This is a genomic window from Paraburkholderia sp. GAS448, from assembly GCF_050435685.1.
Taxonomy (GTDB): Bacteria; Pseudomonadota; Gammaproteobacteria; order Burkholderiales; family Burkholderiaceae; genus Paraburkholderia.
Window position 1 is genome coordinate 57672 of the sequence record NZ_JBNDKT010000014.1, and the last position, 115343, is coordinate 173014.

Sequence of the window (115343 nt, forward strand, 5' to 3'; positions counted from 1 at the left end):
TTCGCCGCGGACTGCTTGATGATCGCACCGCCCGGCGCCAGATTGCCATGGAGGACTGCGATGCCCCCTTGCGGAAAAACCGGCTGGCTGAATGGCCGCACGACGTCCTGCGCGAAGCTCGCCGGTGCAGCATCGAGTTCTTCGCCCAGCGTGCGGCCGGTGACCGTCAATGCATCGAGATGCAGGAGCGCCTTCATTTCGCGCATGACGGTGGTCAGTCCGCCCGCGCGATGCAGATCTTCCATGTAGTGCCGCCCCGACGGTTTCAGATCGACCAGCACCGGCGTCTCGCGCGCCATCCGGTCGAGCGCATCGAGGTCGATCTTGATGCCGAGGCGCCCGGCGATCGCCGTCAGATGGATGATGCCGTTGGTCGAGCCGCCGATTGCCAGCAACACGCGCAGCGCATTCTCGATCGCTTTCGGCGTGAGGATTTTCGCAGGCGTCAGATTCGCGCCGATCATCGCCACCGCCTGGGCGCCGGTGCGCTCGGCGATGCGGATGCGATCGGCGCTGACCGCCGGCGGCGATGCACCGCCCGGCAGCATGATGCCCATCGCCTCGGCGATGCAAGCCATCGTGCTCGCGGTGCCCATCACCGAACAGGTGCCGACGGTCGCCACCAGCTGGTTGTTCACCGCATCGATTTCATCCGCGTCGATCTGGTCGCCGCGGAAGCTCGCCCAAAAACGGCGGCAGTCCGTGCACGCGCCGACGCGCTCGCCGCGATGCGAGCCGGTCAGCATCGCGCCTGTCACGAGCTGGATCGCCGGAACGCCGGCGGCCGCGGCGCCCATCAGTTGCGCCGGCACGGTCTTGTCGCAGCCGCCGATCAGCACGACCGCATCCATCGGCTGCGCACGGATCATCTCCTCGGTGTCCATCGACATGAGGTTGCGCAGATACATGCTGGTTGGATGTGAAAAGCTTTCCGCGATCGAAATCGTCGGGAATTCGACCGGCAGGCCGCCCGCCAGCATCACGCCGCGCTTGATGGCTTCGACGAGTTGCGGCGCGTTGCCGTGGCACGGGTTGTACGCGCTGCCGGTGTTCGCGATGGCGACGATCGGACGCGACAGTGCGTCGTCGGTATAGCCGGCGCCCTTGATGAACGCCTTGCGCAGGAACAGCGAAAAGCCTTCGTCACCGTAGTTGGTCAATCCTTTGCGCAACCCGCGCGGCTGGCCGTCATCCTGCGTATCCGTCATCGCAATGTCCTTTAAAAAGATTATCGATAATCTTGACGATAATTCTATCGAGACTTATAGTGAAACGCAAGTAAGCGCTTTCTCGAAGTTGGGAGCCTGCGCCGAGCGTAACCACCTTTCTGAACGCCCCCCCTTCCCGCTCCTGAACCGGATGTCCCAATGAAACAACGCGTTGTCGCCTATCGCAAGCTCCCTGCCGCCGTTCTCCAGCTCCTCGAAGCCCGGTGCGACGTCACGTTCGCGGACGCCGATTCCCAGCGTGCGGCGTTCCTCGATGCGCTCGCGAGCGCCCACGGCACGATCGGCAACAAGTTGAAGCTGACCGCCGAACTGCTCGACGCCGCACCGCTGCTCGAAGCCGTGTCGACCGTCTCTGCGGGATACGACGATTTCGACGTCCCTGAACTCACGCGCCGCGGCATCGTCCTGTGCAATACGCCCGATGAAGTGACCGAGACGACCGCTGACCTGGCGTTCGCGTTGATCCTCGCGGCAGCGCGCCGCATCGCGGAACTGGATGCGTCGACGCGGCGCGGCGAATGGCGCGCTTCGTCAGGCCCGGCGCAGTTCGGGGTCGATGTGCACCACAAGACACTCGGCATCGTTGGGCTGGGCCGCATCGGCGGTGCGGTGGCTCGCCGCGCAGCGCACGGCTTCGGGATGAAGGTGCTGTACGCGAACCGCTCGCGCAACCCGGCGGCAGAACAGGCTTATGGCGCGCAATGGCGGACGCTGCCGGACCTGCTGGCCGAAGCCGACTTCGTGTGTCTGCTGGTTCCGCTTTCCGCCGCGACCGACAAGCTGATCGGCGCAGCCGAGCTGCGTCTGATGAAGTCCAGTGCGATTCTCATCAACTGCGCGCGCGGCCAGGTGCTCGACGAAGCCGCGCTGATCGACGCGCTGCGCGAGGGCCGCATTCTCGGCGCGGGCCTCGACGTGTTCGAGCGCGAACCGCTTCCCGCCAGTTCGCCACTTTTCGCGTTGCCGAACGTAGTGATCGCTCCGCACATCGGCTCAGCCACTGCGCAAACGCGCGAAGCGATGGCCCGCCGCGCCGCGCTGAATCTGCTCGACGCGCTCGAGGGCCGCTTTTCCGGGACCTGCGTCAATCCCGCCGCGCTCGAATCCCGCCAGTTGCCCCACCATCGCGCGCTCTGACGAGGCGCATGCCCCCTTCAGGAGGAACACCAGATGAATCCAGCCAGCCGCCCGCGCGGCGTCTATTCGCCCGTCGTCACGCCATTCAGCAACGACCTGCAGCCGGACCACAACCGCTTTCTACGCCATTGCCGATGGCTTATCGAACAGGACGTGGGGCTTGCCGTTTTCGGCACGAACTCCGAAGCAAACTCGCTTGCCGTTGACGAGAAAAAACGTCTGCTCGATACCCTCGTGTCAGCGGGTCTGCCGGTTGACCGGATAATGCCGGGCACCGGCTGCCCGGCGTTGACCGATTCGGTCGAACTGACGCGGCACGCGGTAGCGGCAGGCTGCTGTCATGTGCTGATGTTGCCGCCGTTCTATTACAAGAGTGTCAGCGACGAGGGCCTGTTTCGCAGCTACGCTGAAATCATCGAACGGGTCGGCTCGGACGCATTGCGCATCTACGTCTATCACATTCCACAGGTGTCGCAGGTACCCCTCGGGCTCGAGCTGATCGAACGTCTGCTGAAGGCCTATCCGCGCATCATCGCTGGCGTGAAGGACAGTTCAGGAGACTGGCGTCACACACAGGCCATGCTCGAACGCTTTCAGCCGCAGGGCTTCGATGTGTTCGCCGGCAGCGAGACGTTCCTGCTCGCGACGATGCGCGGCGGCGGCGCCGGTTGCATCACGGCGACCGGCAATGTGAATCCGGCCGCGATCGTCGATCTGTACCGGAACTGGCAAGCCGCCGACGCGGACGCGCGCCAGCAGGCGCTCGACGATATCCGCGCAGTGTTCGCACGGTTTCAGATGATCCCCGCACTGAAGTCGGCGATTGGCATCTATTCGCATGACGACGACTGGGGCACCGTCAGACCGCCACTCGTTGCCCTCACCACCGCGCAGCGCGCCGCACTGAAAGAGGCGCTTGCACACGCCAGCTTCGAGATGCCGGGGGTCGAAGCGCTGGCTTGAGATGGCCTCTTGCGCGAAAGCGAATCGGGCCTGTCATGCGCGGCCCGATTCGTTCCTTGCCGCCAGCCGGCGGCGAAGGAATCAATTGCGCGCTCACGCCCAGGCGTCGAGCGCGTACCGCTCCAGTGCAGCTTCATCGAAGCCGAAGCCAAGGCCCGGACCGGTCGGCACCTTCAGCGTGCCTTCTGCGAACTCCAGTTGTCTATCGACGAGACGCCGGAAATTCAACACCTGGTCGTCGGGAAAGAACTCGACATAGCGGGCGTTCGTGGTCGACGCGACCAGATGCACATGCAGATCGTGGAACCAGTGCGGACACATCGTCACGCCCACTGCTGCCGCTGATGCTGCAATGCGCCGCCATTCGCTGATCCCGCCGCACACCGCGGCATCGGACTGAAGGATCATCGCGGCACGCTTGTCGAGCAGTTCCTGATGGCGCCAGCGGCCCGCCTCGATTTCGCCTGTCGCAACCGTCACGGACGTGCGCTTTGCCAGTTGCGCATGGCTTTCGATGTCATCGGGGCTGAACGGCTCTTCGATCCAGTACGGCTCGTACGGTTCATAACGACGCAGGTGTTCGAGCGCGGTCGGCACGTCCGACCACGCGTTGTTCGCGTCGAGCATCAGCAGCACATCGTCGCCGATTGCCTCGCGTGCCGCTCTCACGCGCGCCTCTTCGGCACGCGGATCGAGCCGCCCCACTTTCATCTTGACGGCCCGAAAGCCCATTTCGACATAACGCGCCATCTCTTCGCCGAGGTGCTTCGGTGTCTTACCTTCCACGTAGTAGCCACCGCTTGCATACGCGGGCACACGATCGACCGAAGTCGCGCCAAGATAGCGGCTGAGCGGCAGACCGGCCGCCCGCGCATTGCGATCCCATAGCGCGATATCGACGATCGACAGTGCCCGCATCACGCATCCGGCGCGCCCCTGCAACAACGACTCCTGGTACATCTCGCGCCACAGCCCTTCGACTTCAAGCGCCGAACGCTCGCGCAACAGCGGCGCGAACAGTTCGCGCACCGCATAGGTCACCAGCGCGCCGGCGCGGCTGCCGCTATAGCAAAAGCCGATGCCCTCGTAACCATCGGTGGTTTTCACACGCACGACGGTGTAATCGCGCGCCGCGACCACACGGGTGGCGAACGCGGTTTGCCGCTCGAGCGGCACCCGGATGGTGCGCGCCTCGACCGCGACGATCCGCGACGCGGACTGATACGAAGCTTGCAGATGTTCAGCGATGGCCTGATTCATGGTGAAGTGAAGATAAGTGGAGGAAAGGAACTTCGCGTGTTCAGTTCGACGATTGCGCGGCCACCGGTGCCGTTACCGCGGGCCGGCTCTGGATGAAAAGCAGCATCGCGAGCACACCGGCAAAATCGATCATTGCGCCGAACATGAACGCGCTGTGATAACCGCCGAAGTACTGGATCAGGAAACCGGTCAGCGCCGGTCCAATGATCCCTGACAGGTTGCTCAGGAAGTGGATGAAACCGCCCACGCCGCCTTGCCGGTGCAGCGGCAGGATCTCGTGCTGGATCGCCCAGATCGACTGGCACGAGCCGGTCAGGAACAGCAGCGCCGCAGCGATCAATGCGACAGCTGCCGTTAGCGATCCGGCGGACGTGATGCCCAGCACTGCGAGACCCGACAGCGCAAGCGGAATCGTCGCGACCAGCTTGCGCGCCTTGATCGGGTCGTCCAGGCGTTTGTACACGAAGTCGCCGAGCAGGCCGCCGCCGAAATAGCCGATCGCGCCGCAGATCCACGGAATCGACGTGATGATGCTCATGGACTTCAGGTCGAGATGCATCACATTGGTGAGATAGCTCGGTAGCCACGAGATGAACACGTACTGCGTATAGTTCACGGCGAAGAGTCCGGCGCCGAGCGCGAGCGTGCTCGGACGCCGCAGATACGCGCCGAGCGTCATGCCGTCGTCCTCGACATTGCGCGCTTCCGCCACCGCGCGGCTCTCGTTGATCAGCTTCGTTTCACCCGCACCGACGCGGCGGTTCTCGCCGGGCTTGTCGGTGACGAACACTCGCCAGCAGATGAGCCACAGAAATCCCAGTGCCGCGATCACGACAAACGACGCCCGCCAGCCGAAGCCGACGGCAATCAGTCCTACGACCGGCCCCGCGATTGCGTTGCCGAGCGTCTGACCGGAAAAGGTGAAGCCGATCATCGTCGCGGTTTCATGACGGGGAAACCAGTTCGAAATCGTGCGATTGGTGTTGGAGCTCATCGGCCCCTCGCCGATGCCGAAGAACACCCGGCACAGCAGCAGCGATATGAAGCCAGTCGCTGCGGCAGTCAGCCCGCAAAACAGCGACCAGAACCCCATCGCCCACGTAAATACTCGCAGCGTGCCCCACTTGTCGGCAAAATAGCCGCCGAGGAACGAGAAGATCGAGTAGCTGATAAAGAAGCTGCTGAAGATGAGGCCGAGTTGCGAAGGCGACAATTCCAGCGTCTTGCCGACGATCGGCGCGACGATGCCGAGCGCCGCCCGGTCCATGTAATTGATCGCGCCAGCGGCGAATAACAGCCCGGCTACGACATAGCGATATTTTCCGGTGTTCATGTGTCTCCAACCATGGATGCATGCTGCTGCGATGAGTGGACCGTGCATCTTGCGGGTGCGTGCGTCGAAAGATCCGGTCCTGCCTTGCTGTCCGGTTATATTGCTGCTTGCTCCTTGAACATGCTGGTGCGCTTACCTGTTGACCAGCTTCGCGGGCATCTGCGTCAGAATCAACAGCGCGGACACGATCAGCGATGCGGCGATCAGGAACAGGCTGGAGTCGAGCGAATGCGTCAGCGTCTTCAACCAGCCGACTAGCGCCGGGCTCACGAAACCGGCGAGGTTGCCGGTCGAGTTGATCAGCGCAATGCCAGCCGCGGCGCCCGCTCCGCCGAGAAACGACGTAGGCAGCGCCCAGAACATCGGCAGCGCGGTGATCACGCCGGAGGCGGCGAGCGTCAGGCCGAGCAGCGCGAGCCACGTGTTGTCCCCGGCGTACGCGCACAGCACGAAGCCGCTTGCCGCCACGATCTGCGGCACGACGACGTGCCAGCGGCGCTCACGCGTCCTGTCGGCGTGGCGGCCGACGGCGATCATCGCAATCAGCGCGCTCGCATAGGGAACGATGGTGAGAATACCGATCGTGAACGGATCGGTGATGCCCGAGCCTTTGATGATCGTCGGTTGCCAGAAGCCGACCGCGTACGAACCCATGACGATGCCGAACAGGATCCCGCACAAGGTCCATACCTTTAGCGACGTAAACGTCTGCCGTACCGACGCGTGGCTCTTCGTACGCGCTTCCGCATCGATTTCCGACTGGATGAAGTCTCGCTCGTGCTGTGGCAGCCACTTCGCGTCCTTCACCCTGTCATCGAGAAAGAAGTAGATCACCGCCCCGAGCGCCAGCGCGGGCAACGCTTCCAGAACGAACAGCCACTGCCAGCCGGCAAAGCCGCCGTGGCCCGCCAGCCGCTGCATGATGAAACCCGACAGCGGGCCGCCGACAATGCCCGCAACCGGGTTGCCGGCCATCAGGAAGGCGATCATCCTGCCGCGGCGCTGCGCCGGGTACCAGTAAGTCAGATACAACACGAGGCCAGGAAAAAAGCCGGCCTCGGCAATGCCTAGTACGAAGCGCAGCACGTAGAACATCGTCGGCGAACTCACCCAGGCGGTCGCTGCAGAGATGACGGCCCACGTCACCATGATCCGCGCGATCCAGCGGCGCGCGCCAAGTCGGTGGAGCAGCAGGTTGCTCGGCACCTCGAAGAAGAAATAGCCGATAAAGAAAATGCCGGCCCCAAAGCCGTACATCGCCTCGCTGAAATGCAGATCGTTGAGCATCTGCAACTTCGCGAAGCCGACGTTCACGCGATCCAGATAGGCGACCACGTAGCAAATGAACAGCAGCGGCATGAAGCGCCACGTTACCCGTGTGTAGATCGAATCGCTTGATGCCGCGCTTTCGCGCGCCGCTACCGCTGCGCCATGGGTGATCAAAGCCGTCTCCGTATCGATGGACTTGCTGCGGGGGGCATCGGCGCCACGTGTTCCCGTGGCTGCGCCGGGCGCCCGGCTGGCTTCAGTTGCTGCTGTGTTGCGATCCTGCGGTCCGCGCTTGAAGCGGTCCTGTTCAACTCATGATGCCGATCTGCCACGGTACGAATTCATGGTCGCCAAGCCCGAGCAATTCACTTTTGGTGCGCTCGCCCGATGCGACCCTCAGCAGCGCCTCGAATATCTCGTCGCCGGTGCTTTCGATCGATGCGACGCCGTCCAGAATGCCGCCGCAGTTCAGGTCCATGTCTTCGTTCAGACGCTGATACATCGGTGTGTTCGTCGCGAGCTTCAGCGACGGCACCGGCTTCGCGCCGAACATGGACCCGCGCCCTGTCGTGAAGGCGATCAGGTTCGCGCCGCCGGCGATCTGACCGGTCGCGGAGACCGGATCGAAGCCGGGTGTATCCATGAACACGAGGCCACTCGCACGCACCGGTTCGGCATACCGATAGACTTCCATCAGCGGACCGGTGCCGCCTTTCATGGAAGAGCCGATCGACTTCTCGAAGATGTTCGCAAGACCGCCCGCCTGATTGCCAGGACTCACCTTGCCGTTGATCTGCACGTCGCGATTGCCGGAGTACTCGTCCTTCCACCAGCGGATGCGCTCGATCAGCTTCTCGCCGACCAGGCGGGTCACCGCGCGGCGCGTCAAGGTATGTTCCACGCCGTAGATTTCGGGCGTCTCCGACAGGATCGCCGTTCCGCCGTGCCGGACGAGCCGATCCATCGCCGCGCCAAGCGAAGGATTCGCCGTGATCGACGAGAACCCGTCTGATCCGCCGCATTGCAGCCCGACCTTCAGATGACTCGCATCGACCGCTGTGCGCTGTACGCGATTGGCCTCCGGCAGCAGCGCCTTGACGGCCTCGATGCCCGCCTCGACGGTTTTCCTCGTGCCGCCGCTCTGTTGCATCGTGAATGTTTGTAGACGCGCATTGCGCTCCAGACCTTCCTCGTCAAGCAGGTCCTGCAACTGGTTGCGCTCGCAGCCGAGCCCGACAATCAGCGCCGCGGCCAGATTCGGATGCCGCGCGTAACCGGCCATCGTACGGCGCAGCAGCGCCATTGGCTCGCCACTCATCTCCATGCCGCAGCCGCTCGAATGGCTGAACGCGACCACGCCGTCCACGTTGGGATAGTCGGCAAGCCGTTCGGGTGTGAACCACCCGGCGATCTTGTGGGCGACCGTGGCGGAACAGTTCACCGTCGACAGCACGCCGATGTAGTTGCGCGTGCCGACCTCGCCGTTGCTGCGTACGATGCCGCGGAACGTCGCGCGTAGCGCCGGCGGCAGCATCTCGACCGGTCTGTAGTCGGCGCCGAACGCATAGTCGCGGTCGAACTCGCGAAATTCGACGTTATGGCCGTGGACCAGCGCGCCAGCCGCAATGTCGGTCGAGGCAAATCCGATGACCACGTTGTATTTGCGGATCGCTTCACCCTGCATGATGCGGCGTGCCGCGATCTTGTAGCCCGCCGGTACCTGGCTGCGACTGCGCACATCTTCCGAAGGAACCGGCGTGCCGATCGGAATGTCGACGCGCGCAATTACCACGTTGTCGGCAGGATGCAGCCGGATCACCGGCCCACTGATGGTCTTGCTGGACAACTCGATCATGAATTCACAGCCTCGAAGATTCCTGGGTCGCACAATCAGGCACTTTTTCGGTAATCGCTTTCTTTGATGTATCGAATCACAGATACCGATTAATCAAAACGGCCTGAATTTCAGGCACTGTAGGGGAAAAACTTCGCGAGTTCAAGAGAAAGCGCTTACTCATTTGATCTATACTGTGACTTCGCAAGACGTCCAGGCACCCCGCAAACGGAGGCAAACCCATGTGGCAGCAGGCTGAGCGCTATCCCGACCCACGCGTCATTTCCCTCGATCCGTCGTTCGATCAATACCGGGTGGCTTTCTCGGCAGTCGAGCGGCTAGCGACCGGCTATCGCTGGACCGAGGGGCCCGTCTGGTTCGGCGATGGCCGCTACCTGGTCTGGAGCGACATTCCGAACAATCAGATGCTGAAGTGGGATGAAGAGACCGGTATCGTCAGCGTGTTTCGCAAGCCGTCCAACTTCGCGAACGGCAACACGCGCGACCGCCAGGGGCGCCTCGTCACCTGCGAACACGGCCGGCGCGTCACGCGCACTGAGTACGACGGCAGCATCACCGTGCTCATGGATTCGTTCGACGGCAAGCGCCTGAACTCGCCGAACGACGTGGTCGTCAAATCAGACGGCTCGATCTGGTTCACTGACCCGCCGATGGGCATTGCGGGACACTACGAAGGCGTCAAGGCTGAACAGGAATTACCCCACTGCGTCTACCGGATCGACGGGGTCACGGGCGAAGCGTCGGTCGTGACGCGCGATCTGAAGGGGCCCAATGGTCTGTGCTTTTCACCGGACGAGCGGCTGCTGTATGTCATCGAGTCGCGCGCGGTGCCTGAGCGGCTGATCCATGTCTACGAGATGCAACCGGACGGCCGCCGGATCGGCGCGGGCCGGGTTTTCCTGAACGCGGGCGCTGGCACCATCGACGGGATGCGCGCCGATATCGACGGCAACCTCTGGTGCGGCTGGGGCATGGGGAGCGACGAGCTGGACGGTGTCATGATTGTTTCACCCGCAGGCAAACTGATCGGCCGTATCGCACTGCCCGAACGTTGTGCGAACCTTTGTTTTGGCGGCCGTGCTCGTAACCGGCTCTTCATGGCAGCGTCGCAATCAATCTATGCGGTGCATGTGAACACCCAGGGCGCCGCAGGCGGATGACGTTTCACAACCAGCAGGATTGCCGCCTTGATCAGGAAGCCGAACCGGGGCCGTGACAAACCTCTCGCGGGGCGCGCCGGATGCAGGGCGATTGCCTTCCCCTGTCATCGATCAATGATGCGCCCAGCCTCCCGCCTCCTCTGCCTGGTAACGTGGGGGCGGTGCAAACCGCCGCCTTTAGCAGGCTTGAAGCACGTTGATGATACGGCTCGCGAGCAACGGTTTCGTATTGCGTCCATATTCGGCCATATGCGCAGAGGTCGCATGCGCCTTCAACGCTTCGGGGCTTTCCCAGCGTTCGATTACGGCAAACGTGTCGTTGCCAAGCGGTGTCTGAATCGTCCCGAAGTCCGGTACGTCGACAACCGCCTCGTAGCTGATGCATCCCTCTTCCGCCAGCACCGCTGGGCGGTTCTTATTGAACAGTGCCAGCACGGCGTCGCGTTGACCGGGCTGGGTAGTGATGGTGGCAATGACATGGATCATCTGGGCAGCCTCATTTCATGTTTCGGCGCAGATCGCCGCATGCAATCATAGCTGCGTTCGGTCACGCACGCTGCCGACAATGCAGCCTGCAAGCCGGGCGATACGTTCCATGCAGCGCCCTCGGCACGCTGTTCATCCGGAATCGCCCGTTTTGACCGCCCGATCGCCGGGTGCTATGCTGAAAAATCCTTGAATTCATGGACTTCTGGCGAAAATCCGATCATGCGGTATTGGCGTCTGGACCGCCCCGGACTCACGGGGCAACTTGATCTCTCACGCGTGACGGGCCTCGTCGCGTCGATCGGGCACACCGACGTCAATGCCCTGGCAGCCGAGATACTGAAGACGCTGGGAGCGGTGGCCTCAATTTCACAGTGCACCGTATTCGCATACGAGTTCGGAAATCGTCCGCGAACCGTGTCGGTCGCGGATCATCGCGGCGGGCGCTTTTTGCGCGATGTGGCAGATACGTATGCGCGTCTCTTCTACACGCTCGACGGCAACCAGAAGATTGTCTCTGAAAGCCGTCCCGCGGCACACGGCTCAGCGCTCGTCCTGCATCAGCAGACGAGTGAGGATATTCACCACGAGGGATATCGTCTCGCGTGCTATTCGCAGCCGAACGTTTCGGACCGCCTCTCCTTGCTCGTGCAACCGGCCGACGGCATCTGGCTGTCGATCAATCTTTACCGCGACAGCGGCGCAGGCAGTTTCCAGCCCGCCGAAATCGGGTTGATTGAAGCGCTCGCGCCACTGATCAGTCACGCTGCCAGGCACCACTACGCGCTTTCAGGCCGGAATCAGCCTGGCATCCCACAGATGATGCTCGCCACGCTACGCGGTCTCTGCCCCGCGCTATCCAAGCGCGAACTGGACGTTTTGCGTGGCGTCCTCGAAGGATGTACGGCCGCAGAAATCGCCGACACGATGGGCATCAGGCCTTCCAGCGTCGTCACCTACCAGAAGCGCGCCTATCAACGCCTCGGTATCTCCAGTCAACGGCAGCTTTTCGCGCTTTGCCTCTCCCCGGGCAAGGCATCAGCATTCTTCTGACGAACCCACTCCGGTTTTCAATGCGCTTTGCGCGAGCGTCGCACCTCCTCTGTACCCAAATTGAGGACAGCGCCCCGCGTGCGTCGCTCCATACTGCGCGCAATGCCCTGGCCCGTTGCTGACGGGAGCATGTAGTCGTACCGCGCCTGTCGCGCCGCGGGCACAAAAATCCAATACCGGAGACAAACCGAATGGACCCAACACCCCGGGCCGCATCAGGCCCCATCGATGGCACGCCGCCCTCGGGCTGCGCCCTGTCGATGCAGCACGAACCCGTCGTCAGCAAGGTCTCGAAGCGCCTGCTGTGGTTCCTCTTTCTGCTGTTCTTCTTCTCGTTTCTCGACCGTATCAACATCGGCTTCGCCGGCCTGACGATGATGAAAGACCTGGGGCTCTCCGGCACCCAGTTCGGCTTCGCGACGACACTCTTCTACCTCGCCTATATCGCCTTCGGCATCCCGGGGAACATCGTCCTTGCCCGCATCGGCGCACGAAAATGGATCGGCAGCATCATGATTGCCTGGGGTCTCGCCTCCACCGCGACGATGTTCGCAACCAGTCCCGGCACGCTGTATTTTCTTCGCGTTCTCGTCGGCATCACCGAAGCGGGCTTCCTGCCCGGCATGCTGCTGTATCTGACATTGTGGTTTCCCGCGGCTTACCGCGCACGCGCCAATGCGCTGTTCATGATCGCGATGCCCGTCACGGCGGCGATCGGCTCGGCGCTTTCCGGCTTCGTGCTCGGACTGGATGGCACGCTTGGCCTCAAAGGCTGGCAATGGCTGTTTCTGCTCGAGGGATTTCCGTCCGCGCTGCTGGGCTTGATCGTCTACTTCTATCTCGACGATTCGCCGCAGAAAGCATCGTGGCTGACGGCCACAGACAAGGATGTGCTGGCGCGCACGCTCGCCGCCGAACACCGTACCGGTCCAGCGCCACAGGCGAACGAAACAGGCAAAAGTCTCCTCGCTGAACTGGCGTCGCCGACGGTGCTCAAGTTCGCCCTCGCTTACTTTTGCCTCGTCAACACGCTCGCCATGGTCGCGGTCTGGACGCCGTTGATCGTCAAGAGCTTCAGCGCCGGCGCAAGCAACCGCACGGTCGGCCTGCTCGCGGCGATCCCGCAAATCTGTACGATCGTTGCGATGATCTGGTGGGGACGCCGTTCCGATCGCCGGCAGGAACGCAAATACCACCTGCTGTTGCCTCTGTTGTTCGCGGCCGCGGGCTGGTTGTGCACGGCATGGTCTACCCATCCGGTCGCGCAGATGCTCGGTGTGTGCCTGGCGTCGGCGGGATCGTACACGGCCATGTCCATCTTCTGGACGACACCCGATCACGCCCTCAGCTTCCGGGCGAGGGCTGTCGGCATCGCGGTGATCAACGCGGTGGGCAATATCAGCTCTGCGCTAAACCCTGTGGTCGTCGGGTGGTTAAAGGATGTTACGCATAGTTTTTCGGCAGGCCTGCTGTATTCGGCGGCGTTGCTGGTGACCGGTGCGCTTGTAGTCGCTGTATTGCCGATCCAGTCGACGCGCAAGCCCGTTTAAGGAAGAGACGATGAGCGTTGAATTCAAGCCCTATCCATTTTCGGCAAAGCATTACGCCGCGCGCATACCTGAACTCGATAACGGAACCGATGCTGAACGTCGCGCCGTCACGATCGTCGGCGGCGGCCCTGTCGGACTCGCCGTTGCGCTCGGCCTTGCGAACCACGGCATCGCTTCCGTGCTGATCGAGGCCGACGACTCCGTCTGCTATGGCAGCCGCGCGATCTGCATCTCGCGACGCAGCCTCGAGATCATCGAGCGCCTTGGCGCACTCGACGGTTTTCTGAAAAAGGGCCTGCCGTGGACAGGCGGACGCAGCTTCTATCGCAATGCCGAAGTGCTGCATTTCACCATGCCACAGGACCAGAACCAGAAGCTGCCGCCGATGGTGAACCTGGCCCAGTATCACATCGAGCAGTTTCTGCTGGATGCGGCAGAAAAGAGGACCGACCTGATCGAGATCCGCTGGCAGACACGCGTCACCGCTATCGACGCGGACGCGGACGGCGCGACGCTCAGCCTTGCCACCCCCGAGGGCGACTACCGGCTGGAGTCCGATTGGGTGGTCGCATGTGACGGAGGTCGCAGCACCATCCGCGAGGCACTGGATTTGAAGCTGGAAGGCACGAGTTACGAAGGCCGCTATGTGATCGTCGACATCGAACTCGACAGTCACCGTCCTACCGAACGGCTTGCGTATTTCGATCCAGCGTCAAATCCCGGTTCGACCGTTCTGGTACACAAGCAGCCCGACAACGTCTGGCGCATCGACTACCAACTGCGCGACGGCGAAGACGCCGAACAGGCCGTCAAACCCGAAAACGTCATTCCCCGTGTGCAGAGCCTGCTGGACATGATGGGCGAGCACGGCGCGTGGGCGCCCATCTGGATCACCATCTACAAGGCTAACGCGCTGACCCTGAGGCGCTATCGCCACGGTCGCGTGCTATTCGCGGGAGATGCTGCTCACCTTGTACCGATCTTCGGCGTACGTGGCGCCAACTCTGGCATTGACGACGCCGACAACGTTGCCTGGAAACTGGCGTACGTCATCAGGCAATTCGCTTCGGAAGCGCTGCTTGACAACTACTCAACTGAACGCGTGTTTGCAACCCACGAGAACCTCAGCTATGGCACAAAGAGCACCGAGTTCATGGCGCCGCCGTCCTTCGCGTTCGACCTGATGCGCAAGGCGGTGCTGGGCCTCGCAGTCAAACATCCGTCGCTGCGCTCGCTGATCAACCCGCGCCAGACGTCCGCGATCACCTACAGCGCTTCAAGCCTGAACGTCGCTGACGCGACGCCCGACGCGTTCGCTGCGGGTCCCGTGCCCGGCGCGATCCTGCCTGAATGCCCTGTCACGATCATGAGCGACGGTCATGCGACTGAAGCGCATTTGACCGATGCACTGCATCCCGGCTTCACCGCGTTTTACTTCAGCGACAACGGCACGATTCCTTCTTCGTTCGAGAATTTCGCCCCCGCAGTCAACGGCAATGCAGTGCCCTTCGCGCTGGTTCCCATCTCCGCACGTCTGAATGACGAGGCGCGCAACGATTATGGCTGGGACCATACAGGTCAGCTTTTCACGATATATGGAGCGAAAGCCGGCACCGTGTATCTGATCCGCCCGGACGGACACGTGCTGGCGCGATGGCAGTCAGCGACGGTCGCGCAGATCGCGGCGGCCATTGACCATGCACTCTCGTGAACGCATTCGCACGAAACAGGAGAAACCCATGACCGACAGCGAACTTGACGCCGTCTATACACAACTTTGCAAGACCATGACAGAACTCGGCGAAGCGCATGCGCCTCTGTATCTCGCGCGCTTCGCCTTGCTCGCGATCGACAGGATCAGCGACGCCGGGGCCGCCATGCGTCTGGTTGCCGATGCACGAGACGGCATCACCGATCTGACGTCACCGCCCCCGGAACAATGACGTGGGCATCGATGGGGTCGGTTACCATCGCACGCGTACGTTCCTCTGTCCCCGGGCCAAAGTTGTCCGCCTCTGGACATCGTTGTAAGTTGCGGTGACCTGGTATGTACTGTCCGGCCCATTAATAAAGCAGCGCGGGCCGTCAGCCTTGAACGAGGCAACTTCCTCACCATTGCGCGAGAGCCTGACATCGACACCCGCCAGGTACTTGCCACGAGAACCCTGTGTGAATAGCAGCCCCCTGTCGAAATTTCCGGCCTGGGCGCGCATCGCCTGCTGTTCATCCTGGCCTACACCGCCGCACAGGTAGGTAATCTGGCCAACTGTGCGCGGTTCAAGATTTGCAGCCCCTGCAACTTGCCATGTCGCTGCTGCAATCGCGGCAATCATCAGCGTGGAAAGACGGGAATGCCAGGCAATCGAGCCGCAGGCGGCGGTGAGCTTCCCGGTTCCGGCGCGTTCAAGATCGAGGGTGCGCATGAGTGTCCTCCAGTAGTCGGCCCCGGAATCAATATAGGTCAAAACCAGAGAAATGGACCTCCCCAGCGAACTTCGTCAGGGTCTGCAGGCGGACATTGAAACAATCAATCTGCCTGTTCACTTTCCGTAGTGGGCCCATCAAACAACCGCACGAGTCTGTCAAGGCCGTGACGTTCTGGGGCTATTCGGACAAGCATGCCTGGCTGAGTTCGACGCCCGTGCCGCGGACCAACCTGCCGCTGCTGTTCGACGCTCACCTCCAGCCGAAAGCGGCTGACTGGACGATTGTCGATCCGGTCTACCAGCCATAACCCACCAACAGATATGGCCCGAGATCGTCACGGGTCATATCGGGTGGGTCATGTCGCCGGGATCGATGCGGGATGCGATTGCCCGCACCGGCGCGCCTACACTAACAGTTCAGTCCCCGAAGGGGTTACGGGGCCCCAAGGCGTCATCGATCGCGTGTATTGCACGGTGCATCGCCTCGCCGACCGCCTCCTGCCCGGCGAGCGGGGATCGATACCGTTCGGGCTTAGGTACAGGAGATGCCTCGCTGTTGGCGCCGCCCCTGGACAGACGCTCGATCGACAAGGTAACTGTCACCCCTCCGTCGCGATGGTCCCGCGTGCTGACGGTAATAGCAAAGCCCCGATGCTCCTGTCGCTCTTCCAAGGCAGCCCCCTTCCCTCTGAAGGAATCGTAGGATGATGGAACACCCTGTCCCGGCCTCATTGCTGGCCGGCGGCAGCATCCAGATGCTGCCGCGCGGGTGATCCGGCGAGTTCCACTCGGGAGAGAACGCTAGCCCAGTCGTTCTGCCGCGACGGACTTCGCATGCGCGACGGCGTCTTGTGCGTCAGAGAATGTACCGAGCTGGTCCCAACGCTCCTCGACCGCGTAAGTCCCCTTCATACCGAGTGCCCTTTGTATGCGCAATTGCGCCACGTACCGTCCGTCCTCCAATGGTCGAGCGGTTGCAATCACTTTGTGCGGGAGATCGGATCTCTGCGGCTGAATCAGCTCAGCCGGACCGCCCGGAACGCCGATGTCGTTCAACGCGTTGCGCGCTTTGCAGTCTGGGCAGTAGAAGCACCACCCTTCGTTCTCGCGAATGGATCTGACCTGCCCGCGGGCCAGCACCGCGCGACATTCAACGTTTTCGCAGATATACGGCATAGCTGTCTCCATGGTGGTTTGCGAGAAATCCTAGCATGACCATCAACGACCAACCATCGGCATTGTTGCCGTGCCCATTCTGCGCCCGCGAAGCCCGGATGAAGACCGGCGGCGACTACTGCGCCGCGATTTGCGTCGACCTGCCGCGTCCTGGCTATCAGATGGCCCTCGCCGTCACCTCGGGGACGGCGGCCAGATCCTGCTCGAATTCGAGCGTCCAATGCCAGGTCACGAAACTGCGCGCCATGGATAAAGAGTTAGCAACCTTCAAGGTCGTCGTTTGGTAGACTGCATCGAAATGCAAGCGACGTCCAAATTGGGAAACTGGCTCTCTCGAAGGAAGATGTCATGCGGCCCGTCAAGAAAAACATCCAGTGGGGTTGCGCCACCCCATGAAGACAGACAGCGGCGAATCCGGGCAGCCGTCGAATCGGCCCGGGCGGATGGCGCGCTGGATCACCGGCCTTGCAGTGGTGCGCGATTACCGGCTCGCATGGCTGCCACGCGACGCGATGGCGGGCGTCAGCCTGAGCGCCGTACTCGTACCGACGGGGATGGCTTACGCGGAGGCGGCGGGTTTGCCCGCCGTATCAGGACTCTACGCTTCGTTCGCGGCCCTGCTCGCGTATGCAGTGTTCGGTCCGAGCCGCATCCTCGTGCTGGGTCCGGACTCCGCGCTCGTCGCGCTGATCGCGGCGAGCGTCACGCCGCTCGCACACGGCAACGCCGCCCATGCGCTCGCGCTGGCCGGCGCGCTTGCGGTCCTGTCCGGTGCGATAGCTGTAATGGTCGGCGTTCTCAAGCTCGGCTTCGTCACGGAGCTACTTTCACTGCCGATTCGCTACGGTTATCTGAACGGCATCATCCTCACGATCGCGGTCGGGCAAGCGCCCAGACTGCTCGGCTTTCGGGCGCACGGCGAATCCTTCCTGCAGCAGGTGCGCGAACTCGCCAGCGGCATCGTTGCGGGCAGGATCAATGAAGTGGCGGTTGCAATCGGCGTTTCGGCGCTCGTGCTGATTCTCGGTTGCCGCCGTTGGTTTCCGAAGGTGCCCGGCGTGCTCATCGCGGTCGCCGGCGCGACGATAGCCGTGGCCATGCTGGATCTCGCAACGCACTCCAGTCTCGCTGTCATTGGCAGCGTACCGCAGGGCCTTCCTGCGCCGCGCATTCCGGAACTTGCCCTGACTGAATGGGTGGCGCTCCTGGGCGGCGCTGCCGCCGTCGCACTCGTCTCGTTTACCGATATCAGCCTCCTGTCGCGTACCTACGAGTTGCGCAGCGGCGCCGCGGTGAATCGCAATCAGGAGTTCGTCGCGCTCGGGCTCGCGAACATCGCGGCGGGCATCGCTCAGGGATTTGCCGTGAGCGCAAGCGGCTCGCGCACGCCGGTCGCAGAAGCCGCAGGTGCGAAGACGCAGGCGACGGGCGTCGTCGCCGCGCTGATCGTCGCCGGGTTGTTGCTGTTCGCGCCACAGGCGCTGCGAAACACGCCGCAGGCCGCGCTCGCGGCGGTCGTCATCGCCGCCTGTCTGGGGTTGCTCGAAGTTCGCGGCGTCTGGCGCCTTTATCGGCTGAGACCGAGCGAATTCGTGCAGTCGATCGTCTGCCTGATCGGGGTGGCGATGCTCGGTGTCGTCGACGGGATCGGCGTCGCGCTGGCGATTCTCGCATTCCTGTGGCGCGCGTGGCGCCCTTACACCGCCGTGCTCGGTCGTATCGACCAGATGAAGGGTTATCACGATGTCGTCCGCCACCCGGAAGCCCGCCGCATTCCCGGGCTCGTGCTGCTGCGCTGGGACGCGCCGCTCTTCTTCGCGAACGCGGAGATTTTTCGCGAACGTGTGCTGCAGGCGGTGCGCGAGGCGCCGACAAAAACCGCGTGGATCGCGATCGCGGCCGAGCCGGTCACCGATATCGATCTCACAGCCGCGGATACGCTCGCGCGGCTTCATGACGAACTTTTAGAGCTGAACGTGACCCTTTGCTTCGCAGAACTGAAAGGTCCAGTGAAGGACAACCTGAAGCATTACGGCATGTTCGAGCTGATCGGCGAGCAAAATTTTTTCCCTACCATCGGCCAGGCTGTAGATCGCTACCTGGCGTCTCATCCGGTCGACTGGCGCGATTGGGAAGACGAGCCATAACCGCAATTCGCTACCGAAAATATGGCGATCAGGATTCCAGGTTGATAATCACGTCAGGGCTGCCCAAAGGAGCGTGCTGCAATGAGCAGTCGCGGACAACATCCTGGCATTTTGAGGTGAGCCAATATGAGTCAGTGAGGTCGTGCAAGCGGCTTATAGAGCGTTTTATGAAGTCGACGATTTTCTACAACTCCCCTCAACCGCCTGCTAAGGGAGGTTCCCTTGATGCTGCGACGTATCCTGGCTTCGAGCCGCTACATCATGCTCGTTCCTGTCATCGGAACGTTTTTCGGTTCTATTGCGCTGATTTTGTATGAGGCGATAGTCTTATCCTCGAACACCGTCGATACAGTCCGGAACGGCTCTGTCTCGGGCAAGTCGGTCAAGATATTCGCCGTTGGAATAGTTGAGGCCGTCGATGTATTTCTGATTGCCATCGCTGTCTACATCATCAGTATTGGCCTCTATTCGCTGTTCATTGATGACAAGCTACCGTTACCGAAATGGCTGGAAGTCCATAATCTTGAGGATCTCAAAGGAAATCTGGTTAGCGTCGTGATTGCTGTCCTCTCAGTCCTGTTTCTGCGCGAGGCCGTCGCCTGGGACGGTGCCCGTGACATCGCCGCTTTTGGTGGCGCGCTAGCCCTGGTGGTTGCCGCCCTCACATTCTTTCTCATGAAAATTAACGTCCGGAGGGAATGAGCCCCGCGTCAGAGCCAGCGATGCGGGTGCGTCCGCTCATTCGACTCCCGCATATTCGAAGCGTCGACTCGCCGGGCGGTTCATTCCGGCGGGATGTCTAGCGGAACGACGAACATGCCGGCGGTGTAATCCATATGAAAATAGCCACAGCGCGCGTAAGCCGCAATGCGCTCGAGCCGCTCAGGCGAATGGCGCGCATCCGTGGCGTCCGGCGCCGGTTCAGCCGAACCGGAAACAGCGTTGACGTCGCGCGCTGTCCAATGCCTCCTCACGGTGCGAGCGGGATGCCGAAGGCCATCCAGGATAAGAGCCGTTGCGTTTGCCATGATTCGACCTCCATCAATTTGACCCTGTCCCCTCGAATCTAGTCATTCCAATCTGAAATCGCAAACAAGCTTTTGTGGATTGCTTCTGGACGGATGCGTCAAACCCTCATCGCATACGCCGAACGTCGCGAATGCTTACGTCCCGGTATCGAAGAAGCGGTTTGCGGGCCTTGGCAAACCAAGGTTCTCTCGCAATGTCACGCCTTCGTATTCGCGGCGGAAAATGCCACGCTTCTGCAGCTCTGGAACGACCTTATCGACGAAGTCGTCGAGGCCAGCCGGCAAATGCGAAAACATCACATTGAAACCGTCCGAGCCCTCTTCCTCCAGCCACGCTTCCATCTGATCGGCGATCATGGCCGCCGTGCCCACCATCTCCAGGCCTGAATATCCGCCGACGCGCTGCGCGAGCTGACGAATCGTCAGACCATCGCGTTGCGCCCATTCGACGATGCGTTGCCGCGCCGTGCGGCTCGCATTGGTTTCAGGTATCTCGGGCAGCTGAGCGTCGGGATCGAAGCCGGACACGTCATGCCCCAAAGCAATCGACAGCGAGGCGATGCCGCTCTCGTAGTGCACGAAAGTATCGAGCCGCGCACGCGTTTCCTGGGCCTCTTCCAGCGTGTCGCCAACCACGACGAACGCGGCCGGAAGCACCTTCAGATGATCGCGGGAGCGGCCGAGCTTTTCCATGCGGCTCTTCAGATCGGCATAGAAACGCTTGCCGTCGGCAAGGTTGCTTTGCGCAGTGAACACCACCTCGGCGGTTTCGGCGGCGATCTGACGGCCGGCTTCCGACGATCCCGCCTGTACGATCACCGGCCAGCCCTGCACCGGCCGTGCGATATTCAGCGGACCGCGCACCGAAAAATGCTCGCTCCTGTAGTTCAGCACATGCAGCTTGCCGGGATCGAAGAACGTGCCGGTTTCGGTGTCGCGGATAAACGCGTCGTCGGCCCAACTGTCCCACAGGCCTGTCACGACGTCGAAGAATTCGCGCGCGCGCCGGTAGCGCTCGTCGTGCTCGACATGCTCGTCGAGGCCGAAATTGAGCGCGGCATCGGGATTCGACGTGGTGACCAGATTCCAGCCGGCGCGGCCGCCGCTGATGTGATCGAGCGACGCAAAACGCCGGGCCACGTGATACGGCGCGTCGAACGTCGTAGAGGCTGTTGCGATCAGGCCGAGCCGCTCGGTGACCGCGGCGAGTGCGGGCAGCAGCGTGAGCGGCTCGAACGACGTCACCGTGTGACTATGCCTGAGCGCATCAACCGGCATATTGAGCACCGCAAGGTGATCGGCCATGAAGAAGGCATCGAAGCGGCCGCGCTCCAGGGTCTGCGCAAAGCGTTTCAGATGCGCGAAATTGAAATTGGCGTCGGGATAAGCGCCGGGATAGCGCCACGCGCCGGTGTGGATGGTAGTGGGACGCATGAAAGCGCCAAGGCGTAGCTGACGTGACATCTCAATGGATCTCCATCGCGCGACCGGGACGACTGCATATTATCGCCCGCAAGGCGGATCGTATTGGTGAGAGACGGGCTTCCCGCCAGTGGATTCGAGGTAGTTCAATGCGGTTTCGGTCGTCGTCATCGATGCCTGCTTATCGGTGCGACGTCACTCATACTCACATCCTCCCCCGATTAAAACGATTCGTTGAACGGCCGCAGATCGATCTCCTGTGACCACGCGCTGCGCGCCTGCTGGTGAAGGTGCCAGTACGCGTCGGCAATATCGGCGGGATTCAGCAGACCCTCCTCGCCGCGTTCGGCTACCCGCTGTGGCGCGGACGAGCGCAGACGCTCACCGTCGATGCCACCGTCGATGACCACATGTGCGACATGGATGTTCTGCGGACCGAATTCCCGCGCGAGACTTTGACTGAGCGAGCGCAAGCCAGCCTTCGCTGAAGCGAACGCCGCATACGGCGGCCGGCCGCGCAGCGACGCGGTTGCGCCCGTAAAGAGCAGAGAGCCACGGCCGGTGGCAAGCAGCGGACGTAGCGCCGCCCGGGCGAACAGGAAGCCGCCGAGTGTCGTCACGCGCCACGCCGCTTCGAACTGCCCGGCGGTCAGTTCGAGGGTCGGCGCGCGCGTCATAGCGGCGGCGTTGAATATGGCCGCTTCGAGCGCGCCGGCGTCCCCGAGCTGCCGCGCGATCGCGTCCAGATCGCTTTCGCGGGTAACGTCGCCGGGGAACGCGATGGCACTGCCGCCGGCAGCGCGGATTTCTTCGACGAGCGAGTCGAGCCGCTCGCGAGAGCGCCCCGTCACGGCGACGGTCACACCCTCGCGGGCGAAGCGACGCGCGAGCGCGGCACCCAGTCCGGCGCTCGCGCCGACGCCGGCAATCCACGCGACGCGTGTACGACCCGGTTGTTTAGTCATGGACATCTCCATTGCGTGTTGCGACCTGACATTCCGTGCGGCGGCGGCGGGCGCACGCGCCGATCTTTCAAGCCTAGGCGAGCGGCACGCAAGAAGGAAATAACGAATCGTGAAAAGTTATGTGCGTTCTTGCCGAATCAGGCTCCCTTGCCTTCAGCGCCACGCCTGGCAATCGATGACGGTGCAAATTCCGTGTCAAGGCGTTTCATGGAGAAGACGGAGCTGGCGTATCGTCCCTCCTGTTGGCGAAACATCGAGTTGCCGGTTGCGTCTCGCCTGCGTTGGTCGTCAAATGTCATGGTGCCGGCCAGCCCAACGCTCATAAGGAGAGTGACGTGACTACTTCCGAAACGCAGGAAATCCAGGAACTATGCATCAACAGCATCCGCTTCCTGTCTGCCGATGCCGTTCAGCATGCCAACTCCGGACACCCCGGCATGCCCATGGGCGCCGCTGCCATGGCGTACACCCTGTGGACGAAATTCCTCAGGTTCAATCCGAAAGACCCGGCCTGGTTTGACCGTGATCGTTTCATCCTGTCGGCAGGTCACGGCTCGATGCTGCTGTACAGCCTGTTGCACCTCACCGGCTACGACCTGCCGCTCGATGAACTGAAGCGCTTCCGGCAATGGGGCAGCAAGACGCCCGGCCACCCGGAACGGGGGCATACGCCCGGTGTGGAAGTCGCAACCGGTCCGCTCGGGCAGGGTTTCGGCAACGCAGTCGGCATGGCAATTGCTGAGGCGTGGCTCGCGGCCCGCTTCAACCGTCCCGGTCACACGATCATCGATCACTACACGTACGGCATTTGCGGCGACGGAGACCTGATGGAAGGCATCAGTCAGGAAGCCGCTTCGCTCGCGGGCCATCTGCAGCTCGGCAAGCTGATTTTTCTCTACGATCACAATCACGTCTCGCTCGCGGGCGGCACAGACCTCACGTTCACCGAAGATGTCGGCAAGCGGTTCGAGTCGTACGGCTGGCATATTCGACATGTCGAACGCGGCAACGACACTGAAGAGGTCGCCAGCGCCATCGAAGAAGCCCGGCAGCAGGCAAACCGCCCCTCCCTGCTCATTGTGCGGACACACATCGGATACGGAAGTCCGGCAAAGCAGGACAGCTTCGAAGCACACGGCAGCCCTCTGGGCGAAGAAGAGCTGGCAGCGGCAAAGAAGGCCCTCGGGTGGCCCGGCACGGAAAAATTCTTCCTGCCTGAAGACGCGGTCAGATTCTTTCACGAGGTGGGCGACAAGGGGGCGGAACACCAGGCTACATGGGAAGCGAGGCTGGCCGGCTATCGAAAGGCATTTCCCGCGGAGGCGGCAGAACTCGAACGGATGATCAGCGGCAAGTTGCCAGAGGACTGGCGAGCCGACCTGCCTACGTGGAGCACACAGGACAAACCGCTCGCCACCCGCGCCGCGGGCGGGCAGGTCCTGAATGCGCTGGCGAAGCGCATCCCCAATCTGCTGGGCGGCTCGGCGGATCTGAATCCTTCCACCAACACCGCCCTGAAGGGCCAAGGCAACTTCCAGCCGGCCGAGGCGGGTGGTCCGGCGATTCAGGGCGCGGTCGACGGTATATGGGGATACGCCGGGCGGAATCTGGCGTTCGGCGTTCGCGAGCACGCGATGGGCGCGGCTGTCAACGGATTGGCCGCACACGGCGGCATACTGCCGTTCAGCGCGACCTTCCTCATCTTCTCCGACTACATGAAGCCGTCGATTCGCCTTGGCGCACTGAGCAAGCTGAAGGTGTTTTACGTCTTTACGCACGATAGCGTGGCCGTCGGCGAGGACGGGCCCACGCATGAGCCGATCGAACATCTGGCCGGTTTGCGCGCGATTCCCGGGCTCAATGTGCTGCGCCCGGCGGATGCGACGGAAGCAGCGCAAGCCTGGGCGGTCGCTATCGAGCATGACGGGCCGACGCTGTTTGCGTTTAGCCGCCAGAATCTTCCCCATCTCGATCGCAGCCGCTCGGTCGATGGGGATGTGAGCAAGGGTGCCTATATTCTTTCCGAGGCTGAGGGAGGCAGGCCGGATGTCATCCTGATCGGCTCGGGTTCTGAAGTCTCCCTGTGCATGAAAGCGCAGGAAAAGCTCTCCGGCTACGGCGTGAACGCACGCGTGGTCAGCATGCCGGGGTGGAACCTGTTTGCCGCGCAGGATGAAGCCTACCGCGAACGTATCCTTCCGTCGGCGCTCAAGAAAAGGGTGACCGTCGAGGCCGCCGCGACACTCGGTTGGGAGCGTTGGGCAGGCGACGAGGGAAAGATAATCGGCGTCGATCATTTCGGGGCTTCCGCGCCGGGTGCGGAAATCATGAAGCATTTTGGTTTCACTGCTGAACACGTGACGGCGGCGGCGCTGGCATTGCTCAACCGGCTCGACGAAGCGAAACAGGAATATGGCGGCTAGACGGCCCACGTCGCACCCACCTCGCCGACCTGAACCTCGTCGCTCAGCTGTCTGGGAACCGGCTGGGTGCGGCTCCGTTTGCCTTGATCGTTATTGCTGGCCGGGCGACACCGGCACGTAGCGAGGCCTCTGGCGTCGAAAAAACGTCCGCGGCGGAGCAGCGACCGTCGCTGCTCCGCGAACGATGGCATGAAGCCGATCTATTTCGGCAGTTAAACCTTCACGTAAATCAAAAAAAATAATTCACGCAAAAAAAAGCGTGGCCGCACAGGCGCCAGGGAATGCGGTTTATGCTCCGCACACAGATACTGCACGACGCGACGCTTCTCCTTATGCCCACCCGCTTTCATGCTGCTTTCACCGCGCTTTTCGCAGCCGCCCTCTTTGGCGCGACCACGCCGCTTGCGAAGCTTCTGCTCGGCTCGCTGTCGCCGTTCATGGTCGCGGGCCTCTTTTATCTCGGCAGCGGCGCCGGCCTCGCGCTGACGATTGCGCTGCGCCGGATGCACGCCGTGAACCGGAGCACCAGCGCGAAACAACGCGCAAGCCGGATTCAATGGCCCGACGTTCCCTGGCTGCTCGGCGCGATTGCCGCCGGCGGCATCGCGGGTCCGGCGTTCCTGATGCTCGGCCTGAGCAGCACGCCAGCCGCCACGGGCTCATTGCTGCTGAATCTCGAAGGCGTCTTCACCGCACTGATCGCATGGGTCGTTTTTCGCGAAAACGTCGATGTGCAGATCTTTCTTGGAATGATCGCAATCGTCGCGGGTGGTGTTGCGTTGTCGTGGCATCCGGGCGCCGCCGCTTTTCCGGCCGGTGCGCTGCTGGTGGCGGCAGCATGCGCATGCTGGGCCATCGACAACAACCTGACGCGCCGTCTCTCCACGCTCGACGCGATGACCATCGCCTGCCTGAAGGGCCTCGTGGCCGGCCCGGTCAATCTGCTCATCGCGCTCAGGCTCGGGGCCACGCTGCCTCACCTGCCGGCGATCGCCGCCGCCATGCTGACCGGCTTCGCAGGCTACGGCGTGAGCCTCGTGCTGTTTGTCGTCGCGCTGCGCAATCTGGGCACGGCGCGCACGGGCGCGTATTTCTCGGTGGCGCCGCTCTTCGGCGTCACGCTGTCGCTGATCCTGTGGCCCGAGATGCCCTCGCTGCTGTTCTGGATTGCCGCCGGTTTGATGGCGCTGGGTGTCTGGCTACATATCCGCGAGCGCCATGAGCATTCGCATACGCACGAGCCGACGGAACACAATCACCGGCACCGTCACGACGAACATCATCGGCACGAACACGATTTCCCGTGGGACGGACAGGAACCCCATACGCATCCGCATCGGCACGCAACGATCGTTCATACGCACCCGCACTTTCCGGACATTCATCATCGCCACCGGCACTGACGGTTCAACGAGGTCCGCTTCATTCCACCGACGCGGCCGCCGCCGCAAGCATGTCTAGCTTCCTCACGGCTTCATCGACGATATTCATGTACGCCGAAGCACGGCGCGACGCGTGACCGCACACCCATGACGACAGCGGGCGGCTGCGCAAATGCGTCAAAAGGAGGCTCAGCGTCGATCGCGTTGCTGCCGCGCACGCGGCGAACGCACCGGAAACCGTCCGGCAGGCCAGTACAATAGCCGGGTCAATACCGGCTTTCACAGAAGGAGCCCTTCGTGGAATCACTTCGTGTGCTGAAGTCTGCCCGACTGTTGCTGATGGCGGCGTTTTCACTGGCGATGCTCGCGGGCTGCGCGGGCATGTTCGATCGCGACGAGGTCCGCGTGAACGTCGTCGGCATCGAACCGCTCGCCAGTCAGGGGCTCGAACTGCGGTTCAACGTGAAGCTCCGGCTACAAAATCCGAACGACTCAACCGTCAACTTCGATGGCGTATCGCTCGAACTCGAAGTCAACAATCAGACACTCGCGAGCGGCGTCAGCAGCCAGAGCGGCAGCGTGCCGCGTTTTGGCGAGACGCTGATCAGCGTCCCGATGACGGTGCCCGCGTTTTCGGCCGCGCGTCAGGTGATCGCGCTCGCCAACCGGGCGAACGCCGGCGACGTGCCGTTCGTGGTGCACGGCAGGCTCGCCGGCGGCGCGTTCGGCAGCATCCGTTTCTCCGACAAGGGCACGCTGCCCCTGCCGGACTTCGGCGGCATCAGCCAGTGAGCGGCAGCTTGAAATACCAAAGGGCCGGCGACGCAATACCGCGCCGCCGGCCCCCGCATCATCATGCAGTCACGCGATCAGACGACCTCGAACAACCCTGCCGCGCCCTGCCCGCCGCCGATGCACATCGTCACGACGACAAGCTTCGCGCCGCGCCGCTTGCCTTCGATGAGCGCATGCCCGGTGAGTCGTGCGCCGGACACACCATACGGGTGACCGACCGCAATTGCCCCGCCGCTCACGTTCAGGCGTTCGTTCGGAATGCCCAGCTTGTCGCGGCAATACAGCACCTGCACGGCGAACGCCTCGTTCAGTTCCCACAGATCGATATCCTCGACCTTCAGACCCGCCTGCTTCAAGAGCTTCGGCACGGCGAACACGGGACCGATGCCCATTTCGTCAGGCTCGCATCCCGCGACCGCGAAGCCACGGAAAATGCCGAGCGGTTGCAGCCCTTCACGCTCGGCGACCTTCGCGTTCATCACGACACACGCCGATGCGCCGTCCGAAAACTGGCTCGCGTTGCCCGCGGTAATCACGCCGCCCGGCAGCGCGGTGCGAATCTTCGCTACGCCTTCGAGCGTCGTGTCGGCGCGAATGCCTTCGTCGGCGGCGATCGTGACTTCCTTCGTGAACAGACGCCCGCTCGCCTTGTCTGCGACGCCGGCAAGCACTGTCATCGGCACGATTTCGTCGTTGAAGCGGCCCGCTTCGAGCGCGGCAGCAGCGCGCTGCTGCGACTGCACGCCGTATTCGTCCTGACGCTCCTTCGAGATCGAATAGCGTTTGGCGACGTTCTCGGCGGTCTGCAGCATCGACCAGTAGATTTCCGGCTTGTTCTGGCTGAGCCACCCTTCGGCCAGCATGTGGCGGTTCATTTCGTTCTGCACGCATGAGATCGATTCGACGCCGCCCGCGACGAACACGTCGCCCTCGCCGGCAATCACGCGCTGCGCTGCCAGCGCAATCGTCTGCAGCCCCGACGAGCAGAAGCGGTTGACGGTCATCCCCGGCACGCTGACCGGCAAGCCCGCGCGCAATACGATCTGCCGCGCGATGTTGGCACCTGTCGCGCCTTCGGGATTCGCGCAGCCCATGATCACGTCTTCGACGCGCGCCGGGTCGATGTTGGCGCGCGCGACCGCGGCCTGCGTCACGTGGCCGCCGAGCGTCGCGCCGTGTGTCATGTTGAAGGCGCCGCGCCACGATTTGGCAAGACCCGTGCGGGCGGTCGATACGATTACGGCGTCAGTCATGCATCTCTCCTGCTTCCAGTATGGGTGGTGGTTCGCCGCGCCCGAGGCTGGCGCCGATCTGCGTCAGATCTTTGCCAGCACGTCGGCGGCCTGCACGCGCGCGACACCCGCCGCGTGCAGTTGCCGCCAGGCGGCGTCGAGCGAACCGTTGAGATCGATCGCGCGGGATGCGTCTTCGATCAGCGCGACGTCAAAGCCTGCGGCGCGTGCATCGAGTGCGGACCACGCGACGCAATAGTCCGTCGCGAGGCCGCAGCACCAGACGCGTTTCACGCCGACGTCGCGCAGATAGCCAGTGAGGCCGGTCGGCGTCCTGCGATCCGCTTCGAGAAAAGCCGAATAGCTGTCGACGTCGGCGTGATGGCCCTTGCGGATGACGAGCCGCGCATGCGGTATGTCGAGGTCACGATGCAGCGCCGCGCCCGCTGTGTTCTGCACACAGTGGGTCGGCCACAACACCTGTTCGCCGTACGGCAGCGTCATCATCTCGAACGGGCTGCGGCCCGCGTGATTTGCGGCGAACGAGATGTGTGAGGCCGGATGCCAGTCCTGCGTCAGCACGACATGACTGAACGCGCGCGCGAGCCGGTTGATCACCGGCACGACCTCGTCTCCACGCGCGACGGCCAGTGCGCCGCCGGGCATGAAATCGTTCTGCACATCGACCGCCAGCAGGACCTCATCGGTGCCTTTCATCCCGCTCTCCTTGTCTACCGCTTCGTGTACTGCCTCATTTACCGCTTCACTCAGCTGTTGAAGCCGCGGCCCTGCGCCGCCAGCTCGACGATGCCCGGCGCGATCTGCCAGGCGTCGCCGTTCGGCTGCGCCGCGTAGCGGCGAATGGCCCGCTCGACGTTGTAGAGGCCGACGGTGTCCGCATACAGCATCGGACCACCGCGCCACAGCGGGAAGCCATAGCCCGTCAGATAGACCATGTCGATATCCGACGCCTTCGACGCAATGCCTTCCTCGAGAATCTTCGCGCCTTCGTTGACGAGCGAGAACACCAGACGCTCGACGATTTCGTCGTCGCTGATCTTGCGGCGTTCGGCACCCGTTTCCTTCGAGTACGCGACGATCATCTCGTCGACGAGTTGCGACGGATGCGCCGCGCGGTCGCCAGCCTTGTAGTCGTACCAGCCGCCGCCCGTCTTCTGGCCGAAGCGCCCCGTCTCGCACAGACGGTCGGCGATCTTCGAGTAGTGCATGCCAGGGTGCTCCTGATAGCGCCGCTTCCGGATCGCCCAGCCGATATCGTTGCCGGCGAGGTCGCTCATGCGGAACGGGCCCATCGCGAAGCCGAACTTCTCGATCGCACGGTCGACCTGTGCGGGCAACGCGCCTTCCTCGAGCATGAAGAGCGCCTGACGGACGTACTGCTCGATCATCCGGTTGCCGATAAAGCCGTCGCAGACGCCCGACACCACGGCGGTCTTTTTGATCTTCTTCGCGATCTTCATGACCGTGGCGAGCACGTCTTTCGCCGTCTGCCTGCCGCGCACGACTTCGAGCAGCTTCATCACGTTGGCCGGGCTGAAGAAGTGCATACCGACTACGTCCTGCGGTCGCTTCGTGAATGCGGCGATCCTGTCCAGATCGAGCGTCGACGTATTCGATGCGAGGATCGCGCCAGGTTTCGCCACTTCGTCGAGGCGTTTGAACACCTGCTCTTTCACGCCGAGTTCTTCGAATACGGCTTCGACGATGAGGTCGGCGCTTTTCAGGTCATCGTACGAGAGCGTCGGCGTGATCAACGCCATGCGCTGCTCCAGCGCTTCGGCGGTGAGCTTGCCTTTCTTGACGCTCCCCTCGTAATTCTTGCGGATCGTCGCGACGCCGCGATCGAGCGCGTCCTGTTTCGTTTCAAGCAGCGTGACCGGCAGGCCCGCGTTGACGAAGTTCATCGCGATACCGCCGCCCATCGTGCCAGCACCGATCACGGCGACCTGTCCGATCTCGCGGGCGACCGTGTCCGACGGCACATCGGGAATCTTGCTCGCGGCACGCTCGCCGAAGAACGCATGACGCAGCGCGCGGCTTTCCGGCGTCTGCACGAGTGCCATGAAGCATTCGCGCTCGAACGCAAGACCCTTGTCGAAACCGTTCTTTGCACCGGCTTCAACGGCGTCGATGCACTTGTGCGGCGCCGGGAAATTCTTCGCGATGCCTGCCACGGTGTTGCGCGCAAACTGGATAAAGCCTTCAGCGTTCGGATGTTCGATCTTGCGATCGCGCACACGCGGATGCGGGCCCGGTTTCGCGCCGACCTTGCGTGCAAACGCCAGCGCGGCTCCGAGCAGATCGCCTTCGACGACCTCGTCGAAAAGCCCCGTGCCCGCCAGCTTCTCCGACATGACGGGCGTACCCGACACGATCATGTTGAGCGCGGCTTCGAGACCGATCGCGCGCGGCAGACGCTGCGTGCCGCCCGCGCCCGGCAGAATGCAGAGCTTCACTTCGGGCAGCGCGATCTGCGCGCCCGGCGCGGCCAGCCGGTAGTGCGTGCCCAGCGCGAGTTCCAGCCCGCCGCCCATTGCGACGCTGTGGATCGCCGCGACGACCGGCTTCGCGCTGCCTTCGACGGCCTTGATGACCGTCCCGAGCGTCGGCTCCTGGGTCGCTTTGGGCGTGTTGAATTCGGTGATGTCCGCGCCGCCGGAAAAAGCCTTGCCGGCGCCCGTCAGCACGATGGCCGTCACCGACGGATCGTTCTGCGCGCGTTCGAGCCCTTCGACGATGCCCGCCCGCGTCGACAGACCGAGCCCGTTGACCGGCGGATTGTTGAGCGTAATGACGGCAACGCCGTCACGTGTCGTGTAGTCCACTGCCATGTGCCTGCCTCCATGCGCCTGGCTGCGCAAGATGTGCCCGTCGGTTCATTGTCCGACGCATTGTCCAAACATTCCAGGACCAGAAGGCAGAATACACAAAAAAGCACGATCGTTCAATTAATTGTGTGCTTATTCGATACGGGGTTTGCCCGGAGGGGCCCGGGAGTTATCGGCCGCTCAGGACGGCACCTTGAACGGGCAGTCTGCGATATCGAGCGCAGATGGCAGCACGTGTTCGCGGAACATCTCGCGGAGCTTGAGCTTTTGCAGCTTGCCGGTGGCCGTATGCGGCAGTTCGTCGACGAATACGACGTCGTCCGGAATCCACCACTTCGCGACCTTGCCCTCGTAGAACGCGCGCAGTTCCTCGCGCGTCACGTCAGCGCCCGGCCGTTTGACGATGACGAGGAGCGGCCGCTCAGTCCACTTCGGATGTGCGCAGGCGATGCAGGCGGCCTCCGCGACGGCCGGATGCGCGATCGCGACGTTCTCGAGATCGATCGAACTGATCCACTCGCCGCCGGACTTGATGACGTCCTTGCTGCGGTCGGTGATGTGCAGGAAACCGTCCGGGTCGATGGTTGCCACGTCGCCGGTCGGGAACCAGCCGTCGACGAGCGGTGAGTCATCTTTCTGGAAATAACGCTTGATCACCCACGGGCCGCGCACATGCAGGTCGCCGAAAGCCACACCGTCCCATGGAAGATCCCGGCCATCATCACCGACGATTTTCATGTCGACGCCGTACATCACGTGCCCCTGCTTTTCGCGCAGCTTGCGCTGCTCGTCGGGCGGCCGCTGCGATTGCTCCCATGTCAGTTTCGCGAGCGTGCCAAGCGGTGACATCTCGGTCATGCCCCACGCGTGGATGACCTCGACGCCGTAGTCGTCCTCGAACGTGCGCAGCATCGCAGGCGGACACGCGGAACCGCCGATCACCGTGCGCTGCAGCGTCGAAAACCGTACGCCCGCTTCCTTCATGTAGTTGAGCAGGCCCAGCCAGACGGTCGGCACACCGGCCGAGTACGTGACGCCTTCGGCCTCCATCAGCTCGAAAAGCGACTTGCCGTCGAGATCCTTGCCGGGAAAGACCAGTTTCGCGCCCGTCAACGGCGCCGCGTGCGGAATGCCCCAGGCGTTCACATGAAACATCGGCACCACCGGCAACACCGAATCGCGCGCCGACAGACACATCGCATCCGGCAGCGAGGCGCCGTACGCGTGCAGCACCGTCGAGCGATGCGAATACAGCGCGCCCTTCGGATTGCCGGTCGTGCCTGATGTGTAGCAGAGGTAGGACGCCTGGCGTTCGTCGATCGGCGGCCAGTCGAAAGCGCCGTCATGCGGTTCGAGCAGCGTCTCGTAGCTGATGAGCGCCGTTGACGTCGGCATCGGCAGGTGCGGCAGATGCGCCTCATCGGCGAGCGCGATCCAGCCGCGCACATTCGGGCAGCGCGGCGCAAGACAATCGACGAGCGGCGCGAACGTCGTGTCGAACATGACGTAGCTGTCCTGCGCGTCGTTGATGATCCACGCGATCTGGTCGGGGAAGAGCCGCGGGTTGATCGTATGGCAGACGGCGCCGAAGCCCGTCGTGCCGTAATAGACTTCGAGATGCCGGTAACCATTCCATGCGAGCGTGCCGATCCGCTCGCCCGGCTGCACGCCAAGGCCAGTCAGCGCCTGTGCCAGCCGCTTCGCACGCGTCTCGCAATCGCGATACGTGTAGCGATGCAAGTCGCCCTCGATCCGGCGCGACACGATCTCCGTACTGCCGAAGTGCCGCGCGGCATGCGCGATCAGCGAGGACACGGTGAGCGGCACATCCATCATCTGTCCCAGCAGCGGCGTTGTCATGTTTTTGTCTCCTCGCCCAGTCACGTGTAAGCCTTCAGGTCGGGCGCCTCTCGCACGGTTGCCGGATGGCCGCCCCACCCATGTCAGGGTGAAGCAGGAAGCCGGCCAGCAGGCCCGTGGGCGCGGACTTACAATATCGGCTAAACGTGAGGCCCTCAATATGTCGTTTTCCCCAAGCAACTCCGGCCTGTCAGAGCCGATGTCGGCCCTGGCCGGCTCGATTGGAAGCCAGCGCGAAGGCGCGTTTGCCCAGCTCGGCACCGCCTTCATGACGCGTCTGCCGGCGGCGCCTCTAGCGGCCCCGTACGTCGTGGGCTTCTCCGCCGAAACGGCCGCCCTGCTCGGCTTCGATGCGGCACTTGCCCAGGATCCAGGCTTCGCCGAGTATTTCTCCGGCAACACCACCCGCGACTGGCCCGCACAGGCCTTGCCTTATGCATCGGTCTATTCGGGGCACCAGTTTGGTGTGTGGGCGGGGCAACTGGGCGATGGCCGCGCGCTCGGGCTTGGCGAAGTCGAACACGAAGGCACGCGCTATGAACTGCAACTCAAGGGCAGCGGCCGGACGCCGTATTCGCGCATGGGCGACGGCCGCGCTGTGTTGCGTTCGTCGATCCGCGAATTCCTGTGTTCGGAAGCGATGCACCACCTCGGCATTCCGACGACGCGCGCGCTTTGCGTGATCGGCTCCGACCAGCCGGTGCGCCGCGAAGAACTGGAAACGGCGGCCGTGGTGACGCGCGTCGCGCCGAGCTTCGTGCGCTTTGGGCACTTCGAGCACTTCTATTCGAACGATCGCGTCGACGCATTGCGTTCGCTGGCGGATCACGTGATCGAGCGTTTCTATCCCGCCGTCAGGCAGGCCGACGATCCGTATCTGGCGCTGCTGAACGAAGCGGTGCTGTCGACGGCGGACCTGCTCGCCCAATGGCAGGCGGTCGGCTTCTGCCACGGCGTGATGAACACCGACAACATGTCGATCCTCGGCCTCACGATCGACTACGGTCCGTTCGGTTTCATGGATGCGTTCGATGCGAACTACATCTGCAACCACTCCGATACACAGGGCCGCTACGCGTACCGGATGCAGCCGCAGATTGGCTACTGGAACCTCTTCTGTCTGGCACAAGGCCTCCTGCCCCTCCTCGGCCAGCAGCACGAAGACAGCGTGCGCGGCGAACGCGCGGTGGAAGATGCGCAACGCGTGCTCGAGGGATTCAAAGGCCGCTTTGCACCCGCGCTCGAACGGCGGATGCGCGACAAGCTCGGTCTCGAAACCGAACGTCCCGGCGACGATCAGCTCGCCAACCGGCTGTTCGAAATCATGCACGCGAACCGTGCGGACTTCACGCTGACGTTCCGCAATCTGGCGCGGGTTTCGAAGCTCGATGCGAGCCAGGATGCGCCGGTGCGCGACCTGTTCCTCGACCGCGCCGCGTTCGACACCTGGGTGAACGACTACCGCGCGAGGCTGTCCGAAGAAACACGCGATGACACCGCGCGGGCCATTGCAATGAACCGGGTGAACCCCAAATTCGTACTTCGCAATCACCTTGCGGAAACCGCGATCCGTAAGGCGAAGGAAAAGGACTTCTCCGAAGTCGAACGGCTGGCGGCGGTGCTGCGCCGTCCGTTCGACGAGCAACCCGAGCACGAAGCGTATGCGGCGCTACCGCCCGACTGGGCGAGTTCGCTCGAAGTCAGTTGCTCGTCGTGAAGCCCGCCTGGATCCCGATGCCCTGAGCCGGCCGCCCCGACAGACTCCGTGAGCGACCGGCCCGCCCCCTCCTATCGACAGGACCCTGACCATGAATCCAGACGATCTCAAGACCGACTTGCCCCCCGTGCAGAAAGACGACGCCGAATGGCGCAAGCAGCTTTCCGAGACCGAATACCAGGTGACGCGCCACGCCGCCACCGAGCGCCCGTTCACCGGCCGCTACTGGGACCACTTCGAGCGGGGCGTGTACGACTGCGTCTGTTGCGGCACGCCGCTCTTCGAATCGGACACGAAGTTCGACGCCGGCTGCGGCTGGCCGAGCTACTTCAAGCCGATCAACGGCGAGGTGATCGCCGAGAAGACCGACCGCTCGCACGGCATGCTGCGTATCGAGGTGCAGTGCAAGAACTGCGGCGCGCACCTCGGCCACGTATTCGAGGACGGTCCGGCTCCGACCGGTCTTCGGTACTGTATCAATTCGGCTGCGTTACAATTCGACCCCAAGTAACAGACGCCGGTCGCGGCGGCGCTCCAGACGGGCGGGCCCCTTCTGTACTGCGGCGCCGCGCCCGGGCTGCTGAACGGCATTGCCGTCCGGACGCCTCGCGGCCGCTGGCGGACCGACCATAGCGGGTACGGACAACGGCCGCCCGCGCGCCCTTCGTTGAGCCCTTATTGAGCGTTTCACTCTCCCCGATTGCCGACCCGATAATGAAATTCCTGTTCGACCTGTTCCCGATCATCCTGTTCTTTGTCGCGTTCAAGATCTGGGGCATTTTTACGGCGACGGCCGTCGCCATCGTCGCCACGCTCGTGCAGATCGCCTTCGTCGCATTCCGGCATCGCAAGGTCGATCCGATGCTGTGGGTGAGCCTCGGCGTCGTCACGGTGTTCGGCGGCGCGACGCTCGTGCTGCATAACGACACCTTCATCAAGTGGAAGCCGACCGTGCTTTACTGGGCGTTTTCGGTCGCGCTGATCGTGTCGCAGATGGCGTTCAGCAAGAACCTGATCGAAGCGATGATGGGCAAGCAGATCACGCTGCCGCATCGCGTGTGGGCACAGCTGAATATCGTGTGGGCGGCGTTTTTCGTGCTGCTCGGCATCGTCAACCTGTTCGTCGCCTATCACTTCTCCACCGATGCGTGGGTCAACTTCAAGCTGTTTGGCGCGACTGGCTGCCTTGTGGTGTTCATCGTCGGTCAGAGCCTGTGGCTCGCCAAATACATGAAGGAGGAGTGACCGTGAGCCACGACGTCTTCCTCAACGCCACCACAGCCGAGCGCGCCGCGCTGATCGAGGCGCGCCTCGCCGCCGCACTCGCGCCGGTCGTTTCAATCGATGTGCGCGATGACAGCGCGCAGCACGCTGGCCATGCGGGTGCCGCAGCCGGCGGTCATTTCAGTGTCACGATCGTCGCCGCGGCATTCGCCGGCAAGGCCCGCGTAGCAAGGCACCGCATGGTGTATGATGCGCTGGCCGATGGCATGCAGCGCGGCATCCACGCACTCGCAATCACGGCTTACACGCCAGAAGAATTCGATTTGTTGTCCCGTTAGGAAACTTCCGATGACCTTGAAGAACACCCGCTCATGGGTATTGCTGGCTGCGTTCGCGGCAGCGCCTGCGTTTGCGCAGAACATCGCCGTCGTGAACGGCACGCCGATTCCGAAAGCACGCGCCGATGCGTTGGTCGAGCAGCTCGTCCATCAGGGCCAGCAGGACACGCCGCAACTGCAGATGGCCGTTCGCGAAGAACTGGTCAACCGTGAAATCCTGATGCAGGAAGCGGCCCGCCGCGGTCTTCCGACGCGTCCTGACGTGAAGGCGCAGATCGCCGTCGCGCAACAGACCGTCGTGCTGCGCGCGCTGATCGAAGACTTCGTCAAGAACAACGCGCCGACCGACGCCGATGTCAAGGCACGCTATGACGACCTCGTGAAAGGCGCGGGCGGTCAGGAATATCACCTGCACCACATCCTCGTCGACAACGAGCAGCAGGCCAAAGACCTGATCGCGAAGATCAAGGCAGGCGCAAGCTTCGAAGACCTCGCGAAGCAATTCTCCAAGGATCCGGGATCGGGCAAGAACGGCGGCGACCTCGACTGGTCGGACCCGAAGGCCTATGTGCCGGAATTCGCCGACGCAGCCACGAAGCTGAAGAAAGGCGAGATGACCGATACGCCGGTACACACGCAGTTCGGCTGGCACATCATCCGTCTCGACGACACCCGCGCGATCACGCCGCCGCCGCTCGAGCAGGTGAAGCCGCAGATCGTGCAGCAGATCCAGCAGGAAAGGCTGCAGGCGTTCGAAGAAGGCCTGCGCAAGAACGCGAAGATCCAGTAAGTCGCGTTGGCGGCCCTGCGGGGCTGCCGGACGAGGCTCCCATACGGGGGCTCCCGTTGGTTTTCCAGCTTCAGAAACGACAATGCCGCCCTCGGGCGGCATTGTCGTTTTCAGGTTCAAGACCAGGGGCTTGGCGCACCTTTCGGCGCGCCCGTCTTCGTCCGCCTAGCCGAGCCAGCGGCGTGCGTTCTGGAACACACGCATCCACGGGCTTGCTTCGCCCCAGCCCTCCGGATGCCAGCTCATCGTCACCGTGCGATGCACGCGCTCGGTATGCGGCATCAGCACGGTGAAGCGGCCGTCAGGTGTCGTCACCGAAGTGATGCCTTGCGGCGAACCGTTCGGGTTGAACGGATACTGTTCGGTCGCCCCGCCACGGTGATCGACATAGCGCATCGACACCGCCACGCGCGATGCGTCACCCTGCTGCGAAAAGTCCGCGAAACCTTCGCCGTGCGCAACAGCCACCGGAATCCGCGAGCCTTCCATGCCGGTGAAGAAGATTGACGGCGACGCCTGCACTTCGACCAGCGAGAAGCGCGCCTCGAATTTCTCCGACTTGTTGCGCGTGAACTTCGGCCATGCATCCGCGCCCGGAATCATCGACGCGAGGCTGCTCATCATCTGGCAGCCATTACAGATACCGAGTGCAAACGTGTCCGCGCGACCGAAGAACGTAGCGAACATGTCGGCGAGCTGCGGATTGAAGCGGATCGTCTTCGCCCAACCTTCGCCAGCGCCGAGCACGTCGCCGTACGAGAAGCCGCCGCAGGCCACCGCACCCGCGAAATCGGCCAGCGTGGCGCGGCCGGAGAGCAGGTCGCTCATGTGCACGTCGTGCGCATCGAAACCGGCGCGATCGAATGCGTAGGCCGTTTCGAGGTGTGAGTTCACGCCCTGCTCGCGCAGGACCGCGACACGTGGACGGGCACCCTTCGCGATGAACGGCGCAGCGACATCTTCGGCGGGATCGAAGCCCAGATGCGGCGTGATGCCAGGATCCGACGCGTCGAGCAGCATGTCGTGTTCAGCATCGGCGCACGCGGGGTTGTCACGCAGACGCGCAATCCGCCAGCTGACTTCGTCCCACGCACGATGCAGTTCGGTGCGCGGCGCTTCGTAGATCTTCTTCGCATCGCGCCACACTTCGAGCGCGTCGCGCTCGTTCGGCTTGCCGATCACGTGCGAGCACGCCGACAAACCGTGTTCGCGCAACGCGGCCAATACCGCATCGCGATCCGACGTGCGCACCTGGATCACTGCGCCGAGTTCTTCCGAGAAGAGCGCGCGAATCGTGCGGTCGTCGCGACGGCCGCTCGTCTGCTTCGCCCAGTCTTTCGCGTCGCCGTAATCGAATTCGTGATCCGGATCGAGCGTCAGGATGTCGACATTCAGCGACACGCCTACGTGCCCCGCAAACGCCATTTCGCAGACCGTCGCCCACAGGCCGCCATCCGAGCGGTCATGGTACGCAAGCAGCCGGTCCTGGCCGTTCAGTTCCTGAATCGCGGCGAAGAAGCGCTTCAGGTCTTCCGGATCGTCGACGTCGGGCACCGAATCGCCGACCTGCTGCGTCACCTGCGCGAGAATGCTCGCGCCGAGACGATGCTTGCCGCGGCCAAGGTCGATCGCGATCAGGACGGTGTCGCCCACTTCGTCGGCACGGCGCAGTTGCGGCGTCAGATGGCGACGCACGTCCTCGACCGGCGCGAATGCCGAGATGATCAGCGACACGGGGGCGACCACTTCCTTCGCGACGCCGCGGTCTTCCCACTTCGTGCGCATCGACAGCGAATCCTTGCCGACCGGGATGCCGATGCCCAACGCCGGGCACAGCTCCATGCCGATCGCCTTCACGGTGTCGTAGAGCGCCGCGTCTTCGCCGGGGCTGCCGCATGCGGCCATCCAGTTGGCCGACAGCTTGAGCTTGTCCAGCGAGGCGATCGGTGCCGCAGCGATGTTCGTCACCGCCTCGCCGACCGCCATGCGGCCCGACGCGGGCGCGTTGATCACGGCGAGCGGCGTGCGTTCGGCCATCGTCATCGCTTCGCCACGGAAGCCCGCGTAGTCCGCCGCCGTGATCGCGCAGTCTGCGACCGGCACCTGCCACGGGCCGACCATCTGGTCACGCACGCTCGTGCTGCCCACCGAGCGGTCGCCGATCGTGATCAGGAACGACTTGCTCGCCACCGTCGGGTGACGCAGCACGCTCACAGCCAGTTCCGACAGGTTCAGGCCGGTCACGTCGACCGGCTGCAGGTTCACCGGCTCGCGCCTGACATCGCGATGCATGCGCGGCGGCTTGCCGAGCAGGACTTCCATCGGCATGTCGACCGGCTGGTGGGCATTCGCGTCGCGTTCGCCGGCATCGATCAGCTTCAGTTGACGTTCGGCAGTCGCCACGCCAATGACGGCGAACGGGCAACGCTCGCGCTCGCAGATCGCCGCGAACTCATCGAGATCGGCGGGCGCAATGGCCAGCACGTAGCGCTCCTGCGCCTCGTTCGACCAGATTTCGCGCGGCGACAGACCGCTCTCTTCCAGCTGGATCTCGCGCAATTCGAAGCGCGCACCCTTGTCCGCGCCGTCGACGAGTTCCGGGAACGCGTTCGACAGTCCGCCCGCGCCGACGTCGTGAATGCTCAGGATGGGGTTCTTCTCGCCCAGCTGCCAGCAGCCATTGATGACTTCCTGCGCGCGCCGTTCGATTTCCGGGTTGCCGCGCTGCACCGAATCGAAGTCGAGTTCAGCGGTGTTCGTGCCGGTCGCCATCGAGCTGGCTGCGCCACCGCCCATTCCGATCCGCATGCCCGGGCCGCCGATCTGGATCAGCAGCGACCCTTCGGGCAGATCGTGCTTGTGGGTATGCTGGTCGGCGATATTGCCGATGCCGCCCGCGATCATGATCGGCTTGTGATAGCCACGCACGCGGCCTGCCACGTTCTGTTCGTAGACGCGGAAATAGCCGCCGAGATTCGGCCGGCCGAATTCGTTGTTGAACGCGGCGCCGCCGAGCGGGCCGTCGATCATGATCTGCAGCGGCGACGCGATGCGGTCCGGGCGGCCGTACGTCGCGTGCTGTTCGGCGCTATTGCGATGGGCGACCGGCTGTGCGGCGTCGCGATCGTTTTCCCACGCTTCGCGGGCATCCGGCAGATCGAGGTTCGACACGGTGAAACCCGTGAGACCCGCCTTCGGACGCGCACCACGGCCGGTCGCGCCTTCGTCGCGAATTTCGCCACCGGCACCCGTCGCAGCACCCGGGAACGGCGAGATCGCGGTCGGGTGGTTATGCGTTTCCACCTTCATCAGCGTATGCGTGAGCTCGGTATGGCGACCGTAGTGCTCAGGCAGTTCGCCTTCCTTCGTGGGCTTGCGCGGGAACCAGCGCTCGGCCACCCCGCCCACCATGATCGACGAGTTGTCCGAATACGCGACGATCGTGCCTTGCGGGCTGATCTTCTCGGTATTGCGGATCATGTTGAAGAGCGAAATATCCTGCTCTTCGCCATCGATCGTCCATTGCGCGTTGAAAATCTTGTGGCGGCAGTGCTCGCTGTTCGCCTGCGCGAACATCATCAGTTCGACGTCGGTTGGGTTGCGGCCGAGCTTCGTGAAGGCGTCGACGAGGTAGTCGATTTCGTCGTCGGCGAGCGCCAGGCCCAGTTCCGTGTTCGCGGCTTCCAGCGCGGCGCGGCCGTTCGCCAGCACGTCGACGGTTTGCAGCGGCCTCGCCGGCAGTTCGTCGAACAGGTGCATGGCGTGATCGCGCGACGGCGCGACGCTTTCGGTCATGCGATCGTGCAGCGCGTCCGCAACGGCTGCGCGTGCTTCGTCGGACAGCGCTTTCTTTCCACCCAGCAGCCCTGACTTCAGGATCACGGTGTACTCGACGCCGCGCTCGATCCGGCGCAGGTGTGTAAGGCCGCAGTGATGCGCGATGTCGGTCGCCTTGCTCGCCCACGGCGACACCGTGCCAAAGCGCGGGACCACGAGGAAGGTTTCCGCCGTGCCACGCTCTTTCGCTTCATCGAACGGCTCGCCGTAGTGCATCAGCGCTTCGATCTTCGCGCTGTCGTCAGCGGAAAGCGGCGTTGTGGCGTTGACGAAGTGCAGGTATTGCCCGCGCACGCCGATGATGTTGGCGTCGATACGGGTGAGCGTATCCAGCAGGCGGGTTTGACGGAAATCGGAAAGGGCCGAAGCGCCGGGGAAACACGAGAAGTGGGCCATGGACTTGACGTTGCGTCGGTCAGTTGCGTCTCAATTGCGTCGCTCAATTGCGTCGATGAGTCGCGCGTGCGGGCGACGAGAGGCGAAAGGAAGTCGCAGATTATAACCCGGGAAGGCCCGTCAGACCTGGCTGATGTGGCATGACGGCTAGCACGGCGGCCGCCCCGAAGGCGGGCTCCGGCACGGCCCGGCAACGTGCGGCGGCGTGGCGGTTCGTCCCGTTTGACTGCTATCATTCGCCCTTTCACCAGATCGGCGCTGCAGCACGGCTGCGTTGCGCCGCATGCCACGCTGACGGGGAACGCAGGATAGTAAGCGTCCCGCCGGCAAATCGAATCAATCATGGATGTCATTGTCATCGGCGGCGGGATAGTCGGCGTCGCTACTGCTTATCAACTGCGCGCGGCCGGGCATCGGGTATGCGTCGTCGAGCGACACGCGACTGTCGCGCAGGGCGCGACCTACGGCCATGGGGGCACCGTGCTGCCCACCCCGCTCGACGTCTGGTTCGGCCCGACTTTCATGCAGAACCGGCGCGCGGTGAAAAACGGTGTCATCAGCAAGGTCGGCTTCAATTCCGGCGCGCGCGACTTCGTCAAACGTCTCGCGAAGCTGCACGAACCGGAAGCATTCGGGCAGCAGTTCGCGCGGCTGCGCCCGCTGATCGAACTGGCGCGCGACGCGATGGCCGATATCGAAACGCGCTTCGGACTTGAGTTCGAGCAGCGTGGCGGCATGCTGCACGTGGTCCGGACGGCCAGCGAGTGGGAACTGACCCAGCCAGCGCTCGATCTCCTCCGCCAGTTCGAAGTCCCCCACCACGTGCTGACGCCGGCCGAGTGCGCCGCGCTCGAGCATTCGGTGCCGACCGACCCCGATTTCGCCGGCGGCATTTATTTCGACTCGGAACGCACGGCCAATTGCCCGCTGTTCGCGAAGCTCGTGAAGCAGTTGCTGGACGAAGAAGGTGGCGTCACGTTCCTGAACGGCCGCGAAGTGGCCGCGATCCGGGTCGACAACCAGCGGGCTGCCGTCGAACTGACACCGCACGCCGGCGAACCGATGCGTTCTCGCGAAGTCGACGTGATCGCTGCCGATGCGATCGTCGTGGCCGCTGGCGTCGGCACCTTGCCACTGCTGGAGAAGCTTGGCCTGCGTTTGCCGCTGCACCCGCTGCGGCTGCATACGCTCGCAGCGCCGGTCGCTCATGAAGAATGTGTGCCGCATATGACGGTGATCGACGCCGTCAAACGGATTACGATCACGCGCATGAATCACCGCTTGCGGATCGCCGGCGGCGCCGTACTGCAACCTGCGAGCCAGACCGACAAGCCGCTCGGCGAGCCGCTGACGAAAGAAGCCCTCGCGCTGCTCGGCCAGGCCACCCACGACTGGATTCCGGGCGCGGCGAAAATATCGGCGGCGTTGCCTTGGGAAGGCCTGAAGCTGCTGTCGCCGGATGGCCTGCCGGTGGTGGGCAATGCGCTCCATCCGCGGCTCTTCGTCAATGCCGGCCATGGCCCCGCTGGTTGGGGCCTCGCGTGCGGGTCTGCTAAAGTAATCTCTGATCTCATCGCCGGAGCCACGCCGGACGTCCCGCCCGATACGCTCGCCGCGATGCGGCCGGAGCGGTTCCGGGATTAGTATCGCGCGGCCCGTCCGGGCGGTACCTTGCGACGCGCTGTGGCATCGGCGGCGCTGGTGGGGACGATCAGGGTAGTCGACGGTTATCCTTGCGTCGATTGACTCGATTCCGCTGCGCCGACCGTCAGCCGTGTCCATGTCGTCGATGGTCTTTTCCGTCCGCGCGCCCGGTGAGCATTGCGCCACCGCGCCGTGATCGACTCGACGCCATTTCGCTTTCGCCTGTCTCTGTCCTGCTGCCGCCATGACCGATGCCATGCAGTCCGCCTCGTCCGCCTCGTCCGAGGCACCCGCCCTCGTCAATCCGCACGACCGTCCGCTGCCGCTCCTGAGCGTGGCCGGGTTGCGCGCGCTTGAACAGGAAGCGGCCGCCACGTTACCCGAGCACGCGCTAATGGCCCGTGCAGGCGCGGCCGCCGCGCGCTTTCTACTCGATCAGATCGGACACGACGGCTCCGTCTCCGCGGATCACCCGGTGTGGCTCGTCGCGGGCCCAGGCAATAACGGCGGCGACGCCCTCGTCGTCGCGACTGAATTGCGCCGCGCCGGCGTCGCCGTGGAAGTCTGCATGCCCGTCGAGGTCAAACCGGACGACGCCCGCTGGGCCCTCGCCGCCGCACGCGTGGCTGGCGTACCGGTTTCCGCGACGCCGCCAGCGTCGTTCGACGCTTACGGCTGGCTCGTCGACGGCATGTTCGGCATCGGACTCGCGCGACCGCTCGATGGCGTATTCGCAACGCTTGCGCAACAGCTCTCGGAGCGCGCCCGCGGACAAGGCCGTGTGCTCGCGCTAGATGTTCCCAGCGGGCTCGACAGCGATACCGGGAATGTCGTCGGCAATGGGGCGGCAGTGCGGGCGACGCACACCGTCACCTTCATCGGCGCGAAGCCCGGCCTGTACATGACGTCCGGGCGCGACCTGGCCGGGTCCGTCACCGTCGCGCCCATTGGGCTCGACGACACCGGCCGGACCCAGGTGCAACTCAACGCGCCAGCCCTTTTTGCGCCCTTCCTGCCGCCACGCGATTTCGCGACAAACAAGGGCACGTTCGGCAGTCTCGCGGTGGTCGGAGGCGATACGGGCATGTGCGGAGCGCCAATTCTCGCGGCCCGCGCCGCCCTCTATGCAGGCGCGGGCAAGGTGCACGTCGGGTTCGTCGGCAGCGGCGCGCCGGCGTACGATCCGCCGCATCCCGAACTGATGCTGCATGCCATCGACGAGCTCGCGCTCGATTCGATGGATGCACTCGCGATCGGCTGCGGCATGGGCCACCGCGACCGCGCGTCGGTCACGCTGCATGACGCGCTGGCGCTCGACGTGCCCACGCTGCTCGACGCCGATGCGCTCAACCTGCTGGCGAAAGACGACGCGCTGGCGGAATCGCTCGAAGCTCGCGGCACGCAGCACGGCAATCCGTGCGTGCTCACGCCGCATCCACTCGAAGCAGCGCGCCTGCTGGGCTCGGATGCGCGCGCTGTGCAAAGCGATCGCCTCGCGGCCGCGCGTTCGCTTGCTGCGCGCTATGCGAGCGTCATCGTACTGAAAGGAGCGGGCACGGTGATCGCCGCACCCGACGGCCGCATCGCGGTCAATCCGACCGGCAATGCCGCCCTCGCGACCGGCGGCACCGGCGACGTGCTCGGCGGCCTGATCGGCGCGCTGCTGGCACAGCAGCTGCCGCAATACGAAGCGGCGCTCGCGGGCGTCTATCTGCACGGCCTCGCCGCCGATACGCTGACTGCCAGCGGCAGCGGCCCCGCCGGACTCACTGCCGGCGAACTCGCGCCTATGGTCCGGACGCTCTTGAACCGGCTGTTCTATCCGTCCCTTACCTGAGCCGCGTGCGCGAGCGCCCCGCCGCGCGTCTGCTTCGCATGCATTCATTCCCATAATCTAAAGTCCGGCAGCGCGCTGCTGCCGCTGTCATCCAGTGCCGCTATACTGTTTGATCGCGTCGCCAGTTCGATCGCCGCGTCGGCACGGCTCGAACACGACGATCCGAAGGCGCTCCAAAGCCTCACCTCCGGCGGCACAGGTTGCGCCGCCTTCCATTCGTACCCATTCGTTCGACGGACAGTTATGACGATGAAATCGCTCCCCGCCTGGTCCGCGCTAGAAGCGCACTACGAACAGATTCGCGATGCGCGCCTGCGCGACTGGTTCGCCCCTGAGAACGACCCTGCCCCGACCCGCGCAGAGCGCTTCACGCTGTCGGGCGGCGGTCTTGGCGCCGATTTTTCGAAGAACCGCATCACCGATGAAACCGTGCGGCTGCTCGTTCAGCTTGCGCGCGAAGCCGGTGTCGAGAAGCGTCGCGATGCGATGTTCGCTGGCGTTGTGGTCAATCCGACCGAAGGCCGCGCCGCGCTGCACACCGCGCTGCGCGCCACCGATCCGAACGCTCCGTTCCACGCGCAGATCAAGGCCGAGCAGGCGAAGATGGCCGCATTCGCCGACCAGGTGCGCAGCGGCGCGTGGACCGGCTATACCGGCAAGCGGATTCGCTACGTCGTGAACATCGGCATCGGCGGCTCGGACCTCGGGCCGAAGATGGTCGTTCACGCGCTGCATCATCTGGCGACGCCTGACATCTCATCCTTCTTCGTGTCGAACGTCGACGGTGCGGATCTGTATCGCGTGCTCGAACAGATCGACCCCGAAGAAACGCTTGCGATCATCGTGTCGAAAACGTTCACGACGCTCGAAACGATGACCAACGCACGCTCGATGCGCGACTGGTTCATCAAGAAAGGCTGCCCCGAAAGCGCGCTGGCGAAGCACTTCGTCGGTGTCTCGGCGAACCCGGGCGAAGTCGTGAAGTTCGGCATCGCCAAGGAAAACGTCTTTGAGATGTGGGACTGGGTGGGCGGGCGCTATTCGCTATGGTCGGCGGTGGGTCTGTCGATCATGATTGCGGTCGGCCCGGCGCAGTTCGCCGAACTGCTCGCCGGCGCGAACGAGATGGACCAGCATTTCCGCGACGCTCCGCTCGAGCGGAACCTGCCGGTACTGCTCGGCATGATCGGCATCTGGTATCGCAACTTCTTCGGCTCGCAGAGCTATCTGGTGGCACCGTATTCGGAGGCGCTGCATTACCTGTCTTCGTATCTGCAGCAGCTCGAAATGGAAAGCAACGGCAAGTCGGCCCGGCTCGATGGCGCGATGGTCGATTATCCGACTTCCGCCGTGACGTGGGGCGAGCCTGGCACCAACGGGCAGCATGCGTTCTTCCAGATGCTGCATCAAGGGCCGACGATCGTGCCGATCGATTTCGTCGCAGTGCTGACGCCCGAACACCCGCTCGCCGATCATCACCCGAAACTGCTCGCGAACTGCTTTGCGCAGAGCGAAGCACTGATGCTGGGTCGCACGTTCGAAGAAGCGCAGAAAGTTGCCGGGCCGGACAAGCCGGAACTCGTGCCGCATCTGGTGTTCCCCGGAAACCGTCCGACGACGACGCTGCTCGTCGACGCGCTCACCGCCCGCTCGCTCGGGGCGCTCATCGCGCTCTATGAGCACAAGGTGCTCGTACAGGCGTCGGTCTGGAACATCAATCCGTTCGACCAGTGGGGCGTCGAGCTGGGCAAGATTCTCGGCAAGGTCGTCGAGGCGGACCTCACTTCGGCGAGCACCGATGTGAAGAAGCACGATTCGTCGACGTCAGCGCTGATCGCGAGAGCCCGGGCTGCGTTGAAGCGGTAAGCGTTGCTGACGTCGTCTTACGGAGCGGGTGACTTCGTGCGGTCCGCTCCGCTCCCTGCCGTTTGACCCAGGGTGCATGGAAACCGCGCGCCGGTTCACTCGACGAGATGCCCTGCCTCGATCGTCACCGTGGAATCGCAGCGTCTGGCCAGCTCGACGTCGTGCGTGACGAGCACAAGCGTCGCGCCATTCGCGCGATTCATCTGAAACATCAGATCGATCACGGCATGACCGGTTGCTGCATCGAGGCTGCCGGTCGGCTCATCGGCGAACAGGATCGCCGGATGAGTGACGAACGCGCGCGCCAGCGCAACGCGCTGCTGCTCACCGCCTGACAGCAGCTTCGGATAGTGCCTGGTGCGCTTGCCAAGGCCGACCTGTTCGAGGAGCGCCCGCGCACGTGTCGCCGCCTCGCGTGCGGACATGCCGCCTTGAAGTTCGAGCGGCAGCGTGACATTTTCGAGCGCCGTCAGGTGCGGCATCAACTGAAACGACTGGAACACGAAGCCCACCGCGCCGCTGCGCAATGCCGCGCGCTGGTCTTCGTCGAGTTCGGTGAGTTCGTGACCGAGCAGCCGAACCGACCCCGAAGTCGCGCTGTCCAAACCTGCCAGCAGGCCCAGCAACGTGGACTTGCCCGAACCGGATGCGCCGACGATCGCCACACTGCTGCCCGCCTCGATCGAAAGATCGATATGATCGAGGATCGTCAGCTCGCCTGTCGCATCCTTAACCCTCTTGCACAAACCCCGCACTTCGATGACTGGATCGGTTTTCTTTTGCATGGTGAAGCACAGGTTAAAAGTGCACGCTGCGGCGCTGGCCACAGCTCTCGGCGTCGCCGTATTCATGGCGACGGCGCCACTTGCTGCGGACGCAGCCAACACGGCCGCACCCGACAAGCCGGTGATTGTCGTACTCGGCGACAGCATTTCCGCCGAGTACGGCCTGCCGCGCGACACCGGCTGGGTCGCGTTGATGCGCCGGCGGCTCGCCGACGAGCGCATCGATTATAACGTTGCCAACGCAAGCATCAGCGGCGATACCACGAGCGGCGGACGCGCACGCTTGCCTGCGCTGATGCAGCGCCTGAAGCCGGCCATCGTGATTGTCGAACTCGGCGCGAACGATGCATTGCGCGGCGTCCCGCTTGCAACCACCGAAGACAACCTTCGGACGATTATCGAACAGGCCCAGCAGGCCCATGCCAAGGTCGTGCTGGTCGGCATGTATGTACCGCCCAATTACGGCCCGGACTATACGCAAAAGTTCCACGGCCTCTACGGCGATCTTTCGAAGCAGTTTCGCGTGCCGTTGGTGCCGTTCCTGCTGGCTGGAATCGAGAACAGGCCGGACATGTTCCAGGCCGACCAGATCCACCCTACGCAGGAGGCACAACCCACGTTGTTGAACAATGTGTGGCCCACATTGAAGCCGCTACTCCGCCCCCCTTCGGCTCAATGACACGTTTGCTCACAACTTGTTTCCGGATCGGGGGGAACGCGGTCATGCTTTGACGATCTGACACTATCGTCTAACCTTGAAAAACCGGCTCTATTTGTGCGATTTTGGAGGGAGATAACGTGAAATACTTACCACTTATCGCGTTGACCGTGGCAATTTCTGCCTGCGCCGCGCAACCGCCGGCGGGTGTCCAGACCATCGGCCAGACACACCTGGCGCCGAAAGACGTAGCGCAGTGCGTCGAGCACAAATGGGCGGACAAGTCGCACCAGCAGGTCGTGTCGCAGGACCTGCTGGCCAACGATCAGTCCGTGGACATCTATGTCCCGGGCCAGCAGCCGCCTAACGGCGCCGCCGCTGTGGTCCGTCCGGCTTATACCGGGGTGGGCTCATGGGTCGGCTACCGTCCGGCAGCCGGCGTAACCGGTGGCGATGCGACAGCCGATATTGACGCCTGCCTCTAATGCTATAGCGCGCATTGTCGATTGATGGCGCGCGGTTTCCGTCAAACTTTTCGTGAAACAAAAAGCCCCGCTGGTGCGGGGCTTCTTGTTTCGATCAGCTTCGGGCTATCGAGCCTGGCTTAATCGCCGGTGGGCTGTCCGGCCGAGTCCAGTGCTCCGTAAAACTTGATCTTCGCACGGGCACGCAGCGCTTCGACGTACGCTTCGACCTGCGATTGCGCGTTGACCTGCGCGATCTGCTGCTGCGCAGCGACGAGGCGCTGCGGATCAGTCGGTTTGCCTGGCACCACGGCATTCACGCGATAGATTGCGTAGCCGTCGTCGCCGAGATCGACACCAACGTATGCTGGCAGTTTTTGCGCGTCCGCCTTGTAGATCGCGCTGAGCGCTACAGGCGGGACGCCTTGCGCGTCGTTGCGCGACACCTTCAGCGCCGACGAGAAACCTTCGGTCGACTTCGACTTCTCCAGTTCAGCAAGCTTCGCCGCCCCCTCCTTGCGAGCCATCTCGGCGGATTGCAGGGCGATGACCTTCTGACGCACGGCGTCCTTGACGGTATCGAGCGGCGGCACGGTAGCGGCCTTGTAGTCGGTCACATGCGCGGCGATCAGCGTGTTATTGCCGACGTCGATTGCCTGCGTATTATTTTTCGCCTTCGTCGCGTCGCTCGAAAACACCGCAGCAAGAAACTTCGGATTGTTCAACGGGCTGTCGGGCGGCAGCTTCGGATTTGGCTGCGGCGTCACCGTGGCGGTCTGGATCTGCAACTTGTACTTGTCCGCCGCCGGCTGCAGGCTCTTGGCCTGTTCGTACACCGTCGACGTGAAGCCTTCCGAATCGTCGGTGAATGCCTTGGCGGCCTGCTGGGTTTTCAGGTCCTTCGCGATCGAGTCCTTCACTTCGTCGAACGGCCTGGTGACCGACGGCTTCACATCCGTCACCTTGACGATGTGGTAGCCGAAATCCGTCTGCACGAGATCGCTGATTTCGTCTTTCTTCAGCTTGAACACGGCGTCATCGAACGCCTTGCCGCCCGCGATCATGCCGGGGCCGAAGTAGCCGAGATCCCCACCCTTCGACGCCGAACCCGGATCCTGCGAGTTCTGCGCGGCGATCTGGGCAAACTGATCCGGATGCGCCCTGACCTGGGCGAGCAACGCCTCGGCCTTCTGCTTTGCCTTTTCCCTGTCGGCCGCGCTTGCATCCTTCGGCACAGCGATCAGGATATGGCTCGCGCGCACTTCGCTGTCGGTACGGTAATGCGCAATGTTGTCGTCGTAGTATTTCTTGATGTCTGCGTCGCTCACCGGCACAGCTGCTGCGAGCGCGTCGGGCGACAGCACCAGATACTGGATCGTCGCCGTTTCAGGCGTGGCGAACTCGTTGCGATGCGCGTCGTAGTAGGCCTGAATCTGCGCGTCGGTCGGCTGCACTTTCGCGGCGTAGTCTTTTGCGTGGAACGCGAGACCCTGCACCTCGCGCTGCTGCTCGGCGAGTTCCGTCAGGTGCTGCGCGAGCGTCCTGGACGTGAACGCGCTGGACTCGATGCCGGCCGGCAGCTGCTGTGTAGCAAGGCTGTAGCGCACGCGTTCGTCGTACTGTTCTGGCGTCATGCCCTGCATGGCCAGCAACTGCTTGTAGCGATCGACGTCGATCGAACCGTCGGCATTCTTCAGCGACGAAATGACCGGGTCGGCGAGCAAGGTACGGCGCACTGCGTCGTCCGAAGCGGTCAGATGCAGACGCTGCGTCTCATCGGCAAGTACGCGCTGCTGAATCAGGCCGTCGAGCATGTCGCGGCGACGCTCCGGCGTATCGAATGACTGCATGTCGAACTGGGCGCCGAGTACCTGGCGCGCACGATCAAGCTGCTGACGCATTGCGTTGTCGTATTCGACGCGCGTGACCTTGTGACCATTGACGCTTGCGACGTTGGCGCTCTCGTCAAAGAAGCCACGAAAGCCCTGAATACCCACAAATCCCAACCCCGGCAAAATGACGAGGATGAGCATGAACATCATCAGGCGCTGGTGATTGCGGAAAAAATCGAGCATGCGTGAGGGTTAGTCAAAAACAGAACGCCCGATATTACAACAGCGGGCAATAAAAAAGGCGAACCGGAGTTCGCCTTTCGAAGATACTGGCGGAGTGGACGGGACTCGAACCCGCGACCCCCGGCGTGACAGGCCGGTATTCTAACCGACTGAACTACCACTCCATTTTACTGCTGCTGGCTGGCCGCTACAGAACCGGAAACTGGTGGGTGCTGAGAGGCTCGAACTCCCGACCTACGCCTTGTAAGGGCGCCGCTCTACCAACTGAGCTAAGCACCCGTTCCGCGATTGATCGCTGCCATTCGCCAACTGTTCGCTAATCAGAGGTTGCTTTTACAAGACCCTCAATCAGCGAGCCCGTTAGTTTAGCGCATCTTTCAGCGCTTTGCCAGGCCTAAATTTGGGCACCTTGGCTGCCTTGATCTTGATCGCGGCGCCGGTGCGCGGGTTGCGGCCCGTGCGTGCTGTGCGCTTGCCCACGGCGAACGTGCCGAAGCCGACCAACGTGACCGAACCACCCTTCTTCAACGTGCCTTTGACACCACCGATCACTGCATCGAGCGCACGTCCTGCCGCAGCCTTCGAAATATCAGCTTGTTGTGCAATGTGGTCGATCAATTCCGTCTTATTCATTCCAGCCCCCGAGAATGTTATTGGGCAATCGTGATAGCGCCACTGGCGCCGGGTTAAAAGCAGGCACGGCGCACAGCGCCGAGCCAGCTAATTAGAATTGGCCGAAACCCTTGTGTCAAGCGGGGTAGAGCCTGATCCGGGCGCACATTCCGACGGAGTTTTATGACGGAATCTTGCGACCAATCGATGCACATGCAACTAATTCTGGCCCGAGGAAAGAGGATGACATGAGCGATCGAGACGGCGCACCCGGTGATGCACTGCAGCACAAAACATGGGTTAAGGTGTCGTTCAAAACCTTCGGGAATCGGGATAGGGGCAGTACTCCTTCGCCCCATCAGGCTGGACAGGGGACTTGCACCCCAAGCTGTTGCGCATGCTCGGCGCAATAAAAAACCCGCGGCGCAGCCGCGGGTTTCAGGTACGACGGAACAGCCTGTATCAGTGCTTCACAACTTCAGTTGCGGGATCCTTGGCAGCTTCGGCCACCGGCGCCGCCTTGGGCTCTTCGTCCGGCAGCGGTTGCGGCGCACGTTCGAGCGCAAGTTCAAGCACCTTGTCGATCCAGCGGACCGGCACGATTTCGATCGCGTTCTTCACGTTATCCGGAATTTCCGTCAGATCTTTGACGTTCTCCTCCGGGATCAGCACCAGCTTGATGCCCCCACGATGCGCCGCCAGCAGTTTTTCCTTCAGGCCACCGATCGGAAGCACTTCGCCGCGCAACGTGATTTCGCCCGTCATCGCGACGTTGGCACGCACTGGAATGCCGGTCAACACCGACACCAACGCAGTCGTCATCGCGATACCGGCCGAAGGACCGTCCTTCGGCGTCGCGCCTTCCGGCACGTGGATGTGAATGTCCTGCTTCTCGAACGCCTCGTCCTTGATGCCAAGACGACGCGACCGCGAACGGACCACCGAGCGCGCTGCTTCGACGGATTCCTTCATCACGTCACCGAGCGAACCGGTACGGATCACATTGCCCTTACCCGGCATGACCGCAGCTTCGATCGTCAGCAGATCGCCACCGACTTCCGTCCACGCGAGACCCGTGACCTGGCCGACCTGGTTTTCCTTCGCAGCCAGACCGAAGTCGTATTTGCGCACGCCAAGGAAGGTATCGAGGTTGGTGCCGTCAACCTTCACCGCACCTTCCGCCTTCTTCAGCAGAAGCATCTTCACGACCTTGCGACAGATCTTCGAGATTTCACGCTCGAGCGAACGGACGCCTGCTTCACGCGTGTAATAACGGATGATGTCGCGGATCGCCGTTTCCGTCACATCGACCTCGCCATCCTTGAGGCCGTTGTTCTTCTTCTGCTTCGGCAGAAGATAACGTTGCGCGATGCTGACCTTCTCGTCTTCCGTATAACCCGACAGACGGATGACTTCCATCCGGTCGAGCAGCGGCGGCGGGATGTTCAGCGAGTTCGACGTCGCGACGAACATCACATCCGACAGATCGAAATCGACCTCGACGTAGTGATCGGCGAACGTATGGTTCTGTTCCGGATCAAGCACTTCCAGCAATGCCGACGACGGATCGCCACGGAAATCCTGGCCCATCTTGTCGACTTCGTCGAGCAGGAAGAGCGGATTGCGCACCCCGACCTTGGTCAGGCTTTGCAGGATCTTGCCGGGCATCGAACCGATGTACGTCCGGCGGTGACCGCGAATCTCAGCTTCGTCGCGCACGCCACCGAGCGCCATGCGCACGAACTTGCGGTTCGTTGCACGCGCAATCGACTGCCCAAGCGACGTCTTGCCGACGCCCGGAGGCCCGACGAGGCACAGGATCGGTGCCTTGACCTTGTCCACGCGCTGCTGAACCGCGAGATACTCGAGAATGCGTTCCTTCACCTTCTCGAGACCGAAGTGGTCTTCGTCGAGCACGCGCTCGGCATTCGAGAGGTCGTTGTTGACCTTGCTCTTCTTGCGCCACGGCAAGCCGATCAGCGTATCGATGTAGTTGCGCACGACGGTGGCTTCCGCCGACATCGGCGACATCAGCTTGAGCTTTTTCAGCTCGGCGTCGGCCTTCTTCTTGGCTTCTTTCGGCATGCGCGCGGCCGTGATGCGCTTCTCGAGTTCTTCGAGATCCGCACCTTCTTCGCCTTCGCCGAGTTCCTTCTGGATCGCCTTGACCTGCTCGTTCAGGTAGTACTCGCGCTGGCTCTTTTCCATCTGACGCTTGACGCGCCCACGGATGCGCTTTTCCACCTGCAGGATGTCGATTTCAGCTTCGAGTTGCGCGAGCAGATGCTCGAGGCGCTCGACGACCGGGAACATCTCGAGGATGTGCTGCTTCTGGTCGAGCTTCAGCGGCAGATGCGCGGCGATCGTGTCGGCCAGACGCCCTGCTTCGTCGATGCCCGAAAGCGACGTGAGAATTTCCGGCGGGATCTTCTTGTTCAGCTTCACATACTGATCGAACTGCGACACGATCGCGCGACGCAGCGCTTCAGTTTCAGCGCTGTCGGCGTGGTCGGGTTCAAGCGGCATGACTTCGCACGAAAACTGGGTTTCCTGCTCTTCGATCGAGAGCGTTTTCGCGCGTTGAAGACCTTCGACGAGCACCTTCACGGTGCCATCGGGCAGCTTCAGCATTTGCAGGATGTTAGCGACACACCCTACTTCGTACATGTCCTTTTCGGTCGGCTCATCTTTCGCGGCCGTTTTCTGGGCGACGAGCATGATGTGCTTGCCGCCTTCCATCGCTGCTTCGAGAGCCTTGATCGACTTCGGGCGGCCTACGAAGAGCGGAATCACCATGTGCGGGAAGACTACGACATCACGCAGCGGGAGCAGCGGGAGCGTAGTGCGTTCCGGCGGAAGGAGTTGGGTTCCTGACATTTCATTTCCCCATGAGTGGAATCAGTTCGTTCGATAGGTGAGGCCAGCAAAAAAGATTGCAAGGCCTCCGCGTGTGGGAAAAGTTCAGTGACTCCAAAAAAACACAATCCATCCTGACCACAAGATAAACGAAAAAGCCGTTCACGTCGCCATGAACGGCTTTTTTGCGGAACCCGGAAAGCCGATCAATTCGAACCCGCGACCTTGGGCGCGTCTTCGTAGATCAGCAACGGTTTGCCGTCGCCGTCGATGACATTGTCGTCGATGATGACCTTGCTCACACCCTTCATCGTCGGCAACTCGTACATCACATCCAGCAAGGCCTGTTCCAGGATCGATCGCAGACCCCGAGCGCCTGTCTTGCGGCGGATCGCCTTGCGGGCAACTGCCTGCAGCGCGGCCGGACGGATCTCCAGTTCGACCCGCTCCATGTTGAACAGCTTGTGGTACTGCTTGATCAGCGCGTTCTTCGGTTCGACGAGGATTTTCATCAGCGCCGCTTCGTCAAGCTTGCCGAGCGTAGCCACCACCGGCAGACGGCCAATCAGTTCGGGAATCAGGCCGAACTTGATCAGATCTTCCGGCTCCACTTCGCGCAGCACTTCGCCAGCGTCGCGGTCCTGCTTGCTCTTCACGCTCGCACCAAAGCCGATACCCGTCTTTTCCGTGCGGTCGACAATGACTTTCTCGAGACCGTCGAATGCGCCGCCACAAATGAACAGGATGTTGGTCGTATCGACCTGGATGAAATCCTGATTCGGATGCTTACGGCCACCTTGCGGCGGCACCGATGCCATCGTGCCTTCGACCAGCTTCAGCAGCGCCTGTTGCACGCCTTCACCCGACACATCGCGAGTGATCGACGGGTTATCGGACTTGCGGCTGATCTTGTCGATTTCGTCAATGTAAACAATGCCCCGCTGGGCCTTGTCGACTTCGTAATTGCAGTTCTGCAGCAGCTTCTGAATGATGTTTTCGACGTCTTCGCCGACGTAGCCGGCTTCCGTCAACGTCGTTGCATCGGCAATGACGAAGGGAACGTTCAGCAGACGCGCAAGCGTCTGCGCGAGGAGCGTCTTGCCGGAGCCCGTCGGGCCGATCAGCAGGATGTTGCTCTTCGACAGCTCGATTTCGTCTTTCTTGTCGAGATGCTTGAGGCGCTTGTAGTGGTTGTACACCGCCACCGCGAGAATCTTTTTCGCGCGCTCCTGGCCGATCACGTATTGATCGAGGATCTCGCGAATTTCCTGCGGACTCGGCAGATCGGACCTCGAAAGGCCGCTTTCCGTGCCCGAGCCAGCCGCCTCGTCACGGATAATTTCGTTGCAGAGGTCGATACATTCATCGCAGATGAATACCGACGGTCCGGCAATCAGCTTCTTGACCTCATGCTGACTCTTGCCGCAGAACGAGCAATACAACAGCTTCTCGCTGTTAGAACCTTTTTTGTCCGCCATAGATGTATGAGCCTCCGGACACTCAATGACATGATACGCCGTTTGCCCCAGCCTCGCAGTTGGGCTGGGACGACGCGCAAAAGCTGGGACGACGTCTTCGCCGCAGGCGCTCAGGGACGGGTCAGCTACATTTAAAGGATTTTACTCTGACCCCTTGCCCTGATTTGGGGCATACGCACCAGATCAAGGACGCTTGTGCAGCACCTGGTCGACGAGACCATAAGCCTGTGCATCGTCACCGGACATGAAATTATCGCGGTCAGTGTCGCGTGCGATGCGCTCGACCGGCTGCCCCGTGTGGTGCGCAAGCAGCTGGTTCAGACGCTCCTTCAGGTACAGGATTTCGCGTGCCTGGATCTCGATGTCCGATGCCTGCCCCCGTGCGCCCCCCAGCGGCTGGTGAATCATCACTCGCGCGTTCGGCAACGCGAAACGCTTGCCCTTTGCGCCTGCCGCCAGCAGGAACGCGCCCATGCTGGCTGCAAGGCCCATGCACAGCGTCGAGACGTCCGGCTTGATGAACTGCATCGTGTCGTAAATGGCCATCCCGGCTGACACCGAACCGCCGGGGCTGTTGATGTAAAAGCTGATGTCCTTGTCCGGATTCTCGCTTTCGAGGAACAGCAGCTGCGCCACAACGAGGTTGGCCGTCTGGTCGTTTACTTCGCCGACAAGAAACACCACACGCTCCTTCAGCAGACGCGAGTAGATGTCATACGAGCGCTCGCCACGCCCGCTTGTTTCCACGACGATCGGAACAAGTCCGAGCGCCTGCGCCTCGAGATCCCGCGGCGCGTGGGAGGCCAACGTGTCCAGCAATTGAGCGCGAAAGGTCATGCAATGGATCCTTGTCTGGAAATGTTCTAGTACGTGAGGCAAGTGAGTATGACAACCCGCGTTTCAAGCCCCGCGGCACGCCGGGCATAAAAAAACGGCGTGCGGGCCGTCGCTCCGACAGCCGGCACGCCGTTGCAACAACGCTTACGACTGCGCCGTTGCGCTTGCCAGTTCTTCGAAGCTCACTTCCTTGTCCGTCACCTTGGCCTTGTTGAGGACGAAATCGACGACATTGGCTTCAACGACGTACGCTTCCATTTCAGCAAGGCGCTGCTGGTTCGAATAATACCAGCGGACGACTTCCTTCGGGTCTTCGTAGCTTTTGGCGAATTCGTCGACTTCGGCACGAATCTGCTCCGGCTTCGCCTGCAACTCGTTCGCCTTCACGAGTTCGGCCAGTACGAGGCCCAGCTTCACGCGACGCTCGGCCTGCTCCTTGAACATTTCTGCCGGAATCGGTGCGTCGGCCGCGTTCGGCACGCCACGCTGCTGCAGATCCTGACGGGCCATTTCGACGAGACGTTGCTGGTCCTGTTCGATCAGCGCGTTCGGCACGTCCAGTTCGGAAATCTTCAGGAGCGCGTCCATCACCTGGTTCTTGACGATGGCCTGCGTGCGGCGCTTTGCTTCGCGTTCGAGGTTGTCCTTGATCTCGGCGCGCATCTTCGTCAGATCCCCGTCTTCGATGCCGAGCGATTTGGCGAATTCAGCGTCGATTTCCGGCAGGTGCGGCCATTCGATCTTCTTCATCGTGATAGCGAACTGGGCGGTCTTGCCGGCCACGTCCTTGCCGTGATAGTCCTCAGGGAAGCCGAGGTCGAATTCGCGCGCTTCGCCGGCCTTCAGGCCAAGCGCAGCCTTTTCGAATTCCGGCAGCATGCGGCCTTCGCCGAGCACGAAGGCGAAGTCGTCTGCGCTACCGCCCTGGAACACTTCGCCGTTGATCTTGCCGACGAAGTCGACCGTCACGCGGTCGCCGTCTTTCGCTGCCGTGTCGGCACCGCCATCGCCGTGTTCGCCGGCTTCGCCACGTGCGTGGAAGTGCACGCGCTGCTTGCGCAGAATGTCCAGCGTGCGGTCGACTTCAGCATCGCTGATGGACGTCGTGGTGCGCTCGATTTCGGCCGTGGCAACGTCGCCCAGCTTCACTTCCGGATAGACCTCGAAGGTCGCGTCGAACGCGTAGTCGCCTTCTGCGACGTCAGCCTTCGGCGCAAAGCTCGGCTGGCCGGCCACGCGCAGGTTCTCGGCGCGGCTGATGTCGAAGAATTCCTTGCCAACCTTGTCGCTCAGCACTTCGGCTTCCACCTGGCCCGAATACTGTTGCGTCACCATCTTGAGCGGCACCTTTCCCGGGCGGAAACCCGGCATGCGCACGTTCTTTGCGATCTGGCGGATACGCGAATCCACTTCCTTCTGCACGGCATCCTTCGGCAGGGAAATCGTCACGCGGCGTTCGAGCTTGCCGAGGTTCTCAACAACGTTAGCCATGGCTTCAATCGTCCTAAAATTATTCGAGCGAATCAGTTATCTTTGCCGTGCCGCCTGTCGATGTCTGCTTTACAGGGCTTGCCTTGCGAAGTCGCAAAGCAGGCTCGCGTTGCATCAATCGCGCGCCTGTCGCCGCGGGCTCTCAGGCCGCCAGCAGCACGGTTTGGGTCAGAGGAGCCGAATATTTTAGCAAACTATTTGCGCGCCTAGCCGGGATTCGACGTTTGCGCGGCTTTTCGCGCTGATTTCGCCCCGCGAGGTGCACAATCCGGGCGGTTGCGGCACGGCGATTCCGCACTCGATGCCCGCTATGCCGCCCGCGTTATTCAGCAGCCGCCGCTGGGCTGCTAAGCTATCGCACGCGGCCGGACGCAGTCGCAGCCGAACCAGCCGCCCGAGATTCGCCACCATCCCAACCATCAAGAGACACCATGCCTAACCCGCCGTCCACGCCCGTCGTCGTCATCGCTCCCGATTCCTTCAAAGGCTCGCTCGGCGCCGAGCAGGTCGCCGAGGCCATCGCAACCGGCGTGCAGCGCGCGCGGCCAGACGCCGTCGTACGCATCTGCCCGATGGCCGACGGCGGCGAAGGCACGCTCGACGCCATGCTCACCCGCGGCGGCGAGCGCCGCAAGCTAACGGTGCGCGGTGCGGCGGGACCGGTCCGCGAAGCGGCGGCCGGGTTGCTCGCGGACGGCAGCGCGATCATCGAAACGGCGGAAATCGTCAGCATCACGGATCCGGTCGGCATGGGTGTGCCAGTCGAAGCGCGCAGCACGCGCGGCATGGGCGAAGCGATCCGCGTGCTCCTCGACGCCGGTGTGCGGCGCTTTTTCGTGGCGCTTGGCGGCAGCAGCACCAATGACGGCGGCGCGGGTCTCCTCGCCGGTCTCGGCATGAAACTGTTCGACGCACAAGGACAGGAACTGGAACCGGCGCCAGAGAAGCTGGCGAAGGTCGCGCGCGTGGACGTGTCGCAACTCGACGCACGGCTCGCCGAGGCGACGTTCATCGGCATGTCCGACGTCGACAACCCGCTCACCGGCGAGCACGGCGCGACGGCCGTGTTCGGTCCGCAGAAAGGGGTGCAGCCCAACCAGATCGCGACGATCGATGCTGCGCTCGCGCACTTTGCGGATCTGCTCGAACCTGCGCTGAACCGTGCCGCACGTAACGAGCCAGGTGCGGGCGCGGCGGGCGGTCTGGGCTTCGCGCTGCATATGCTCGGCGCACAGTTCCAGCCCGGCGCAGAAGTTGTCGCGCAGCAGATCGGCCTCGATGCGGCGCTCGAAGGCGCGAACTGGCTGATCACCGGCGAAGGCCGCTCGGACGTGCAGACGCTGCACGGCAAGGCGCCCTTCATCGCCTGCCGCCACGCGCAGGCGGCCGGCGTGCCGGCCACGCTGCTGTCAGGCGCCGTCGACTCCGCGGCGCTGCCGCGTCTCACGGAACACTTCACGGGTTGCTTTTCGCCGGCACCAGGCCCGATTACGCTCGACGTAGCGATCCGCGACGCTGCACGCCTGCTTGCAAACGAGGCCGAGCAGCTTACGCGACTGAAATTCGGCACGCGTTGACCCGCCCGGCGGATGCGGCAACAATCACATCGCCACGACCGCATCCACTCACCCCGGGAGCACCATGAAGGCATCCGCCAAAGCCGGACTCGAACAGTTTCTGACGTATCGCCTGCATGTACTGAACAAGCTCGCTGAACGCGGCATCAGCGAGCGTTATCAGGACAAGCTCGACGTCACCCTGCCTGAAGCGCGCGTCATTGCTTCAGTAGGTTCGTTCGGGCCATTCTCCATCATGGACCTGGCGCGGCATGCGAACCTCGACAAGAGTCAGGCTAGCCGCGCGGCCGAGGCGCTCATCAGACAGGGGCTCGTGCAGCGGCAGGCAAGCAAGGAAGATGGACGGGTGGTACTGGTTTCACTCACGGCCGAAGGACGGGCGCTCTACAAAAAAGTGATGCCGATCGCGCGCAAGTGGAACGTCGATCTGTTCGACTGTCTCGATGAGAAGGAAAAAGTCATGCTTGGCGAGGCGCTCGACAAGGTAATCGAAAGCATGCTGGCGCGGCAGGGATGATTAGGGTCGCGCGGTGCCGCCAGGCGCTGCGGCCGATGAGGGTGGGTGCGGCACGCCTGCCATCCAGCGCCGGACGCGGACTGTTCCAGGCCCACTCCGGCCAGGGACAGCCCCTTCAAAGCCCGCTGTTCGAGGCGCGTTGACGCAGCAATCCGAGAACCGCGTCGCAGAACGGCGTCGGCACACCGAGCCGGCGGCCAAGTTCAGGAAACACCCCCAGTATCGGACCGATCTCGAGCGGGCGGCCGCCTTCGAAATCCTGCAGCATCGAGGTTCTGAACGCACCGAGTTTGCGCGTCACCGCGACCCGCTCCGGCGGCTCCATACGCGTCGACAGACCCAGTCGTCTGCCGATGGCGTCGGCCTCCTCCATCATCCGCAACACCAACGCGTACGTGAGCGGATCGTCGAGCAACTGATCGGCCGTCGAACCCGTCAATGCACTCAGCGGATTCATGTTCATGTTGCCCCACAGCTTGACCCAGATTTCCGAGCGGATGTCGTCCGATGCGGCGACTTCGAAGCCGCCCTCGCGCAGTGCCGTGGAGAACGCGTTCGCCTGCGCGGCGAGCGCCGGAACCGGTGCGCCAACGATCAGATGATTGCCGCGGCCGCGCCGGATCACGCCGGGTGCGTCAGTCGACGAAGACAGATGCACGACGCAGCCGATTGATTGCGCCGGCGGCAGCGCGGCCGACACCCTGCCTTCAGGGTCCACCGCCTCGATATGCTGGCCGGCGAGCGGCCCTTGCATGCCGCTCAGAAACCACCACGGCAAGCCGTTCATTGCGGCTACGATCACCGTTTGTGGCCCGATCATCGGCCGCAGGCTCGCGGCGACGGCCGGAAGCGCCTGAGCCTTCAGCGCGACGACCACGAAGTCCTGCAGGCCAAACGTAGTGGCATCGTCGTCGGCCACCACCCGCGCGACGGTCTCGCTTTCTTCACCGACGATGCGAATACCATCCGCGCGAAGCGCATCGAGCGTCTTGCCGCGCGCGAGGACGCTCACGGCGTGGCCGGCGCGCACGGCCGCCGCGGCGATCAACCCACCGATCGCGCCTGCACCGACCACGGCTGTCCTGTTTTGCTGCCCACCCATGATTGCGTTACTCCTTGTATGACGGATCGATACGATCGACCTGACGCAACAGCGCAGCAAGCACATCCTCACCCGCACCGTAGCGCGGATCGAACTGCAATGCATCGCGTGTGCAACGCGCTGCGACCTCGTCAGGAATGTGGCGCGCCGCCCCTAGCGCCGCGGTCGCGAGCTGAACTTCGCAGGCGCGGTTGAGCGTCCAGAGCCGCACGAACGCCTGTGCAATCGTTTCGCCGATCGACAGCAGGCCGTGATTGCGCAGAATCATCAGCGGCTTGCCGCCGAGATTCGCGACCAGTCGTGGCCCCTCGTCAGGGCGCACTGTAATGCCTTCGAAATCGTGATACGCAACCATACCGTGTAGTTGCGCTGAATAGAAGTTGGCGTTCTCCAGCCCGATCTCCGAGCACGCAACTGCCAGCCCTGCCGTGGTATGCGTGTGCATGATGCAATGGGCATCAGGCAGCGCGCGATGGATGGCTGCGTGCACGACAAAACCGGCAGGATTCACCCGGTATGCCGACTCACCGACGATGCGTCCGTCCAGGTCGACGCGGACCAGATTCGACGCATTCACCTCGGCGTAATGGAGCCCGAACGGGTTAATCAGAAAGTGCGAATCCGGGCCGGGTAGCCGGACCGTAATGTGGTTGTAGATCAGTTCGGTCCAGCCGAGCATCGCGAACACGCGATAGGTGCCGGCCAGCTGGACGCGCAGCGCCTGCTCGCCCTCTGCGTCCGAACTGGCGCTGGTGGAATGCGGATTGTCGACCGCTGACATCGCTGCCTCCTGGCACATGGCCGCGAGCGCCTTAAAATATCTTCGGCGTGTCAGCGCAGAATAGGAGAGTCTGGTTGCATGCGCAACCAGTTGAACCCGTCGCACGACCAGATGTCGCCTTTGGCGATAACACGTTGGAGCCAGGTCGCATGAGCCATGCTGCGCCGGTCAGTCGTCGATTGCAGGCGCTGCGCCGCGCGGGAAGTAACGACCGTGCCAGGGTCGACGGGAGTGCAGCCAATCCAGGCTGCCTGCAATTTGCTGGAGCCAGCGATACCTGGGCGGCGTGCCTGCTACCCGGAACAGGCGTCACGATCCACGGCGTAGCGCCCCTGAGACAGCAATCGATGCTGGTCCGACGTTCTGGCCGGAACGATCGTTCGCCCCGTGCTGCCCGCCATAACGTACCGCGGGACGGCTTATGCGAGCGACATCACAAAAGCCGTGATGTTTCTCGATCAAGGTCCGCCGCGAAGGCGTAAGCTCGATCCAGACGAGTGATAACAGGCGCGGCGTTGATGTGGACCACCGGCTCCGTGTCTGAAAGCGGCCTGTCGCGGCGACGCAACACGACGAGTTGCGCAAGACCAGTTGCGCAAGACGACGTCGGAAACACGCGAATCGCGTATCCGCGACGCAGACCTGCATCGTTTGAAGCACTCGCGAAGGTAATGCTTAACGGGAGTTTGACAATGGTTACCGCAGCGGTTGTTGTATTTATCGTAAAGTTCTGGCCCGCGATCATCGGCGTGATCGGTCTCTCGGGTGCGGCCCTGTTTGGCTGGCTTAAGACGAAGCCCTCTCATCGGCCGGATTTGCAGGCCTTCGAGGCCACCCTCCTTGCCCCGAAGCCAGGCATCGACTTGCGCGATGCCGCATCGCAGGCGAAATCCGGGAAGACCCAGCCGCGAGGCCAGAGGAAGAGGGAAATAAACGAGAGCGCAGGTCGGCTTTGATACGTTTGACAGTCTGTCACCTTCGGACAGACTGTTCGTTACCCGTCAAAACCGGCCGCGATGGGTCGCAGCCGTGTCCCGCTGTCGCGATTGGCACTTCGAGCTTTCTCATCGATTTTGCGGATCACCATCCGCCGCGCAGCCTGTCCGGGCCCCGCATCGATCAGGCCGGCTTCTCCGCCGCCGCCTCCGGCTTCGGCGCCCTCGCTGCGCGAGCCGCCTTCAGTCGCAGCGCACGCGTCGCATCGGCAGCCAATACGTTGCCCGCTTCGCCGCCCGTCAGGTCGACTCGTGCAGCACCTTCGACGAGGCATGCCCAGTAGCGGCTTCCGCGGCACCATGTCCTGAGCGCATCGCGCAATTCCGCCTCGCTTAGTGCGAGTTCCTGCGCGTGCTTCATCAGGTCTTCGAAGATACCGATCTTGAGCGGCACCTTGGGCGCCGGATTCTTCGGAAATGCCTGCGGGAATCGCTTTTGAAGCTTCGCGATCGTCAGCACCACCGGGTCGACCGGCTTCGACCGCGCCTCGGGCGCAGCCCGGCGTGCGCGAGGCGCCTTAACCGCCGGCTTGGGGTCGGGTTTTTTCGCGAGTTGATCTCTCAATGCGGCAAGTTGTTCGAAGCCCATAGCGCACAGCCAATGACAAAAGAGCATCGATTGTAACAGTCTGCGTGCATTTTCCGGCGTCTTCCCTGGCGGCGCAGCAACGCTGCGCGTCACAACGGCCCTCCCCGTTCGGCTGGATCGAGCGTCACAAAACCGTCGCATTCGAATTGGCGACGCACCCTCCCTGAGCAACGCGAGACGCTTCGGCCAGCTATCCGGTGATCAGGCACCAATACCGGTTGCAATGTTCAGCAAAATGGGTGCATAAAGAGCCTGCCAGGCGTTTAATCGCGCATCGGAATAATTTTGCGTTTCGACTCAATTGATCGAATTGTTGATTAAGTTATGCGAAATGTTGTCCACGGCGTCGATGCGACGGATTGGATTCCGGATGAGGTCACCTGCAGGCGCAACGGTCGAAACGAGATGAAATTTTTGTCGCAATGAGGCTTGCGCGTTACCCTGGCACGAATATCTTGCAAATTCGTTCAGGATGCACTTCAGTGAAGATACGCAAATTGTCCGGCTTCGAGCACGGCTAGCTGGGACACCCAGGACCAGCAAACAATTAAACAATTTCAAGATCAGGCACCATGACCTCATCGTCAGAACAGAAGCTTTCCCCTGGGGCGGTCATTTCGCTCATCCCGCTCGTTGTCGGCTCAATGGCCGGCGCCGGCATTGTTCCACTCCCCTCCGCATTCGGGCGCGCGACCGATGGCCCTCGCGCGCTGGTTGCCTGGATGATCGCCAGTGTGGCGATGTCGATGCAGGCCTTTGTCTTTCAGAGACTCGCTCAACGCAAACCCGAACTCGACGCCGGTGTCCACGCATATGCGAAGGACCGCTTCGGTGATGAACCTGGCTTCACCGCGGCGCAGGGCTTCCGGGCTGGAAGCTGGGTTTGCGACGTCTCCTGCCGGCTATTTATCAAATCGACGCTGGACCTGTTCTCCCCGGGCTTCGGCAATGACAATACGGTCACACCCCGCGCGGCGTGATGCCTGCCGCGCGCTGCGCAAGAAGTCACTACGCCCTGCCCGATGCATCTGACCTTTCACTGTATCTGGAGAAACAGCAATGAATCGACGGACGCTCCTCTTCGCAATGACGTTGGTCGCCGCAGCATCGCTCGCACCGGCGCGCGCCGTTTTCGCTGAAAACCAGGAGCCGCCTCCGCTACCCGCCAATCAGCCGGAACCCGGCGTGCGGGAGCGAAGCCCGCGTCGGCCGCCACCGCTGAAGGGACAGGCCCGACCACCGCAACCGCGCGTAGAAGCAGGTGCACAGCGCCCTTACTTCGTATGGATTCCAGGTCGTTGGCAGTGGAGAGACGGCAACTTCGAATGGATACCTGGGGTCTGGAGCGAGGGCAAGCCGGGCTGGCGCTGGCGCCCGGGACGATGGACACCCGAACACGATGCCTGGGAATTCTCGGGCGGCCGCTGGGTTCCGATTGAGTAGCGTGCCTGTCCGTGACCAGCGTCAGTTCATCGCATATCTGCGTCGCCGGCATGGTCCGCTGATGCGCTGATGCGTTGGCGCGCGCGGTGCCGCGACAATCAACGCGGCGACGGTACATCAACGCAGCGCGACCGCAAACGCACCCCACCAACCCTTCGATGAACGAGAAAGAGGTGATTCATGTTCTCTCGCAAACCGGGCGATAAGGAAGCATCGGGCCATCCGTTCGCCTGCTTCTGCCAGAAGTCGGAAATCGAGTTTCTGAACAACCGGATCAGCGCGGATCTCTCGCGACGGGGCTTCGTTGCGGGCATGGCCGCCTCCATGCTGATGCTTGTCCTGCCGAAACTCGCCAGTGCGCAGACGGCACCCCCGCCCGTCAATCCCGCACACCCTATCCTCTTCACGAACTTCCGGCTGTTCGACGGAATATCCGGCACGTTGCGCGACAGACTCTATCTGCTCGTGGATGGCAATCGCATCCACTCCCTGACGCAGGGCAAACCTGCCGTGCCCGACGGCACGCAGGTGATCGACTGCGGCGGCCGCGTGCTGATGCCTGGTCTCATCGATATGCACTGGCATGCGATGATCGCCGCCCTCCCGATCCAGGTCCTGCTGAGCGCGGACGTGGGCTACATCCATCTGGCCGCAAGCGCGGAGGCCGAGCGTACGTTGATGCGCGGCTTCACCACGGTGCGCGATGCGGGCGGCCCGGCCTTCGCGCTGAAACAGGCAATCGACGAGGGACTCATATCGGGTCCGCGCATTTATCCTTCAGGCGCGATGATCACCACCTCGGGCGGTCATGGCGACTTTCGCTCGCTGGCGGACCTGCCGAGATCCGGCGGCAGGATCACCAGCTCGGAGCAGACGGGCGGCAGCATCATTGCCGACAACGCAGACGAAGTCCGCCTGCGCGTGCGTGAACAGTTCATGCAGGGCGCGTCGCAGATCAAGCTCGTGGGCAGTGGCGGCGTCTCCACCCCTCGCAGTCCGCTGGACATGCTCACGTTCACCGAGTCTCAGTTGCGCGCTGCGGTGGAAACCGCCGAGGACTGGGGCAGTTACGTCCTGGTGCACGCCTATGAGTCGCATGCCATCCACCGATCGCTCGCGGCGGGCGTCAAGTGCATCGAACATGGCCATCTGATGGACGATGCAACGGCCAGCCTGATGGCAAAGAACGGCACATGGTTGAGCACTCAACCGTTCGTGAGCGAGGACGACTTCGTTCCGCTGACCGGTTCCAGTCGGGACAAGATGCTCCAGGTTTTCGCGGGCACCAACACCGCATACACGCTCGCGAAAAAACACGGGATCAAGACGGCGTTCGGCTCGGACCTGCTGTTTTCGCCCGTGCTCGCCAGGCGCCAGGGCGCCATGTTGACGCACCTGGTCCGCTGGTACACGCCAGCCGAAACGTTGAAGATGGCCACGGCGACCAATGGCCAGTTGCTCGCGTTGTCCGGACCACGCAATCCCTATCCCGGCAAGTTAGGGGTGGTGGAAGAAGGGGCGTTTGCCGATCTGTTGCTCGTCGATGGCAATCCTGTTGAGAACATTGAGCTCGTCGCAGATCCGGAGAAGAACTTTCTCATCATCATGAAGGACGGGAAGATCTACAAGAATGCACTCAACGCGTAAGGCCAGGGGCATAACAATTGTGATGCCTCACTGCAGCCTTGACATGCGTGGCGTTGCTGGATGGGTATCACCATGTCCCGATGGGGTGTCATGGCGCCACGCCGAAACGATTCGAGCGAGTTGCATCGGGTGATGCCCGCTCCTGCCTCGCGCACGATGAGCGAATACAAGAAAGCCGCCGCGCGCGTTGGCGTCGGCGGCTCGCCTGTCCGTGCTGCTTCAGTACGGCGTTGCCATATCGTTCGCCACCTGGGTCCTGTCGCCCACACGCAGATTGCCGAGATTGCGCTGCGTCACCGTTGCGAGACGCCCGTCGTCGAGCCGAACGTTTACGCGGTAGATGGTTTCCGTGCCGCTGTTGGCCCGCCGTTCGAGCTGGTTGCCCGCCACACCGCCCGCGACGACACCGCCGATAGTTGCGATCGTGCGGCCGGTGCCGCCGCCGATCTGGTTGCCCAGCACACCGCCGGCCACGCCGCCGATCACTGTACCGAGCACACCGGAGCTGCCCGTCTGCTGCGTGACCGGTTCGATCGATTCGACGCGGCCATAGAACACGGACCCCGCTGGCGCCTGCGAAACGCCAGGGGGAAGCGGTGCAGCAGGCGGAGGCGGTGCACACGCCGCCAATACGATCACACTCGCAGCAATGCCACACAGAGTCTTGCCGTTCATCGACGGTTCTCCTCACTGGAAACGAAAGACCTGGGGCGGCACGATCTGTCGCGCCGCCCCAGCACCATCATAGGAGATGCATGACAAAAGGAAAGTTTCCGTGGATCTGCCCGACACGTAGAACAGGGCCGCCGACCTTGTCATATCGGTGTGCAACCGGCACGTCAGGCGGAGCGTCAAAACCGACCCGATTGCGCGGTCCGCAAACCGGAGCAGCACAACTGAATCAGGTCATTTCGAACACATCGTCGACCGGGCAGCCAACCTGGTGAGCTTGAGCCCATGTATCGTTCATCCGTATATGCGCAGGACGGAGCATCGCGATTTATCGTCAGCTTTCTTGCGGGATGCGGCATTCTGCGCGAGTATCAGGGCATTGGGTCTAGTGGCGTACCGCGGAGAAACGACCACCAGCGATCCCGGCGAATGGACGGAGGAATGTTGTAGATCCCGGATCGAAGACTTCAAGACGGAGCATGCCGTGACAACGTCAAATACAGAAAAGCTTTCGTTGCGCGCGTTGATTGCGTTAGTCGTAGGTTCGATGGTCGGTTCGGGGATCTTCGCGCTCCCCGCTGCATTTGCCCGTGCGACGGGCGGTTTCGGCGCGCTGATCGCGTGGCTCATCGCCGGCACCGGAATGCTGATGCTCGCGTTCGTGTTCCAGACGCTGTCGCGACGGCGCCCGGATCTCGATGCCGGCATCTACTCCTATGCGAAGGCCGGATTCGGAGAATACCTGGGCTTCAATTCCGCGTTCGGATACTGGGCCGGCTGCTGTCTTGCCGATGTCGCGTGCCTGATCCTGATCAAGTCGACGCTGGGCGCCTTTTTTCCCGTGTTCGGCGACGGCACGACCCCCGTCGCGCTGATCAGCGCATCGATTCTGCTCTGGGCAGTGCACTGGCTGATACTGCGCGGCGTCCGCGAAGCTGCCTTCCTGAACACGGTCGCGACGATTGCGAAAATCGTCCCGATCTCCCTCTTCATCGTCTTTGTCCTGTTCGGCTTCAAGGCCGATGTCTTCGCGCTGAATTTCTGGGGCGGCGAAGGCCACGAGCTGGGCTCCCTCTTTCACCAGGTGCGCAGCACGATGCTCGTCACCGTGTTCGTCTTTGTCGGCATCGAAGGCGCCAGCGTGTACTCGCGCTATGCAAAGAATCGCAACGATGTCGGCATCGCCACCGTGCTCGGCTTCATTGGGGTTCTCTGTCTTCTCGTCCTGGTCACGATGCTGTCTTACGGCGTGCTGCTGCGGCCTGAACTGGGCGGGATCCGCAATCCGTCGATGGCTGGCGTGCTCGAAGCGGTCGTCGGTCCATGGGGCGCGGTGTTCATCAGCGTCGGCCTCCTGATATCCGTTCTCGGCAACTATCTGTCATGGTCGCTGCTTGCGGCGGAAATACTGTTCGCCGCGGCGAAGAATGGCACCATGCCGGCATTTCTCGCCCGGGAAAACAGGAACAAGGCGCCACTTGCGGCGCTGGTGGTCTCCAATCTGCTGATCCAGATCTTCCTCATCGTCAGCCCCTTCGCGGAGTACGCGTTCCTGCTGGCGCTCAAGATGACCAGCGCGATGACGCTCGTGCCGTATCTTCTGGTCGCCGCTTACGGCACGAAGCTCGCCTTGAGCGGCAAGACCTACGAGACCGATTCACGTGAGCGCACGCTGGACCTCATATGCGGCGCGATCGCGACGCTGTACGCGTTCGGAATGATCTGGGCGGGCGGCATGAAATTCCTGCTGCTGTCCGCGATTGTGTATGCGCCGGGCTCCCTGCTGTTCTTCCTTGCCCGACGCGAGCAAGGAAAGCCGTTATTCATCCTCGGGGAATGGCTGCTCTTCATTGTGCTTGTAATCGCCGCCCTCGGCGGTGTTTATGGTCTGGTTGCTGGTACCGTTACGATTTGATTCGTTGGCGCCGCTTCGGCCGGCAGCTTTGCAAGAATAGAGAAATAGAGAACCCTTCCCGCAGTGCAACCTCAATGAGAGGGCATGAATGCGACGCACGACACTCCAGGTGGCAAAGATAAGCGTGTTGATCGTTGTCCTGCTGCTGATATCCGCGCTAGGCTTTCGCGCGTGGTATTCGCAGCGAGGACCGGGCCTCTCGGTCTGGCATACCTACGTGCCGCGCGAAATGACGATCAAGGAAATGGACGCCAGCGACTGGAACGGCTACATGGTCGCGGAGAACCGCATATTCAACGACGTTCACACGAACGTCGTCGAAAAGCTGGACGCGGCCGCGCGCGTGCCCTCAAACCGCTACTACGAGGGCTCGCCCGTCTATCCGGAGCACTTTGCCCAGAACTGGAACCGGTCATACATTCTCGAACCGTCAGGCACGCCAGTCGGTGCAGTGGTGCTGCTACACGGCCTGACCGATTCGCCCTACAGTCTGCGCCACATCGCGCGCCGCTACCGGGATCATGGCTTTGTCGCCATCGGCATCCGTCTGCCGGGACACGGCACGGTTCCTGCAGCCCTGACTCAGATCGAATGGCGCGACTGGGCCGCGGCGACTCGGCTCGCGGTACGCGAAGCGCGCCGGCGCGTCGGTCCTGACAAGCCGCTGGAACTGGTCGGATTCTCGAATGGCGCGGCGCTCGCGCTGCAATATGCGCTGGACGCCATCGAGGATAAATCCCTCGCGCGCCCCACCCGCCTCGTGCTGATCTCACCGATGATCGGCGTCACCCGTTACGCCCGCTTTGCTGGGCTTGCCGGCCTGCCGGCGGTCTTCCCGGCGTTCGCCAAGGCTGCCTGGCTCGGGGTGGTGCCCGAGTTCAATCCCTTTAAATACAATTCGTTTCCGGTCAACGGCGCACGCCAGTCCTACCTGCTGACGCACGCCCTTCAGGAACAGATCCTGAGGCTGCAGCGTGAGGACCGCCTCGTCGAATTGCCGCCCGTGCTGACGTTCCAGTCAGTGACCGATTTCACCGTCAGCGCGCCTGCAGTGATGTCGGCGCTCTACGACCGGCTTCCCGAGAACGGCAGTGAGATCGTATTGTTCGATGTCAACCGCAGCGTGAAATTCCGCACTTTTCTGCGGGCGGCATCGTACGGCGCGCTCGGACGTCTTCTACGCATAGGGCCGCAGAACTACCGCACGACCGTCATCGCTAACGCAAGCTCGGACTCGGGCAAAACCGTCGTGCGAACCATCGAGGCCGGCGAAACGGAAGAGCACGTACAGCCTTTGGGAGTCGACTATCCACCGGATATCTTCTCGTTGTCGCACGTCGCCATTCCATTCCCGGTGACCGATCCGCTCTATGGCTCGCAACCCGGAACAGATGAAAATTTCAATGCGAATTTCGGCACGCTGAATCCGCGCGGGGAACGCGGCACGTTGATCCTCACGCTCGATTCCATGTTCCGGATCGCATCGAACCCGTTCTTTTCGTATGTCGCGCGGCGCATCGACGAGGGTGCGGGCAAGATGCCGGGACCGGTGATCAAGGCGCCTGAACGATCGCATGAAACCGCATCAGGCACGACGGACGAATCGGCCGACGCATTGCAGGACGTCGAACTGGATGAGTCGTATGGTCCGTAAAAGCCTGTTGCTGTTCGAGACGCAGCGACATCAAGTGGCCACGGGCCATTTAGAACAGGTGGCGAATACCCACCATCGCGCCGGTTTGATCCACGCCTGGCAATGGCGTCGAAGCGGGCGGGACCACGCCACCGTCAATCGAGAACGCTGCGTTGCGCTGATTGAACACACGCCCTGCGTTGACGTACACCGAGGTGCGCTTGGACAGGAAGTACATCGCGCGCGCTGCGATCACGGAGCCTCCCGAGGCGCTGCTGCTCACAGTGATATGGCCGAACTGTGCGTCAAGAGCAATATCCGGAAGGGGAAAATAGGACCCACCGATCCACCAGTAGTTGCTGGTCGCGTCGAAAACGGTCGGCGTCTGCTCTCCGTGATTGATTCGATGGAGGAATCCCGCGCCGAAAGTCGAGTTGCCAAACTTCACGTAGCCATTGATGACGGCGCGCGTGTCGGTTTGCGAGCTAAGCGGCAGGGGCGAACCGGTGCCACCCCCACCGTAGTTGCGATCGATGGCCGCCGCTACGCCCCATTTCCCCGCGTCATATTTCAGCATGGCAGAGATTGCCTTGCAGGCCCGCCAGTCGGTCGGCGATTGGCCGGCACACCCTCCGGCCGGCGCACTATCCACCGCGTCACGTCCAAGCGAATACGTCACGCCTACGGTCAGCCCCGATGACGTGAAGGTATAGGCGATCGCATTGTCTACTCGCGGCTGCGTCAAGTAGGGGTCCAGATCGGCAGCGGCATAGATATTTGGCGCTAACGTGTCGCCCGTTAATACCGCCCAAAAGATTTGCGAATATTGCCGGCCAAGCGTCAAGGTCCCCCACTGCCCGGAAAGCCCGGCATAGGCCTGCCTGCCAAACAAACGCCCCCCTTGATTCAGCGTGCCCTGTGACGGGGCAAAACCCGACTCCAATACAAAAACCGCACTCAGACCACCACCCAGATCCTCTTTGCCACGGAGGCCCCACTGTGATGGCAGCGAGGACGTGAGAGACGGCATGTGCACTGAGCTGGATTTTTTAGGACCGACGTTCGTCACATATTCAACGCCGGTATCGATGACCCCATACAGGGTGACAGAGCTCTGCGCATGCGATGCGCTCGCCGCACATGCCGCAGCCGACAAGAGCGCCCACCAGAACACCTGGTGCCATGAGTGGCCACCTCTGACCCGATTCAACCGTGAACTCATTCGTCCGTCTCCAATGTTGTTGAAATCCCATAAGTTGCAGAGAGCTCGATAATTCCCGCTCTGACTGGATGCACAGGCGAGGCCTTCGTCATCGGTCACGTTCAAGGTCACGCTGTGCGTCCGGGTGAGAGACCCAACAAGGCGGCGACATATCTGCGCCGTCGCGCGTCGGACTTACCGCGTATGGGCTGACCGAATATCGATTCGATTCAGCCCGGTTCGGTCAGCGGTTGCTGACCGAATCCGATGCGTGGTTCATGTTGCTATGTCCGATCACCCTCGTGACGAGATCATCGACAGCCTGCGGGAGTCGGTCGCCGCGCCACGCGACATGCATGTCGGGCCGTACGAGGACAAGGTCGCGCTCATAGACGGCGCCCAGCGCGAAATCCGGGACCACGAGCACATCGAGCGGTGCGCCGTGCGCTTCGAAAGCGGCGAGAAGCGGGCTCGCATCGTGCCCACCGGCGACATCGATCAACGTGTAGCAGTCCGACCGTAGCCGGTCCTGGATGGCGCTTCCGTCGTTGAGCCACATATGGGGAAGCCGCGCGCCCGGCCAGGTGGTGGGAAGATAGACACGCAGATCGTGCTGCGGGCCGCCCGGCACATTGTCGATAATGGGCGAATCCACATAGCGATAGCCCAGCTCTGCGCCGATCATCTCGTTCGACTTGCGCTGCTGCACGTTCGCCACTTCGACAAGGTGAGCGCGAGCAGCCGCCCCTGCGGGCGTATCGTCTCCGACCTCAGGGCGCACCTCTGCCAACCAGGCCCGGTATCCTAGCGACGCATAGCGCGATGCGCCAACGACCCACTCGCCAATCTGACGCCGTTCAGCTTCGTAGGAGGCCAGCAACCCCGGTCCGCCCCACCCTTGCAGCGTGGCGGCCAACTTCCAGGCAAGATCGGTGGCATCGCCAATGCCGGTATTCATGCCGAGACCGCCCGTAGGAATCACGAGGTGCACTGCATCGCCCGCGAGAAACACCCTTCCCTCTCCATAGCGTTCGGCCAGCAACAGGTTCTGCCGCCATTCCGCGCAATACAGCATCTCGTAGGGCAGCGGAACGCCGATGATCCGTTCGAACATCCGTCGCATATCGTCATCGCTCTCGACGGCGGAATGGACCGTCCAGTGACGCGTCGAGTCCTGCATGATCATGAAGGTAGGAGGTCCGCCAGCTACCAGATAGTGCCGCCCCCGGCTCGGTCCGTTGCCTATCGGCAGTCGCCCGTACAGTTGCTCACAATAGAACAGGCCCTGCCTCAGCCGCGCAATGTCGCCCTCGCCCTGCAGACGGATGCCCAGTTGCTTACGTACGCGGCTCGCGCCACCGTCGCAGCCCACGAGGTAGGCTGACTTCAATGTTCTCCTCGCACCGTCGGCGTCATTGACCGCCACCAGAACGCCGTCTCCCTGCTCGGTGAATTCCAGAAACGTAGTACTCCGCATTACCGTGACCGCTGACAATTGCTCGGCCACGTCCAGAAGAAGCGGCTCCAGCGTGTACTGCGAAATGAGCTGATAGGGTTCGAGCGGCAGGCGGCCGGCGTGGTTCCCGCGCGTCAGCGCGCGAGCCTCCGCCACCGATGGATAGGGCAAGCGCAGGATCGGCGGCTCCACCATCGAGCGGATGATCTGGACGTCCATGGGGACGTCCTCGGGCATGCCGGCCGCCCGGATACGGTCCGCGAGGCCCAGCCGCCGAAAAATCTCCATGGTCCGTGCGTTGCAACGCTCCATTTTCGGCAGAAACTGGGGCTCCGCCTTTTGCTCGACAAGCACACACGCTATGCCGCGCCTGCCAAGATCGATCGCAAGTGTCAGTCCTACCGGTCCAGCTCCGACAATGATGACTTGAGTTTCCAAATGCAATCTCCCTCTTCTATCCCCTGCCTACCAGACGTAGCTCCGGAGCCGTGTCACAACCTGATTTCGCCTTGAGTCGTGTTTTCACGACGCGAGGCGCTCTCTGCCGTTCCGCGGCTGGTCTTCTTCGATTCTTTGAACGGTTCGCTTGACGCTGCTACCAGTCCCCGAGATGGCCGATCAATTGAGTTCTTATCTGCGGTGGAAGCTAACCGTGCATCTTTCACTCAATCGGACTGAACTCGCCCCTGATCGGGGGGCGAGCACACATCAGACGAGACGCTCGAGAACCCTGGCCGGCACCATAGGCAGATCGCGCATGCGGGCACCGCTTGCATGCGCCACCGCGTTCGCCAGCGCGGCTGCCGTCGGGCCGAGTGAGCATTCCCCTGCACCAAGCGAAGCCTCATCGGGAGGGTCCAGCAACACGACGTTGATCGGCGGCACCTCGGCGAAGGTCAGGATTGGGTAGTCTTGCCAACTACGCGTGGTGATTTCGGTGTGACTGAACATGACGCGCTCCTTGAGCGCCCAGCTCAGTGCCTGGACGATGCCACCCTCGATCTGGTTTTTCACACCGTCAGGATTGATCACGCGACCCACGTCAATGGCAGCATTCACCTTTGTCACACTGACCACGCCCGTGGAGCGGTCAACGTGCACGTCGACGACGATCGCCGCGTACGCCCCAATGTTTTTGTAACGTGCATACGCAAACCCGCGTCCGCGCTGCCCGTCGCCCTTCAACCCGACCTGCCATCCGGACTGGCCGGCCGCCTCCCGCACCACGGCAATCGCACGCGGATCACTGAGGTGCGCCAGGCGGAACGCGACCGGATCGGCATTTGCCGCGAGCGCAAGCTCGTCCATGAACGACTCGATCGCAAATACATTTCCGTAAGCGCCCAACGTGCGCAGCGAACTCGTGCGAATGGGTGCGTCCAGCAGCAGATGGTTGGTCACCCTCTTGCGCGCCAGATCGTAGAGCGGCACCGCATTGCGGTCGCCATTGCCGTATGGCTGTGGAATCGGTACGGGTGCCGACGGCTGAAAGGGCTTGGCGAGGTGCCAGGAGGCCAGCAGATTCACACCACCGGGTTGGCCCGGCCGCATTGCGTGCGAATTGCTCCATACTTCATAGTTCCAGTCGACAATGCGGCTTTCCCTGGAGAGGGCCGCCTTCACCCGCATCACCATTGCCGGACTGATCGGCGCCCATGCGAATTCGTCATCGCGCATCCACTGAACCTTGACCGGCCGTCCCGCCACCTCACGCGCAAGCAGCGCCGCGTCCAGCGCCACATCATCGGCGCCATTGTGGCCGTAGCACCCTGCACCCGGCACGTGCACCACGTCGACCGCGTTCATGGGCATTTCAAGCACCGTAGCGAGATTGCCGCGCAGTGGAAACGCACCCTGCGTGTGGGACCAGACGGTCATGTGTCCGTCCTTGAGCTGCGCAACGGAACACGAAGGCCCAATTGACGCGTGAGAAAGGTAGGGGCGAGAGTAGGTCGCCTCCAGTTGCGTCGCGCTATCGGGTACGGGCGTATCCTGTCCCGATTCGCCGATCACGGCATCTGCACTTCGCCAGCGCAGCAATGCAGGCTGGAGATGGTCCACGTCCGGCAACGCGACATAGTCCGCGCTCCACTGCGCCGCCTCCTGCAACGCACGGCGCGCAGCTATCGCCTGCTCTTCGCGCTCGGCGACAACACCGAGGAAGTTGCCATTGCGAACAACGGCAACTACACCCGCGAGCGCCCTGACAGATGCGTCGTCGAGCGAAACCAGCTGCGCGCCATACCTCGGAGGCCGCACGATACGGCCGAAAAGCGTGCCCGGCAGACGCATATCCTGAACGAATGCCGCGCCGCCGGTGAACTTTGCCGGAAAATCGATGCGCGGCACTGACTTGCCGACCAGCTTGTATTCCGACGGACGCTTTGGCGTGACGTCCGCCGTCACCTCGCGCGCGAGAAGTTCCCGTTCGTCCCGCGCGATCTCCGCGTACGTCATTCGACGGCCGTCGGCGGTCAGCACGACACCGTTCTCGACGCGCAGATCCGCCGCCGACACGTTGAATCGCCGGCACGCCACGCCAAGCAGGACCGCCCTCGCCTGGGCTGCGGCGGCGCGTAACGCCGCCCCGCCTTGCTCGACCGATTGGCTGCCGAAGGTATAGTTCTCGTTCGGGCTGCGGGCCGTATCCGCAGACATCATCCGCACGCGATCCAGATCCACATCGAGTTCGTCCGCAGCGATCTGTAAGAGCGCGGTGAGAATACCCTGCCCCAGCTCAGCCTTTCCCGTGAAGATCGTGACCGTGCCCTCCTCGTCGACTCGAATCCAACCGTCAAGCCTGCGATTGGCACGAAGATCAACCGGGAGGTCGGGCTCGCTCCACGCAAACTCAGAGAATGGCGCAAGCGAGAACGTCGCGATTACCGCCCCAGCCAGCTTGCCAAACGCGCGTCGAGAAAGTCTGATGGTGTTCATCCGCGCAACTCCTGCGCTGCGCGCTGAATCGCCCGGACGATTCGGTTGTGCGCACCGCACCGGCATTTCTGGCCGGCCAACTCGCGCCGTATGGTCGCCGGGTCCGGATCGGGAATTCGCTCCAGCAGCGCTTTCGCGGCCATCAACATCCCGCTCGAGCAATAGCCGCACTGTGCGGCCTGCTCGGCGAGGAAGGCCCTCTCCAACGCATGAAACCGTTCGCTGTGGCCCAAGCCTTCGATAGTGGTCACCCGGGCCGTGCCTACCGCGCCAACCGGAAAAACACACGAGCGCGTCGCATCATTGTCGACCATGACCGTGCATGCGCCACACTGCGCCTCTCCACAGCCGAACTTTGGACCGTTTAACTGGAGATCGTTGCGCAGCACGTAGAGCAAAGGGGTATCAGCTGCTGCGGTCAGCAGGTGTCGCTTGCCATTCACCACGATCGAAATGCCCATGTCGTATTCCTTGACTACTCATCCCTGTTACCAATCTTCCGCGGATCAGTCCGGCGCAGAGAACACCACCACGAAATCTCTTTTACATTAGCAATGCTAATTTAATGATAGAGCGTTTCCCTCTGGCTTTTCCTGAACCCGCTAACACCTGGCGCAATCGATCCGATTTCTCCTCGACGCGTGGCTGAGGAAAACAATCATCAGACACGATGCTAATGCGGGCACCGCAGCCGCGACAAACAACGCGGTATTCGACCATTGCAGCTTGATCAGTTGGCCGGCCACGACAGGACCGATGATTGAACCCGCCCGGCCGATTCCCAGGCTCCAGCCGACCCCGGTGGCCCGCAGCGAGGTTGGATAGAGCGTCGCGGTCAATGCGTTGACTGCCGGCTGCCCACCCACAATGCAGATTCCACTAATCAGCACGACTGCATAGCGCAATCCTGTTGATAGATCGGGAAGACCGACGGACGCCACCGAAAATGTCGCCACCAGAAAGCTGAGCGTCAGGACACGATAGAAGCCGAAGCGGTCCATTAACGGGCCCATCAGCAGCGCACCCACAGTACCGCCGATCTGCAACGAGGTACCGATGAGCACAGCCGTCGACACCTCGTGGCCCACTCGCAATGAAAGCAACGGAAGCCAGTTCGACAGGAAAAACAGATCGAGCAGGTTCGCGAAGTTGATACCCCATAACAACAGCGTAATCGTGCCGCGGCCATGGCGAAAGAGCTCGCCAACCGAGGCCGCCGTCTGCGGCTGCCCGTGAACGGCGAAGCGGGTTCCCGGCCCGACCTGGACGTTCGGCGCGATCCGCCCAAGCCACCGAACAATCTTTTCCGGGCTGCGCTGTTTGAGCACCATCAGTTGGAGCGATTCTGGCAAATACCTGGCCATCGCGACGGCAATGACCAGCGGCAAGATGCCCCCAACGAGGAACACTGACCTCCAGCCCATCGACGGGAGCAGGGCTGCGCAGAGAAGCCCTCCAGCGATTGCCCCACCCGTGAAGCCACACGAGACCCATGTCATCAGCGACGCGCGATGTTTCTGCGGACTGTACTCGCTGACGAGTGCGATAGCGTTACCCATCACGCCACCGATACCGAAACCGGTCAGGAAACGAATGACAAGAAATTGCGGCACGCTCTGAACCAGGGTGGTAACGAGCATGCATAGCCCGTAGAAGACGGTCGCGCCGACCAGCACCGGCCTGCGCCCCGCGCGATCGGCCATGGCGCCGAGAACGATGGAGCCCGCGAGCATCCCCAGCAATCCGGCGCCGAAAACGGGGCCGAGTTCAGCCGGGCTGATGCCCCACGTCCGAACGATCGCTGGTGCGACGAAACCCATTGTCTGCACGTCGAACCCATCCATCACCACCGAGCAACCGATCATTACCATGATCCATTTCTGGAAGGTACTCAGTGGCTGGCTATCGATCAGTACGCCAATATCGACGATCGAATGCGCCTCTTCCACTCGCTGCGCAGTATCGGGGGTCAATTTTTCACCTCGCTCCGTTTGAGCATGAAATCACGCGCCAATGGGTCGTTTCTGCCTTCTCAACATGGCCGCCGCGCGCCGCGGATCTCTGCCCGTTTGCAGCGAACCCGGCGCAACACCTTTCTAGAATGGTGTCCGCTGGCGCCGATTCCGTCACTGACATCCTGTTTCTCCTGTTGCCCGTATCATTCAAGACCGAACAGACGCTGTGCGTTTTCCCGTCCAATCTTCACGCGATCGGTTTCGCTGATCGAGCATGTGTCGAACCACTGAGACGCCTCGTCATGCGTTTCAAACGGGTAGTCGACTGAATACATGATCCGATCACTGCCAACCTCCAGCATCGCGGACTGAAGCGTCTGCGTTCTGAAATTCCCGCTCGTCGTGAGGTAGACGTTCTCCCGGAGATATTCGCCCACGCTGCGCTTGCACGGCAGTCCGCGTGGCGCCTTTTTGAGAATGTGGTCGATGCGCCAGACGTTGTACGGGATGCCCTCGCCGAGATGGCCAAGAATCATCTGCAACCCGGGATTGCGGTCGAACAGACCCGACGTCATCAGTCTCAGTGCGTGAATACTCGTTTCAACAGCGAACGCCCAGGTCGCGGCGGTCAGCCACGGAAAACCGTCGTAGATCGGTTCACGGGACGGCAACGGATCCCGAGGATGCATATAGAAGGGCTTGCCGAGCGCCGCCGCGCTCGCCCAGAAATCGGCGTACTGCGGGGCGTCGTAGTACACGACATTTTCCGCGTCGCCCACCTGGGAAAAGCCATTCACCATGAAGCCATGGAAGCCCAACTCCTTCACGCAGCGCTCGAGCTCAAGTGCCGCGGCTTCGGGGTCCTGCATCGGCAATGCGGCGAATCCTCCCAGGCGAGACGGATGACGGGCGACATGCTCGGCGAGGACATCATTGGCCCGCCTTGCAACATCGACTGCTTCCTGAATGTCCGGAATACCCTGAATGCCAGGCGAGTTGAGCGACAAGATTGAATACGCGGTTCCGCCCTGCTCCATCCGCTCGAGTCGCTGCCGCTCGATATCCATCAGATTCGACTTCAGCATCTCCCAAACATGGGCAGGTGCGTAACCTTTCGATTGCTCGATAGTCAGGTCGATCGCAAAGTGCTCTTCGAGCGCTATCTTGTTTCTCATTAATCTTCTCCGGTTCAGCGTATGACGCCTTGCTTACGTCAGGAAGGGGCGGACCATCCGAGGTCGCCCGGTTGGCATTTACTTGATTTTTCAATTATCTTTCCGGTGGAGTATAGTTGAATTTTCAAACATTAGCACCCACGTAAACCCTCAACCTTCCGACGACCATGAAGACACCCAAGCGACCGCAAGAACTCGAACAGGCGATTCCCTTCCTGTTGACACGTGCCGGCAGCAGGATGGGAAACGCGTTCGCGAAGGCACTAAAACCGTTTGGCCTGAACCTCAGCGAGTGGCGAGTCTGCGCCTCGCTGCTTTACGTACCGCACCAGACCTTGTCGGAACTGTCTCTGCACGCGACGTCGGATATTTCCGCGCTGTCCAGGATCATTGACCGTCTTGAGAGTCAAGAGCTGGTCAAGCGCGAGAGGAGCGCGACGGATGGACGGTCGATCAGGATTGCCCTCACGAGAAAGGGGGAGGATCTTGCTCTGCGCATCGTCCCCATCGGAAAGCGACATGAGTCGGTGGTCCTTTCCGGTTTCACGGCAAACGACGTTCAGGCACTTCGCTCCATGCTGCTCAAGTTGTACGAGAACGCAGGGGCGCTTGAGGACCTGCCTTAGCGGGTGGGCAAACGCCGCCTGATGATCGCGTCGCTCCGTTACCTCGAAACGTTCGTGAAACTGGAGTGCTTGTGGAGGGTATTGAAACCGGGCGCGAGGCGTTACTCGCCCTTGAATCAGGGGCAGATTTTGCGCAGGGCTATTATTTCGCGCGTCCAGCCTTCAGGCGAGTCGATCAATCGAGTGTCAGAAGTTCTGTGGAAGCCCCATGGAACAGTTACCACTCTCGAGCGATAGCTCAATGTCGTTTCGAGGCGAGTCTGTTGTCGATTTTCATGAAAGGACTCCAGGCAGCGGCGTTGCGCTACGCGACTGATGCCGGAACAGTTACTGACTCAATCTTCCTGGCAGTTCTGAGGGCAGACGGTATTGTTCGCTGCCGCATTGCGGATACGCTGGGAGACAAGGTCAGGAACGCAACTGCCCCCTGCGGCGCCTCCATTCACCACTGGCTCTTCCGGTCCTTCCACAGAAAGGGTTCGGTGTCTTCTGAAACATAGTCGGGATCGAGATAGACGGCGACGCGTTCGATGAGGCCGCGGCGGATCTCAAACACGTTGCCGGTGCGCCGCGGTCGAGCCTGTCGAAATAAGCGATGGCAACATCAGCCGGTGAAAGAATCGCGCTGCCTGCCATGACTTGCCCCTTCCAAAAGATAATTACGGTTTGGCAAAAGAGCTACACCGTCAACTATTTCGAGCCGTGGAGACGCGACGCTGCGCGGCCAGATCGCGACCGATGCGGCGGATCTCCGACTCGCCCTGCACAAGCGCATCTTTGCTCGTGTGCACCGAGTAGTTGCCTAGCACCAGTGGATAGGGATGCTTGACAGCGGAGCCGATGACGAATGACGTCGTGTCTTCGGCTTGCAGCTCGATGGGCGCCCCGTCGGACTCCTCGAACACGGCGAGTTGCCCTGCCTCGATCGGCTCGGACGCGTTCAGGCGGCCCTTATCGATCGCCAGCCACGAGACGTTGTGCCCGGCAGGCGGCACATATCGCCACGTATCTCCAGCGCTCAGCTGAACATGGAAGTAATTGATGCCTTCAGGCGCGCGGATATCGCTCGCCGCAGATCCATGGCGACCGAGAATTACGCGGACTGGCCCATCCCGTTGGACCTTGGCTGGCGAAATGTACTGGCTTTCCGGCGGCGAATTCTCCAGCGAGGGCGGAAGGGCGACCCAGAGTTGAAAGAGGCGTACGGGTTCGCCAGGCAATACGTTTCCGTCATGCCAGACACCATTGCCGGCCTTCATCCATTCGAGGCCGCCGGCTGGAAGTTCGCCATTCTTGCCGGTCGTGTCTGCATAGGAGATTCCGCCACTCAGCACGGTTGTGAGTGTTGCGATGCCCGAGTGCGGGTGCATCCCGAACATCGGCTTGCCGGTCGGCGCGACCACGGCGTGATCGAGGAACACAAAAGGCTTGATCAATTCTCCGATATCGGAGGGGCTGGCCAGACGGGTAATGCCGCCGTGCGCACTGCCGCCGGTGCGAAAAGCGATCCGGCGCGGCGCCAGCATTGTTTCCTGAATCGGGGTGAGTACGGCTGTGTCGATGTTCATGGTTCTACCTCAAGAAAACGCGATACCCGTCAAGGTAAGAGCTTGCACCCCATCTTAAAAGCCTATATTTTTAGACCCTACGTATCGACCGGAGCGATGGATATGCTCGACGGCGTTACACTGGACCAGCTTCGGACCTTCATCGCGGCGCTCGATGATCTGGCACGCGCGCCGCCGGCGCGCTGCCCGTAGATCAGAGCGTCATACTCCACGAACGTAGCTTGCGGGTACACGCAATCACGAGCAGTGGAACCATCAGAACCGATCGGCGATCGCCAGACCTTCATTCCGCCGTCGACCACGATATCGACGCCCGTCATCTTTCTCAGCTCGCGCTCAGGGATGCCGTAGGCGAACCCGCCCGACCGGAGCGTGCGTCCAGACTGAACGCGCCGGCACCGAACCAGGTGATCTGCAGAAGGCCACCGGCCATCATCACGTTCTTGAGAAAGTGAATCATCTGGTTTTGATCTGCGAAGTTGTGATGAAAGAACATTGCAGTGACCACGCAGAACACCGCCATCGCCAACGACACGGCGCGAGCCCTGTAGCCCGACAGCAACAGCAGGCCGCCGCCCAGCTCGGTCAGCACGGCAACCACGAACGCGAGTGGCGGCACGGGCAGACCCATGGCCGCAATATAGCCAACCGTTGCGGCATACGCCCCGAGCTTGCCCAGCCCGCTCATGACAAACGGTGCCCCGATCAGAATGCGACCCAACAGCGGAAGAAATTTGAAACGTTCCATGACGATCTCCTGAGATAAATTGCGCAGGTGGAGTACAAAAAAGGAATTAGCCGGCGTCCACCATCACCAGCTCGGAATCTTCGAGGGCGGAAATCTGCGCCGCGGCGACTTTCGTGATCGCCACGCCGTCTAGCGGCCCAACGGGCTCGCCATTCACTTCGATGCGTCCCGAGGCCACGACGAGATAGGCATGACGCACCGGGTCCAACTCGTGTCGGACGCTTTCACCGGCCTTTAGCATTGCGCCAAGCACACGCGCATCGGCGCGAACAGGAAGCGCACCTTCATCGCCGGCGAACCCGCTGGCAAGGACTACGAAGCGCCCTGACCGGTTGCTTTTGGGAAACGGCCCGGTATCCCACGCGGGTTGACCACCGGCTTCACGAGGCAGCAGCCAGATCTGGTAAAGCTTGAGCGGCACCTCGCCCTTGTTGAACTCGGCGTGGCGTATGCCCGTGCCGGCGCTCATGACCTGAACATCGCCTGCGTGGATCGTTCCCTCGGATCCCAGGGTATCTCGATGCCCGAGCAGGCCCTGGCGCACATAGGTGATGATCTCCATGTCACGGTGCCCGTGCATGGGGAAACCGCTGCCAACCGCGATCTCATCGTCGTTCCAGACAATCAGGGGACCCAAGGCCCCGTGCGCGGGATTGCCGTCGGCGTTGACCACAAAATGGTGTTTCGCGCGCAGCCAGCCGAGGTCCGCCCTGTCCAATGATTCCCAACGCCTGTGTGTGAGCATGTCCGTCTCCGTTTCCCGCCACCGCAAATGCGACGCCTGTCACCTGTGCAACCGACGGAATTCGGTGCTGGTGCAGGCGGCGAGAAGAATGCTAAATTCGCAACGAATCCGTGCATAGATCCTGCGTTGGAACGCATCATTGCCGCCAATAGAACGATCAGAAGGAAATGAAGGCGGCCCATGAACGCAATCACTGAGCTCAGTGAGCTTCGGTTCTTCGCAGAGGTGGTCGAGCATGGAAGCGATACGGCGGCCGGGCGCAGCCTCGGCCTGGGGACGTCGAAACGTTGAGGGGACGCGTGACATCATGGGTGCATCAGCCCGCGTCGAGCACATCCTTCGCTGTGGTTTCAGCGCGAAGTATGCGGGCCGGCGCCTGCCAGCAGCTTCTCAGTGAGAAACATGCCGATGGCATCCAGCGCTTGTGTCGACGCCTTCAACCTTCCGATACTGCCGGCGAATCCATGCGGCATCCCCATCCAGACGTCAAGCCGGGCATCGGTTCCAGCGGCAATAGCACGCTCGACATAGCCGCGCGAATCATCGAGCAATACTTCGTCGTCTCCGACGTGAATGCGGACGGGGGGCAACCCGGAAAGTCGCGCGTGGAGCGGCGAAGCGAGCGGAAGTTTCGGGTCGGCGGTACCCAAATAGGAACGCACCAGTTCCGCCACCTGCGGGCGGGTGAAATAGGGATCGGCATCCGCGCGCGTCACATACGTCTCGCCCGAGAGCGTCAAATCAGTCACCGGCGATAGTGCGGCCACGCCAACAAGAGCCGCCTTCGCGGAGACGGCGTCGCCGGAGACGCGTGCGGCAAGTACCAGTGCGAGATTGCCTCCGGCAGAGTCTCCCGTGACTGCAATCCGGCGAATTCCTCTTTCCTCCAGCCCGCGGTAACACGCCAGCACATCGTCGACGGCCGCAGGAAAAGGATGTTCGGGAGCAAGCCGATAGTCCGGGATAAATGCGCTCGCTCCCGCCCTGGCGGCGATATGCCCGACAAGGTGGCGGAATGCTTTGGCAGTTCCCAGGTTGAACCATCCGGCGTGCAGATGGAGGATCGCCTCGTTAGATCGACAATGCGCAGGATGAACCCAGAGCCCCGGGATACCGCCAACCGTGCCGGATTCGAAGGTCACGTCATCGCGTGGCAAAACGCGCTCCATCATGGCATCGAATGGCTCGCGTGCTTCGATCCCCCTCAATACGCCTTTCATGGAACTCGCCATGGCTCGCGTGGCGGTGATGATCACCCCATCTTCCGGGTCAAGCGGATGGGTTACGACGAAATCTCCCAACGGACCTTCAGTCATCGGACGTTGCATGGTCAGCTCTTTCGAATTGATCGGTTGTCAGTGGCACCGGTCCTCGGCCAATGTCGAACGAACGACGGTCTGTATCCTGGTCAATTCGGTATCCAGACCGGTGTCGGCCAGACGGGAATCCGCCTGGCCGTCTCATTCGCGCGTCGACGGTGCGAATATGCCTGTCGTTCAGCCAAACAGCTTGTTTGCCGTCCGGGCGATCAGTTCGCCCTGGTGGCGAGCGCCGGCGAACTCGATAGCGCTCGGCTGGCGCTGACCCTGCCCACCGGCGATCGTCGTGGCGCCGTACGGAGCGCCGCCAACAATTTCGTCCAGCGTCATCTGCCCCTGGTGGCTGTACGGCAGTCCGACGATGGTCATGCCGAAGTGCAGGAGGTTGGTGATGATCGAAAACAGGGTCGTTTCCTGGCCGCCGTGCTGGCTGGCGCTCGAAGTGAAGGCACCGCCTACCTTGCCGTTCAGCGCGCCGCTCATCCACAAGCCGCCAGCTTGATCCAGGAATGCCGCCATCTGCGACGAGATGCGCCCGAACCGGGTCGGCGTGCCGACGACAATAGCATCGTAGCCGGCGAGCTCGGCGACCGTGGCAACCGGCGCTTGCTGGTCGAGCTTGAAGTAGGCGGCCTTGGCCACTTCCTCCGGCGTGGTCTCCGGCACCCGCTTGACGTCGACCGTGGCGCCCGTCGAGCGCGCACCTTCAGCGACGGCATCCGCCAGCGCTTCGACATGGCCATACGATGAATAATATAGAACCAGAACTTTCGACATTTCGATATCCTTCCTATTTCTGCGGTGTTTACGCTGTGGATAAATGTGTGCACACGCAATGCGCACAGTGTTGCTGCGACGGCCGAACCAGGTAAGACGATCCGGCCGGCCAGCCGTCTCATTGGATCCGTCTTCCTAGCTCGCGCTCAGAGACGCCATACGCGAACGCGCCCGACCGGAGCGTGCGTCCAGACTGAACGCGTCGGCACCGAACCAGGTGATCTGCAGAAGGCCACCGGCCATCATCACGTTCTTGAGAAAGTGAATCATCTGGTTTTGATCTGCGAAGTTGTGATGAAAGAACATTGCAGTGACCACGCAGAACACCGCCATCGCCAACGACACGACGCGAGCCCTGTAGCCCGACAGCAACAGCAGGCCGCCGCCCAGCTCGGTCAGCACGGCAACCACGAACGCGAGTGGCGGCACGGGCAGACCCATGGCCGCAATATAGCCAACCGTTGCGGCATACGCCCCGAGCTTGCCCAGCCCGCTCATGACAAACGGTGCCCCGATCAGAATGCGACCCAACAGCGGAAGAAACTTGTAACGATCCATGACGAGCTCCTGAAATGAAATGACGAATCGACGTGAAGGCTACGTCCGCAACGGTTCTGCGCATATCTCCGCGGTTGCAATGCATCGTTGCTTTTGGCGGAACGATAAGAACCAATCAAAACATCCCAATGGGCCAGATCACTCACCTAAACGATCTTCGGCTCTTCACAGAGATAGTCGAGCATGGAAACTACATGGTGGCCGGGCGCGGCCTCGGCATACAGACGTCGAAGCTCAGCCGTCGCATTCGCGCCCGGCCTGCAACTCGGGAGACGTCCAGATTTACAGCACCACGTAGCTCTTGATTATGTGGTCGACCAAGGTCGGCAAACGCTGAGCGACCCGCCGGGAATCATCGCTGCCTGATTTGAAGTTGCCTGTTGCATTTTCCCAAAGCATCATCAACGTATCCGCCAAAGCCTCAGCGTCCACTGCATTTGCGGCAACTCCCAGTCGCATCAATAGCGCTCGAAACTCCCGACCAAGGTTGGTACGCGATAGCCTGACAGGATGTGCCTCGTCGGTGGACTGCACCGTCGACGTTTGAGGTTGCCCGCGTTGATAACCGTCGGAAGCCAGTTCGACGGCGACATCGATAAAGAGTTCGAGCAGGTGTTGGACAGGCTCCCCGCCAGATCGATGTCCAGCTTCCCGCCACCGCGCACGCTCACGATCACAAAGCCAGCCGGCATAAGCTTGTAGAAATGCCTTACGCGACCCGAAAATCCGATAGATGCGCCTCTTACCGAGCCCCGTTTGATAGGCGAGCCGATCGAGACTCAACGACTCGATAGGCTCGCGATAGAAAAGCGCTGCTGCGGCTTCGAGAATGCTGTTCCGGAGATCGCCCGTTGCAGCCCGCGGATGTCTCCCGTTCTTTCGACGGATCGCAGACCGCGCAACCCGCAACGAGTCCGGTTCAAGTTCATCCACCATTGCTTTCCACATCGTTCAGCCATCCTTCGTGTCAGCAGCCGAACCGGCTTCAAAGACTGTTGTAGCGGTTCTTGTAACAAAGCATATTTCCGAATATCGCGTGATCGGCCCGGGAAGCGTCGCCTCTTAAGTCGTGTCGCTCTGGGCACGCCTCATCGCATTACTATACGATTGGAAAATATAATGTCAAGACCAGTTCATAGCCCGCAAAGCCGTGCCGGCTAAAGCCGGAATCATGAAGCGACGCTGATCACGCCACACGGAGGCGAGAATCGTCATTGGAAGCCTTCCAGCACGGTTTTTCCGATAGTCCTTCCCGTTTCGATCCGTTCGTGGGCCCGGCGAAGATTCGCTGCCGTCAAGGGCCCCTCCACGTGTGTGAGTGTCGTTTGCAGCACGCCGGCATCAACCAGCTCCGATACTTCTTTCAGCAGGCGGTGCTGTGCATCCATGTCCGCGGTCTGGAACAGGGAACGGGTAAACATCATCTCCCACGAAATAGTGATGCTCTTCGGCTTGAATGGCGCAATGCTGTCGTCGAAGTTGTCAATCAGCGTTATATGGCCCTGGGGGTTCAACGCGCGGGCGAGACTGGGAGCGCTGCCGGGTGTCGAAGTGATCGCTCCGATATAGTCCACGCCACTGAAGCCGATTGCGTGCAGCGCTTCGTCGATGGGCCTGGTGTGGTCGGCAACGTGCTTCGCGCCGAGCTTGCGTATCCACTCGACACTCTCGGGCCGGGACGCAGTGGCGATGACGGTGAGGCCCGTGAGGCGGTCGGCTAGCTGGATCAACATGGAGCCAACGCCACCTGCTCCGTTCAGAACGAGCAGCGTGCCGCAGGGTGTGCGCACGCCGCGCGGTACCTTCATGCGGTCGAAGAGCATTTCCCATGCAGTTATCGAAGTGAGCGGCAAGGCCGCCGCCTCGGCGAACGACAATGAGATGGGCTTGGGCCCGACGATCCGCTCGTCAACGAGATGAAATTCCGAGTTCGTCCCGGGGCGGTCCATCGCACCCGCATAGAAGACCTCATCACCCGGGTTGAAGAGGGTGACCTCGCTTCCAACCGCTTCGACAACGCCCGCCGCGTCGTAGCCCAGCACTCTGGGAAGTGGGCTCTCCGAAGGATCTTCCCAGCGACGGCGCTTCACGTCGACAGGATTCACCGACACCGCCCTCACGGCGACTCGCAAATCGTGCGGACCAGGTTCCGGCATCGGAAGTTCAAGGTCGGCCAGAACCTCGACGCCCCCCTTTGCTTGATAACCAATCGCCTTCATCACACTCTCCAATGTCGCCTATGCCGAACTTTCCTGGTCAGGCCACGCGAAGCGCAGGTCCACCTTGCGCGAGTTTAAAGCGTGCCGTCCAGCTGTTCGAGCACGTCAGCCGGGAGGACGAGCAAGCCAGCCGCCATGTTTTCGCACAGATGTTCGAGCGACGGCGTATCGGGGATCAGCAGGATGCTGGACGAGCGCTGCAGCAGCCACGCCAGCGCCACCTGCGTCGGCGTTGCGTCCAGAGACGACGCCACTTCGGACAGCGTCGAAGATTGCATGACCCGTTGGGAATGCTATATCCACAACGATGGTTCGCACATGCCCTGAATTGCAAAGCACCATTGCGCGTGGTAGAACGCTAAAGGCCCAACCTGGAGCCAGCGATGAACCAAATCACTGACCTCAATGATCTTCGACTCTTCGCGGAAATCGTCGAGCACGGGAGCTTCACGGCAGCGGCCCGCAGCTTGGGCGCACAGACGTCGAAACTCAGCCGGCGGGTTCGCGCACTGGAGGAGGAGCTTGGCGTTCGTCTGCTAAATCGCACCAGCCGGAGCCTGTCCTTGACGGAAACCGGGCGGCGGTTCCACCAGCATTGCCTTGCCCTGGTGGCGGAATCGAAGGCCGCCAGGGATTTCGTGGACCAGACGCGCTCAAAGCCGCAGGGCACCATACGGATCAGCTGCCCCGTGGGACTGCTGACCTCCGGCATCTCCGCCATCATTGCGCAGTATGTAGAGGACAACCCGCAAGTGCAGGTCCTGGTCGATGCAACCAATCGCCGCGTGGACGTGGTCGAGGAAGGTCTGGACCTCGCCATCCGGGTCAGGCTTCCCCCTCTGGAAAACACCGATCTCGCAGTCCGGCAACTGGGCTTATCCGTTCAGATTCTGGTCGCCAGTCCGGACCTGGCGGCGCGCCATCCCGTGCCCAGCTCCCTTGAATCGCTCAAGGAATGGCCCACCGTTGCCATGTCCAGCAGCAGCGAGCGGTTTGTCTGGAACCTGGTGGACGCCAAGGGTTGCACTTCCTCATGGGCGCATCAACCTCGTCTGGCGACGGACGACCTGGCCAGCCTGCGGGTTGCCGCCTTGCAAGGCGTTGGCGTGGCCATGCTGCCCCGCGAACTTGTGGACGCCGATATTCAGGGCGGCCGGTTGCAGCACTTACTGGCGGGCGTGGCTACGACGCCGGGCCTCGTTCACGCGATCTTCCCCACGCGCCGCGGCATGGTTCCGGCCGTCCGGCATCTACTAGACGCCCTGGTTTCGGGATTCGAGGACCTGAACCGAAAGTGGTCTCCTCTATAAGGAAGAGTTCATGCACAACGTCCATGCGGGCAACGCGGCCATTCCGGCCATAGGTTTTGGCACCTACGGGATGAATGGCGACGACATCTATCGAACGATCCCCGCAGCCCTTCTGGCTGGCTTCCGTCATATCGACACCGCGCAAATCTACCGTAACGAGGCCGAGATCGGCGACTGCGTCGCCGCATCCGGCATCCCAAGAAGCGAAATATTTCTGACGACCAAGGTCTGGGTCAGCAACTACTCCGCAAGATACTTCGACGCGTCCGTCAACGAGAGCCTACGCAAGCTCAAGACGGACTATATCGACCTGCTCCTGCTGCACTGGCCGGGATCGGATGTGCCTCTCGCCGAACAGATCGCGGGGCTCAATGCGGTCGTGCGCGCCGGCAAGGTCCGGCACATAGGCGTCAGCAATTTCAACCGTGCACTCATGACGGAAGCTATCCGGCTCTCGGCGACTCCGCTGGTAACGAATCAGTTCGAATACCATCCGTATCTGAACCAATCCTTGCTCATCGAAAGCACACGCCAGGCTGGGCTTGCCGTGACAGGATATTGCGGCATGGCGATTGGCCGCGTGTTCTCGGACCCAACGCTCAAGGAGATCGCAGCCCGTCATGACAAAACCATCGCCCAGATCGTCTTACGGTGGCTTGTTCAACAGCGCGGCATTGTGGCGCTTTCGAAGACCACGCGGATCGATCGACTGGCACAAAATATTGCCGTATTCGACTTTGAGTTAGGTGGTGCGGACATGGCAGCAATACACGCATTGGCGACGTCAGACAGCAGAATTGTCGATCCGCCCGGTCTTGCCCCGCTGTGGGATAGTACCGGCCCTTGACTACCTGGTTTCTGGCGCGATGCCGGAAACGCAACAGCGTGACCAGTCGCCATCGGCGCGCAGCGTCGCCTGCACGCCGCGCGGCCGTGCCGGCGGAGCCGGTCTTCCGCTCGCCGCATGCCGTGCATGTCCGCGTTGACCTGCGTTGCGCCCTAGAACGGGTACGGCGTCTGGGTGCTGCGCGAATTGATCCAGATGACGTCGCTGAAGTCGGCCAGACTGTCGGGGCCGGTACGTCCCCAGCCGCTGTCGCGCACGCCGCCCATCGGCGCGTGGATCTCGTCGTTGACCGTCGCCGTGTTGACGTTGACGATCCCGCACTGGATCTTTGGAGCGAGTTCGAAGGCCCGGTAAGTGTTGCCGGACAGAATGGAAGAACTCAGGCCGTACATGGTCCGGTTGGCGGCGGCCACCGCCTCCTCCGGCGTATCCACGGCCTCGACCACTACCACCGGCCCGAAGGTCTCCTCCTGGGCGACCAGTGTATTGGCCGGCACATCCGTCAGAATCGTAGGTTCATAGACCTGACCTGTGTAGCGACCGCCGGCGCGCACGACCGCGCCTTTGGCGACGGCTTCCCTGACGCGCTCATCGACCAGTTGAACCGCCTCTGGCGTAACCAGCGGTCCGATGATGGTCTTCGGATCCTGCGGGTCTCCGGTGGTGAGGGTCCGGGTCCGCTCCACGAACCGGGTCACGAACTCGTCGTAGATCTTGCGCTGGATGATGATGTGACGCGTATTCAGGCAAATCTGCCCCTGATGGAAAAAGCAGCCGAATGTCGCCGTGCGAACCGCATAGTCGAGGTCGACGTCGTCGAGCACGATCATCGGGTTGTAGCCACCCAGCTCCAGCACGGTGCGCTTGAGCGTGCGGCCCGCCCGTTCAGCCAGCATGCGGGCTGTCTTCACGCCTCCGATCAGGTTGATGACTCGCACATCCGGGTTGTCGAAGAACTCGTCGGCGATTTCGCCTGCGGCGCCGGGTGCGTGGGGCACTACGTTGATGACGCCGTCGGGAAAGCCGGCTTCGTGCGCGATTTCCGCCAGCATCAGGCCGGCCGAAACCGGAGCGAGTTCGGACGGCTTGACCACCACGGTGTTGCCGGCACCAATCGGAGAAATGACCGCCCGCCATGACAGGATGTTGGCGCCGTTCCAGGGTGTGAAGCTGGCTACAACACCCAGAGGGCGACGCACGGCGATGGAATGCACGCCCGGCTGGTTGGTCGCCAACACATGGCCCGCCGGCTGATACATCCAGCCGGCGGCCTGTTCGAGCGTAGCGGCCACGAGGTCCTGCTGGAAGTTGGCGAAAGAGATCGTGCTGCCGGTTTCGCGGGCGAGCGCATCGGCAATCTCGCTGCGGCGACGTTTGACGATCTCCGCAGCCTTCAGGAACAGGCGTGCGCGTTCGGCCGGAGGCGTACTGGACCATTCCGGAAACGCCCTGGCGGCAGCCTCCACGGCAACACGCGCCTCAGCCCGCCCACCTGCGGCAACCTGTGCGAAGGACTGGCGGCTATAGGGCTCGAATACCTCGAAGGTGCGGGCGCCCTCGACTTCACGCCATGCACCGCCCGCGTAGTACTTGTAGCTCTGGGTCATTTCGTTTTCCGGATCGATGTGGGTTGGCCTGGAACTTACCCGCACTGGTGTGGGTGTATCGACGGTAGGTGCTGCAGGTTGACGCCTCCACGCTGGCGTCGGGAATCATTGAATCGAGCCGATATCGGCCCAACGAGACCCGCGATGGGTTGGTTCGTCAGTCAATGGTAGGGTCGCACCGTTCACGCGTGCATCTCCTGAAATGCAAAGCATCATTGCACTTGATAGAACGTTAAGGATCAGTTCAGGCCGGGTTGAGCTGACCCCGCGCTTCGCGCAGTTTCGAGCGCAGCGCACTTGTTCCTCGCCATACAGCCGTTACCGGCGCATGTGACTTTGCATCAATTTGGCCAGGAGCACGCGGACGGTTCGACCACCAACTAAACTTTGCAAACGTAAAACATAACAATTAAGATGATTCCAAGCCGAGGAGGCAATGCCCCCTCCCAATGCGAAAGAATTGTTCTTAGGAGACGACGGCCATGCCGAAGCGAAAAATTGACACGCACCAACATTTTCTGCCGAAGCTCTACGTGGACGCAGTCGGGCTGGACTTGCTGAATGCCGCGATGCCTGGCGGCGTGGCCCCCACCTGGAATGCTGGCGCGCAATCGCAATCCCGCGACTTCCGCCATACGCGCCACGGTGGAAAAACGCTCAAGGGATTCTGTGACAGAACAATTGATGTTGCGAATGGAAAAGGCTTCGCTCGCGGCACCGAAGATGACGACCTCGTCGACCTTGCTCTCTATCGCGGCCTCAAGCCCTTTCATGTTGGGTGTCAGTGCGGCATACGAGACTCCCGCCTCGCGATTTATCCCGGGGCGGTTTCAAGGGTGAAGCGCAGCAGCGGGTTTAATGTTTAGAGCCTTGAGGTTGACTTGCTGAGGCAAGGGTCGCGGCGAAGACCTCGAATGGTGAATGGAAGTTGTGAGTCGCGCGAGGCCGGCTGTTCAGACTGTCGGCAATGGCGTCGAGTTCGTCCAGGCGGTGCCCACGATGAGTTTCTGTTGGCTGCAACTGCGCAAACTCTGCGAAGAATGGCCAGGTGGCTCACGGCAGAAGCGATCCAGATAACCCGGGCAGTTGCATGACGAGCAACGGGGATCCTAGCCTGGGTCAAATCCGCCGCTTCCACGAACGCTACCACTCGAAAAAAGTACTCCCAAAATCAGCGCCCCAAACCCAAACGTGACTCTTTCTACAGAATCGGCCCAGAGCAGCCACTCGCGGGGAGTGTCTGAGTTTTTGTGTGAAAAGCGCGGTATATCGCGCCTTTCATTGGCTATCCCAACTTGACGAGATTAAGCACCGGCAGCGCGCCGCCCGGGATTTGAACTAGCCGCCCCCCGCTTTCGAGCGAACCCAGGTCGATGCCGAAGAAGCCGAGCCGCTCGATCAGTCCGCTCACAGCCGATTTCGCATGCGCGTCGTCTCCCGCGCAGAACAACACGCGGCGTCCGCCCTCGGCCTGTGGATCGTCGGAGATGAGGTGCGCCGGCAGATGATTGAACGCCTTCACGACGCGTGCGCCCGGCACGAGGTCCGCGAATGCTTCACTCGACGTCCGGCCATGCAATTCGGCTGGTTCGAACAGCGGCGCCTCGATCGGGTTGTTCGCGTCAATCACGATGCGTCCGCCGAAGTCCGGCAGCCCGGCCAGGGCGGTCGGCAGCTTCGACCAGTTCACTGCGACGAGGACGATGTCCTGCGCGGCCGCCTGTTCGCGCGTTCCCGGCGTGATCGAGGGGCCGAGCTCGCGCGCGAGGTCTGCGAGTGAGGCCGGGCCTCGGCTGTTCGCAATGATGGCCTCGAGGCCTTTGCCCGCTAGCGCTTTCGCGAACGCAGACCCGATGGCGCCTGCTCCGATGATACCGATGGTGCTCATAACGATGCTCCTTTTGAAGGGTGATGAATCAAGTGGTAAAGCCGCCATCCGCGATGATGTCCGCACCGGCTAAAGGCAGCGTCCGGGTTCGCGAGGAATGCGATGGCGCTCGTAACTTCGCGCGGCTGCCCGTAGCGTCCAACCGCGATGCCGAAGCCGACGATCTGGCTGAACGGGTCGCCGCCTGCAGCGAGATGTCTGACAATCGCGGTGCCGATCGAACGCGAGCCGCCTATGACGAGCGCCGTCCTGTCGCCAGGGCGAAGAACATTTGACGTTCACTCCAGCGGGTAGATGAGTGAATGTTGCCGTGTTTATTGCAAGATGATTAGCGGGGAATTGCTTGAATTATTTTCAATTGATGCTTTAAGATTCCCGCATGGAAACCCTCGCCAACCTCGAGTCGTTCGTCCGCAGCGCCGAAATGGGCAACTTCTCCGCGGCCGCGCGGCGTCTTGCGCTGACGCCCGCTGCGGTCAGTCGGAACGTGGCGCTGCTAGAACGCAATCTTGGCGTGCGACTGTTCCAACGCTCTACGCGCAAGCTCACGCTGACCGAGGCGGGCGAGCGATTTCTCGTGGAAATTGGCGGCAATCTGGACGCGCTTCAGGCAGCGATCGCGTCCGTCTCGACCGATCGCGGCGAGCCGGCTGGCGTGCTGAAAGTCAGCATGGCGCCGACGTTCGGCATTACGTACGTAATGCCGCTGCTGCCGGCGTTCCTCGCACGCTATCCGATGATTCGTCCGGATTGGCACTTCGAGAACCGACAGGTCGACTTGATTGCTGAGGGATACGATGCAGCGCTGGGTGGTGGATTCGATCTCGCAGCGGGCGTCGTGTCGCGTGCATTGGCGCCTGCGCATCTTGTGGCGGTGGCGTCTCCGGCTTACATGGCCGGCCGCGTACCACCGACCGCTCCCGGAGACCTCGCGGAACTCGACGGCATCGTGATGCGCTCGAGCCGCACCGGCCGCGTGCGCCACCGGACGATGCGCGACAAAGTGGGCGACGAGATGCCCGCGCAGCTCAGCGAGACCATCATGGTCAATGACCCGGCAGCGATGCGCGAGGCTGCGATTCTCGGACTGGGTGTTGCGCTGCTGGCCGTGTCGGACGTTCTGTCGTCGATCGAACGTGGGGAACTCGTGCGATTGCTACCGCGCTGGTACGCGGACGCCGGGGCGATCTCGATCTATTACGCGACGCGAGCGCTGCTGCCGGCGAAAACACGGGTGTTTGTCGATTTCGTTGTCGAGGTGTTCAAGCGGGAGCGGTTGGCTGAAAGGTTTGCGGGAAGCATGGAATGAGTCGCGCCGGGCAGGCAAACAGGCATCATTTAACGGTTTCCCGCTTTGCGTAACTGCCGCGAAATGAGTAGCACGGGTTGGCGGAATCGCACCGAGCAGATCGCGCGCCGGATCGACCTTGCAGTAGCCTTCCTTGATGCCGCAGCGAAAAGCTTGACTCAGCTATCGCGGGTTTCTGGGATTTTCCGGAACACTCCGGAATGAGGCCGGACTCGAATACCGCCACCCTATCCTTCACTAGCAAGCATCCGCGCTTCCACGCCGAATAACATACCCCCATAAATACCCCCAGGCGCGACGCGCTACCCTCGCCGCGGAAAAGATGCGACAAGACAAACTGCTCGAACTGCGCACCGCTCAATTTCGTTGGAATCGCTTGTCCCCACTGGCTTCCAGCCATTTGTGCCATCCAAAAAACCAGCACTGGAGCCGATTTGCGAGGGCCGGCCCAAATCCAGTCCCGGCGCGGCTGCCAGACAAATTCACCCTCCTCGAAAAACCCTTAACCAGTTGGCAATCTGAAATGCGGTTCACGAATGGTTACACAAACCATTTTTGTGTAGCACCTGACCGCATTTCTGCGCGCTACGCTCGCCTCATCTATGTCGCAGCCTTGTGCCGGAATCACTCGCCGTTTATTTTTTTCACCATTTTTTTCGGAATTCCATGTTTTTTTCGTGACCTCGAGCCATGAAAGATCCCTATCGCGCCGTTCACCATTATCCGCGTAACGACTCAGGGCGTGACGTCGTCGTGGGCGATATCCACGGCTGCTTCGCGCGCTTGCGCGTGGAGCTCGAAGCGCGCCGTTTCGATCCGCAGCGCGACCGGCTGTTCGCCGTCGGCGACCTCGTCGACCGCGGGCCGGAGTCGGAGTGCGTGCTCGAGGCCGTCGAGCGGTACGGGATCAAATCGGTGAAGGGCAATCACGAAGATGCCATCGTGCGCTGGCATGGCGGCGAAGAGCAGGCGCTCTCGCCGCTGGGCAATGGAGCAGACTGGCTGCTCGACAGGGCCGAGGATAGCGAGTGGGTCAACCGGATCGCCACCTATATGGCGTCGCTGCCCTATGTGATCGAGATCGAGACAGAACATGGGCTCATCGGCATCGTACACGCCGATTCGCCCATGGCTAACTGGTCGGAGTTCGTGCGTGAAATAGAAGGCGAGACGGCCGATGGCGTGACGCGCCGCAAGGCGATCTGGTCGCGCACGCGCTGGAAGTCGTACCAATCGCATCCCGCGCCTTCACGCAACACGCTACGCGGACTGATCAACCGGGCGAAACTCAGTGTGCGTTCGCAGATGCATGCCGCCGGGCGGATCGACAACGTGACGGCCGTGATCGTCGGCCACACGCCCCTGTCGGCCGTCACGGCGAAAGACAACGTGATCAATATCGACACGGGCGCTGTGTACGGCGGCAAGCTCACGATCATGAATCTCGCCGACGTGCCGGATTGGATCGAGGTGACGAACCGCCCATCCGTTCGCCCGACCGAGCCGGTTGAAAGCGAGTCCGTGCGTCGCGAGCCGGAGCGCCGTGAGCATGTCAATCGTGAACCAGTTCGCCGTGAACCCGTGTTGAAGGCCAGACGTCACGAACCTGTCATGGGCGACAGACCTGCGATGGCTGAGACGGCTGTCGTCGAAGAGACCACTGTCATCGAAGAGCGCCCCGTCATGACGGACGACACTCCGCATCTGGCGCCCGAGTCTCAGCCCGCGCCGGAACCGTTATCGTCGTTTGTCTCGAACGGCATGCACATCACGGTCCGCATGAGCTTGAACAGCATCGTGAACGACCGGAATCAAGGCGCGAATACTCTCAGCAACCGTCGGAGTAGTTAGGTCCTTACGCTTTAGGTCCTTACGCTTTAGGTCCTTACGCTTTAGGTCCTTACGCTTTAGGTCCTTACGCTTTAGGTCCTTACGCTTTAGGTCCTTACGCTTTAGTACTTATTCGGCTCATGGCAGTAACCAAGGCATCGGCAGCTGTCGTCTTCACCGAGTGGGGAACCGGGGTGATGGAGTCACTAGACCGAACTTTGAGCGCCGGCGCGCATAATCCTTTGATTTATCACGGTGATGTGCGCGCGAGCGAAGCGATTACTGGGTACAGGCGACAGGGCTGACGTGGAGCAGGCGGAAGGCCTTTTCCTGAACGGGTGTCGGCCGCGTGATCATGACGATCTTCGCTTGCGGGTTGAGGGGCGTGTGACAGACGTTGTACGCGAGCGTTGCCAGATCATCGAGCAATGCGCGAAAGCTATGGACTGGCAAGCCGTCCTCGCCCAGTCTGGTGGCGTCCTTGGCTTTCGCCTGCTCCGAGCGTCGTGCCTTGGCCACTGGCGACGCGCGGGTAGCACGTGCCTGCTCGATATATTCATCGTCAAACAGCATCGGCTTTAACTTCTCGCGCATGTGCCACTCGACGTAGTAAGCGACCATGCACAGAAAGACGTGAGCGCGCACGCGCCCGGCGTTCCGATGGAACACGGGGCGCACCTGCAGATTGACCGTCTTGAGCGAACGGAAGGCGCGCTTCACGACCGCCAGGCCCTTGTAGGCCGACACGGCTGCCTCGGCTGACGGATCCGCCGCCGGCGCACTGGTGCGCACCACATACAGGCCATCGAGCGCGGCCTCCTCCTTGATCTGTTCGGCGTTGAGCATCCAGGTAAAGCTCGAGTCAGTGATGCTCAGCTCGAAGTGCTTGCCCATCCTGAAGTGATCGATGATGCGGCCCACACGCAAGGCAATCGCCTCGGTACCCTTGAGCCGGTTGCGTACCCGTGTGGTCGCCTTGGCGATCTTCATCAGCTCAGCTTCGGTGGCCTGCAGCAAGGCCTCGCGCTTGCGGCTCCGTTCCTCGGCCAGCAGCGGAATGCGGCACACAATGAGCCGTTCGCCGGGGAACGCCTCACTCGTCACCTCAAGCAGGTTGCGCTCATCAAACAGCGACGGCTGGAAGGGCCCCTTCTCGCGGGCCAGCGCGGGTACTGTCACGTTCTACGTCTTCGCGCGCGCGACTTCTAACAACGTGACGGTACCTCTGAGACGGGAAGTACGTGAATGTCTCTTGAATTGTCATACATTTTAAGGAGTTTTATGTTACGCAAACTGAAGCTCGTTGGTGTTGGCCTGTTAAGCGCTGTTCTGACACAGGTGTGTGTCGCACAGTACACGACGGACTGGATTGCCAACACATATGGAACCAATGCGACTCGCGTAGGAAACGCGGCGCGTTCCCTCTGGGTAGCGCCTGAAGGAACGGTTTACACCGCATCTGCGTGGGATGAGAATCAAGGTAGCATCGCCATCTACAAGGCTGGGAAGAACGCGGGTTCCATTGGCACGCATGGTGGCCCAACGGGCGACGCGATCACGGGTAACACGACTTACCTGTGGGTGGGGATGGGGTTTAACAGGATCACAGGGATTGGTTATACCAGTGGTCGTGTCTATCGTTACAACCGCTCCACGGGTGTGAATGACCAGCAGATTGCGGTGTCCGCAGATACGACAGAACGCCGCGCCGACGTGATTACCGGTCTGGCGACTTGGGGACAGTTCTGGGCTGCCAGTGATCACCCTGGAAATCGCGTGCGCTTGTACAGGACGGACGGCACATGGGTACGAGATATCGCGGTAACGAGTCCTGGAGCATTGGCCTTCGACCGGAACGGCAATATCTGGGTCGCACAGGGATCAGTAGTTCAGCAATACAGCCAAACCGGAACCCGGCTGAACACCTTACAGCTAACCACCGGAAGTGTGGCCTCTGCTCTCTATTTTGACACCACTACTCAGTACCTCTGGATTGGCGATGCGGGACCAGACCAGAACATCAAGGTCTACAGTATCCATGCAATGCCCCCGTTTGTGAAAACGTTCGGGGTTCAGGGAGGTTACCTGGACACGACAACGGGCATCAAGGGCCAGGTAGGGAGCCTCAGGTTCGCCAAGATTGACGGAATCGGCAAGGATGCGGCCGGTAACCTGTACATCCTGAGCGAGCCGTGGGGCAAGACGTGGGACAACGGTCGCACGGGCGGAACGGACCTTTATGCCTATAACCCTTCTGGGACCCTGCTCTACACCTTGCAGTCCTTGAACTTCGAATCCATCGGCGCACCTGACCCTTCCTCAGACGCAACGATGTTCTACTCGGGGACCAACATCTACTCGGGAACTGGTGGAGCGGACTGGAAATTCGTCGCCAACACGGTAGACCCCTTTACGTATCCCGCTGATCCTCGTATCAACGTCAACGACCGCAGCCGAGGTGAGCACTTCGGTCAGATCGCTACTGTTGGGAGCAACCGTATACTGGTGGCGGCTGGCCAGAACCCCGATAGATTCTATTTCTTCCACTTCAACCCAGCCGCCTCCGGCTACATTGCCATTCCTGACGGCGTTCTTCCCGGCACCACGCCATTCAACGTGTCTGGACTCGTTACGTATGGTTTTGATCTGGCTTCCAATGGCGATGTATGGGCTGGACTGGACAGGACAGGCGTCATCACCCACTGGCCCCTGACCGGCTTCGACTCCACTGGAAAGCCTTCATGGGGGTCGCCAACGACCTACGCGATACCCACTACGCTTGGCGTCATGGCCCGCATCATCTACCTGCCTGAAAGCGATACGATGATTCTGGCGGACCGGATCACAGGGAGCACGGACCCGACATCCATCGGCACGCGTGTGGAGGTCTATCACGGATGGATGGCGGGCAACCAGACGAGTCCCGTTGTCATCACCCTCACCAAGGCCAATCCGAAGGCCCTCTCTGCCGCAGGCAACTACCTGTTCGTCGGGTACGTGCACACGGTGCCCAATGTCGACGCTTTCAACCTGACGAGCGGAAAGCTGGACAACACGTTCACCAACAGCAATTCCACCAACGTGTACGTCGGCAATGACGTCGACTCGATGTATGGGATTCGCGCCACGCTGCGCTCAAACGGCGAGTACGTGGTCACCAAGGATGACTACAACGGCACGAGTATCGTCGTCTATAGGTGGACACCATGAGCGATGAAACCAAAATCATCAACGCGCACGACCGCATCTGGTTGCAGGTTGGCGAGGACTTTTTACCCGGCGACATCGACTTCAACGAGTTGAGCGAGTCACCTGGTGTCAGGACAAGCTGGGTGAGTTTGACGTCGAATATGGCATGTACACACCTTCTATGAGCAGGAAGTTGTCAAGGCCTTTCGGCGAACTGACTCACGAATCATCGGTCAGCTCCCTTTGTGCGCCTCTCCCGTGCGGAAGCGCGTAATCGGGTCAAGGGCAGGTGCTTACCAGGCGGTAGGCCGCCATTGGCCCGGCAACAACTATCGCGACCTGCGGTGGTTTCGCGGCTGTTCGTTCATCCACCTGCCGGGCGGCAAGGCCTGGCGTGCTGCCTGGAAAATCGCCCGACTGTCGCGCTCGTTACGGGATCAATTTGGCCTGGCACACCGGTCCAGCGCGATCGTTACCGGCTCACCGTGCGCGCAAAGGCAGGGAATTTGAGGGTCGTTGCTGCCTGGCAGGTTCTCGCTTGCCAGGCTCACCAGGCGGACCACGTTCGGATCCGTGTGGATCGCCGTCACTGCCAAGAAGAAATGACCATTACGTTCGCGGCCGTGTCGCCCGATACACTCGCGGCTATGGTGGCCCGCCTGATCTCGCTACCGTGGACGCTCGATGCGTACTTTTATCCGTGAGCATTGCCTCACAGGTAAGGACTTCCAGTGTCCTGTGCTTCCAGAAGCATATCGTCGACGTCGAACTCGATCGAGCAGTCGCCTTCTAGCGGAGGCGGCTGGTACTGTTCGTCAAAGCGTTGCCGGACGAAAGCCCCCAGCCGGTCCCGGAACGCCCTGCGTTGGGCGGTGCCCATCGCGGCGTAGCGATCGATCTGTGGCTCTGAAAATCTGATCGCGAAGACGCAGCGCGAATCCAGCGACGTATCGCGTTTTGACTCGACAACCCAGGATAGCAAAAAATGCAGGCGGTGTCCTTCCTCATAAGATTGCACCGACGGTGCCTTTGGTGAGGTGAAAAGCCCTGCCAACCCCAGTGCGATCTCTTCGATTCACTGCTCCCGGTCAAACGGCCTCATGATCGTTTCCTCCTGTATTCCACCACCTGACGGGCGCCTCGCGCGCGTGTGCGTCGAACTCGACGGATCGCCTGAAAAACTCAGAAATCCATGCCCGCTCTCGGCGATGACGCGCCGTTGCCATTGCTGTTATGCCCACCCGGAATAGTGATTCCGCTGTCGTCCTTGCGAGAGCATCCGCTGCACGAAGCGGCAATGACAACGATGAGAAGAATTTTCGTCAATGTGCTGACCATCGTGATCTCCGCTCGCATAGCAAATGGGATGCAGCATATTTACTGCCTGCACGGCTGACCTCGCGCGTCCGCAGGAGGTTCGTCAAGAAGGTTATGAATCGTCCTGATCAGTCGGCCAATCGCCGCGGGCTTCATCAAAAGTACGTCCCATAGCTGCTCCTCCGGATGGGGCGGCAGCGCGGCCGACAGCATGATCACAGGACTGCCGGCCGTGGCAACGTCGCCCTTCAACCGTCGACACAGTTCAATGCCATCGACGCGTGGCATCATCCAGTCGGTGACAATGAGACTGGGACTCTCGATGGCAGCGACGGCCTGTGCCGCCTCGCCATTCTGCGCCGTCAGCACGCGGTATCCCTCGCGCTCCACCAGCAGTTGAAGCGGGCGCAGAATATTCGGATCGTCATCAACCAGAAGTACCGTTGCCAATTCAAATGTCACGTTTACGTTGGAAGGGCAATCGACTAATGCCGCAATAACCGTACCCGACGCGCATTTCCGGCATCGCAGACGGCGGCAGTGCTCTTTGTGCCGCAAGGACTACAATTCAGTCTGCACGGCAGCCCTTTTCGCGTGCGTCCCAACACCAGTTACGCCTGGAGGCCATATGGCCGGACCGTCTGCGTCACCCGCAGCGGACCGCGCCCGGAGCGCGGGTACCCTGGTCACACCTGCGCTTGGCACGCGAGCGCATCGACCGCCCGATTTCGCTGCTGAAAGCGAATCGATGCATCGTCTGGCACGGGCGTTGACCTCCTCGGATGGCGCCGTGTTGCAGACGCTCTCGGACATGGCGCTCCATCTGTGCGAGGCGGGCAGCGCCGGCATCGCCTTGCTGGAACGCGGCACCGACGGCGCCCCTGTCTTCAGATGGGTCGCCGTTTCGGGCGAGTGCGCGGCCGCCGTGGACACCACAATCCCCGTTGAAGACAGCCCGAGCGGCATGACGCTCGAACTGGCTGAGGGGCAACTGTTCTCCTCCCCACAGCGCCACTTTGCTTGTCTGAAGCACGTTATCCCTGAGGTCATCGAAGAACTGGTCGTACCGATTCCGGGCGAACCGGAGCCGTGGGGCACCGTATGGGTGATGTCCCACGACAAGGATCATCTTTTTGACTCCGAGGACCTCAGAATCCTGACCAGCCTCGCGAACTTCACCTGCGCCGCGCTCACCATCACCCGGGCGAAAGCAGACGCGGAAGCCCGCGCGGCCGAAGCGGAGGCGGCAAGGAATGCGCTCGCTCTGGCTGAAGCACGCAAGGACGACTTCATTGCGACCCTGAGCCATGAGTTGCGCAATCCCATTGCCCCGATCGACAGCGCGCTGACAGCAGCGCAAAAGCTTGCGACAGACAATCCGGCCGTATTGTCTGCATTGGATATCGCCGACAGGCAGCTCCGCTTATTGAAACGACTCGTGAGCGACCTGCTCGACGCGTCCCGGATAAGACACGGCAAGCTTTCCGTCCGCCCCTCGTACGGGTTACTCCAGGACATCGTGGCGGACGCGGTGACGGTGATGAAGGCCGACGCCAGCAACGGTCAGCACCGGCTGCATGTCGCTGTTCCGCCGTATCCAGTAACCGTTTACGCGGACCCCGCACGCCTCACGCAGGTTGTGTCGAATCTGCTGTCGAATGCGGTGAAATACACCCCTCCCGGGGGCGACATCACCTTGCTGGTCGAGGCGCCGGACCTCAGCACCGGGTCGATACACGATTCATCGCCCCGCACTGCAGTCATCACGGTGAGGGACAACGGTGCTGGCATTTCATCTTCACTGCTGCCGCACGTTTTCGACATGTTTGCCCAGGCGGCATCTGCACGCCGGCATGCAGCAGGTGGACTCGGAATTGGACTGGCAGTCGTGAAGCATCTGGTGACGGCACACAACGGCACCGTCACGATCGCAAGCGCTGGTGAAGGTCAAGGGACGGAAGTCACCCTGCGACTGCCGATTGTCTGCGAAAGGACGAGCAAGGTGCCCATGACCGCGAGGCGCACAATGGCGTCAATGCGCATCCTCCTTGTCGACGACAGCGCGGACGCCACGGAGGCGCTGGGCACGTTGCTGGAACTGGACGGGCACGAGGTGAAACGGGCACAGAACGGACCCGACGCACTTCGGATCGTGGAGTCATTCACCCCGGACGTTGCCCTGATTGATATCAGCATGCCCGACATGGATGGCATTGCACTTGCACAGTTGCTTCGTCTGCGGGCGCAGTGCTCGCAGACGAAGCTCGTGGCATTGACGGGCTACGCCGACAGCGCCAGCAGACTTCAGACTGACGAAGGGGTATTTGACTGCCATCTCACCAAGCCGTTGTCGCTCGATGACCTCGCAGAGGCTCTACAACCTTCGTAGGGTCGGGTAGCCGTCAGTCCGCCTCTACCGCAGCGATCGTGCGTGCAGTTCCTGAACATGCGCGGACGACCCTCCTTCTGTCAGCAACTGACGTGCCTCAAGCGTCTCTGCACGTACAGCTCATCACGCCACCTCGTCGAGATCGTCACGCCCGGCTACTCCGGTGAAAGCGCCGGTCGACATGTGCGAGGATGCTGCGCGACAGACGCGTCGCGCGTCCCTGAATCATCCGGTCGGAGATGCGAGAGAACGCATACGACGCGGCGAGCACTGCCAGCACTGTCGCGACGAAAAGCACAAGCGACACTTCCCGGCCCCTCTGCTCGAACACGCCCTCGACGTCTGCTCGCGGCGCGTACATTCGCCGCTGTGCCGACGCACTGGGCCGCGAAAACTACGCTATCTACCTCGAACAACAGAAACGCGACTGCGCTGCACGCGGCGAAGACCGGCGCGAATTCAGGTGCTTTCGCGAGCCACACACCGAGCGCCGCCGTCGCGAGGGCGAAGCCTGAGGCGAGCGAAAAAATCAGCCACGCTGTGCGCCGCGTCACGCTGGATGCGCCCGTCAGATGCGAGCGGAACGAGTACCACGCCCACATTCCAACGATGAAGCATGGCCCTTGTACTGGCGGCCAGAAATAGCTGAACGAGTTGTTCGTCACATGACAGTCGAGCGTGCCGTGACAGTCGCCGATTGACAACGCGATGACCGACAGTGCCAGCAACAAAGCTGTCGCGATCAGCAACCGCGTGCGGTTCATCGCGACGAAAAACAGCAGCGGCGCGATCAGATAGAACAGCATCCCGACACCGATCGACCACCCTCCCGGTACCACGTTGTTGATCGCGGTCGGCGACAGCGCGTGCAGAAACAGCACGTTGAGCAGGATATCCGTTGCGCCGTGGGCGCCGAGCCCCATGCGGGTTCGTAGCCTGACCGTGTCGCGCCGTAACGATTGCGGCGTAATACATTGGGGCAATGCGAAAGAAACGCTTGATATAGAAACGCAATGTGAAGTGCCGTGCGCCCGTGCAAATGGAGCGGGGTCCATTCCATTCATCCGTCGACTGCGCCGTCGTGCGACTTCGCCCACGGCGGCGGGTTGACGATGCCGTCCAGGCACACCACTTGCGGGCGTACGCTGCGTGGGCGAATGTCGGCCTCTGCACGCACGAAACAGCGAACGCATGCAACGGCCATCGTCCGGTGTCGATAACGGGCGCTGACGGAACCGTAGCGGCAACGATCCCACGCACGTCATCAGCGGTTTCGACCGCGATCGACGCAAGGCAACAATACCGCCATTTTCATCAACAACCCGATGGAGAAACCATGAAGACCATCCACCTTCTGAAGGCTGCAGGCAGCGTCGCATGTGTCGCATTCGCACTAAACGCGACGGCGCAAACCAGTGCGCCGGCCCCATCGGCCAGCTCCGAAACCATGGGCCAGCACATCGACGACAGCACCATCACCACCAAGGCAAAGGCCGATCTGCTGGCCGCCAGCAACGTCAAGTCGACCCATATCCACGTGAAGACCCGCAAGGGCGTGGTGTGGCTTACGGGCTCGGTCCCAACGGCAGACGACAAATCCGCAGCCGAAGAAGTGGTTCAGAACGTCAAGGGCGTGACGGGCGTAAAGAACCACCTGAAGATCGCTGCAGAGTAAGCCTCGCGTCAGGCCAGAGTTCCCGGCCCCGGCCGGTGTTTGAGGGAACAGAAAGCCGTCCGGACGCCGGACGGCTTCTCCCTTGCAGCTGGCATGCGGCTGTTCCACAACCGGCGCCGGTCAGGGCACCAGCCACTTACCGCCGATTAATGTCGACTAATGCTTGAGCGCAGCGTACTGATCGCGCAGATCGCGCACGCGGTCATGGTTTTGCAACACGCCCTGATACTGGCGCTCGACGATTGCGCGCACGTCCAGCGGTAAATCCTTTTCGAGCGCGTCGTGATAGCGTTTCTTCGCTACATCCTCCCCCTTTTCGCATTCGGCCAGGATTTCGTGGTCGCTGCGATTCGCCACCGCCGACTTCACGTCGACCCAGCCACGATGCAAAGCACCGCTCATACTGCCACGCGTTTCAGGTTTGCCGCCCAAGTCTTGAACCGCATCCTGCAATTCACGTGCGCCGCGCGCGCAGTCTTCGGCCCGCGACTGAAACAACGTTTTCAGTTGCGCGTCATGCGCGTCTTCGGCGGCCTTGAGAAAGCCCTTCTCGCCATCCTTCGACGTTTCGACCAGATCGTTCAGCACGGAAACAACGTTCGTAGCCATTCAATACCTCCAGAGGTTTCGTCAATCGTGAAATCCGCCACCGCACCTTTTCATATAGCAGCGGAGTTCATCGGTCTGTTCGCATGCGTCATGCCCGGAACCGACCGCCCCGAGTGCAAGACGGCCCGACAAATGCCCGGCCGTCCTGTCGTCCACATCGTTGAAAACTTCAGCGAAGAGACGTCCTTAAATCAAGCGCGTTTCTCGTTGAATTCGCTGAGCGGCTCCGGCCGCTTGCGCGGATCGAAGTCGGCCCACCGCCCTTGCTGCCAACGGCCGGTCGCGCGTTCGATCGCCGCGCCTCCCGCGTCGCGCAGCACCCGTGCGGCATCCAGTTGATTGTCCGGCGACACGTGGACGGCGACCAGCACGCCGGAGTCACGGGTCTCTTCTGACATACGGCCTCCTTCCATCCTTGAATAGCCGATGCGGACTATGCCGCCGCACCGCGCACGGAGTTCAGGCGCATGCAGCGGCACGCATCGGATTAGATCGTCGTGCCGCGATCGGGGTCCATGCCTTCCACTCTGAACAGTCCGCTATGTAGCACAACGCTTTTTCCGCCGTTCTGGCCGAGCGCTTCGGCGCAAACCGAACGGATGCGATTGCGGCCGTTGTCGAAGGCGGCCATCAAGGCGGATTCCAGCGCGGAATCTGCACCAAAATGATCTTCCAGTGCCTCGGCGGTTATCGCGCACTCAACCGGCTCGCCATCGACGCGTGCCGCAAAGCGCACCGTCAGATTCGCGCCGTCGAAGACCGGCTGGTCGTCAGGAAACGTGACGTGCATAAGGGCATCCTCATAGGCCGACCGCGGCTAACTCGCGTTCATGACGAACTCTTCATTGCGCCAGCGAGTTGCTGCGCCATCGCGAGGTGATGTTTGATCGTCGGCAGCGCGTGCGTGGCTGCGGCTTTAATTTGCGCGTCGGTGCCACTCTCGCTCTCCTTCTGGAACAGATCAACCGCCTTCTGGTGACCTTCCAGAGCGACCTGTTCGACGTATGCCTGATCGAACTCCTTGCCCTTGAGCGTTTGCAGCTTGCCGACCAGCGCGGAATCGGCGGTCGGTGCCGCGCCCAGGCCCTTGCTGGCAGCCAGTGCGTCCATGCTGAGAGATAGCTTCGTATGGTCGGCAATCATTTGTTGTGCGAATGTTTTGACGTGCGGATCGCTTGAATTCATGAGCGCGACTTTGCTTGCCGCGATTTCGGTGGCGTTGGCCTGCGAGGCAGCCTGCACGAACTGCTGGTCCGCCGGCGACAGCTTCACCGCGCCCGCCGCTGCATCGCTCGTCTGCGCGTACACCGCGCCGGCCGAAGCGGCGCCAATACCCAGCGCGGCAGCCATCACTTGAAGGAAATATCGGAATTTCATTCTCTTTCTCCCAGGTCGACTTATTCACCGAAACGCCGGTCCGGCTCGCTAAAATATCGCCGTGCGGTCAATGCAGACCAGGCAGCGCCCTTGCGCGCGGCGAGGCGGGCTCGTTGAGTACGCCGATTACCGGCCGCGAGCAGAGAAGATACAGCGCGGGCCGCCTCAAGCTTCTTCTTCGAATGCTGCCATCACTAGCCACAGGTCGCGCTCGCCATCGCGAATCTCGGCGGCAAACGCATAGGGATCGTGCGGTCCGCACACGCGCTCGAGGGCCCGGTGCGCGACCTCGCCGTCGTTGAACACACGTCCGGACAGAGGACGCACTTCCTGTTTTCCCTCGAACATCCGCTGGTTCCAGCGGTACACAAGCGGCTGCGATTTCCAGTCGCGGAAGCATTCTCTGACGTGCCTGAAATCGCCACCGCAGATATTCATCTGGTAATGGATTCTTGAGTCCACGATTGCACCTCCTCCGATGCAAACGCATGCGTTCATTCTCACCCTCGCGAGAACCGGGCCGCTTGCATCGATTGCATCGATACAGCCGAAGCAGTATGTCCGCGCTTGTCCACCTCTCCAACTTGCGCCTATTGCTGCTCCAAGGTCTGCCTCGTCATGAGGCATTTCAACCCAGGCCGCCTTAGCGCAAATCGGCGCCCAATCAACGTCATTGGCTTGCACCTGACGCCGCAGCTGCGACGGCCGGCATGCTCGCCTTATCGGCGGCGGCGGCCGCGCCGCTACTCGTGTCAGCGGTGCTGCCGGTGGCCGCGTGACCGTCCATCACGCCGCTGCTGCCCAGCGCGACGCCGATGCTGTTGCTAGTGGCGCGCTTGCAGCCGCCTGCAGCCGTCAACAATACGAGCGCCGCCACCATCAGCAGTTGTTTGCCTGTGCTTTGATTAGTTAGCTGTTTCATCACCCCTCCTTCATTGAAGTCTCCGTAGGTGAATATGGCATTCGCCGCGCGCAACGCAAATGTTGCCTGCTGCCATCAGTCACTGAGCAAGGCGTGTGCCTTCCCGGCGCACGCTCGTGGAACAAGCGGTAATGCCGGGTGCGCAGAACATTGGCACGCGACGTGCGTCGTCTTTGCGCATCGGAGTCTTGATGGAGAAGACAATGCAAACCACGCCGAAATCCAACGAGGTCTTCAGTACACCAGGATCGGAAGACGATCAGGCCCAACCGGCACCACCGGACGACAGCCGCAATCTGCCCGAGTTGCCCGATCCCACCGAAGTCGGCGAAGACGGCTAGGCGCCCGAGGTGCCAACCACGCGCAAAGCGGCCATGCCCTGGGCGTAGACGATTCATCAGTTCTCTTCTGATATTCATAGGAAAGAATTGCAATCCCGCCTGCCTCCTTTGCGCGCGGCGCACCGCGGCGCATCGAATTCCGTCGCGGGCTGTCCCTTGCCAGAGGCTGTGCACCCGATGGAACGCCGGTTGCTGCAACAGCCATACACCCAATCTGTAGAGGAGGAAGATCATGCCGACCCAGACACAGACGCAAGGCAACCTGCGCCAGAGCCAGGGCGCACGTATCGTCGGCCGTGGCCGCGCAAGCGCGGACGGCCCCGGCCCGCACGTGATGGCGGCAGCAACCCTCGACGGCAACAAGGTGCTCAGCAGTGACGGCAAAGACATCGGCAAGATAAAGGACATCATGCTCGACGTCGGCTCCGGCTGCATCGCTTATGCCGTGCTGTCGACCGGTGGCTTTCTCGGCATCGGCGACAAACTGCTGGCCATCCCATGGGGTGCGCTGACGCTCGATACCCAAAAAAAATGCTTCGTACTGGCGATGACGGCCGAGCGCGTAAAAAACGCGCCGGGCTTCGACAAGGATCACTGGCCTTCTATGGCGGATCAGACATGGGCCACCTCCGTGCACCAGTACTACGGCAGCGAGCCGTACTGGGGACGCGATCCGTTCGACCGGCGCGACGATCTGGACGTTGGCGAGATTCCCGCCGGATCCTCGGATGCGCCGGAGGCCGGCGGCCTCAAGCTGTAATCCGGACGCTGTTACTGGCTGGTCCGGACCGTGGCGGGTTCAGAACGTGCCCGCCGTAACGCACCAGCATGCCGCCCACGCGGTATCCGGCGCGTTTCACCTGGAACACACACTGGCCACAGCGGCGATGGCGCGGCGCGATACGTTGCAACAGGCCAAGCGCAAATTACGCGAAGCGTTCGGACGCGCGCCTTGAAGCGCCACCGCGCGCACCGTCGGCCCGATAGCGTCCGATGCCATGCGCGCGGGCGCGACCGGGCATCGCGCCCGAATGCGTGCCTTTCACAACCGGCAACGCGCGCAATGTTCGCGCGCCAGCCTCAAGCGGATGCTCATGCACGAAGAATCACTCTGGTTTCTCATCGTCGGTGCGGTGCTGGTTTTCATGGGCATTGCGGCGACGACTTTGCGTCGGCTGCCCTGTAGCGCTGCGATGTTCTACCTGGCCACCGGTTACGCGCTCGGGTCGCCGGGCATTGGTCTGCTGCGCCTCGATATCGCCGCCGACGCGCACCTTCTTCGCACCATCACCGAAATCGCGCTGCTGGTGTCGCTGTTTGCGATCGGTTTGCGCTTGCGGCTGGGCGTGCTCGAGAAGCTCTGGACAGTACCGCTGCGGCTCGGCTTCCTCGCCATGCTGGCGACGATTCCACTACTGACGCTGTTCGGCGTCTATGCGTTGGATCTCCGCTGGGGCCCAGCTTTGCTGCTCGCAGCGATCCTCGCCCCCACCGATCCGGTGCTGGCCCACGACGTCCAGGTACACAATCCCGGCGACCACGATCTGCTGCGTTTCGCGCTATCCGGCGAAGGCGGCCTGAACGACGGCATCGCACTGCCCTTCGCGATGCTCGGCCTCACGTTATGCGCTTCGCCTGGTGCCGGGGCCGGCAACGTGCTGACCTTCACGCTCGCGGGCAGCATGGCATGGGGCCTGGCTGGCGCGATCGCGATCGGCGGCCTGCTCGGCTGGGTCACGACGCACGCGGTTGCATGGTTGCGTACGCGCCATGCGCAGGCACTCGGCCTCGAAGGATTTTTCGCGCTCGGCCTGATCGAACTCACGTACGGCGCCGCGCAACTCGCACATACGTACGGTTTTTTGGCGGTGTTCGCAGCGGGTGTCGCCATGCGCCGCGTCGAGCATCGCGCGAGCGGCGGTATGTCGGCCCGCAAGGTGATCGGCACCGTCGATTCCGAAGACGTCGACGCGACCGCGGCGAATCCGAGCAAAGCGCATGCGTATATGACGGAGTCGGTGCTCGGCTTCACGATCGAGCTCGAACGCATTGCCGAAGTCGCGGTGATGGCGATGGTCGGCAACGTGCTCGCCAATCTGCAAGTGCCACTGTTCACATGGCAAACGACCGCGCTCACCGTCGTGCTGTTCGTGCTGGTGCGGCCGGTATCGGTGGAATTGTCGCTGCTGGGATCGAACGCGACGCATACCCAGCGACGGCTGATGAGCTGGTTCGGAATTCGCGGCATCGGTTCGTTTTACTATCTGGCGTACGCGCTCGAGCACGGCGCCGCTGCGGACATCGCACCATTGGTGCCGCTCGCATTGGCCGTTGTCGCGGCGTCGGTAGTAATACATGGCGTCTCAGCCACGCCCTTGATGAACTGGTATCACCGGCTGCGCGGCAGCGAAAATTAGCCGCGCGAACTCGTACCCGCGAGCCTCGATCGCTCGATCGTCAATCGACGAGGCCGGCGTCCTGACGGCTCCAGGTCATGCGGCTGGCCACCAGTCACATGCACACGGCACGATTGATGCTCATAACATCAAAGTGGTGGGTAAGGCTTCCCTGCTGCCGCTGCTGCGGGTCTTCCCACACGCTGGGCTCTTACCTGGGCAGCATGAATCCTGTTTGCTAATGCAGGAGAACGATCATGCGCAGAAGACAGTTCATCCTTCAATCGTCCTTTCCCGATCGATCGAGACGCTTTCGCATTGCCGCGGTGATGTGCTGCCGGCACGTCGAGTAGCCGGCCCACGGGTCACTCTTGAGCGCGTCGAGGCGCTCGCGCAGATTGCCGATGGTCCATTGATCACCGCCGGTCGTGTGCTCGACTTCATTCCACGCGAGCGGCACCGAAACGCCCAGCCCTGCCCGCGCGCGTGCCGAAAACGCCGCGATCGTGCTCGAACCGCGGTTGTTGCGCAGATAGTCGACGAAGATCTTTTTCTTGCGGTTCTGTTTGCCCATCTTCGCGCTGAAGCGTTCGGGCAGCGACCCTGCCATATGTTGAGCGACCGCCTGCGAGAACGCCTTGACATCCTCCCAGCCCAGCGCCTTCGCGATCGGCACCACCACGTGCAGCCCCTTACCCCCGCTCGTCTTGCACCACGATTCGAGGCCGAGCTCGGCAAGCAGCTCGCGTGCGAGCTGCGCCGCTTCGATCATCGCGTCCCAGTCCAGGGCGGGGTCCGGGTCGAGATCGAACACCATCCGGTCGAGCTTTCCCAGGGCCGACGCCACCCCGTTCCAGGTATGAAATTCGATCGCGTCCATCTGCGCAGCACTGACGAGCGCCTCCATGCTGTCAATCGTCAGGAGCGGCGCATGGCCGGGGTCGAGGCCCTTGACGTTGCGATCTTTCCGGCCTCAGGTCACCCTCATCGTCGAACGACGCCGAGCAGCAGCGTGACGAGGAAAATCACGAGAAAGATGTAGAACAGTATTTTCGCGATGGCTGCCGCGCCGGCTGCGATCCCGCCGAAGCCGAGGACCGCCGCGATGATCGCGATGATAAAGAAAATGAGCGCATATTGAAGCATGTCACTTCCCTCCTGATGGCCCGCACGACAGGCGGGTAGACTTTATTGCAAGGCGGCTTGGCATCGCCGCTTTTTGAACTTGCCGCAGCTTCGTTCACTGCCTGGATTTGTGCTGAGGCTTGCCCTTCTGCTTCGTCGACGCAAAGTCCTCCAATTGCGCCTCGCTCATTGACTCGTACATCGATTTCGAGGCGCCCTTTAGTGAGCCGACTTTTCTCTCGCCACGCTTTGCAGAAAGCGCGGCGCCCGCGGCCATTTGCTGCGCTTTGGATTTTGCTGGCATAGCGACCTCCGCTTTCGCCCAATTGACGCGTCCTGCTTCTGCGCAAGTGTCTGCACTCTGAACAATCCGCTGTGCAAGACAACTGCCGCTCTGCCGTTATCTTTGAGGGCTTGCTCGCGGACCGGTTGAAAGTCTGTAAGACCCTCCCAAACGCGTCGAACAATGCGCCTTCGAGTGTCGATTCAGCTCCATAGCGGTCTTCGAGCGCCTCTGCGGTCATCATGCACACCACCGGCGAGCCATCGACCTGCGCGACAAACCGGACCACGACATAGGCGCCGGCGTAACTGGGCTCGCCATCAGGAAAATGCCCTTGCGTGTTGAGATCCGTTCTTTCCTCCCCTTAGCCAGCATTCTCCGTGCCCGGCATCGAAATTCCAGGCGTAGCATTGCGGGCATCCAGGCTAAGATCACCTCTCTTCAGACGAAATCCGCTCACTTTTCGACGCGCCACCGTGCTGGCTACGCCCCCTGGGGCGGCTACCCCGCAACGCCGCGATGTTCTACCTCGCCACCGGCTATGCGCTCAGGCCGCCGGGCATTTCGGAGGGTCATAGCGTGCGTGCTCCTCCAGCACACATCTTCCACGCAAAAGGAGCGGGACCTGTCTGATTGCAGTGGAGAGTTCTATAGTAATTAGACCTGCCACTTGTTGACTGGCCGGGAACGCCGCGGTGCATCAATAGGCCAGTTGGCTCAGGCAGATGACCGACCGTACCACGTTGGGGATCCGGCAAAACGGTGCCCAAACTTACCGTGGAACGACCTTCGAGGAGGGGGTACATCATGCTGCAAGCTCGCGAAATCCAGAAGCGTTTCACCCATCTGGAGCAAACCATCGAGAAAGCCTCACAAGCGTGTCACGCCGACGCCTCCGTGCCTAAGGAGCTTTTGGACTGCGTTGACCAGCTCGATAAAAAATCCGAAGGCGCGAAAAAAATAATGGAGTCAAAAGACGAAAATCGCATGCGTCAATGGATAGACGACCTTGAGCAGGTCGGCGACCGTGCGGAGCAAGCGTGTCAACGCGCGGCCAGCGTAAATGCGAAAGTAAAAAGTGCCGTCATCTCGGTTCACGCTGAACTTTCCGATCTGAAACGGCGGCTCCATTAATTTCTTTCTAAGAGCAGCCCTGCAGCGTGAACTTCGCCAGAAATGCGTTGCAGGGATGTTCTTCCGGCCGGTGAAGATGCGATCGAAACCGGTGCGTCGCCTGGCACACACCTTCGCCGACGCTGACGGCGCACCGCGGGGACCGCGTTACGGGGATAAATAAGAAACACTTTCCGCATATGACGAACACAAGCCGCGGCGCGAATCGCTCGCGCGTGATGTCGAGCTGCCCACCCCTCGCTGTTCATTTAAGTTCGACCGAAACAAAGCTGCGCGCATTGTTGCGCTGGATCAGCACCGCTATCTCCTTCCCTGCCTTTGCTTCCAACGCGGTCACTTGCTCTTGCGATTCGACCGGCGTGCCATTGAGCGACAGCACGATATCGCCGGGCTGGATGCTTGCGGTTGCCGCTGGCCCATGAACCCCGTCCACCATCAGACCTACAGCAAGTCCGCTCGCCCTCGTTCAGCGGATGCATGATCAAGCCCAGACGATGCATTGCGCTGCCCTCGTTTTGTCGAGCGTTGGGGCTTTCCGAAGACGCGCCGACCATGACCGTCATCGTCATCGGTCTTCGATTGCGGATCAGTCTGAGTGTGGTTTTCGTCCCGAACCGCAGACCAGTAGCATCCTCGACGAGTTCGGCGAAGCGATCAATCGTCTTGTCACCGAATTGCACGATTACGTCGCCTCGCTTGATCCCGATCGCAGCTGCCGGTGTGCCGGGTTCGACGGAATTGACCAGCGCACCTGCCGGTCGCGGTAGGCCAAAGGCCCCGCCAATCCGGGGCCGACGTCCTGTACCTCCACGCCAGGACCGCCCGAAGGTAGCTTGCGCTGGGTTTGCAACTGCGATCGCACCTTGGTCGCCACATTGATCGGCATGGCAGAAGTCAGGCTATGGTACCCGTCTGAGTCCGTATAAACCTGCACGTCGATACTTCGTCGGCTTGATCCACCACATGAGCCGTGGTCAGAATGAGGCCATCGGGGCTAACAATGAACCCGGAGCCGACACCTGATATCGCGCCTGATGGGTTGCGTTGAGACTCCTGCGGTTGCTGCGCCGCGCGCTTGAAGAACGCAAAAAAGGGATCGTCAGGATCGAGCGCCACGAAGGCTGGCGCCGACCCTTGCTGCTCCTGGGCAGTCGTGCTGACATTTACGACGGCGGGCCCGTATCGCTCGACGATGGTGGGAAAGTCGACCGGCGCGGCAGGGTTAGCCGGCGAAACCCGCTTCTCCTTCGCAAGCAGCGGAGCCGCGCCCGCGGCAGTCGCCGCGTTGACTTCAGGCACGGACAGCCAACGAGAAATACGGCTATCGCGGCAGCGCAGAAAAAGGTGCGGGCAAGCGCGTGAACATAGCGCACTTCCAGGACGGTCGTTATGCCGGGGGCCAGGCGCGTGAAGCGCCGATAGCTAACAGGCACTCCGGATAAATTATTTCACGCCCAGCGAACGGCGACTGTGACACAGCGCACCGACAAATTCGAAGACGAAAAAACCTGCGATGATCAACGCATTGACTGCGGCCGCGCGGCCCACCCATCCGATCCGCGCTCCGGTTTCACGGACGCGAAGGGAGGGAAGCGAGCCAATAGATTTGTTTGGCCGATGCTCACCGCAACCCTTACGACTGCAATTGCCGCGAGGGGGCCCGGATGAGGCTGACCTCCCCATTGCGCTCGAGAATCGCGGCCTCGACGGCGGCCAGATCGCGCGCGCCAAGCTG

At 61.9% G+C, this 115343-nt stretch carries 103 protein-coding genes, 2 tRNA genes and 8 pseudogenes (2 of these 113 cut by a window edge); 47 read left to right on the forward strand and 66 right to left on the reverse strand.

Features of this window, described 5'->3' with window-relative positions:
• Positions 1–1208 carry the 5' portion of an IlvD/Edd family dehydratase gene (locus tag P3T23_RS24350; RefSeq protein WP_429318684.1) on the reverse strand. Its footprint begins 541 nt before the window's first position, so the window shows 1208 of its 1749 coding nt (coding positions 1–1208); it begins with the start codon at positions 1206–1208; the stop codon falls past the left edge of the window.
• 159 nt (positions 1209–1367) lie between these two features.
• On the opposite strand from P3T23_RS24350, the gene P3T23_RS24355 reads away from it, so the two are divergent.
• Both P3T23_RS24355 and P3T23_RS24360 read left to right on the forward strand, forming a co-directional pair.
• Entirely contained in the window at positions 1368–2366 is a 999-nt protein-coding gene (locus P3T23_RS24355) for a 2-hydroxyacid dehydrogenase (protein ID WP_429318685.1), read from the forward strand.
• A 33-nt stretch (positions 2367–2399) separates the two neighbouring features.
• Positions 2400–3329 carry a dihydrodipicolinate synthase family protein gene (locus tag P3T23_RS24360; RefSeq protein ID WP_429318686.1) on the forward strand — a complete coding sequence of 310 codons (930 nt, stop codon included), beginning with the start codon at positions 2400–2402 and terminating at the stop codon, positions 3327–3329.
• Positions 3330–3422: 93 nt separating this feature from the next.
• Here P3T23_RS24360 and P3T23_RS24365 read toward each other — a convergent pair whose 3' ends face one another.
• From P3T23_RS24365 to P3T23_RS24380, 4 genes are all read right to left on the reverse strand, one after another.
• Positions 3423–4589: a mandelate racemase/muconate lactonizing enzyme family protein gene (locus tag P3T23_RS24365; RefSeq protein WP_429318687.1), complete on the reverse strand. Its 1167-nt coding sequence runs from the start codon at positions 4587–4589 to the stop codon at positions 3423–3425.
• Between the two features lie 40 nt (positions 4590–4629).
• Complete coding sequence (locus P3T23_RS24370; RefSeq protein WP_429318688.1) at positions 4630–5922, reverse strand: MFS transporter; 1293 nt, start codon at positions 5920–5922, stop codon at positions 4630–4632.
• A 132-nt stretch (positions 5923–6054) separates the two neighbouring features.
• Positions 6055–7365 carry an MFS transporter gene (locus P3T23_RS24375; RefSeq protein WP_429318689.1) on the reverse strand — a complete coding sequence of 437 codons (1311 nt, stop codon included), beginning with the start codon at positions 7363–7365 and terminating at the stop codon, positions 6055–6057.
• 133 nt (positions 7366–7498) lie between these two features.
• Entirely contained in the window at positions 7499–9046 is a 1548-nt protein-coding gene (locus P3T23_RS24380; protein WP_429318690.1) for a UxaA family hydrolase, read from the reverse strand.
• A gap of 221 nt (positions 9047–9267) precedes the next feature.
• Between P3T23_RS24380 and P3T23_RS24385 the strand changes: the two genes are divergently transcribed.
• Positions 9268–10206 (forward strand): SMP-30/gluconolactonase/LRE family protein, encoded by a 939-nt coding sequence (locus P3T23_RS24385; RefSeq protein WP_429318691.1) that lies wholly within the window; start codon positions 9268–9270, stop codon positions 10204–10206.
• Positions 10207–10383: 177 nt separating this feature from the next.
• On the opposite strand, the gene P3T23_RS24390 is transcribed toward P3T23_RS24385, so the two are convergent.
• Positions 10384–10692, reverse strand: coding sequence for a putative quinol monooxygenase (locus tag P3T23_RS24390; RefSeq protein WP_429318692.1), 309 nt, complete (start codon positions 10690–10692; stop codon positions 10384–10386).
• Between the two features lie 222 nt (positions 10693–10914).
• Between P3T23_RS24390 and P3T23_RS24395 the strand changes: the two genes are divergently transcribed.
• The 4 genes from P3T23_RS24395 (at position 10915) to P3T23_RS24410 (ending at position 15238) form a co-directional block, all read left to right on the forward strand.
• On the forward strand, positions 10915–11745 hold the full coding sequence (locus tag P3T23_RS24395) for a helix-turn-helix transcriptional regulator (RefSeq protein WP_429318817.1): 831 nt from the start codon (positions 10915–10917) through the stop codon (positions 11743–11745).
• Between the two features lie 191 nt (positions 11746–11936).
• Positions 11937–13295, forward strand: a complete 1359-nt coding sequence (locus tag P3T23_RS24400; protein WP_429318693.1) for an MFS transporter — start codon at positions 11937–11939, stop codon at positions 13293–13295.
• Positions 13296–13305: 10 nt separating this feature from the next.
• Positions 13306–15006, forward strand: a complete 1701-nt coding sequence (locus P3T23_RS24405) for an FAD-dependent oxidoreductase (protein WP_429318694.1) — start codon at positions 13306–13308, stop codon at positions 15004–15006.
• Positions 15007–15034: 28 nt separating this feature from the next.
• Positions 15035–15238, forward strand: a complete 204-nt coding sequence (locus P3T23_RS24410; RefSeq protein WP_429318695.1) for a hypothetical protein — start codon at positions 15035–15037, stop codon at positions 15236–15238.
• A 21-nt stretch (positions 15239–15259) separates the two neighbouring features.
• On the opposite strand, the gene P3T23_RS24415 is transcribed toward P3T23_RS24410, so the two are convergent.
• On the reverse strand, positions 15260–15628 hold the full coding sequence (locus P3T23_RS24415; protein WP_429318818.1) for a hypothetical protein: 369 nt from the start codon (positions 15626–15628) through the stop codon (positions 15260–15262).
• Between the two features lie 185 nt (positions 15629–15813).
• Between P3T23_RS24415 and P3T23_RS24420 the strand changes: the two genes are divergently transcribed.
• Entirely contained in the window at positions 15814–16029 is a 216-nt protein-coding gene (locus P3T23_RS24420) for an endo-1,4-beta-xylanase (protein WP_429318696.1), read from the forward strand.
• Positions 16030–16522: 493 nt separating this feature from the next.
• Here P3T23_RS24420 and P3T23_RS24425 read toward each other — a convergent pair whose 3' ends face one another.
• Positions 16523–16897: a hypothetical protein gene (locus P3T23_RS24425; protein ID WP_429318697.1), complete on the reverse strand. Its 375-nt coding sequence runs from the start codon at positions 16895–16897 to the stop codon at positions 16523–16525.
• Between the two features lie 35 nt (positions 16898–16932).
• On the opposite strand from P3T23_RS24425, the gene P3T23_RS24430 reads away from it, so the two are divergent.
• From P3T23_RS24430 to P3T23_RS24440, 3 genes are all read left to right on the forward strand, one after another.
• Entirely contained in the window at positions 16933–17184 is a 252-nt protein-coding gene (locus P3T23_RS24430; RefSeq protein WP_429318698.1) for a hypothetical protein, read from the forward strand.
• A 105-nt stretch (positions 17185–17289) separates the two neighbouring features.
• Positions 17290–19044: a SulP family inorganic anion transporter gene (locus P3T23_RS24435; RefSeq protein ID WP_429318699.1), complete on the forward strand. Its 1755-nt coding sequence runs from the start codon at positions 17290–17292 to the stop codon at positions 19042–19044.
• Between the two features lie 225 nt (positions 19045–19269).
• The gene (locus P3T23_RS24440) at positions 19270–19746 is read left to right on the forward strand and encodes a YqhA family protein (RefSeq protein WP_429318700.1); all 477 of its coding nucleotides are present in this window, start codon (positions 19270–19272) and stop codon (positions 19744–19746) included.
• 80 nt (positions 19747–19826) lie between these two features.
• Here the strand turns inward: P3T23_RS24440 and P3T23_RS24445 are convergent, their stop codons facing one another.
• The 3 genes from P3T23_RS24445 to P3T23_RS24455 form a co-directional block, all read right to left on the reverse strand.
• Positions 19827–20072, reverse strand: a complete 246-nt coding sequence (locus P3T23_RS24445; RefSeq protein WP_429318701.1) for a hypothetical protein — start codon at positions 20070–20072, stop codon at positions 19827–19829.
• 135 nt (positions 20073–20207) lie between these two features.
• Complete coding sequence (locus P3T23_RS24450; protein WP_429318702.1) at positions 20208–21536, reverse strand: LLM class flavin-dependent oxidoreductase; 1329 nt, start codon at positions 21534–21536, stop codon at positions 20208–20210.
• Between the two features lie 179 nt (positions 21537–21715).
• Entirely contained in the window at positions 21716–22459 is a 744-nt protein-coding gene (locus P3T23_RS24455; protein WP_429318703.1) for an SDR family NAD(P)-dependent oxidoreductase, read from the reverse strand.
• Between the two features lie 335 nt (positions 22460–22794).
• Between P3T23_RS24455 and tkt the strand changes: the two genes are divergently transcribed.
• From tkt to P3T23_RS24470, 3 genes are all read left to right on the forward strand, one after another.
• Positions 22795–24882: a transketolase gene (tkt, locus tag P3T23_RS24460; RefSeq protein ID WP_429318704.1), complete on the forward strand. Its 2088-nt coding sequence runs from the start codon at positions 22795–22797 to the stop codon at positions 24880–24882.
• A 332-nt stretch (positions 24883–25214) separates the two neighbouring features.
• Positions 25215–26285 carry a DMT family transporter gene (locus P3T23_RS24465; RefSeq protein WP_429318819.1) on the forward strand — a complete coding sequence of 357 codons (1071 nt, stop codon included), beginning with the start codon at positions 25215–25217 and terminating at the stop codon, positions 26283–26285.
• Between the two features lie 318 nt (positions 26286–26603).
• Positions 26604–27056 (forward strand): LEA type 2 family protein, encoded by a 453-nt coding sequence (locus tag P3T23_RS24470; protein WP_429318820.1) that lies wholly within the window; start codon positions 26604–26606, stop codon positions 27054–27056.
• Between the two features lie 77 nt (positions 27057–27133).
• Here the strand turns inward: P3T23_RS24470 and P3T23_RS24475 are convergent, their stop codons facing one another.
• The 4 genes from P3T23_RS24475 to P3T23_RS24490 form a co-directional block, all read right to left on the reverse strand.
• A complete protein-coding gene (locus P3T23_RS24475; RefSeq protein ID WP_429318705.1) occupies positions 27134–28312 on the reverse strand; it encodes an acetyl-CoA C-acyltransferase in 1179 nt (392 codons plus the stop codon).
• Between the two features lie 63 nt (positions 28313–28375).
• Positions 28376–29008 carry a bifunctional nicotinamidase/pyrazinamidase gene (gene pncA / locus P3T23_RS24480; protein ID WP_429318706.1) on the reverse strand — a complete coding sequence of 211 codons (633 nt, stop codon included), beginning with the start codon at positions 29006–29008 and terminating at the stop codon, positions 28376–28378.
• 50 nt (positions 29009–29058) lie between these two features.
• Positions 29059–31143: a 3-hydroxyacyl-CoA dehydrogenase NAD-binding domain-containing protein gene (locus P3T23_RS24485; RefSeq protein ID WP_429318707.1), complete on the reverse strand. Its 2085-nt coding sequence runs from the start codon at positions 31141–31143 to the stop codon at positions 29059–29061.
• A gap of 177 nt (positions 31144–31320) precedes the next feature.
• Complete coding sequence (locus P3T23_RS24490; RefSeq protein ID WP_429318708.1) at positions 31321–33000, reverse strand: 3-(methylthio)propionyl-CoA ligase; 1680 nt, start codon at positions 32998–33000, stop codon at positions 31321–31323.
• Positions 33001–33160: 160 nt separating this feature from the next.
• Here P3T23_RS24490 and P3T23_RS24495 point away from each other — a divergent pair, with 160 nt between their 5' ends.
• The 5 genes from P3T23_RS24495 to P3T23_RS24515 all read left to right on the forward strand — a co-directional run bounded on the left by P3T23_RS24495 (position 33161) and on the right by P3T23_RS24515 (position 37069).
• Complete coding sequence (locus P3T23_RS24495; protein WP_429318709.1) at positions 33161–34717, forward strand: protein adenylyltransferase SelO; 1557 nt, start codon at positions 33161–33163, stop codon at positions 34715–34717.
• A gap of 91 nt (positions 34718–34808) precedes the next feature.
• Positions 34809–35228 (forward strand): peptide-methionine (R)-S-oxide reductase MsrB, encoded by a 420-nt coding sequence (gene msrB / locus P3T23_RS24500; RefSeq protein WP_429318710.1) that lies wholly within the window; start codon positions 34809–34811, stop codon positions 35226–35228.
• Between the two features lie 203 nt (positions 35229–35431).
• Positions 35432–35962, forward strand: a complete 531-nt coding sequence (locus P3T23_RS24505) for a septation protein A (protein WP_429318711.1) — start codon at positions 35432–35434, stop codon at positions 35960–35962.
• Positions 35959–36279 (forward strand): BolA family protein, encoded by a 321-nt coding sequence (locus P3T23_RS24510; RefSeq protein ID WP_429318712.1) that lies wholly within the window; start codon positions 35959–35961, stop codon positions 36277–36279. Before P3T23_RS24505 ends, P3T23_RS24510 begins: the two co-directional genes overlap by 4 nt.
• Before the next feature lie 10 nt (positions 36280–36289).
• Complete coding sequence (locus P3T23_RS24515) at positions 36290–37069, forward strand: peptidylprolyl isomerase (protein WP_429318713.1); 780 nt, start codon at positions 36290–36292, stop codon at positions 37067–37069.
• 165 nt (positions 37070–37234) lie between these two features.
• On the opposite strand, the gene purL is transcribed toward P3T23_RS24515, so the two are convergent.
• Positions 37235–41302: a phosphoribosylformylglycinamidine synthase gene (purL, locus tag P3T23_RS24520; RefSeq protein WP_429318714.1), complete on the reverse strand. Its 4068-nt coding sequence runs from the start codon at positions 41300–41302 to the stop codon at positions 37235–37237.
• A gap of 342 nt (positions 41303–41644) precedes the next feature.
• Between purL and P3T23_RS24525 the strand changes: the two genes are divergently transcribed.
• From P3T23_RS24525 to pgi, 3 genes are all read left to right on the forward strand, one after another.
• A complete protein-coding gene (locus P3T23_RS24525; protein ID WP_429318715.1) occupies positions 41645–42946 on the forward strand; it encodes an FAD-dependent oxidoreductase in 1302 nt (433 codons plus the stop codon).
• A gap of 244 nt (positions 42947–43190) precedes the next feature.
• A complete protein-coding gene (locus tag P3T23_RS24530; protein ID WP_429318716.1) occupies positions 43191–44783 on the forward strand; it encodes an NAD(P)H-hydrate dehydratase in 1593 nt (530 codons plus the stop codon).
• Positions 44784–45026: 243 nt separating this feature from the next.
• Positions 45027–46649 carry a glucose-6-phosphate isomerase gene (gene pgi, locus P3T23_RS24535; RefSeq protein WP_429318717.1) on the forward strand — a complete coding sequence of 541 codons (1623 nt, stop codon included), beginning with the start codon at positions 45027–45029 and terminating at the stop codon, positions 46647–46649.
• Between the two features lie 95 nt (positions 46650–46744).
• On the opposite strand, the gene P3T23_RS24540 is transcribed toward pgi, so the two are convergent.
• Positions 46745–47434, reverse strand: a complete 690-nt coding sequence (locus P3T23_RS24540; protein WP_429318718.1) for an ABC transporter ATP-binding protein — start codon at positions 47432–47434, stop codon at positions 46745–46747.
• Between P3T23_RS24540 and P3T23_RS24545 the strand changes: the two genes are divergently transcribed.
• Complete coding sequence (locus tag P3T23_RS24545; RefSeq protein ID WP_429318719.1) at positions 47433–48113, forward strand: arylesterase; 681 nt, start codon at positions 47433–47435, stop codon at positions 48111–48113. The genes P3T23_RS24540 and P3T23_RS24545 overlap by 2 nt on opposite strands.
• Before the next feature lie 119 nt (positions 48114–48232).
• Positions 48233–48577, forward strand: a complete 345-nt coding sequence (locus P3T23_RS24550) for a hypothetical protein (RefSeq protein WP_429318720.1) — start codon at positions 48233–48235, stop codon at positions 48575–48577.
• A gap of 119 nt (positions 48578–48696) precedes the next feature.
• Here P3T23_RS24550 and P3T23_RS24555 read toward each other — a convergent pair whose 3' ends face one another.
• The 8 genes from P3T23_RS24555 to tig all read right to left on the reverse strand — a co-directional run bounded on the left by P3T23_RS24555 (position 48697) and on the right by tig (position 57905).
• Positions 48697–50631, reverse strand: a complete 1935-nt coding sequence (locus tag P3T23_RS24555; RefSeq protein WP_429318721.1) for a SurA N-terminal domain-containing protein — start codon at positions 50629–50631, stop codon at positions 48697–48699.
• An 87-nt stretch (positions 50632–50718) separates the two neighbouring features.
• Positions 50719–50795, reverse strand: a tRNA-Asp gene (locus tag P3T23_RS24560).
• Positions 50796–50834: 39 nt separating this feature from the next.
• Positions 50835–50910 (reverse strand) — tRNA-Val (locus P3T23_RS24565).
• Between the two features lie 81 nt (positions 50911–50991).
• Positions 50992–51264 (reverse strand): HU family DNA-binding protein, encoded by a 273-nt coding sequence (locus P3T23_RS24570; protein ID WP_007585907.1) that lies wholly within the window; start codon positions 51262–51264, stop codon positions 50992–50994.
• A 441-nt stretch (positions 51265–51705) separates the two neighbouring features.
• Positions 51706–54120, reverse strand: coding sequence for an endopeptidase La (gene lon / locus P3T23_RS24575; RefSeq protein WP_429318722.1), 2415 nt, complete (start codon positions 54118–54120; stop codon positions 51706–51708).
• Positions 54121–54305: 185 nt separating this feature from the next.
• Complete coding sequence (clpX, locus tag P3T23_RS24580; RefSeq protein ID WP_429318723.1) at positions 54306–55577, reverse strand: ATP-dependent Clp protease ATP-binding subunit ClpX; 1272 nt, start codon at positions 55575–55577, stop codon at positions 54306–54308.
• Between the two features lie 183 nt (positions 55578–55760).
• Positions 55761–56414, reverse strand: a complete 654-nt coding sequence (gene clpP / locus P3T23_RS24585) for an ATP-dependent Clp endopeptidase proteolytic subunit ClpP (RefSeq protein WP_133663277.1) — start codon at positions 56412–56414, stop codon at positions 55761–55763.
• A 144-nt stretch (positions 56415–56558) separates the two neighbouring features.
• A complete protein-coding gene (gene tig, locus P3T23_RS24590; protein WP_429318724.1) occupies positions 56559–57905 on the reverse strand; it encodes a trigger factor in 1347 nt (448 codons plus the stop codon).
• A 431-nt stretch (positions 57906–58336) separates the two neighbouring features.
• Between tig and P3T23_RS24595 the strand changes: the two genes are divergently transcribed.
• Together P3T23_RS24595 and P3T23_RS24600 are read left to right on the forward strand one after the other, a co-directional pair.
• Positions 58337–59482: a glycerate kinase gene (locus P3T23_RS24595; RefSeq protein ID WP_429318725.1), complete on the forward strand. Its 1146-nt coding sequence runs from the start codon at positions 58337–58339 to the stop codon at positions 59480–59482.
• Between the two features lie 64 nt (positions 59483–59546).
• The gene (locus P3T23_RS24600; RefSeq protein WP_429318726.1) at positions 59547–59999 is read left to right on the forward strand and encodes a MarR family winged helix-turn-helix transcriptional regulator; all 453 of its coding nucleotides are present in this window, start codon (positions 59547–59549) and stop codon (positions 59997–59999) included.
• Between the two features lie 115 nt (positions 60000–60114).
• On the opposite strand, the gene P3T23_RS24605 is transcribed toward P3T23_RS24600, so the two are convergent.
• Positions 60115–61128, reverse strand: coding sequence for a 2-dehydropantoate 2-reductase (locus tag P3T23_RS24605; RefSeq protein WP_429318821.1), 1014 nt, complete (start codon positions 61126–61128; stop codon positions 60115–60117).
• Positions 61109–61882, reverse strand: coding sequence for a class II aldolase/adducin family protein (locus P3T23_RS24610; protein ID WP_429318727.1), 774 nt, complete (start codon positions 61880–61882; stop codon positions 61109–61111). The genes P3T23_RS24605 and P3T23_RS24610 overlap by 20 nt, the downstream gene beginning before the upstream one ends.
• Before the next feature lie 692 nt (positions 61883–62574).
• On the opposite strand from P3T23_RS24610, the gene P3T23_RS24615 reads away from it, so the two are divergent.
• Positions 62575–62838 carry a hypothetical protein gene (locus P3T23_RS24615; RefSeq protein WP_429318728.1) on the forward strand — a complete coding sequence of 88 codons (264 nt, stop codon included), beginning with the start codon at positions 62575–62577 and terminating at the stop codon, positions 62836–62838.
• Positions 62839–63001: 163 nt separating this feature from the next.
• Here P3T23_RS24615 and P3T23_RS24620 read toward each other — a convergent pair whose 3' ends face one another.
• Positions 63002–63466, reverse strand: a complete 465-nt coding sequence (locus tag P3T23_RS24620) for a ProQ/FinO family protein (protein ID WP_429318729.1) — start codon at positions 63464–63466, stop codon at positions 63002–63004.
• A gap of 572 nt (positions 63467–64038) precedes the next feature.
• Between P3T23_RS24620 and P3T23_RS24625 the strand changes: the two genes are divergently transcribed.
• The 3 genes from P3T23_RS24625 to P3T23_RS24635 all read left to right on the forward strand — a co-directional run bounded on the left by P3T23_RS24625 (position 64039) and on the right by P3T23_RS24635 (position 66556).
• On the forward strand, positions 64039–64446 hold the full coding sequence (locus P3T23_RS24625) for a hypothetical protein (RefSeq protein ID WP_429318730.1): 408 nt from the start codon (positions 64039–64041) through the stop codon (positions 64444–64446).
• Positions 64447–64525: 79 nt separating this feature from the next.
• Positions 64526–64909, forward strand: a complete 384-nt coding sequence (locus P3T23_RS24630; RefSeq protein ID WP_429318731.1) for a YXWGXW repeat-containing protein — start codon at positions 64526–64528, stop codon at positions 64907–64909.
• A gap of 180 nt (positions 64910–65089) precedes the next feature.
• Complete coding sequence (locus P3T23_RS24635) at positions 65090–66556, forward strand: amidohydrolase family protein (protein ID WP_429318732.1); 1467 nt, start codon at positions 65090–65092, stop codon at positions 66554–66556.
• Positions 66557–66775: 219 nt separating this feature from the next.
• Here P3T23_RS24635 and P3T23_RS24640 read toward each other — a convergent pair whose 3' ends face one another.
• A complete protein-coding gene (locus P3T23_RS24640) occupies positions 66776–67231 on the reverse strand; it encodes a glycine zipper 2TM domain-containing protein (protein ID WP_429318733.1) in 456 nt (151 codons plus the stop codon).
• 481 nt (positions 67232–67712) lie between these two features.
• Here P3T23_RS24640 and P3T23_RS24645 point away from each other — a divergent pair, with 481 nt between their 5' ends.
• Together P3T23_RS24645 and P3T23_RS24650 are read left to right on the forward strand one after the other, a co-directional pair.
• Positions 67713–69143: a basic amino acid/polyamine antiporter gene (locus P3T23_RS24645; RefSeq protein WP_429318734.1), complete on the forward strand. Its 1431-nt coding sequence runs from the start codon at positions 67713–67715 to the stop codon at positions 69141–69143.
• A gap of 88 nt (positions 69144–69231) precedes the next feature.
• Positions 69232–70797: an alpha/beta hydrolase gene (locus tag P3T23_RS24650; protein WP_429318735.1), complete on the forward strand. Its 1566-nt coding sequence runs from the start codon at positions 69232–69234 to the stop codon at positions 70795–70797.
• Between the two features lie 49 nt (positions 70798–70846).
• Here P3T23_RS24650 and P3T23_RS24655 read toward each other — a convergent pair whose 3' ends face one another.
• The 6 genes from P3T23_RS24655 to P3T23_RS24680 all read right to left on the reverse strand — a co-directional run bounded on the left by P3T23_RS24655 (position 70847) and on the right by P3T23_RS24680 (position 79500).
• On the reverse strand, positions 70847–71998 hold the full coding sequence (locus P3T23_RS24655) for a porin (RefSeq protein ID WP_429318736.1): 1152 nt from the start codon (positions 71996–71998) through the stop codon (positions 70847–70849).
• A gap of 223 nt (positions 71999–72221) precedes the next feature.
• On the reverse strand, positions 72222–73871 hold the full coding sequence (locus P3T23_RS24660; RefSeq protein WP_429318737.1) for an FAD-dependent monooxygenase: 1650 nt from the start codon (positions 73869–73871) through the stop codon (positions 72222–72224).
• A 270-nt stretch (positions 73872–74141) separates the two neighbouring features.
• Positions 74142–76370, reverse strand: coding sequence for a molybdopterin cofactor-binding domain-containing protein (locus tag P3T23_RS24665; RefSeq protein ID WP_429318738.1), 2229 nt, complete (start codon positions 76368–76370; stop codon positions 74142–74144).
• The gene (locus P3T23_RS24670) at positions 76367–76831 is read right to left on the reverse strand and encodes a (2Fe-2S)-binding protein (protein ID WP_429318739.1); all 465 of its coding nucleotides are present in this window, start codon (positions 76829–76831) and stop codon (positions 76367–76369) included. The genes P3T23_RS24665 and P3T23_RS24670 overlap by 4 nt, the downstream gene beginning before the upstream one ends.
• Before the next feature lie 141 nt (positions 76832–76972).
• Positions 76973–78343: an MFS transporter gene (locus tag P3T23_RS24675; protein ID WP_429318740.1), complete on the reverse strand. Its 1371-nt coding sequence runs from the start codon at positions 78341–78343 to the stop codon at positions 76973–76975.
• 185 nt (positions 78344–78528) lie between these two features.
• A complete protein-coding gene (locus P3T23_RS24680; RefSeq protein WP_429318741.1) occupies positions 78529–79500 on the reverse strand; it encodes an amidohydrolase family protein in 972 nt (323 codons plus the stop codon).
• 239 nt (positions 79501–79739) lie between these two features.
• On the opposite strand from P3T23_RS24680, the gene P3T23_RS24685 reads away from it, so the two are divergent.
• Positions 79740–80126 (forward strand): MarR family winged helix-turn-helix transcriptional regulator, encoded by a 387-nt coding sequence (locus P3T23_RS24685; protein ID WP_429318742.1) that lies wholly within the window; start codon positions 79740–79742, stop codon positions 80124–80126.
• Positions 80127–80812: 686 nt separating this feature from the next.
• Here the strand turns inward: P3T23_RS24685 and P3T23_RS24690 are convergent.
• The 7 genes from P3T23_RS24690 to P3T23_RS24720 all read right to left on the reverse strand — a co-directional run bounded on the left by P3T23_RS24690 (position 80813) and on the right by P3T23_RS24720 (position 85841).
• Positions 80813–81694 carry a pirin family protein gene (locus tag P3T23_RS24690; protein WP_429318743.1) on the reverse strand — a complete coding sequence of 294 codons (882 nt, stop codon included), beginning with the start codon at positions 81692–81694 and terminating at the stop codon, positions 80813–80815.
• A gap of 77 nt (positions 81695–81771) precedes the next feature.
• Positions 81772–82014, reverse strand: a complete 243-nt coding sequence (locus P3T23_RS24695; RefSeq protein ID WP_429318744.1) for a hypothetical protein — start codon at positions 82012–82014, stop codon at positions 81772–81774.
• Positions 82015–82019: 5 nt separating this feature from the next.
• Entirely contained in the window at positions 82020–82442 is a 423-nt protein-coding gene (locus P3T23_RS24700; protein WP_429318745.1) for a DoxX family protein, read from the reverse strand.
• A 46-nt stretch (positions 82443–82488) separates the two neighbouring features.
• Positions 82489–83187, reverse strand: coding sequence for a pirin family protein (locus tag P3T23_RS24705; protein WP_429318746.1), 699 nt, complete (start codon positions 83185–83187; stop codon positions 82489–82491).
• A 350-nt stretch (positions 83188–83537) separates the two neighbouring features.
• Complete coding sequence (locus tag P3T23_RS24710; RefSeq protein WP_429318747.1) at positions 83538–84515, reverse strand: alpha/beta hydrolase; 978 nt, start codon at positions 84513–84515, stop codon at positions 83538–83540.
• A 168-nt stretch (positions 84516–84683) separates the two neighbouring features.
• Entirely contained in the window at positions 84684–85283 is a 600-nt protein-coding gene (wrbA, locus tag P3T23_RS24715; RefSeq protein ID WP_429318748.1) for an NAD(P)H:quinone oxidoreductase, read from the reverse strand.
• A gap of 135 nt (positions 85284–85418) precedes the next feature.
• Complete coding sequence (locus P3T23_RS24720) at positions 85419–85841, reverse strand: DoxX family protein (protein WP_429318749.1); 423 nt, start codon at positions 85839–85841, stop codon at positions 85419–85421.
• A gap of 128 nt (positions 85842–85969) precedes the next feature.
• Between P3T23_RS24720 and P3T23_RS24725 the strand changes: the two genes are divergently transcribed.
• On the forward strand, positions 85970–86146 hold the full coding sequence (locus tag P3T23_RS24725) for a LysR family transcriptional regulator (protein WP_429318822.1): 177 nt from the start codon (positions 85970–85972) through the stop codon (positions 86144–86146).
• On the opposite strand, the gene P3T23_RS24730 is transcribed toward P3T23_RS24725, so the two are convergent.
• The 3 genes from P3T23_RS24730 to P3T23_RS24740 all read right to left on the reverse strand — a co-directional run bounded on the left by P3T23_RS24730 (position 86124) and on the right by P3T23_RS24740 (position 88338).
• Complete coding sequence (locus P3T23_RS24730) at positions 86124–86789, reverse strand: TetR/AcrR family transcriptional regulator (RefSeq protein WP_429318750.1); 666 nt, start codon at positions 86787–86789, stop codon at positions 86124–86126. The genes P3T23_RS24725 and P3T23_RS24730 overlap by 23 nt on opposite strands.
• 263 nt (positions 86790–87052) lie before the next feature.
• The gene (locus P3T23_RS24735) at positions 87053–88060 is read right to left on the reverse strand and encodes a zinc-binding alcohol dehydrogenase family protein (RefSeq protein WP_429318751.1); all 1008 of its coding nucleotides are present in this window, start codon (positions 88058–88060) and stop codon (positions 87053–87055) included.
• A 74-nt stretch (positions 88061–88134) separates the two neighbouring features.
• Positions 88135–88338 (reverse strand): aldo/keto reductase, encoded by a 204-nt coding sequence (locus P3T23_RS24740; RefSeq protein WP_429318752.1) that lies wholly within the window; start codon positions 88336–88338, stop codon positions 88135–88137.
• A gap of 105 nt (positions 88339–88443) precedes the next feature.
• On the opposite strand from P3T23_RS24740, the gene P3T23_RS24745 reads away from it, so the two are divergent.
• Positions 88444–89370 carry a LysR substrate-binding domain-containing protein gene (locus P3T23_RS24745; RefSeq protein ID WP_429318753.1) on the forward strand — a complete coding sequence of 309 codons (927 nt, stop codon included), beginning with the start codon at positions 88444–88446 and terminating at the stop codon, positions 89368–89370.
• A 10-nt stretch (positions 89371–89380) separates the two neighbouring features.
• Positions 89381–90217, forward strand: a complete 837-nt coding sequence (locus P3T23_RS24750) for an aldo/keto reductase (protein WP_429318754.1) — start codon at positions 89381–89383, stop codon at positions 90215–90217.
• 152 nt (positions 90218–90369) lie between these two features.
• On the opposite strand, the gene P3T23_RS24755 is transcribed toward P3T23_RS24750, so the two are convergent.
• From P3T23_RS24755 to P3T23_RS24770, 4 genes and pseudogenes are all read right to left on the reverse strand, one after another.
• Positions 90370–91824 carry an aldehyde dehydrogenase family protein gene (locus P3T23_RS24755; RefSeq protein ID WP_429318755.1) on the reverse strand — a complete coding sequence of 485 codons (1455 nt, stop codon included), beginning with the start codon at positions 91822–91824 and terminating at the stop codon, positions 90370–90372.
• A 596-nt stretch (positions 91825–92420) separates the two neighbouring features.
• A pseudogene (locus tag P3T23_RS24760) lies at positions 92421–92645 on the reverse strand (hydroxymethylglutaryl-CoA lyase); the annotation flags it as partial.
• A gap of 34 nt (positions 92646–92679) precedes the next feature.
• Positions 92680–92808 (reverse strand): annotated as a pseudogene (locus tag P3T23_RS24765) (IS30 family transposase); the annotation flags it as partial.
• Between the two features lie 301 nt (positions 92809–93109).
• Entirely contained in the window at positions 93110–93712 is a 603-nt protein-coding gene (locus P3T23_RS24770) for an NADPH-dependent F420 reductase (protein WP_429318756.1), read from the reverse strand.
• A 23-nt stretch (positions 93713–93735) separates the two neighbouring features.
• Between P3T23_RS24770 and P3T23_RS24775 the strand changes: the two genes are divergently transcribed.
• The 3 genes from P3T23_RS24775 to P3T23_RS24785 all read left to right on the forward strand — a co-directional run bounded on the left by P3T23_RS24775 (position 93736) and on the right by P3T23_RS24785 (position 96872).
• Positions 93736–93987 (forward strand): hypothetical protein, encoded by a 252-nt coding sequence (locus tag P3T23_RS24775; RefSeq protein ID WP_429318757.1) that lies wholly within the window; start codon positions 93736–93738, stop codon positions 93985–93987.
• 104 nt (positions 93988–94091) lie between these two features.
• Positions 94092–95021 carry a LysR substrate-binding domain-containing protein gene (locus P3T23_RS24780; RefSeq protein WP_429318758.1) on the forward strand — a complete coding sequence of 310 codons (930 nt, stop codon included), beginning with the start codon at positions 94092–94094 and terminating at the stop codon, positions 95019–95021.
• Positions 95022–95711: 690 nt separating this feature from the next.
• Positions 95712–96872 carry a metallophosphoesterase gene (locus P3T23_RS24785; protein WP_429318759.1) on the forward strand — a complete coding sequence of 387 codons (1161 nt, stop codon included), beginning with the start codon at positions 95712–95714 and terminating at the stop codon, positions 96870–96872.
• A gap of 258 nt (positions 96873–97130) precedes the next feature.
• On the opposite strand, the pseudogene P3T23_RS24790 reads toward P3T23_RS24785, so the two are convergent.
• Positions 97131–98018: pseudogene (locus tag P3T23_RS24790) on the reverse strand (IS1634 family transposase); the annotation flags it as partial.
• Positions 98019–98132: 114 nt separating this feature from the next.
• Here P3T23_RS24790 and P3T23_RS24795 point away from each other — a divergent pair.
• Together P3T23_RS24795 and P3T23_RS24800 are read left to right on the forward strand one after the other, a co-directional pair.
• Positions 98133–100061 (forward strand): SMP-30/gluconolaconase/LRE-like region family protein, encoded by a 1929-nt coding sequence (locus P3T23_RS24795; protein ID WP_429318760.1) that lies wholly within the window; start codon positions 98133–98135, stop codon positions 100059–100061.
• Complete coding sequence (locus P3T23_RS24800) at positions 100058–100225, forward strand: hypothetical protein (protein ID WP_429318761.1); 168 nt, start codon at positions 100058–100060, stop codon at positions 100223–100225. Before P3T23_RS24795 ends, P3T23_RS24800 begins: the two co-directional genes overlap by 4 nt.
• 527 nt (positions 100226–100752) lie before the next feature.
• Here P3T23_RS24800 and P3T23_RS24805 read toward each other — a convergent pair.
• From P3T23_RS24805 to P3T23_RS24815, 3 genes are all read right to left on the reverse strand, one after another.
• The gene (locus P3T23_RS24805) at positions 100753–101094 is read right to left on the reverse strand and encodes a DUF3022 domain-containing protein (RefSeq protein ID WP_429318762.1); all 342 of its coding nucleotides are present in this window, start codon (positions 101092–101094) and stop codon (positions 100753–100755) included.
• A gap of 128 nt (positions 101095–101222) precedes the next feature.
• Positions 101223–101378: a hypothetical protein gene (locus P3T23_RS24810; protein ID WP_429318763.1), complete on the reverse strand. Its 156-nt coding sequence runs from the start codon at positions 101376–101378 to the stop codon at positions 101223–101225.
• Positions 101379–101417: 39 nt separating this feature from the next.
• On the reverse strand, positions 101418–101807 hold the full coding sequence (locus tag P3T23_RS24815; RefSeq protein WP_429318764.1) for a response regulator: 390 nt from the start codon (positions 101805–101807) through the stop codon (positions 101418–101420).
• A 514-nt stretch (positions 101808–102321) separates the two neighbouring features.
• On the opposite strand from P3T23_RS24815, the gene P3T23_RS24820 reads away from it, so the two are divergent.
• A complete protein-coding gene (locus tag P3T23_RS24820; protein WP_429318765.1) occupies positions 102322–103746 on the forward strand; it encodes a hybrid sensor histidine kinase/response regulator in 1425 nt (474 codons plus the stop codon).
• A 145-nt stretch (positions 103747–103891) separates the two neighbouring features.
• Here the strand turns inward: P3T23_RS24820 and P3T23_RS24825 are convergent.
• Positions 103892–104784 (reverse strand): annotated as a pseudogene (locus tag P3T23_RS24825) (acyltransferase family protein); the annotation flags it as partial.
• Between the two features lie 298 nt (positions 104785–105082).
• On the opposite strand from P3T23_RS24825, the gene P3T23_RS24830 reads away from it, so the two are divergent.
• Positions 105083–105421, forward strand: a complete 339-nt coding sequence (locus P3T23_RS24830; protein ID WP_429318766.1) for a BON domain-containing protein — start codon at positions 105083–105085, stop codon at positions 105419–105421.
• 156 nt (positions 105422–105577) lie between these two features.
• On the opposite strand, the gene P3T23_RS24835 is transcribed toward P3T23_RS24830, so the two are convergent.
• The 6 genes and pseudogenes from P3T23_RS24835 to P3T23_RS24860 form a co-directional block, all read right to left on the reverse strand.
• The gene (locus tag P3T23_RS24835; RefSeq protein WP_429318767.1) at positions 105578–106030 is read right to left on the reverse strand and encodes a PA2169 family four-helix-bundle protein; all 453 of its coding nucleotides are present in this window, start codon (positions 106028–106030) and stop codon (positions 105578–105580) included.
• A 191-nt stretch (positions 106031–106221) separates the two neighbouring features.
• Positions 106222–106422: pseudogene (locus P3T23_RS24840) on the reverse strand (hypothetical protein); the annotation flags it as partial.
• Between the two features lie 95 nt (positions 106423–106517).
• Positions 106518–106820, reverse strand: coding sequence for a DUF1488 domain-containing protein (locus P3T23_RS24845; protein ID WP_429318768.1), 303 nt, complete (start codon positions 106818–106820; stop codon positions 106518–106520).
• A gap of 38 nt (positions 106821–106858) precedes the next feature.
• The gene (locus P3T23_RS24850) at positions 106859–107407 is read right to left on the reverse strand and encodes a DUF4142 domain-containing protein (RefSeq protein ID WP_429318769.1); all 549 of its coding nucleotides are present in this window, start codon (positions 107405–107407) and stop codon (positions 106859–106861) included.
• Positions 107408–107572: 165 nt separating this feature from the next.
• A complete protein-coding gene (locus P3T23_RS24855) occupies positions 107573–107869 on the reverse strand; it encodes a hypothetical protein (RefSeq protein WP_429318770.1) in 297 nt (98 codons plus the stop codon).
• Between the two features lie 208 nt (positions 107870–108077).
• The gene (locus tag P3T23_RS24860) at positions 108078–108329 is read right to left on the reverse strand and encodes a hypothetical protein (protein ID WP_429318771.1); all 252 of its coding nucleotides are present in this window, start codon (positions 108327–108329) and stop codon (positions 108078–108080) included.
• A gap of 203 nt (positions 108330–108532) precedes the next feature.
• Between P3T23_RS24860 and P3T23_RS24865 the strand changes: the two genes are divergently transcribed.
• The 3 genes from P3T23_RS24865 (at position 108533) to P3T23_RS24875 (ending at position 111087) form a co-directional block, all read left to right on the forward strand.
• The gene (locus tag P3T23_RS24865; RefSeq protein ID WP_429318772.1) at positions 108533–108670 is read left to right on the forward strand and encodes a hypothetical protein; all 138 of its coding nucleotides are present in this window, start codon (positions 108533–108535) and stop codon (positions 108668–108670) included.
• Between the two features lie 232 nt (positions 108671–108902).
• A complete protein-coding gene (locus P3T23_RS24870; RefSeq protein WP_429318773.1) occupies positions 108903–109430 on the forward strand; it encodes a PRC-barrel domain-containing protein in 528 nt (175 codons plus the stop codon).
• Positions 109431–109758: 328 nt separating this feature from the next.
• Positions 109759–111087 (forward strand): cation:proton antiporter, encoded by a 1329-nt coding sequence (locus tag P3T23_RS24875; protein WP_429318823.1) that lies wholly within the window; start codon positions 109759–109761, stop codon positions 111085–111087.
• Between the two features lie 259 nt (positions 111088–111346).
• Here P3T23_RS24875 and ligD read toward each other — a convergent pair.
• The 4 genes and pseudogenes from ligD to P3T23_RS24895 form a co-directional block, all read right to left on the reverse strand.
• Positions 111347–112015: pseudogene (ligD, locus tag P3T23_RS24880) on the reverse strand (non-homologous end-joining DNA ligase); the annotation flags it as partial.
• A 35-nt stretch (positions 112016–112050) separates the two neighbouring features.
• Complete coding sequence (locus P3T23_RS24885; protein WP_429318774.1) at positions 112051–112212, reverse strand: DUF1328 family protein; 162 nt, start codon at positions 112210–112212, stop codon at positions 112051–112053.
• Between the two features lie 94 nt (positions 112213–112306).
• Entirely contained in the window at positions 112307–112495 is a 189-nt protein-coding gene (locus tag P3T23_RS24890) for a DUF3008 family protein (RefSeq protein ID WP_429318775.1), read from the reverse strand.
• 199 nt (positions 112496–112694) lie between these two features.
• A pseudogene (locus tag P3T23_RS24895) lies at positions 112695–112763 on the reverse strand (DUF1488 domain-containing protein); the annotation flags it as partial.
• Positions 112764–113281: 518 nt separating this feature from the next.
• Here P3T23_RS24895 and P3T23_RS24900 point away from each other — a divergent pair.
• Positions 113282–113608 carry a hypothetical protein gene (locus P3T23_RS24900; protein WP_429318776.1) on the forward strand — a complete coding sequence of 109 codons (327 nt, stop codon included), beginning with the start codon at positions 113282–113284 and terminating at the stop codon, positions 113606–113608.
• A gap of 244 nt (positions 113609–113852) precedes the next feature.
• Here the strand turns inward: P3T23_RS24900 and P3T23_RS24905 are convergent.
• Positions 113853–114913: pseudogene (locus tag P3T23_RS24905) on the reverse strand (PDZ domain-containing protein).
• A 328-nt stretch (positions 114914–115241) separates the two neighbouring features.
• Positions 115242–115343, reverse strand: the 3' end of a protein-coding gene (locus P3T23_RS24910; protein ID WP_429318777.1) for a DUF421 domain-containing protein. Its footprint extends 405 nt past the window's final position; only the last 102 of its 507 coding nucleotides appear in the window; its start codon lies off the right edge, out of view; its stop codon occupies positions 115242–115244.

Bases quoted from the DNA above. Each gene is read 5' to 3' on its own strand.
- P3T23_RS24355 (WP_429318685.1), top strand. From the start codon at position 1,368: ATGAAACAACGCGTTGTCGCCTATCGCAAGCTCCCTGCCGCCGTTCTC.
- P3T23_RS24360 (WP_429318686.1), top strand. From the start codon at position 2,400: ATGAATCCAGCCAGCCGCCCGCGCGGCGTCTATTCGCCCGTCGTCACG.
- P3T23_RS24365 (WP_429318687.1), bottom strand. From the start codon at position 4,589: ATGAATCAGGCCATCGCTGAACATCTGCAAGCTTCGTATCAGTCCGCG.
- P3T23_RS24370 (WP_429318688.1), bottom strand. From the start codon at position 5,922: ATGAACACCGGAAAATATCGCTATGTCGTAGCCGGGCTGTTATTCGCC.
- P3T23_RS24380 (WP_429318690.1), bottom strand. From the start codon at position 9,046: ATGATCGAGTTGTCCAGCAAGACCATCAGTGGGCCGGTGATCCGGCTG.
- P3T23_RS24385 (WP_429318691.1), top strand. From the start codon at position 9,268: ATGTGGCAGCAGGCTGAGCGCTATCCCGACCCACGCGTCATTTCCCTC.
- P3T23_RS24390 (WP_429318692.1), bottom strand. From the start codon at position 10,692: ATGATCCATGTCATTGCCACCATCACTACCCAGCCCGGTCAACGCGAC.
- P3T23_RS24395 (WP_429318817.1), top strand. From the start codon at position 10,915: ATGCGGTATTGGCGTCTGGACCGCCCCGGACTCACGGGGCAACTTGAT.
- P3T23_RS24400 (WP_429318693.1), top strand. From the start codon at position 11,937: ATGGACCCAACACCCCGGGCCGCATCAGGCCCCATCGATGGCACGCCG.
- P3T23_RS24405 (WP_429318694.1), top strand. From the start codon at position 13,306: ATGAGCGTTGAATTCAAGCCCTATCCATTTTCGGCAAAGCATTACGCC.
- P3T23_RS24410 (WP_429318695.1), top strand. From the start codon at position 15,035: ATGACCGACAGCGAACTTGACGCCGTCTATACACAACTTTGCAAGACC.
- P3T23_RS24415 (WP_429318818.1), bottom strand. From the start codon at position 15,628: ATGATTGCCGCGATTGCAGCAGCGACATGGCAAGTTGCAGGGGCTGCA.
- P3T23_RS24425 (WP_429318697.1), bottom strand. From the start codon at position 16,897: ATGCCGTATATCTGCGAAAACGTTGAATGTCGCGCGGTGCTGGCCCGC.
- P3T23_RS24430 (WP_429318698.1), top strand. From the start codon at position 16,933: ATGACCATCAACGACCAACCATCGGCATTGTTGCCGTGCCCATTCTGC.
- P3T23_RS24435 (WP_429318699.1), top strand. From the start codon at position 17,290: ATGAAGACAGACAGCGGCGAATCCGGGCAGCCGTCGAATCGGCCCGGG.
- P3T23_RS24440 (WP_429318700.1), top strand. From the start codon at position 19,270: ATGCTGCGACGTATCCTGGCTTCGAGCCGCTACATCATGCTCGTTCCT.
- P3T23_RS24445 (WP_429318701.1), bottom strand. From the start codon at position 20,072: ATGGCAAACGCAACGGCTCTTATCCTGGATGGCCTTCGGCATCCCGCT.
- P3T23_RS24450 (WP_429318702.1), bottom strand. From the start codon at position 21,536: ATGTCACGTCAGCTACGCCTTGGCGCTTTCATGCGTCCCACTACCATC.
- P3T23_RS24455 (WP_429318703.1), bottom strand. From the start codon at position 22,459: ATGACTAAACAACCGGGTCGTACACGCGTCGCGTGGATTGCCGGCGTC.
- P3T23_RS24465 (WP_429318819.1), top strand. From the start codon at position 25,215: ATGCCCACCCGCTTTCATGCTGCTTTCACCGCGCTTTTCGCAGCCGCC.
- P3T23_RS24470 (WP_429318820.1), top strand. From the start codon at position 26,604: ATGGCGGCGTTTTCACTGGCGATGCTCGCGGGCTGCGCGGGCATGTTC.
- P3T23_RS24475 (WP_429318705.1), bottom strand. From the start codon at position 28,312: ATGACTGACGCCGTAATCGTATCGACCGCCCGCACGGGTCTTGCCAAA.
- pncA (WP_429318706.1), bottom strand. From the start codon at position 29,008: ATGAAAGGCACCGATGAGGTCCTGCTGGCGGTCGATGTGCAGAACGAT.
- P3T23_RS24485 (WP_429318707.1), bottom strand. From the start codon at position 31,143: ATGGCAGTGGACTACACGACACGTGACGGCGTTGCCGTCATTACGCTC.
- P3T23_RS24490 (WP_429318708.1), bottom strand. From the start codon at position 33,000: ATGACAACGCCGCTGCTGGGACAGATGATGGATGTGCCGCTCACCGTG.
- P3T23_RS24495 (WP_429318709.1), top strand. From the start codon at position 33,161: ATGTCGTTTTCCCCAAGCAACTCCGGCCTGTCAGAGCCGATGTCGGCC.
- msrB (WP_429318710.1), top strand. From the start codon at position 34,809: ATGAATCCAGACGATCTCAAGACCGACTTGCCCCCCGTGCAGAAAGAC.
- P3T23_RS24505 (WP_429318711.1), top strand. From the start codon at position 35,432: ATGAAATTCCTGTTCGACCTGTTCCCGATCATCCTGTTCTTTGTCGCG.
- P3T23_RS24515 (WP_429318713.1), top strand. From the start codon at position 36,290: ATGACCTTGAAGAACACCCGCTCATGGGTATTGCTGGCTGCGTTCGCG.
- purL (WP_429318714.1), bottom strand. From the start codon at position 41,302: ATGGCCCACTTCTCGTGTTTCCCCGGCGCTTCGGCCCTTTCCGATTTC.
- P3T23_RS24525 (WP_429318715.1), top strand. From the start codon at position 41,645: ATGGATGTCATTGTCATCGGCGGCGGGATAGTCGGCGTCGCTACTGCT.
- P3T23_RS24530 (WP_429318716.1), top strand. From the start codon at position 43,191: ATGACCGATGCCATGCAGTCCGCCTCGTCCGCCTCGTCCGAGGCACCC.
- pgi (WP_429318717.1), top strand. From the start codon at position 45,027: ATGACGATGAAATCGCTCCCCGCCTGGTCCGCGCTAGAAGCGCACTAC.
- P3T23_RS24545 (WP_429318719.1), top strand. From the start codon at position 47,433: ATGGTGAAGCACAGGTTAAAAGTGCACGCTGCGGCGCTGGCCACAGCT.
- P3T23_RS24540 (WP_429318718.1), bottom strand. From the start codon at position 47,434: ATGCAAAAGAAAACCGATCCAGTCATCGAAGTGCGGGGTTTGTGCAAG.
- P3T23_RS24555 (WP_429318721.1), bottom strand. From the start codon at position 50,631: ATGCTCGATTTTTTCCGCAATCACCAGCGCCTGATGATGTTCATGCTC.
- P3T23_RS24570 (WP_007585907.1), bottom strand. From the start codon at position 51,264: ATGAATAAGACGGAATTGATCGACCACATTGCACAACAAGCTGATATT.
- lon (WP_429318722.1), bottom strand. From the start codon at position 54,120: ATGTCAGGAACCCAACTCCTTCCGCCGGAACGCACTACGCTCCCGCTG.
- clpX (WP_429318723.1), bottom strand. From the start codon at position 55,577: ATGGCGGACAAAAAAGGTTCTAACAGCGAGAAGCTGTTGTATTGCTCG.
- clpP (WP_133663277.1), bottom strand. From the start codon at position 56,414: ATGACCTTTCGCGCTCAATTGCTGGACACGTTGGCCTCCCACGCGCCG.
- tig (WP_429318724.1), bottom strand. From the start codon at position 57,905: ATGGCTAACGTTGTTGAGAACCTCGGCAAGCTCGAACGCCGCGTGACG.
- P3T23_RS24595 (WP_429318725.1), top strand. From the start codon at position 58,337: ATGCCTAACCCGCCGTCCACGCCCGTCGTCGTCATCGCTCCCGATTCC.
- P3T23_RS24600 (WP_429318726.1), top strand. From the start codon at position 59,547: ATGAAGGCATCCGCCAAAGCCGGACTCGAACAGTTTCTGACGTATCGC.
- P3T23_RS24610 (WP_429318727.1), bottom strand. From the start codon at position 61,882: ATGTCAGCGGTCGACAATCCGCATTCCACCAGCGCCAGTTCGGACGCA.
- P3T23_RS24615 (WP_429318728.1), top strand. From the start codon at position 62,575: ATGGTTACCGCAGCGGTTGTTGTATTTATCGTAAAGTTCTGGCCCGCG.
- P3T23_RS24620 (WP_429318729.1), bottom strand. From the start codon at position 63,466: ATGGGCTTCGAACAACTTGCCGCATTGAGAGATCAACTCGCGAAAAAA.
- P3T23_RS24625 (WP_429318730.1), top strand. From the start codon at position 64,039: ATGACCTCATCGTCAGAACAGAAGCTTTCCCCTGGGGCGGTCATTTCG.
- P3T23_RS24630 (WP_429318731.1), top strand. From the start codon at position 64,526: ATGAATCGACGGACGCTCCTCTTCGCAATGACGTTGGTCGCCGCAGCA.
- P3T23_RS24635 (WP_429318732.1), top strand. From the start codon at position 65,090: ATGTTCTCTCGCAAACCGGGCGATAAGGAAGCATCGGGCCATCCGTTC.
- P3T23_RS24640 (WP_429318733.1), bottom strand. From the start codon at position 67,231: ATGAACGGCAAGACTCTGTGTGGCATTGCTGCGAGTGTGATCGTATTG.
- P3T23_RS24650 (WP_429318735.1), top strand. From the start codon at position 69,232: ATGCGACGCACGACACTCCAGGTGGCAAAGATAAGCGTGTTGATCGTT.
- P3T23_RS24655 (WP_429318736.1), bottom strand. From the start codon at position 71,998: ATGAGTTCACGGTTGAATCGGGTCAGAGGTGGCCACTCATGGCACCAG.
- P3T23_RS24665 (WP_429318738.1), bottom strand. From the start codon at position 76,370: ATGAACACCATCAGACTTTCTCGACGCGCGTTTGGCAAGCTGGCTGGG.
- P3T23_RS24670 (WP_429318739.1), bottom strand. From the start codon at position 76,831: ATGGGCATTTCGATCGTGGTGAATGGCAAGCGACACCTGCTGACCGCA.
- P3T23_RS24680 (WP_429318741.1), bottom strand. From the start codon at position 79,500: ATGAGAAACAAGATAGCGCTCGAAGAGCACTTTGCGATCGACCTGACT.
- P3T23_RS24685 (WP_429318742.1), top strand. From the start codon at position 79,740: ATGGGAAACGCGTTCGCGAAGGCACTAAAACCGTTTGGCCTGAACCTC.
- P3T23_RS24690 (WP_429318743.1), bottom strand. From the start codon at position 81,694: ATGAACATCGACACAGCCGTACTCACCCCGATTCAGGAAACAATGCTG.
- P3T23_RS24695 (WP_429318744.1), bottom strand. From the start codon at position 82,014: ATGACGGGCGTCGATATCGTGGTCGACGGCGGAATGAAGGTCTGGCGA.
- P3T23_RS24700 (WP_429318745.1), bottom strand. From the start codon at position 82,442: ATGGAACGTTTCAAATTTCTTCCGCTGTTGGGTCGCATTCTGATCGGG.
- P3T23_RS24705 (WP_429318746.1), bottom strand. From the start codon at position 83,187: ATGCTCACACACAGGCGTTGGGAATCATTGGACAGGGCGGACCTCGGC.
- P3T23_RS24710 (WP_429318747.1), bottom strand. From the start codon at position 84,515: ATGCAACGTCCGATGACTGAAGGTCCGTTGGGAGATTTCGTCGTAACC.
- wrbA (WP_429318748.1), bottom strand. From the start codon at position 85,283: ATGTCGAAAGTTCTGGTTCTATATTATTCATCGTATGGCCATGTCGAA.
- P3T23_RS24720 (WP_429318749.1), bottom strand. From the start codon at position 85,841: ATGGATCGTTACAAGTTTCTTCCGCTGTTGGGTCGCATTCTGATCGGG.
- P3T23_RS24725 (WP_429318822.1), top strand. From the start codon at position 85,970: ATGGGCCAGATCACTCACCTAAACGATCTTCGGCTCTTCACAGAGATA.
- P3T23_RS24730 (WP_429318750.1), bottom strand. From the start codon at position 86,789: ATGTGGAAAGCAATGGTGGATGAACTTGAACCGGACTCGTTGCGGGTT.
- P3T23_RS24735 (WP_429318751.1), bottom strand. From the start codon at position 88,060: ATGAAGGCGATTGGTTATCAAGCAAAGGGGGGCGTCGAGGTTCTGGCC.
- P3T23_RS24740 (WP_429318752.1), bottom strand. From the start codon at position 88,338: ATGCAATCTTCGACGCTGTCCGAAGTGGCGTCGTCTCTGGACGCAACG.
- P3T23_RS24745 (WP_429318753.1), top strand. From the start codon at position 88,444: ATGAACCAAATCACTGACCTCAATGATCTTCGACTCTTCGCGGAAATC.
- P3T23_RS24750 (WP_429318754.1), top strand. From the start codon at position 89,381: ATGCACAACGTCCATGCGGGCAACGCGGCCATTCCGGCCATAGGTTTT.
- P3T23_RS24755 (WP_429318755.1), bottom strand. From the start codon at position 91,824: ATGACCCAGAGCTACAAGTACTACGCGGGCGGTGCATGGCGTGAAGTC.
- P3T23_RS24770 (WP_429318756.1), bottom strand. From the start codon at position 93,712: ATGAGCACCATCGGTATCATCGGAGCAGGCGCCATCGGGTCTGCGTTC.
- P3T23_RS24775 (WP_429318757.1), top strand. From the start codon at position 93,736: ATGAATCAAGTGGTAAAGCCGCCATCCGCGATGATGTCCGCACCGGCT.
- P3T23_RS24780 (WP_429318758.1), top strand. From the start codon at position 94,092: ATGGAAACCCTCGCCAACCTCGAGTCGTTCGTCCGCAGCGCCGAAATG.
- P3T23_RS24785 (WP_429318759.1), top strand. From the start codon at position 95,712: ATGAAAGATCCCTATCGCGCCGTTCACCATTATCCGCGTAACGACTCA.
- P3T23_RS24795 (WP_429318760.1), top strand. From the start codon at position 98,133: ATGTTACGCAAACTGAAGCTCGTTGGTGTTGGCCTGTTAAGCGCTGTT.
- P3T23_RS24800 (WP_429318761.1), top strand. From the start codon at position 100,058: ATGAGCGATGAAACCAAAATCATCAACGCGCACGACCGCATCTGGTTG.
- P3T23_RS24810 (WP_429318763.1), bottom strand. From the start codon at position 101,378: ATGGTCAGCACATTGACGAAAATTCTTCTCATCGTTGTCATTGCCGCT.
- P3T23_RS24820 (WP_429318765.1), top strand. From the start codon at position 102,322: ATGACGCTCGAACTGGCTGAGGGGCAACTGTTCTCCTCCCCACAGCGC.
- P3T23_RS24830 (WP_429318766.1), top strand. From the start codon at position 105,083: ATGAAGACCATCCACCTTCTGAAGGCTGCAGGCAGCGTCGCATGTGTC.
- P3T23_RS24835 (WP_429318767.1), bottom strand. From the start codon at position 106,030: ATGGCTACGAACGTTGTTTCCGTGCTGAACGATCTGGTCGAAACGTCG.
- P3T23_RS24845 (WP_429318768.1), bottom strand. From the start codon at position 106,820: ATGCACGTCACGTTTCCTGACGACCAGCCGGTCTTCGACGGCGCGAAT.
- P3T23_RS24850 (WP_429318769.1), bottom strand. From the start codon at position 107,407: ATGAAATTCCGATATTTCCTTCAAGTGATGGCTGCCGCGCTGGGTATT.
- P3T23_RS24860 (WP_429318771.1), bottom strand. From the start codon at position 108,329: ATGAAACAGCTAACTAATCAAAGCACAGGCAAACAACTGCTGATGGTG.
- P3T23_RS24865 (WP_429318772.1), top strand. From the start codon at position 108,533: ATGCAAACCACGCCGAAATCCAACGAGGTCTTCAGTACACCAGGATCG.
- P3T23_RS24870 (WP_429318773.1), top strand. From the start codon at position 108,903: ATGCCGACCCAGACACAGACGCAAGGCAACCTGCGCCAGAGCCAGGGC.
- P3T23_RS24875 (WP_429318823.1), top strand. From the start codon at position 109,759: ATGCTCATGCACGAAGAATCACTCTGGTTTCTCATCGTCGGTGCGGTG.
- P3T23_RS24885 (WP_429318774.1), bottom strand. From the start codon at position 112,212: ATGCTTCAATATGCGCTCATTTTCTTTATCATCGCGATCATCGCGGCG.
- P3T23_RS24890 (WP_429318775.1), bottom strand. From the start codon at position 112,495: ATGCCAGCAAAATCCAAAGCGCAGCAAATGGCCGCGGGCGCCGCGCTT.
- P3T23_RS24900 (WP_429318776.1), top strand. From the start codon at position 113,282: ATGCTGCAAGCTCGCGAAATCCAGAAGCGTTTCACCCATCTGGAGCAA.